Consider the following 106,626-nt stretch of genomic DNA (forward strand, 5'->3'; position numbering starts at 1 on the left):
ATTGAAAATACTGCTCATTACTCCCGCTTTAGACCACCGATTAAAGCGATTGTAAATCGTCTTCCAGTGACCATAACGTTCAGGTAAATCCCGCCAGGGAGCGCCAGAGCAAAGTACCCAAAAAATGCCATTCATGACGTGTCTGTGCGCAAAGCGCAAAGTAAGGACGCCCGCCTTTGGAAGAGCCTCTTTCAGGTGGCAGCATGGGAGAAATCAGGGCCCATGCCTCATCGGGGGAATCGTAACGAGCCAAATTAAAGGACTTTTTGTGGGTAAATCATAGAACAGATTGTACTAAAAATAGTTACGGGGCACACTAGTGTCCTCGTTCGTTCATCCCAATCACAGCGTCAGTTCTGCTTCTGGATATGACGAGGGACAAGGCGTCCCAGCATTCCCAGGCGCATAGCCTACGATCCGCCCAAGTGCGTCCGCCGGCGACAAAACCCATCAAGGACGGTTCACCTTCGTTGCCGGCGAAGGTGTCGGCCACCGGCCGCCGCGACTCGACGTATTGAGAGTATACATAATACAAATGAATGATGTGAAAAGCGGCGGGATCTATTAGAATGGCAGCCCGCTTTGTGATTGCAGGCTGTAACGTTGTGCGTTTAGACAGACAAATTTCCTCCCTGGAAAACTTCATTTACCGGCACTATCGGGTCACCCACGGATTACGTATCGGCTTGGCGTTTGTGCTGACCTTCCTGATTATACGGTTTTTGGATATTCCCGAGCGGACCTGGCCGCTGATTACCCTGGTGGTGGTCATGGGACCCATTTCGTTCTGGGGAAATGTGGTGCAACGCGCCATGCAGCGCATCGCCGGAACGATCTTCGGCGCGGCCTCGGGGCTTATCGCGCTGCGACTGGAACTGTTTTCATTGCCCATTATGCTGGCTTGGTGCGGGGCGGTCATGTTTGTTTGCGGCTACCTGACGCTCGGCAAGCGGCCCTACATGGCGCTGCTTATCGGCATCACCCTGGCGGTGGTGTGCGGCGCCGGCCCCGGCGATATGCAAACCGCCCTGTGGCGCAGCGGCGATGTCATTATCGGCTCGCTGCTGGCCTTGATGTTTGCCAGTATTTATCCCCAGCGGGCCTTTATTCATTGGCGGATGCAGATGAGCGCCAATCTGGACGCGCTGGGGGTCATCTACGCCGCTTATGTTTCGCCGAACGTCATTGAACGTCCGCGGCTGGAAAACCGCCTGAAAAAGCTGTTGAACGATGTCGTGAAGATGGCGGCGTTGGCGACGCCGTCCAGTAGGGAAAGCGCCATTGGTAAGGATGTCTTCGATAAAATCCAGATCATGTGCCGAAATAGCGTTTGCGTTCTGGAATTACAGATTGACGCCTGGTGGGCGTCGCGGGAAAGCCATTTTATCCTGCTCAACGCCCAGACTCTGCGCAGCACCCAGCGGGTGACGATGCACGCCTTGATGGCGCTGGCCGAGGCATTGCGCCAGGGCAATCCGGCGCCCATTGCCGCCCGGCAGGGCGAATTGGACGCCATCGCCGCCGAACTCAGGCAACTGATGGAGCAGGCCAGCCGGCGCGAACAGGTCGAGGCGCCGATATTCGGTTATGTCTGGTTGAGTCTGCAACTGACCGGGCAGCTTGAGCAAATGGCGCAACTGCTTTGCCAGGCGTTGCGCAGGCCCCTGCCGGAGGTGTCCGATTGAGGTCGGGAGACGGCGGGCATAAACAGGTCAAACGCCGTTAAGCCATTGCGCGGGAGGGAGAACGACTACTCTGTAGACTGAACTTAAAACCTGTTATACTCGTCATACTTCAAGTCGCCGCCGCGATGCCATGCAGACTATTCAGAGTATAGATTGCGCCTTATTCAGCCTATGACTCAAACAAGGATATGAAAATGGAACACATCAAACCTTCTTTCCAGGACGTGCTGGAATTTGTGCGGATGTTTCGCCGAAAAAACAAGCTACAGCGGGAAATCGCCGATAATGAGCGGAAAATTCGCGATAACCAGAAGCGGGTGCTGCTGCTGGATAACCTAAGCGACTATATCAAACCGGGTATGAGCATTGACGAGGTGCTCGCCATTATCGCCAGCATGCGCAACGATTATGAAGACCGGGTCGACGATTACATCATCAAGAATGCCGAATTGTCGAAAGAGCGTCGCGAGCTGTCGAAGAAACTCAAAGCTATCGGCGAGGTCAAGGCCATGGTTTCCGCCAATTCCCCTTCCGGTACGCCTTCAGCCTGACTGCGCAAGCCACGGGGCGACCCTGGCCGCGAGAAGGGGCGCCCCCTGACAAAGAGCGCATTTGAAGTATGACGAGTCTAGATGAGGGGCGGAATGTCTCTCACCCTCCCCCGTCGCGGGGGGGGCTGGGTCGCCGCCCCCGCGATGCGTGCGGTATTTTTGGGTTAATGATGTTTGATATTAGAAATAGCTACCAGAAATATCCTCAATTGGCTTATTACCGCCTTAATTCCCGAACAATGAAATTGCGTCGTAAAGCATTGCATATGTCGCCTGTTGTGAATAAGATTACCGGGCAGACCGTAGAATGTTTTTTATTAAGTAAGCGCAAGGTGATTTACATAATATTGTTTTCAATTATAGCGACAATTAATCTTATATTAATACCAAAGAGATAAGTATACCTATACTCTAAATACGTCGAGTTGCATCGCGGCGGACAGAGCGTGACACATTCATTGGAAACGAAGGCGCCCCGCCAGCGGCGGGTCTTCGGCGCGCTGTCGGTAACCAGGCTGGTTGCGTCGGTAACGTCTACCGGGATAGGCCCTAAACTGTAGGTAAGTTATTTCATGATTACCAGAAAAAAACAGCTCGGCGTAATATTACGCTCAACATTATTCTTAATATCGTTAATGATTTTGATTCAATCGTTAGGATCGCCCAAGCTATCGATTTCTTTATTGCAAAAATCATTATCGACGCGCTATCTTCCGAGCGCATCGCCGGTATTTCCAAAACCCAATCTCCTATGCCCCAATTCGCTTTGCGCGCGATATATTGCGCCGGCCCATTGCCCATGCCGGCATTTGCACCGGGTCATCCCCTCCTATGACGGCACCATTGCCGGCAGCGGGCATGATTGCCAGCCGGGGTCGGACGGCAATCATGGCGCATACCGTTTTATTAAGTACGACGTGCTGAAAAAACGGCTCAAACGCATTGTCAGGCGATTTTTGCGCAATAAGCAATCGGGGGCGGCGGTCGCCCGGCGCGGGCACGAGGCGCCGGGCGGATCCTATCAATGATGGACTATCGCCAGACGCTGTATATGGGTTTTGAGCACGGCGGCCGAGTCATCAAAATGCCGCCGCTCCTGGTCGTCAAGATCCAGCTCGATGATCTGGTCCACGCCTTGCTGCGATAATACCGCCGGAACGCCGATAGCCAGGCCGCTATGGCCGTATTCGCCGTCCAGCACGCATGACACGGTCAGCGCCCGATGGCTGCTGGTGAACAGGTTACGGCAAATCTCGGCGATGGTGCCGGCGACGCCATATTCGGTGCAGCCTTTTTGCGAGTATATTTCAAAGCCCAGTTGGCGCGTGCGGTCGCTCATGGCGGCGAAATCCAGTTCTTTGCCGGTCTTCGCCCGGCTGTATTCGTTCAGCGTCATGCCATAAACCGAGGAATGCGACCAGACCGGGAATTGGGTGTCGCCGTGTTCGCCGAGAATAAAGGCATCCACGCTCTGGGCCGCGATGTCCAGATGCTCGGCCAGGATCCTGCGCAACCGGGTGGTGTCCAGCCAGACCCCGGTGCCCAACACTTGATGGCGCGGCAGCCCGGACAGCTTCCATACCTGATAGGTAATGACATCGCAGGGGTTGGTCGCCACCAGAAAAATGCCCTTAAAGCCGTTGCGCATCATTTCCGGCACGATATTGCCGACGATGCGGGCGGTGGCGTTCAATTCATCCAGCCGGGTCTGGCCGGGTTTCAGCGCGCCGCCGGAGACGGTAATCACCGCGATGTCCACATCGGCGCACGCCGTGGCCGGCCGGGCGCTGATGTCGATGCGGCTGGCCATATAGGCCGCCGCATCGGCCAAATCGCTGCGATGGCCTTCCACCAGCGACCGGTTAAGATCCACCAGGATCAATTCTTCGCAAATTTGCTGGTTCAGCAACGCATAGGCGGCCGAAGAACCCACATTGCCTGCGCCTATTATCATGACTTTCCGTGGTTTCATGCTGCTAGCCTCGTATGACGGGTATCATGCTATCCTACAGCCCCCCGGCGCGCTAAACAATTCCCGCCGCCGGCCGGGCGCGGCATTGACGCTCCGCGCCCCATGCATCATTCAACGGCGAAAAAAAACCGAGAGCAAACACTATGAACTATTTCGAATATGGCGCCGTGGAGCTGTCGTGGCTGGCGAAAAGGGACAAGCGCATGGCGCAGGCCATCGAGCGTGTCGGCATGATAGCCCGTCCCTTGGTACCGGACCTGTTCGCTGCGCTGGTGCGCGCTATCGTCGATCAGCAAATTTCCACCAAGGCCGGCATCACCGTACACGGCCGGTTGGCGGCGATGGCCGGCGGCGTGATCACGTCGTCGGCCATTGAGGCTTTAACGGCCGAGCAAATCCAGTCGTGCGGGATGTCCATGAAAAAGGCATTATATATCAAGGGCGCGGCCACGGCGGTTATGAGCGGTGAACTGGACCTGGCGGCCGTCGGCGGCTACAGCGATCAGCAGGTGATTACGGCGCTCTCCCGTCTGCCGGGGATTGGCGTCTGGACGGCGGAGATGCTGATGATTTTTTCCCTGGGCCGTCCCGACGTGGTGAGTTGGGGCGATTTGGCGATTCGTCGGGGCATGATGAACCTTTACCGCCACCGGGAACTGCCCCGCGAACGGTTTGAGCGCTACCGGCGCCGCTATTCGCCTTACGGCACGACCGCCTCGCTGTATCTGTGGGCGTATTCCGCGCCGGAATTTGCTTACCCGCCGGTAAAAGCGCCGCCGACGGTTGCAATAAAATAACGGCCGCCGGCGTTAGGAACCGGGATCAGGCGCTAAGCCAACCCAGCTTGATAACAAACAGAATGGACAAAATAACCAACGCGGCGTTCAAGTCGCGGAAACGGCCGCTCAGGAGTTTCACCACGGTCCAGGTGATAAAACCGAACGCGATGCCGTTGGCGATGGAGTAGGTCAAGGGCATGGTCAGGGCGGTGACGGTCACCGGCGCGGCCACGGTAACGTCCCGCCAGTCGATTTCGGCCAGGCCCGAGGTCATCAGTACGGCGATAAACAGCAGGGCCGGGGCGGTGGCGAAAGCCGGCACGCTGGAGGCCAGCGGGGCGAAGAACAGGCTCAGCAGGAACAGGATGCCCACCACAATGGCGGTCAGGCCGGTACGGCCGCCGGCGCTGACGCCCGCCGCCGATTCAATATAGCTGGTGGTGGTGGATGTGCCGAGCAGCGAACCGAACAAGGCCGCGGCGCTGTCGGCCACCAGGGCCTTGCCCATTTTGGGAATGTTGCCGTCTTCGTCGGCCAGGCCGGCGCGTTTGGTGACGCCTATCAGGGTGCCGGAGTTATCGAACACGTCAACGAACAAGAACGCGAACACCACGCTGACTAAAGAAACGTTCAACGCGCCACGAATGTCCAGGTGCAGGAAAGTCGGGGCGATGGACGGCGGCATGGACAGCACGCCGGCGAAGGGGCTGACGCCCAGGCCGATGGAAATGAAAGTGACCGCCAGAATGCCGATAAGCACCGCGCCGGGCACCCGCCGCGCTTCCAGCGTGACGATGATGACGAAGCCCAGCATGGCCAGCAGCGGGCCGCTTTTGGTGACATCGCCGATGCCCACCAGGGTGGCCGGGTTGCCCACCACGATGCCGGAACTTTCCAGGGCGATCAGCGCTAAAAACAAACCGATTCCGGCGGCGATACCGGAACGCAGCGGCAGCGGGATGCTGCGGATAATCCATTCGCGGATTTTGAAAATCGATAAGGCGAAAAAGATCAGCGCCGAAAGGAATACCGCGCCAAGCGCCACCTGCCAAGTGTAGCCCATATGCAGCACCACCGTGTAGGTGAAGAAGGCATTGAGGCCCATGCCCGGCGCCAGGGCGATGGGGTAGTTGGCGATAAAGCCCATGAGCGCCGAACCGATGGCGGCGGCCAGACAGGTGGCCACGAACACCGATCCTTTATCCATACCGGTGGCGCTCAGTATTGATGGATTGACGAACAGAATGTATGCCATTGCCAAAAACGTGGTTAGCCCTGCCAAAATTTCGATTCGCACGTTGGTGCCATGAACCTTGAGTTGGAAAATTTTTTCTAACATGGAAGTTTTCTCAGTGAAATTGTCTGCACAGCCCTAGCAATAGCTATGCCATCCCTTTGCCGCAACTTCATCGGCGGCCCAGCCTGAAGCAGGCGCATTATATACGCAAACGATTACATTCGTCATATTTCCCATTGCCTGTTTATGGGTTGCCGGCACTGAACCGGTGCCGTCGATGCCCCATTTTGGTGAATGGGCACTCTTTCGGCGCGCTAACAGCTTGCCGCCGCGCGCTTGCCCGCCGGCCCCTTAGGCAGCGTCCGCCACCGCCAGATCCGCCGCCGGCGCGCCGAAAGGGGATGACTTGCCGCCCGCCAGGTCAAGGGCGCGTCCTGCCGGGTAAAAGCATTGTTAAGGATTCTCACGGGTTGAAAAACCCTGGCATAGAATCTGCAATCGGTATCAATAATGGGTATCGATATAACGGACATCACAGTGATGACACCCGCATAACATGGCTTATTCATTACCAAAATCCACCGTCGCCGCCCGTATCGAAGCGTCTTTCAGCGAGCAAACGCCCGCCGGCAAGCGCGTCGCCGGCTGGTTGCTGGCCAATCTTGAACAAATTCCCTTTGAAACCGCCCACAGCATTGCCCGCGGCGCCAATACCAGCGGCATCACCGTCGGCCGCTATCTGCGCCGTCTCGGCTACCAGAATCTCGATGACGTGAAGCGGGACCTGCGCCAGGAGAACGGGACGGCGTATCAGACCTGGGGCGTGACCGACCGCCTTGCCGCCTACCGCCAGCGCAGCGATCAACCGCGATCGCGCAAATTGGGGCAATCGCGGGATTTGGAACTGGCGGCCATCGAGCATGTCTACCATCTGGCCGAAGGCGAGGTGTTTGCCAGGATATGCCGGCGGCTGGCCACCGCCGATGCGGTATTCGTGATTGGCATCCAGTCGACCCGGGGCATGGCCAACGCCTTTTTCAGCCAACTGGAATATTTGCGTCCGCGCGTCTGGTTCGCCGATGGATTGTCCGGCACTTATGTTGAATCGCTGAATTCCGAGTTCCACCAACCTTATTTGGTGGTAACCGATACCCGCGCCTATTCGGTCATGGCGCGGCGATTATGCCAGGCCGCCGACCAGCGGGGATTGCCGCTGGCGCTTATCACCGATATTTATTGCCCCTGGGCCAGGGATTTCCCGGCGGATTTGTTGCAGTTGAAAACCGATACCGGACAATTCTGGGATGCCCTGTCCCCGCTCAGTTGCCTGTTTAACCTGATGTTATCGGCGGTGGTGGAACAACTGGGCCCGTCGGTGGAACGGCGCCTGGCGTACAATCGTCAGTTGCAACGGGAACTGGGGCAATTTGAACCCTGAAGGCGATGCTCGGTCGGGCAAAGTTCTGCTAAGCTTGGTATTAGCGCTAACGAGTCTGGGGACACCCTTGTCATGTTCAATAAACTCGACGTTTGCCAGGCGGTGCTCAATGCGTTGCCTGACGCCACATTCCTGAAAGACCGGCAATATCAGCTGGTATTCCTCAACCGCAAGGCTTGCGAGTTGTTCGATAAACCGGCCGAAGAACTCATTGGTCAAACGGCGTTGGATGGGCTGGAAGATCAGTTGGTGGCGCATATCAAGGAACGGGACAAATACGTCATGGAGACCGGCGAATCCTTGGAATATGAAGAGCGGGTGAGGGTGCCTGGGCCGGACAACAAATATGTCTATATCATGGTGCGCATTTCGCGGCTTATCTTAAGCGACCTGCCGTATTTGCTGATATCACTGCACGATATCACCGTGTTGCGCGAGTCGGAGGCGCAAACCCGTTATCTGGCCTACCACGACATCCTTACCGGCCTGCATAACCGCACGGCCCTCAACGAGCAACTTAGCCACGCGGTGGCGCTGCGCGATGATGGCGGACAAAACGGCGGCATTTTGATGCTCATGGATCTCGACGGGTTCAAAAACATTAACGATACCTACGGCCACCCGGCCGGAGATTTCGTCTTGAGTGAATTTGCCCGGCGGTTGCAGCATGTCGCGCCGCAAAACAGTCTGGCGGCGCGGATGGGCGGCGACGAGTTCGCGCTGTTGTTGGACGGCGAGACGCGCCGGCAGGACGCTGAGCACCTGTGTCAGCGAATGATCAAACTGACCCAGTCGCCGTTCACGCTGACGGGCGCCTCGTCCTTCGTTACGGTATCCGTGGGCGTCACACTGATTACCCCGACGGACATTACCGCCGGCGCGCTGTTGCGCAAAGCGGACGCCGCGCTGTATGACGCGAAGCATCAGGGCAAAAATATCTATTGTTTCTATTCCGAGTCGCTGGATGCCAGCCTAACCCGCAAACGGCGCATGGAAAAGGCCCTGGCGACGGCGCTGAGCCAGCGGACCGGCATCAGTTGCGCTTATCAGCCCCTGGTTCGCGCGGCGGATAATCAGATTATCGGCGTGGAGGCCCTGGCGCGCTGGGAAGATGACGAACTCGGCGCCGTTTCGCCGGTGCAGTTTGTGCCGCTGGCCGAAGAGACGGGCCTTATCATTCCGCTGGGCAAGATGATCTTGCGCATGGCCTGCCGGGAAATACTTAAATACGGGGATCTCTCCCTGTCGGTCAATGTTTCGCCGGTACAGTTGCGCGATGGCGCTTTCGCGCGGATGGTGCTGGAGTTGCTGGCGGAGGAGACGTTTCCGCCGCACAGGCTGGAGCTGGAATTGACCGAGACCGCCATCATGAACTCCGACGCCAATAGCAAAGAGCAATTGGCGGAACTGCGCCAGGCCGGCGTGCGCATCGCCCTGGACGATTTCGGTACCGGCTATTCGAGCCTCAGTCTGCTAAAAGATATTGTGGTGGACAGCGTGAAAATCGATCGCTCCTTTGTGCAGTTTGTGACGCAACTGAAGGATACCGCCGCTATCGTTACCGCCGTCTCCAATTTGGGTGTGAAGCTGAATCTGGAAGTGATCGCCGAGGGCGTGGAAACGGAAGAACAGCAGCAATTCCTGGTGGATGCCGGTTGCACCCAATTGCAGGGATTTTTGTTTTCCAAACCCCTGTCGCAGGAAAAACTGCGGCATATCCTGACCGACTGCTCCATCGCCGGCGGCGCCGCGACGGCGGAAAAACCCTGAGCGGCGCTATTCCCCGGCCGTGGCGTTGCCGGTGTTTTCCGCGGCATCGTCCGTGGCCCGGTTGACCACATCGGCGAAGCGTCGGGTGATGAAAACACCCAGTCCCAGCGCCAGCGCGCAGAATAGCGCGCCGATAAACCCGATGTCGCGCATGCCGATAAATTCGCTTACCTGATTACCCAGTAATGCTCCGGTACCGATGCCAATGTTGAAAATACCGGAAAACAGCGACATGGCGACATCGGTGGCGTCGGATGCCAGGTTCAGCACCTTTACCTGCATACTGAGCGCGATGGCCGTCATGACGCCGCCCCAAATCAGGGTCAGGACAATCATGCCGGTTTTGCTGGCGGACGCCGGCAGCAGCAGCAGCAGGCAAACCAGCAGCACGGTGATGGCGACGAGCAACACCCCCGAGGGATAGCGGGCGCTGAACCGGGAAAACAGCAGGCTGCCGGCAATGCCGGCCGCACCGAAGATCAACAAGATAAGTGTGGTAAAACCGGAACCCATGCCGGCCACGCGCTGCAAAAACGGCTCGATATAGCTGTAGGCGATATAGTGAGCGGTGACCACGGTCACCGCCAGCAAATACATGCTCACCAGCGCCGGTCGCCGGAACAGTTCAGGGACGCTTTTCAGCGAACCGGAATGATGGCTGGGCAGTGGCGGCAACAGTCTAAACAGCAGCAGCATAATCATCAGCGCCAGGATACCGATGATCATAAACGTGGTGCGCCAGCCCAACGCTTCGCCAATAATGCGGCCCAGCGGTAAACCCAGCACCATCGCCAGCGCGGTACCGGTGCTGAGCAAACCCAGCGCCTGGGCTTTCTTGCCGCTCGGCGCCACCCGCATCGCCAACGACGCGGTGATGGACCAGAAAACGGCATGGGCCGCCGCCACCCCCAGCCGGGATATCATCAACACGCCGAAACTCCAGGCGAAGGACGATAACACATGGCTGGCGATAAACACCGTGAAGGTGATCATCAAGAGCGTGCGCCGCTCCACGCGGCTGGTCAGCAAGATGAAGGGCAGCGACATCAGCGCCACACCCCAGGCATAGACCGTTAATAGCAGGCCGGTTTGAGCGGCGGTCTTGGAAAAGCTGGCGGCGATATCGGATAACAGGCCGATGGGAACGAACTCGGTGGTATTAAAAATAAAAGCGGCTAGAGTCAGGCCCACCACTCTGAGCCAGGCGGTGGAACGAAGATTACGCGATGTCTGCATGGTAACGGCCAGGGGATCCCCACAAATCGATTCTAGACTCTCACTACGACAAATTGCCTTTTTATGGGCCGTCTTGCCGCCGCGGCGTTTCATGGGTGTGAACACGGCCGGCGATGGGCTTTTTTATAATAGCGCGTTTTTCCGGGCGGGATGTGAAAGTTTTGTCACGCTAAGGCCGGCGGGGATGAGGCGGGGGGATGGACGGCGAAAGCGGTTGCCCGTTTCGCCGCCCTGAGCATCACGCCTTGATGCCGGCGCCTTGTATGTCGGTTGTCCGGTGACGGCGCAGGTAACCGTAGCACAGCAAGGACAAGCCTCCCAGCGCCACCAGCCCGCCCAGGATCATGAATCCGGACATATAAGAGCCGGTGGAGGCGTAGATGCGGGCCACCATCAGGCCGGCCAGGGTACCGCCGCCGCCGGCGCCCACGCCGTTGACAATGCCCGCCGCCGCGCCGATGGCATGGGGCCGGACATTGCTTTGAATGATCGACCAGATGTTGGGCGTGAAACTGCTGGCGTAATAGCCCATGGCGATGGTAATCAGCGCCAGTTTGAGATAGCCGTTATTCACCTCGGGCAGCAGCAACAGCAAACAACCCGGAATAAGCAGCCCCAGCGCGGCGATCAGTATGCGCTTGCCGGTTCTGTCGCTGATATAGGCCATGGGAACGGCCAGCACGACGGCGGCGAGGTAGGGCAGCGCGGAGCCGAAGGCCTGGCCCATGCCGGTGAAGCCGATGGATTTCACCGCCAGCGGGATCCATAGGGTGATGCCCCAAAACAGCATGCCCTGCGTCAGATAAGTGAAAATGACCAGCCCGAAGGACAGACCGCCGAACGCCTCCAGCGTCAGCCGGGGCCGGTCCGTCTGCGCACTGTCGGCGGGTTTTTCGGGGTAGGGCGCATCGGCGGTATTCATCAGGGTCCGGGCGTAAAGCGGCACCATGATGACCAGACCAATGCCGCCGCACAGATAAAACAGATTGCGCCAGCCCAGCGCGCCGTGAATCGGCGTGAGGATGATGAACCCCAGTCCCAGCGCCAGAAATTGGCCGTAATACTGGATAACGCTATTGGCGCGGGTCAGCTCGCTCGGCGAAAACCACAATTTGACGAAACGGGATTGCTGCGGCCAGTAAATCCCTTCGGCAATCCCCAGGATAAGCCGGCAAATGACCAGCAATACAATGGATTGCGCCATGCCGGTGACAAGGGTTGACAGCGACCAGAGCCCCATCATCATTATGGCGACTTTTTTCGGATCGCTGCGCGAGGTGAAAATACCGCCGAAGATATTGGCGAAAATATAGCCTATGAGAAATGCGGTAAGCACCCAGCCCGACACCGTGGCGAACGAAGCGCCGCCAAACCCCAGGTCATGCGCCACCGAAGGCAGCGAAACCGACAGATTGGTTCGGTCGATGTAGGAGACGAACATGCCGAGCATCAAAGTTCCGCCGATACGTAACCAGCGTGCGTTCATTATAATATCCTCAATTAAGTGGTGCGAATCCGTTTTGCCGATAGACCATTTCGCCGGCGCGCCAGGTGATTTGGGGTATCAGAAGGTTTTCCCCGACCAACGACTCGCCGTGGATATCCTCAAACACCGGCCGGCCGGCCGCCAGACGAAACAACGCCACATCGGCGCAAGCGCCTGGCGCCAGCGTGCCGATGTCAAAGGACAGGTTCAGCAGCCGGGCCGGCGTGGCGGTGACGGCCGCCACAATGTCATATAGCGGCATGCCCAACGCCAGCAACTTCGACATCACCCAAGGCAAATTGAATGCCGGGGCCTTATTAAAGCTGAAACGGGACAAGTCACTGCTGATAACATCCGGATAGAAACCCTCGCCGATGGCCCGGCCGGCGGTTTTCAGGGAAAAATGGCTGCGACCGTGGGCGCAATCGAAAATGACGCCGCGACGGCGGGCCTCAAGGATACCGGCCAATACATGTCCGTCGGCGCCGATAATCGTGCTGCCTTTGCCATGGAAGGCATGGGCATAAATATCACCCGGCCGGAACAGGCGCGCCAGCTCGTCGGCGGGGATCACCGGGTCGGTGGTATGCACCGCCACCGGGCAACCCAGTGCTTCCGCCACGGCCACGGACGCCCGCATGGGTTCGACGCCAAGCTCGCCCACCACCCCCCGCTCCTGCTTAAGTTTCAAGCCCGCCAAATTGTCCGGATATCGGCGAAATAGCATTTTGATTTTTTCAATATCGTATTTTGCCGGATCCTGATTTTCTTCGTCCCACGTTTGGCCCGGTGACGAAACAGCGAGAAAACTTTTAATCCTCACCTGGCTTTGGGAAATAATCTGCCGGTGAAAAAGTTCATAATTCGCCGAACCGGCCGAACCGGCATCCACCACGGTGGTGACGCCAAAAGGTAACGTGGCCAAATCGGCCGGTACGCCATATTCAGTGCCCTGGGAAAATACATGAGCATGGAAATCAATAAGACCGGGAAAAAGATAATAACCCCGAGCGTCAATATTCATCGTCGCCGACGTGACCGGCGTTTTCGGATCAATAATGGCATCGCCCACAATGCGCACATCAGCAATTTCATCAACTTTTCTTGTCGGATCAATCACGTGGGCGCCGGTAATCAAGATATCAGGATTTAGCATGGTTTATTTCGGGATTACTATTCCCGACCTCAATACTCGTCATACTTCGTGCTGCCTCTTTGTTGGCGGCGTTCGCGATGGCCGCGAGGTAACACGCATTATTTTGAGATTAAATACGTAGGAAAATTATTTCACCGAGTGAGTTGTATTCCATTAGACGTTTGCCTAAATGGATGGCGCCGGATTCGCGTTATTTTTAACGCTTTCACAAAGTGGTGTTCAGTTGATCACAATCTCGGAGAGAATTTGATTCTCACAATTAATATGTGGTTATTTTTCTCCGCCGGAATAACCACGCAGCCGGCAGAGTGTGAGTGAGCCCGTCGTCAGAATCCAAAAGCGGGGGATAGCGATGTTTATCCCCCGACGGCGCTATTTCAGTTTCGAGAGGTATTCACGGCGCGCCGGGCCGGTATAGACCTGACGCGGACGATAAATCTGGGCGGGCTGGCTGTGCAGCTCGTTCCAGTGCGCTATCCAGCCGATGGTGCGACCCACCGCCGAAACCACGGTAAACATGCTGGGCGGCAGACCGAAGGCTTTCAGTATGATGGCGGTGTAGAAATCGGCGCTGGGATATAACTTGTTTTCCAGGAAGTAGGCGTCGGTCATGGCGATATGCTCAAGTTCAACGGCCACTTGCAGCAAATCGTCCTTCATGCCCAGCTCGCTGAGCACCTCATGGCAGGTTTTACGCAAAATGGCCGCTCGGGGATCGAAATGGTGGTAGACGGAGTTGCCGAAACCCAGCAGACGGAACGAATCATGGCGGTCTTTGGCCCGGTTGACGAAAGTCGGCACGCGATCAAGGGTGCTGATGTCTTCCAGCATCCGCATGCAGGCTTCATTGGCCCCGCCGTGCATCGGCCCCCATAGCGACGCCAGTCCGGCGGCGATGCAGGCGAACGGATTGGCGCCGGAGGAGCCGGCGGTCCTGACCGCGGTGGTGGAGGGGCATTGGCCGTGATCGGCATGCAGGATCAGGATGCGGTTCATGGCGCGTTCCAGCACGGGATTGACCTGGTAGTCCTCCGCCGGAATGGCGAACAGCATATGCAGGAAATTCCCGGCATAGGACAGGGAATTCTTGGGGTAAACCGCAGGCTGTTCGCTGAAATATTTATAGCACATCGCCGCCAGCGTCGGCATTTTCGACAGTAGCCTGACCGCCGCCAGTTCCCGGTGTTCCGGGTTATTGACGTCCAACTGATCGTGGTAAAAAGCCGCCAGCGCCCCTACCACCGCGCACATCAGCGCCATCGGATGGGAGTCTCGGCGAAACCCGCTGAACATGCGGGTGATTTGCTGGTGGATTAGCGTATGCCGGGTGATGGTTTCGGTAAACGCGCCGTATTCTTCTTTGCTCGGCGCTTCGCCGTGCAACAAGATATAACAGACTTCCAGAAAGGAGCAGGACTGGGCCAACTGTTCCACCGGATATCCCCGATGCAGCAACACGCTGTGCCGGGCGTCGATGTAGGTAATGGCGGATTCGCAGCCGGCGGTATGGGTAAAACCGGGGTCATAGGTAAACAGATCCCCGGCGCCGAAAGGACGAATGTCCAGGGCGGCCGGGCCCGCCGTCCCCTGATTAAGGTCCAGCGTCAGGGCCTGTTGACTGCTTAGGGTAAGGGTCGCTTTTTTCTCGGTCATCAATTTTTCTCCAGCCTGGATTCAAAACAAAAAAAGAATCTGTAGGGGGCCCGCAAGCGCTGTCCCATAATGTTTCAACATTACTCGCCTGCGGGGGATTTAACCAGAGAAAAGCCCGCGGCAATCCGCAACGGATCGCCGGCGCGGGTACATGAAGATCAAGGCAGGATTCGGCTCAATTCCGGGCCATGGCCGCTTAGGGTCATTTCCCGTCCGCGGAGTTCCACGATGGCATAGGGGATCGTGTCTTCGCCGTCCACCATGCCTTTCAAGGTGATGAAATCGGTATCGGCGATACGTTGGTAGGCGCCGCCGTGCTGATGGCCGGCGAAATAGACCCGGGTCCGGTGGCGGCATAACAACGCCGCCACGGTTTCGTCGTTCCAGAGATTATGCCGGCCGGCCGGCGCCAGGGGGTAGTGCCCCAGCGCCACGATTGTTTCACGGCAGTCCTGGGCGTCCTGCAAGCAGGTTTCCAGCCATTGCAGTTGCCGGTTGCTCAGCGCGCCGTTCCAGTCCTGCGCCTGGGGTTTTTGTTCGGCCGCCAATTGCGCCAGCATGCGCTGCGCCTGTTGCCGGTCGTCGCCGTTGGCCGGGTTGCAATACAGGCTGATATCGTTGCCGTCGATGGCGATAATGCGGTAACCGGCGATGCGGAACTGGAAGTAAAACTTGGGCAGTCCCAGCGGGGGATGCTGGTCGGCCAGCCGGCGTGACAGGACCGCGGCGTCATGGTTGCCCATGACGACGACATGGGGATGGCGCAGGGCCTGATAGCCGTGCTGGACCGCGCGAAAACTCTGCCAGTCGCGATCCACCAGATCTCCCAGGGTGACGACGAAATCCAGCGGCCATTCGTTTAGCCCGGCGATGGCCGTGGCCAGTTTTCGCAGGCTATGCCGGTAATAGCGGCCGTGGGACATATCGGCGTCGGCGTATTGCGGGTCGGCTATCAGGCCGAAACGCAGGATGCCGGGCTCGGCCGTTTCGTTGAAGGACGGCACCTGATAAAGCGCGCCGACATCGCCCAACGCGCGCAGTTGCCAGGGGGTAAGTGCTGAAATCATGGGGTTCCCGCCAGAGGCCGCAAAAGAGTGAGGAAGGAGGATATGACGGGGAAATGACGTCTTAATAGCATAATTGTGACGATTTTATGGCGGCCTGGACAGCACCTGGCCCCGTCGTTACGGGCCGTCGGGCTATGGGCGCGGCCCGGCGGCGGGCATGTCGCCGCACGGGCCGGCCAGGGGGCGGGCAAACCCGCCGTGCCGGCGGCGGCTATTGTTCCGGTACGCCGGATTCCAGTTCCTCAATCCAGATCCGGGCATTGCCGTCGGAAGGCGCGCGCCAATCGCCGCGCGGCGACAGGCTGCCGCCGGCAGTCACCTTGGGGCCGTTCGGCGAGGCGGATCGCTTAAATTGGCTCAGGGTGAAGAAGCGGTGTAGGAACACCCGCAGCCAGCGACGGATCTCGGGCAGCGGATAGGCGCGGCGCTTGGCGTCGGGATAACCGGGCGGCCAGTCGCCGGCGGCGGCGTCCGACCAGGCGTGCAACGCCAGGAAGGCGATTTTCGAGGGCCGGAAGCCATAGCGCAGAGTATAAAATAAATTGAAATCCTGTAAGTCATAGGGACCGATGATGGCCTCGGTGCTTTGCATGGCGCCGGCGGCGTCGGCTGGCACCAGTTCCGGAGAGATTTCCGTGGCCAGTATGGCTTCCAGCGTATCCGCCACCGTCTTGTCGAATTGGCCCGACGCGATAACCCAGCGGATCAGGTGCTGAATCAAGGTTTTCGGCACGCCGGCGTTGACATGATAGTGGGACATCTGATCGCCCACGCCGTAAGTACACCAACCCAGCGCCATTTCCGACAGATCGCCGGTGCCGACCACGATGCCGTTGACATGGTTGGCCAGCCGGAACAGGTAATCGGTGCGCAGGCCGGCCTGGACGTTTTCAAAAGTGACGTCATAGACTTTTTCGCCCCGGCCGTAAGGATGGCCGATATCCGCCAGCATCTGGTTGGCGGCGGGACGGATGTCGATTTCCCGATAGGTGGCGCCGATGGATTGAATCAGGCTCAGGGCGTTCTTGCGGGTTTCATCGCCGGTGCCGAATCCCGGCAAGGCGCAGGCGATGATATGTTCCCTGGGCATCTGCATCCGGTCCGCCGCCTTGGTGGCCACGATCAGCGCCTGGGTCGAATCCAGTCCCCCAGACACGCCAATCACCATACGTTTGACGCCCGTGGCGCGCACTCGCTGCGTCAAGGCGGCTACCTGAATATTATAGGCCTCGTAGCAATCCTGGGACAGGCGTTCGCGATCGGCCGGGACGAAGGGGAAGCGTTCTACCTTGCGCGCGAAGCCATAGTCCGCGTCGCGGGGCGCCAGGGTGAAGGACACCCGGCGAAACGCGCCGACCCGCGCCTGATGGGTTCGGCGGTTGTCGTCGAAGGTGCCCATCCGTATCCGTTCTTGGCGCAACAGATCAAGATCGATATCTGCCATGGCCCACTGGCCCTGATCGGTAAACCGCGGGGTTTGTGCCAGCAACTCGCCGTTTTCATAGATGACGCATTGGCCATCCCAGGCCACCTCCGTGGTGGACTCGCCCACGCCCGCCGCGGCGTAAAGATAGGCGGCGAGGCAGCGCAGGGACTGGGAACGGCACAACTGCCGGCGCGTATCGGCGCGGCCGATGGTTATCGGGCTGCCGGAAAGATTGGCCAGGACCGTCGCCCCGGCCAGCGCGGCTTCGGCGCTGGGGGGAATGGGCACCCAGAAATCCTCGCAAATTTCCACATGCAGCACGAAGTCCGGCACATCCTGCGCGGCAAACAGTAAATCCGGTCCAAAGGGCACGTCCTGGCCCGCCAGGCGCAGGGTGCCGGCGCTTTGGTCGCCGGGCGCGCACTGGCGCCTTTCATAAAATTCGCGATAAGTGGGCAGGTAGGATTTGGGCACAATGCCTAAAAGCCTGCCCCGGTGCATGACCAGGGCGGTATTGTAAATCCGGCCGGCATGGCGCAGCGGCGCGCCCACCACCAGCATGGTGCGCAGATCGGCGCTGTCGGCCAGCAACTGGCCGACGGCGCGCTCCACCGCGTCCAGCAGGACATCCTGCAATAACAGATCTTCAATGGAATAGCCGCAAAGGGCCAGCTCGGGGAAAATGGCCAGCGCGACGCCCTGGGCGTCTAGACTTGTCGCCGCGTCGGCGACGGCGCGGGCGTTAACCGAGGGTTCCGCCAGGGCGCAAGGTACGGTGCAGGCCGCAACCCGGGCAAAGCCATGCTGATAGAGGGAGCGAAAGCTCATGGACATAATGCGTCTTCTCACGTTGAGTCATACCCGCTGTCCGCAAGGAGAAATCTATCGGGTACAAACGATTATTGCTGATGGACCAACGAAACTATACTGTGACTGCTCCCCGCCGTAAACGGCGGGGCTTTCCACTTCTTGGCCCGCGACTGCCGATAGGGCGGATTTACCCAGGCCGCCGTGGGCTTCCACGACCTGTCCCGCCGCCATAGGTTCCGTTGCGCCTTTGCCCTGCATGTCGCTCGCCGTGTTGATATCCCGGTCATGTCCGGCATCGCGGTCAGGGCAAGGCCGTTCCCGTTCGCTGGCGGGTGATACAGTAATGTTTCATTATATTGGCCGATTTCAGCGTTTCCGCCACGACGGCGTGGTTTTTGGCAAACATTCACTTGAATGTTTGTGCTGGACGTCGGCACGGGCATGGGCTATCCGTTCATATCACGCCGCCAGCCGAATAAGCGCCCGCAGCGTTTTACAGAGAGGATAGGGTGCCATAGCAGGGTTGTATGGCGATCTGATTGGCCGATGTTTGCCGAAACACCTTTGGCGACAGGCCAAAACTCTTTTTGAATGAACGGGCAAAATATGGACTGTCGCCGAAGCCGACATTACGTGAATGGGGCGAGTGAATGGGGCGGTGTTGCCGACGACAGCGAGACCATGGGGCCCGTCGGCAGGCGGATATGCCTCTTTGACCGGGTCAGGCGTCCTCGCGGGACGGACGCAGCGCCAGCGCGCACAACGCCGATAACAGGGCGATGGCCGCCATATAGACGGTCACCATGGCGTGATCCCCAAAGCGAATCAATAATGCCGTGGCCACCAGGGGCGAAATCCCCCCGCCCAGGATAGGTCCTATCTGCTGTACCATGGACAACCCGCTGTATCGAATATTCGCCGGAAACAACGCCGAGAAAAACGCGCCCTGGGCGCCATAGACCGAACCGTGGCCCAGCGCCAGCCCGGCGGCGATGGCCAGATAGATAAGCGGCGTCGAACCGCTGTCGAGCAGCAGGAAAAACGGATAAGCCAGCACGGCCTGGAACAGCATTCCGGCGCAATAGACAGTGCGTTTGCCGAAGCGATCGCTTAGCGCGCCGAACAACGGCAGGGTAAAACATTCCAGGAAACAGGCCAGTAATACGCCGTTCAGCAACAGCGTATTAGGCAGTTTCAACACATTGACGCCGTAACTGATGGCGAACACCGCATAGATGTTAAACAGGCCGCTTTCCGCCACCTTGGCGCCAATGCCAAACAGCATATTGTGGCGATGATGCCTGATGGCCTCGAATGCCGGCACATTTACCCGGCCGCCGGTTTGCAGCACCCGTTTGAAAGACGGCGTCTCAGCAATATGAAACCGGATAAAAATGCCCACCGCCAGCAACGCCAGGCTCAGCAGGAACGGGATCCGCCATCCCCAGTTCAGAAAGCCGTCCGGGCTCAGGGTATTCTCCAGAACGCCTATCAGGATAATCGGCACTAAAAATCCGGCCGGAACCCCGATATGCACCAGCGAGCTGTAAAAGCCCCTTTTTTCCGCCGGCGCGTGCTCCACCATCATGGTCATGCCGCCGCCGTATTCGCCGCCAATGCCGATACCTTGCAGGATGCGCAGTATGACCAGCATGATCGGCGCCCAAACGCCGATTTGCGCATAAGGCGGGATGAGGCCGATTAAAAATGTGCCGATGCCCATGATCATCAGGGTCAGCAGCAACATGATTTTGCGCCCGAACCGATCGCCGAAATGCCCGAAAATAACCCCGCCCAGCGGCCGGCTGCAATAACCGACGAAATAGGTGGTGAACGCGGCCAGCGATCCCATCAGGGGATCATAGCTGGGGAAAAAAATCTTATTGAAAACCAGCGCGGTGGCGGTGGTGTACAGCGTGAAATCATAATACTCGATCATGGTGCCGATAGCGCTGGCCATCGCCACCTTGCGCATATCCCGCGCCGAGGATAGGTTGACGGCGTTGAGCGTGGTTTGACTCCCCTCGATATTCATTTTACTCTCCGCGGATCCGGGTTGTAGGGTGGGTAAGTGTGATAAAGCCGCCGGCGGACGCGCCTCCTTGCCGTCATGATTTTTATGGGCCTTTCGCCGGCGCGCGCCGTCTTGCCGCCCGATTCGTCAAAGACGGCGGCTGTCGCCGGGCTAGAGCAATTCCGCCAGCAACTTATCGACCTTCTTTTTATTCCGTTCATCAAGGGCGCCTAACGGTTTGCGGGGCAAGCCCACCTCCAGACCCTGCGCGGCCAGAACATATTTACAAATTTCCTGCCAATGGGGTACGCCATCGGTTTTGTCATAAAAGAAATAATCAATAAAAGGCTGCATTTTATATTGTTGCCGATTGGCTTTTTCCACATCTTTCTCCAGGCAACAAATATCGAATAATTGCCGGCAAGGTTTTGGCAAAATGGCGGGAAAGCCGCTTAGCCATCCATCGGCTCGGGCCAATAGACCTTCCATGGCGGCATAATCATGGCCATAGAAAACATCCAAACGATCACCGCAATGAAATTTCAATTCATGGACCCTGTTGGCGTCGCCATGGGCCGCTTTAATGGAATTCACCACGCCCTCGTCCAGTAAAGTGGTGATTTCCGGAACGGTCAGTTCATAACCGGCGAACCAGGGATTGTTGTATATCATAATATCGATATCGATATTTTTACGCAGCTCGCGGAAATGCTCCATCACCGCGCGTTTATGAGGATTGAGATAAAAAGGCAATATCACCATTACCCCGTCAGCGCCGGCATCCTCGGCAAATTTACTCAATTCAACCGTATGCAACGTTGCGTAGCGTCCGGTACCGCAATATACCGGCACCTCGCCGTCAATAAATTTGACGACATGATCGATAATCGCTTTTTGCTCGTTTATTTCCATCGCGATATTTTCGCCGGTGCTACCGCAGATCGATAAGCTGTGCGCGCCTTGATCGATCAGCCAGCGAAGATATTTCTCCATGCCTTTTTTATCATAGGACTGATCGGCTTGCCATAATGTCATTGCCGCCGGCATAACGCCGAAAGCTTTCTTACTGGCTTTCATGTTTACTCTCCTGTGTTGTTTATGCAACTTGAAATATTCAAGGTATATCAGTTGCGCCGCTTTTGGTTTGTCGCGGTCGCCGTCGCGAGACAACGCAACTTATTCGAATGAGAAATGACTATCCTGCCCTGGGAAAACCATCCCATCGAAAGTAGTTCCAGTCAACGTGTTAAAACACGTTGCCGTTCAGGGTAAAACCGGGACGTCTTTCAGACGATGTCTGACTTCGTCCTGAACGGGCATCGTGGCCGCGCCTTCTTTTTCTATCACCAGCGAGGCGAAGGCGGAGGCGTAATTCATTGCATAAAATACATCGCCGCCCTGGGCCATCATGGCGCAGAAAGCCCCGCAGAACGCATCGCCGGCGCCGGTGGTGTCCACCTTGACCGATGGGTAAGCGGGGAAGTGGTAAAACGTGGAATTGCAAAATAATAATGCGCCGGATTCGCCCAGGGTAATAATGACGGTTTTCACTCCCAGACTGTATATTGTCCTGGCGGCCGCCTTGGCGTCGGATAATCCGTTGATATCCATACCCGATAATCGTGAGGCGGCATGGGCATTGGGAATAATAATATCCACCCGTGACAGATAGGGCCGAATTTCCTCGGTGAACGGCGCGGGGTTCAATACCACCGGGACATTCAATAAATTAGCCAGTTTAAGCGCGCCGGCTATGGCATCGATATTATTACCGGTGTGTAATAAAAAAATATCCGCCGCCGATATTTTTTCATGCATGGCGGTTATCTCCGGTTCGGTGAGTTTCTTATTCGCGCCGGGATGGATGGCGATAATACTTTCGCCTTGTTCCTGGGAAACATAGATGGTGGAGCAACCGGTGGCTGCGTCCGGGGTTTGATAAAGCATAAAAGATTCGATGCCCGAGGCGACGAGATGATCATAGGCCATTTTGCCGAACTGATCAGTGCCGACCTTGGCGACGAAATGCACCGCCGCGCCGGCCGCGGCGGCGGCTAAAGCCTGGTTGGCGCCTTTGCCGCCCGGACCAAAGGAGATATCCGACGCCGGCAGTAATTCGCCGCCTTTGATGGGCAAATGATCGACCTTGGTAATGATATCCACGAAGAACGTCCCCAGAATGCAGACCTTTCCGCCACGGCTTTTTTTCGGCCGCACACGATCGACAAGGTCGGCGGCGTTATTGTCTTCCCTGTCGCCGTTGCTGCGCAATATTTTACTGAGATCCTGATTATTGCCGGCCAATTGCGTTAGCAGGGCATGGTGTGTGAAAATGACGCCGCCATGCACCCGCTGGACTAATCCAAATGAAGCGAGGTAAGTTAAATCGCTGCGTATGGTTCTGCCGGAAACGGAAAATAATGCCGCCAGAGAATCAACGCTAACCCAATCATGTGCTTTGATATAATCGAGAATGATTTCCCGTCGTTGCTTCATATACATGACCGTTCTCCGGTAAAAGCCAGCGACTCGCTTTGTTTATACCCTAAATACTTCACGTTGCCTTAATTGCGAAGAGGCAATGTTAAATTTGGTGGTTATCCTCGTTAAATAAAACCTAGTGGATATTGATCGGCAAAAAATTGATCAGGATCATGCTGTCACACACCAAATGGAAGCAAATGGAAAAGCCGGATAGCGTGGCCTAGGGGCGCGGTTTGCGGCGGAAATACCGGTCGCGATGCCACTCGATGTATTCAGAGTATAGGGTTGTCATACATCAAGCTGCCTCTTTGTTGGCTGCGTTCGCTCACCCCAGTCACATAGTTGGCTATGCTCCTGGGGAGGCATGAGAGACATCCTGTCTCTCACCGGAGGCCCGCCGTTGGCGGTTCAAATTCGTTCCCGACGAATTTGTCGCTTACTTGCCGCCGCGATGCAACCCGATGTATTTAAGGTATATATGAGGGGGATGCGGCGGCGCGTCAGGGCAATTCGGCATGGGAAGCGATAATACTGCCCACGATACCGTAGTCCAGTGCTTCCGAGGCGCTAAGCCAGAAATTGCGATCGGTATCCTTGCGTACTTTTTCCAGTGGCTGGCCGGTGGCGTCGCTGATAAGGCGATTAACCCGATCGAGCATCCGCAAAATCTCCTTGGCTTCGATTTCGATATCGGTCGCCTGGCCTTGCACGCCGCCAAGGGGCTGGTGAATCATGAAACGGGTGTTGGGCAGCGCGAAACGGTTTTTGTGCTGCGCCGCCAGGAAGATGGTAATGCCGGCGCTGGCCACCCAGCCGGTACCGATGATCTGTACTTCCGGCTTGATGAATTTGATGATGTCGTGGATGGTGTCCGCCGCCTCCACATGTCCGCCCTGGCTGTTGAGAAAAATCCGGATGGGCTTATCGTTGATTTCCTGGAGGATCAGTAACTGCGCCACCACTTTTTCCGTCAGCGCCTGATTGATTTCGCCCGAGATAATCAATGAACGGGCATCCAGGAGTTTGTTTTGCGCAAAAGCGGAAATCGCCGCCTCTTTGTCTTTTTCTTGCTCTTTTCCGTTGTCGTTGTCGCCCGCCTGGGTTCCCATGGCATACCTCGTTCTGTCAACTGGGTTGATTGTTTGACCATCCTGCCGCAAACCGTCTGTTATCGGTTCAGGATCGTGCCTGTATTCGTTCTGTCTTTAAGCTTACGCCACAGACAACGCGATGGCTACCTGTCGCGCGGCTTGTCCCGTTACGCCAAGCGCGCGCCCCATATCGGCCCCTGCCGTTCAGCGGTTGTTCTCTGGCCGGGTTACCGGCAATGCCGGCTTAGTCACGGGATAGCAGGGGTTTGTTCAGCAAAGACGCCAGAACGTTTATCGGCGCATGTTCCGGCGCGCGCATGGCGGCAACCGGCAGGATAAAGGTCTGCTCCAGCATAAACTGGCCGCCCATGGCCGCGTGGGGGGTCTGGTCGGAAAAACAGATCCAACTGCTGCCCGGCGGTAAGTTCAGCGCCAGTTGCGGGCCGTGTTGTTGATAGTCTTCATCCGCTTTCATGGCGTCGTGCAGTTTCAGCATCACGTGATCGTAACGGCTGCGGCGGGTCTTGGTTATGCCGATAACCTGTTGCAGCCAACTGCTGAACGGCGAATAGCGGCCCAGGCGCGGCAGGTAGCGACGCGCCAGGGAGGGGAAAGGTTCGCCCACCCGCCAGGCGCGATGTTCCCCGTTGGGATTGATGTTGGTGAACACCCTGAGAATACGCGCCCCATGGGTTGGCCGGGAGGGGAAGGCATCCACATGCAGCCGGCTATCGTCTTTACGCCAGGAGGCTTTCGCGCCCCAGGCGGCGATGGGATGTAGCCGCAGCGTCCCCACCGGCTCGCGCACGGCGTGCCGGTAATCCGGCAGGACATGCTCCAGCAATTGCAGGCAATGCCGATAATACCTTTCCAGCAGGGCGCGGATCTCCGCTTGCCGCTCAGGGACCGCCACGCCGGTGAGTCTGCCTGGCGCCGGATGGAAACTGATATTTTTTCGCTTTGGATCCACCAGGCGGGGGTCAAGCAAGGCCTGTTCGCCGGCGGACAATGAAAAGGCCAGATAGGGAAAGAACAGAATTTTACCCGCTTCGAGCGCGGCCGTGGCCGAGGCCGGGGAAGGCCCGACGTTGCGCCAGTGCCTGTTTTCCAGCGTCATGACGGCGTCGCTAAAGAGTAAGCCCTTTTCAGACATATCATTTCCTTGCCGTTTTATCAGAAAGTATTCCGTCTGAGCGCGTCAGAAAGATGCCTAGAAAATAATATTCAATCGAACTTCAATATCAATACAACAGAACTGTTTCGGCGTCTATTAAATAATTTTGTCCTTAATCACCGTGCTGTAATGCAAACATGCGGGTCCGCACGAACGTCGCATAAGATCCGGTCGGGAAGAGGGCTGAAATAGTCAGAGGGCGGTTTTGCATAAAATAATAATGAATTTTTATTGACATACCCTGCCGCAAAAAAATGTTCTTCCCTTTAAGCCGCGCGCCTGACCCTGTCGGCAAAGGCCGCAACCCGTTCACGCCTGGCCCGGTTTCGCCCATGGCTGGCCGGCGGCAGCCTTACCCTGCGGATGACGGCAAGGTACCGCACACCAGGGCGCCTGGCCAGCGCCGGCGCCGGCAAGCGGCCTGGCGCCCGAACGACGCCTCTGGTTGTGGCGAAACCACCGAAGAGAGAAACGACGCGAAGAAAATTGCGATTGATATCACTTTTATCTGGACGTTGGGCGCAATATTTATGTTTTTTCGACCTGCTTTTTTAGCCAACCGGATATATAAAAAAATCAATTCGCCAAGGATAATCTTTGCGTGTTTATTATCGGCGTTAAAAACCGACATGCGGGATATATTTGATGAAATTTATAATTTATCTCTTCAATTAAAAAACCGACATTTCAATCAGGAGTATGACTACCATGCAAGGTGTGGCATTGACTTGGTATGGCGCTTTATTGGGATTATTTATCGCCATATTTTTAATATTGAAAAAAATAAATCCGGTCTACGCCCTGTTCTTCGGCGCTATTGCCGGCGCCGTCATTGGTGGGGCCAACCTGGAGCAAACCGTCACTCTATTGATTTCTGGCACGCAAAGCATAATGGGTACGGTCATCAGGGTTCTGGCGGCGGGTATTCTGGCGGGAGTTATGATGGAATCCGGCGCGGCCGGCACTATCGCTCGGGAAATTGTTCGTCGTATGGGCGAGGGGAAGGCGATATTCGCGCTGGCGCTGGCCACCCTGGTCATTACCGCGGTGGGTGTATTTATTCCGGTGGCCGTGCTGATTGTGGCGCCTATCGCTTTATCGGTGGGCAATCGCATGGGCATATCCAAAACGGCATTATTATTGGCGCTTTCCGGCGGCGGTAAAGCGGGCAATATTATCTCCCCCAATCCCAATACCATTGCGGCCGCCAACGGTTTTCACCTGGGCTTAAGCGATGTCATGCTGGCCGGTTTGCTTCCCGCCGTGGGTGGGCTTTGTATTACCGTTATTCTGGCTTCACTGATAAAGCACAAAGGACCGCAGGTCCCGGATAATGAGGCCGAACTGGATAATGGCGATAGTAATGCCGGCCCGTCGCTGGGCATGGCGGTTGTCGCGCCGGCAGTCGCCATTGTTCTATTGATGATAAATCCGCTCGGTTCGATATTGCATATTGCCTTTTTAAGCCGCGTTAAGCTGGATGCCTTGTATGTGTTACCCATAGCGGGCGTTATCGGCATGCTGGCGATGGGGCAAAGAAAACAGATCGTAAAATACACCACATCGGGTATCGAAAAAATGACGGCGACGGTGCTTATCCTGATTGGCGCGGGTGCCATAGCCGGATTAATCGGCGCATCGAATCTGTCGCAGCAGGTCATCGCCCTGATTAATTCCGCCGGCATTTCGGGAACATTTCTGGCGCCCATCTCCGGTATCCTGATGGCGGCCGCCACCGCATCCACCTCAACTGGCGTCATACTGGCGACCGGCACTTTCGGCGCCACGATTATCCATATCGGCATTCCGGCGCTGTCATCGGCGGTCATGGTGCATACCGGCGCCACGGTGATAGATTCGCTGCCGCAGGGAAATTACTTCCATGTCACGGCCAATAGCATGGCGATGTCCATCAAACAGCGTATGGGACTGATTCCTTATGAAGCGATGGTCGGCGGGACCATGACTGTTATCGCCGTCGTGTTTTACGGTTTTATTATTTAGATTGATTAAGGGAATTTCATGCACACATTAACATTTGTCCTGGCGCCGGATTCCTTCAAAGAGAGCATGACGGCCAAAGAAGTCTGCGTTGCGATGGAGCGGGGGCTCAAGGCGGTTTTCCCCGACGCCCGGTACGTTCATGTCCCCATGGCGGATGGCGGTGAAGGAACGGTGCAATCGCTGGTGGACGCCACCGGGGGACAATTGTTTCGGCAAAAGGTCGTCGGGCCGTTGGGAGACGCGGTGGATGCCTGCTACGGCATCCTGGGCGATGGCAAAACGGCGGTAATCGAGATGGCGTCGGCCAGCGGGATACAGCATGTTGTCCGGGAAAAGCGCGATCCCCTTGCGGCCACCACCTATGGTACGGGCGAGTTGATCAATGCCTGTCTGAAGCGGGGAATACGGCGGATCATCCTGGGCATCGGCGGCAGCGCCACCAATGACGGCGGAGCGGGCATGGCCGAGGCGCTGGGGGTGCGGTTCTACGATAAAGACGGCGGACGGCTGCCCTTGGGCGGCGGCGCCCTGGGCCGCTTGCAACGTATCGATGCGACGGGGCTGGCGCCGGACATCGCCGAAACGGAAATTATCGTCGCCTGCGATGTGACCAACCCGTTGTGCGGCGCACAGGGCGCCTCGCATGTTTTCGGTCCGCAAAAAGGGGCCACGCCGGAAATGGTCGTCGAGTTGGACGCCAATCTGGCCCATTATGCCGGGGTTATTCAGCGGCAGTTCGGACGGGATGTCGCCCGCCTGGCCGGCGCCGGCGCCGCGGGAGGGCTTGGCGCCGGACTGCTGGCGTTTACCCGCTGTGAACTGAAGAAGGGCATTGATATCGTGGTGGAATACAGTCGCTTGCCGGAAAAACTTGCCCACGCCGATTACTGTTTTACCGGTGAGGGCGGCATTGATTTTCAGACCAAATTCGGCAAAACGCCTTACGGTGTAGCCAGAACGGCAAAAGCGCAACAGGTGCCGGTGATTGCGCTGGCGGGACGCATCGGCCGGGGCAGCGAGGAATTGCATGCCGAAGGCATAGACGCCATTTTCGGTATTATTCCCGACAACGGCGAGCTGGCCGCGCTATTACGCGCCGGCCCGGCGAATGTGACCAGAGTCTGCGAAAACATCGGCAGGCTTATCGGTATATGCCAACAACCCTCGCCGGAGGGAGGAGGGCATGTCTGACGCGGACAGTGTGAATTAGCGTCCGATGACCGGTTTTTCCCGTGGCGGAATTTTTATAACATCGTCAACCGAAATTGCGTATGAGTGGTTTTATTCCGCCTCGGGATATCGGATCGATGAGAGAACAGCAATGAATGCGTTTTTAGAACCAAAACTAGCCCGCCAAATTGTTATTAAAACAATGCAGATAATTAATGTAAATGTTAATGTCATGGATGCAACAGGCAAAATTATCGCCAGCGGCGATCCCGAGCGAATAGGCGAGTTGCATGAGGGCGCGCTGCTGGTGCTTTCCCAAGGGCGTATCGTCGAGGTCGATAATAGCATGGCGGAACATCTCTATGGCGTTCGGCCGGGTACTAATCTGCCCTTGAAAATAGACGGTAAACTGGTTGGCGTTATTGGTCTTACCGGTAATCCCGTTCAGTTGCGGCAATATGGCGAATTGGTCTGTATGGCGGCGGAAATGATGGTCGAGCAGGCCAAACTACTGTATTTCCTGGCGCAGGATAATCGTTTGCGTGAAGAATTGGTGCACAGTCTTATCCGCGCGGATGAAATTTCTCCCATGCTAAAGGAATGGGCAGAGCGGATGGGAATCGACCTGGCTCAGCCCCGCGTCGCCGTGGCTATTGAGATAGACAGTGGCCAGCTTGATGTTGAAAATCCCATTGAGGAATTACAGGAATTGCAAAGTCTATTGGCGCGGCCGGAAGAGAAGAATCTGATAGCCATTATTTCCCTGACAGAACTGGCAGTATTAAGACCGGCTTTCAACAAGTACGGACGTTGGGATGAACAGGAACATCTTCGGCAGTTTCAGACTTTATTGACCTCAATGAAAAATCAGGGACATTTACGAATCCGTTTCGCGCTGGGAAATTATTTTCCCGGCCGGAATAGTATTGCCCGCTCCTGGCAGACCGCGCATTCCACCATGGTGATTGGCAAGCGGCGCTTGCCGCAAGCGCGCTGTTATAATTACCGAGATTTAAAGTTGCCGGTATTATTACAGCGTTTGCAAGGCGGCTGGCAGGAAACGGAATTACTTATGCCGATAACGAAACTGAAGCTGATGGATAAGAATGGACAATTGCAGCGGACACTCGAAGTCTGGTTTCAACATAATAATATGACCAGCGTCGCCGCCAATGCGTTGTTTATTCATCGCCATACCCTGGATTATCGCCTTAGCCGTATTGAGGAAATCACCGGACTCAAGCTGTCGAACCTGGACGATCGGCTGGCATTGTATATTGCCGTGCAACTTGATGGGGAAAGCCGGCCGAAAACCTGGAATGCGCTTTGACAACCGCCACCCGCAGGTTAACCCGCCTGTCTCACCGCCGCGGCCGGCAGCGGGAGATGGGCGGCAATGTTGGGTCCCAGGACTTTAGCCTTCCGTCCCGGCCTTATCGATGTGTCCCAGCGCGCGCTCCGGAAAGCATCGATCGCGCACCCGCCTTTTCAACTCCGCCGCCTCGGGGAATCCGCCCTGCGCTTTACGATCCCAGATCACGTCCCCGTCCGCCGTGATCAGATAGATTCCGCCGGTACCGGGTATCAGTGTGACGCCGGCCAAATCGTCGCTGAAGGTATTAAGCAGTTCCTGCGCCATCCATGCGGCGCGTAAGAGCCAATTGCACTGGCAGCAGTAGGTGATGGTGATGATGGGACGTGGTGTCAAGGTCGGTTCCTTTTAGGGGTCGGTTTGGATATCGAAAATTATTGTACTATAAGAATTTCCCCGGCATGTCAACGCCGGTGTTTACGGTTTTTGCCTGCACACTACAGTTAAAAATACAGGGGAAGACCGCGGTACTCTAAACGGCCATCCGGTCGTATTGTCCAATAACCGTAGTCTCCCGGAGATGCAGCGGGCCATTCACAATTTCCGGATGGCGTTGAACCTGCCGCTGGCCAAAGGCGCGCTTTCCCTGGAAGCCCTGTATGCCATCATCGATGCCCTCGATAACGCCGCACGGCGCATCGAACGCCGTTAGCCAGCACGGCGGCCGGCTGCCCTGAGTCGGCTTTACGTCGCCTTGCCGCCCTGGGGGCCGACCTGCTTTCCCGTTCCGCCGGCGTCTTTTCCGCATTTTTCCCCTTCACGACATGTCCGGTTGCCGCGTTGTCGGCGACGCTTTCTCACGACGAGGAGATATTCAACGCAGGCGGAACATGCCCTGCAAACGGTTTTTTTACGGAATAATGGAGAAATTGATAAATATGTATTGCGAGTGATAGTTATTATCATTAGCATTGCTATTCATAAATCAATAAAGCTAATACTTTCAATAACTTTACTATTTGTGTGGTTTTTGATAATAGGGCGCTGGAGAGCGATGTGAGCTGACGACAAACACAGAGAGCAGGGATAAAAATGTTCACATCTTTCCCATCCAGAAGGTTATTCACCAAAACCGTTATTCTGGGCACACTTGTCTCCTCAGTGGTGGGCGCCGGTTACGCCGCTGCTGATGATTTGACAGACGACGCAGCGCAAGCTACCGCCGCCGGCGTTTCGGCCGGGGAAAAACCGCCTGTTAAGGCGGCGAAGAAAAAAACGGCCGGTGAAACCATTACGGTGACCGCGCAGGCGCCGAAAAAGGCTGGAACGCAAATTACCGTTACTGCCGCCGACATGCAGAAAAAAGGCGCCACGGATTTTGGTTCGGTCATGCGCTATGAGCCGCTTATCAGCGCAACGGGCTCCAGCGCCGGTTCATCGGTGGGCAAAAGCGGTTTCGATCGCAGCGGCTATACCGGCTACAACATCCGTGGATTGGAAAGCAATCGGGTGAGTATCGACGTGGATGGCATTGAACAGCCGGACGCCACCGGCCGTCCTTATGTCAGCCGGGCCGGCCTGGACACGTTTGGTATCGGTCGGGATTATATCGACCCGTATATGTATGGCAAAGTCGATATTCAGGCCGGCGCCACCGCCACCGATCACGCCAATACCGCCATCGGCGGCGCCGTGTCGTTTATCCCCAAATCCGCTGATGATGACCTCTATCCCGGTAAAAAAACCTACTTTGGCTATCAGAGCGATTATGATTCCGCCAACCGTGGCTGGCACAACGGTATCACCGCCGCCGCCGGCGATGAAACGCTGCGCGGGCTGGTGGCCATTAGCCGCCGGGACGGCCAGGAAACCCGCAATAACAGCGGCACTCACGACGCCTACCCGGAGAACTGGCATTCCAATGCCATTATGACCTCGGGTATCTGGCAGCCTAACGATGTGCATAAGCTCACCGGCACGCTGGATTACTATGAAAAGGTCTACCACACCCATTATGATTCCTGGAACTCCTCGGGCAGCGCCATCCTCGGCACCGCTCGGCAGCAGAGCAATACCCGCCGCTGGGGCCTGAGCCTGCAAGACGAATGGACGCCCTATAACGATTACATCGATACCTTGACCACCAAGATTTACTATCAAAAGACCCAGGCGCACGACAGTACCTATATGCCGGACAGCACCACCGGCGATATGGAAACCGTATTTTCCGATTACGATGTCAAGACGTACGGTTTTGAAACCCGGCTGACCAAAACCCTCGGCCGCCATGCTCTGAGCGCCGGCCTGAACGCCAGGCAGAGCGATACCGAACGGCCATTCCGCCAGGATCCGACGCCGAGCACCTATTCCGTAATCATGCAGCCGGAATCGGATAGCCGTAGTTATGTCCTGGGCGGATTCGTGCAGGACACCATCGGTTTTGATATGGGCGGCCATGCGTTTTCCGTGGTGCCGGGTGTACGCGTCGCCTCGCAGCATGCCGAGGCGCGCAATTTCTCCAGTTTGGCCAGCGGTAGCACGGTACTCACCGCGGATGAGGTACAATCGCTGTACGGTAAGGATTTCTCCGATACCCAGGTGTTGCCGTCGTTAAGCTTCCTGTATAACCTCACCCCCGATCTGATGACCTATCTGCAATATAAGCGCGGCGCGCAATTCCCCAATGCCAGCCAGTTGTACGGTTCCTGGAACCTTGGCTCCAGCTATGCCGGCACGTCACAGTACGCCCTGATCGGCAATTCGGATTTGAAAACGGAAACCAGCAACAACGTCGAATGGGGCATGAAGGGCAAAGTGACGGATGGCGTCACTTTCCATACGTCCCTGTTCTACAACACTTACGACAACTTTATCGCCTACACCCGCTATACCCGCGCGTCCAACCCGGAACAATTCACCAATGTGCCAAGCAATATCTATATTGCCTATAAAGCGGAAAACCGTGATAAGGCCTATATTTACGGCGGTGATATCAGCACCAAAATAACCTTCGGCACCTGGTATCCATCGGTGAATGGTCTGAGCGCCACCTTCGCCCTGGGCTACGCCCAAGGGGCGGCGAAGTCCGACTACCTGGGGGACAAATATATCGACCTGGACAGCGTACCGCCGATGAAAGCGGTGGTGGGCGTGGCCTGGGATGATCCATCACAGCGTTATGGCGCGGCGTTGACCGCCACTTTCGTCAAGGGTAAGCGGGCCGACGCCACCAGCCGTGAAAGCTATACCAATACCGGTAGCGCCATAACCGATTCCGCCACCCAATATATGCGGGTGCCGGGCTATGGCCTGCTGGACATGACCGCCTATTGGCGGGTGGCGCCCCATGTGAAGTTGAGCGGCGGCATCTACAATATCACCGATCGCAAATACTGGGATTACCTGAGCAGTCGGCAGATCACCGAATCCACCAATCAGGATGCCTATAACAAGGCGCTGGCGGTCATGCCCGGCCGGACTTTCCAACTTGGCGTGAACGTCGATTTTTGACTTTCGGGTATGTCGGCGCCGGCTCCCGGCGCGGGCATATCGCTTTTTTTTCACACGCCCGGACTTTACGGGCGTGTCTCCCCAGGGACAGTTTTACGATTTTTTTGCATTACCGCGGCCAGTATCTTGATTTTCATCAATAACGTTTCCCCGACTAAGACTAAAGTGATCAGATGATTTAATGCAAATGGATATCATTATCATTTATGGTGTTACTTATGTCTTCGTCCGGGAGGGGGTATGTCCCTTGAGGTATCTTCATTTTACGCCAGCGGGCAAGGATTGCCGTTCGCCGGCCGTTGGGCCACCATGCCGGTTCGGCAAGCCCGCCCGCTGGACGTCGGGGAGGTGGACGCGCAATGGCGGGCGCGCCTGACGCGGCCGATAACCGGCAACACGCGACTGGCTTATGTCCATATCCCGTTTTGCGCTACCCAGTGCCAATTCTGCGGGTTTTATATTAATCGCGAGCATGATGCGGCGGTCGCCCGTTATGCCGACATGCTCATGGAGGAACTGGCGCTGGAAAGCGCGAGCGTCCTGCACCAGTCCACCCCGCTGAAGGCCATTTTTATCGGCGGCGGAACGCCCACCGTGCTGACGGCCGGGCAACTGCATCGCTTGATAAGCGGGCTGAAACAGGCTTTGCCTCTGACGGAGGATTGCGAAATCACCGTGGAAGGGCGGATTCTCAATTTTGACGACGAGCGTATTGATGCCTGCCTGGAAGCCGGCGCCAATCGGTTTTCCATCGGTATCCAGACCTTTGATACCCGTCTTCGTCGGCGGTTGGGGCGGCGGGCCGACCGTGATCAGGCCGTGGCGTTTATCCGTGGCCTGGCCGAGCGTGACCGCGCCGCGGTCATTTGCGATCTGATGTTCGGCCTGCCGGGACAGACGCTTGGGATCTGGCGCGAGGATTTGCGCATTATTGCCGACCTTCCCCTGGACGGCGTGGATCTGTATGCCCTGAATCTTTTACCCGGTACGCCCCTGGAAAAAGCCGCCTCCCGCGGACGGACGGACATTCCCTCGGTGGCGCAGGCGCGGGAGCGCTATCTGCAAGGCGCAACCTGGTTGGCTGAGCACGACTGGCGGCAACTGAGCAACAGCCACTGGGCGCGCACCTCCCGCGAGCGCAATCTGTATAACCTGAATATCAAGCGGGGGGCCGATTACCTGGCGTTCGGCAGCGGCGCGGGGGGAAATCTGGCGGGACAAAGCTTCATGGTACACCGCAGTCTGGAGAAGTATTACCCGATGTTGGCGCAGGGGCGCAAGCCGCTGATGATGATGACGGACGTCAACGAACATTACCGCTGGCAAATGCAATTGCAAGGGTTTATCGAGACCGGCCACGGCGATTTGGCCGAACTGGTTGCCGACCCTTCGCCCCTTTACCCCCTGCTATCGCAATGGCGGGGCCGCGGCTTGCTCAGCCACGAGGAAGGTTATTTCCAACTCACCGACGAAGGCCGTTTCTGGGCCAGCAATCTACTGCATGCGCTGCGGACTCTGGTGGGCCAATTGCGGCAATCTCGGCCAGGTTCTCTCTAAGGGGATGGATTGCCGGCCGGTGTTCCGCTGCTAAGCATCATAATTTTATGTTTAGTTATTAGATTTTTAATAATTTACCAGATTAGATCAGTCCAATAGCCTTGAAGACCCGTGGGCGGGGATCGAAGCCCGTTCAGGCCCTTTAAGGAAGCAGACATGACAGTTGAAAAAACAGACATCGATACCCTGGTCATCGGCGCCGGGCAGGCCGGTATCGCCATGAGCGAGCATCTCACCCGTTTGGGTATTCCCCACCTGGTGCTGGAAAAGGAACGCATAGCCGAAGCCTGGCGCTCGCGGCGCTGGGATTCCCTGGTCGCCAACGGACCGGCCTGGCATGACCGTTTCCCCGGCATGGCATTTCCCAATACCGATCCGGACGGTTTCGCGCCCAAGGATGAGATAGCCGCCTATTTCGAGGCCTATGCGCGGCAATTCGAGGCGCCGGTACGCACCGGCGTTGAAGTCACGCGCGTATGCCGATGCGAGGGCCGCCCCGGCTTTATCGCGCAAACTTCCGCCGGCGTTATTGAAGCGCGTCATGTCGTGGCGGCCACCGGGCCATTTCAACGTCCGGTCATACCGGCCATCGCGCCGACGGATCCTGACCTCTACCAGATCCATTCCGCCGATTACCGCAACCCGCAGCACTTGCCGGAAGGCGGCGTGCTGGTGGTGGGCGCGGGCTCGTCAGGGGTACAGATCGCCGACGAGCTTAATCGGGCGGGCCGCCGGGTGTATCTTTCGGTGGGGCCGCACGACCGACCGCCGCGGACATACCGCCAGCGGGACTTCTGCTGGTGGCTGGGCGTGCTTGGATTGTGGGATGCCGGCGCCAGCCAGCCGGGCAAAGAGCATGTGACCATCGCCGTCAGCGGCGCCCGGGGCGGACATACGGTGGATTTTCGGCGGCTTGCCGGGCAGGGGGTGATATTGGCGGGGCGGACGCAGGCCTTTGTGGATGGCGAGGCGTTGTTTGCTGCCGATCTGGCGGAAAATATCCGTAAAGGAGATGAAAATTACCTTTCCCTGCTGGACGCGGCGGACGCCTATGTGGCCCGCAATGGGCTGGACCTGCCGCCGGAGCCGGAAGCCCGGATATTCTTACCTGACCCGGACTGTGTCACCCGGCCTTGTCCGCGTCTTGATCTGGCCAGCCAGGGCATCACCTCCCTCATCTGGGCGACGGGTTATGCGACGGACCACAGCTGGCTTGAGGTCGACGCCTTTGACCAAAACGGCCAGCCCCGTCACCAGCGCGGCGTGTCCAGCGAACAGGGGGTGTATTTCCTCGGCCTGCCCTGGCTTTCGCGCCGCGGCTCCACCTTTATCTGGGGCGTGTGGCACGATGCGAAGTATATCGCTGATCATATCGCCACTCAGCGCCGCTATCAGCAATACCGGCAATCCGGCTCGCACGGCCACCTGTCGTGAGCCGGGTTTTCCTTTATCCCAAGACGTTAACATGCAACCCACAGGAACACAGTATGCCGATCCCGACTCGAATCCGAATGCGCGATACGCAAGGCGCCTATCCCGACCAGCAACGGGATAACCACGGGCGCGATACCCTGGGGGCGGTATCAGCGCAGCCGCAATGGTTGATGGCAATGGATAGGACAGCGGGGATTCCCGGGGAGGCGACATGACGTTTTCCCTCGCCGGTTTTTGTCCGCAAAGCGGCCAGTTCGGTATCGCGCTGAGTTCTTCCAGTATGGCGGTGGCCGCCCGATGTCCGTGGCTAATGAGCGGCGTGGGCGCCGTTTCCAGCCAGAACGTGACGCTGCCTTCGCTGGGGCCGGCCATTCTGGCCCGTCTGGCGGCCGGTATGGATGCCGCGCAGGCGCTGGATGCGGCCATGGCCGACGATCCTTATGCCGAGTGGCGGCAGGTGACGGTAATCGGCCGCAACGGCGATGGCGCGGCATTCCAGGGCGCGCACACCCTGGGCATCCATGCCGTGGCCCGGCGCAAGGGGTGTATCGCCGCGGGGAATATGCTGGCCGACGCCGGCGTGCCGGCGGCCATGGCGGAAACGTTCGCCGGACTGGCGTCGCAAAGCCTGGGCGATCGGTTGATTGCGGCGTTGCAGGCCGGCTTGGCGGCGGGAGGCGAAGCCGGGCCGGTTTTTTCCGCCGGGGTTAAAATCATCGGCGCCCAAAGCTGGCCCGTCACCGATTTGCGCGTCGATTGGCGCGAACAGGACGCGATTGGCGAACTGGCGCGGCTTTGGCAGCGCTGGCAACCCGAAAGCGACGCCTATTTGCAACGGGCGCTCAATCCTTCGGCGGCGCCGCGTTACGGCGTACCCGGCGAGGAATAAATCCGGCCAAGGGGGCATTCCCGCCCCTTGGCCGGAAATACGGCGCATCAACGCCGCCGGCTTTTTGCGGCCGCTTCGGGCGGGGGACCGCGGTGGTTTTTGCTAAGCGGCGGATAAGGCGCCGGCCCGCTCTTCTCCCGGTCCGGCGACGGTCAATTCCTGATCCCGGCAATAATCCATAAACAGACGGGTCGGACGGGTGGTTTCCGCGTGGCGTAAATAAGCCATGACCAGGCAGGAATTGCTCATCTCATCGCGGATGCCCACTTGTTTGACCCGCATGCCGTCATAGGTTAAATCATGAACGGGGCGGGTCACCAGCAGGGAAAAGCCCAGTCCTTGTCCCACCATGCCGCGCACCATCTCAATGGACGGCGAACTGTAGGCGACGTCCGGCGTCAAGCCTTTCTCTTTAAAGATATCGATAAAATAATTCCGGCTGGGCACCACATCCAGCAGGATCATCGGCTCTTGACTCAGCTCCGCCAGGCTGACGGTGTCGCGTTGCGCCAGGGGATGGTTCGCCTGGAGCAGGGCATAGGGTTTTTGCGGCGCGTTCAGCGGCTCGGTTCGAATGCTGGAGTCGAGGTCGTGCCGGTAGAGAATCACCATATCGAACCGACCACGATGTAATCCGTGGGTCAATTCATGCTGTTCGCCGTCGTGAATCTGCAAGGTGATGTTCGGGTAGCGTTTCTTGAAGCCGGCGATAAGCCTTGGCAGATAAAGCGGCGCCACGGTTTCAAAGCAACCCAGCGAAATGGTGCCCGAAACCATGCCATTATCGGCGCGGGTATTTTGTTCGAACTGATAGGACATGCGCAGGAGTTCGGAGGCTTTTTCAAAGAAACGCCGGCCGCTGGTGGTCAGGGATACGCCCTGGGCATGATGGCGGATGAACAGTTGAGTATCGAAACTTTCCTCCAGGCTTTTGATGGCGGTGGAGATGGAGGGCTGGGCGATATGCAGATGGCGGGAAGCCTCGGCGATGCTGTTATATTCCACCACCGCCACGAAGTATTTCAGTTGTCTTAAGCACCCGGGCGCAGACCGCCATTGATGGCGGCGCGCCGGCGTCCATCGCCTGGGGACAGGGACTTTATAATATCGATGGCTTCACTATTCCCTATGGGAGCCCGAAAGCCGAAGCGGCGCGCAAATTCATTCGGTTCTGCCTGGACCCGCAACGCCAGTCGCGCTATGTCAATGATTTGGCTTGCGGCCCCACCAATATCAAGGCTTATGATTTTATAGATAAGAAAAAAGCCGCCCTGCTGCCCACCGCGCCGGATCATATCAAGGGCCTGGTGCCGATGAACGCCGTTTATTGGGGCGATAACCAGGAAGCGCTGACCGAACGTTTCGAAAAATGGATCCTGAGCTAACCCCCCTCGCGCGGCGCCCGTTGCCGCGCATTGCCTGGAAGGGAGGATTATTCTTGGCAGATATCGCAACATCCGCGGCCAAATCGCTAACCCCGCGGCCCCGGCGCTGGCATTCCTGGTACCTGACCGTGCCGGGACTGCTGTTTTTAGCCGTGTTTCTCGCCTGGCCCACCTTTAAGCTGATGCTGCAAAGCTTTCAAGGGGATGACGGCCATTTTTCCCTGGCCGTCTGGCGCCAGATGTTCGGCGCCGGCATTTATGTCAAGGTGACGCTGAATACCTTTATTATCGCGTTCGAGACCACGCTCGCCTGTCTGCTGGTCGGCTATCCGGTGGCCTACTGGTTATCCCAGCGCGGCGAAAACGCCCGCCGCCGGTTGATGTGGCTGGTCTTGCTGCCGTTTTGGACCAGTACGCTGTTGAAGAATTTCGCCTGGATGGTGATATTGTCACGCCGCGGCATTCTGTCGGAGATCCTGATGTCCATGGGCGCCGCGGAGCCCTTGAATGTGCTCTATACCCGCGGCCTGGTGGTTTTCGCCATGGCGCACAGTATGTTGCCGTTGGCGGTCATGACCATGCTGCCGACCATGACCGCCATCGACCCGGGTTTGCTGCGCGCCGGGCATACCCTGGGCGCCACGCGCGTGCAAAGTTTCTGGCGGATCTTTTTCCCGCTGTCAATGCCTGGGCTGGTGGCGGCCTGTTTGTTGGTTTTCATCGGCTCGCTAGGGTTTTTCATCACGCCGGCGCTGCTCGGCAGTCCGCAGGATTCGATGATCGGCCAGTTATTGATAACCCAGGTGCAACAACTGCTCAACTGGCGGCTGGCGGGCGCCATCGCCATGTTGTTGCTGGCGGCGACCCTGGCGGTCTGTTTTTGTTATGACAAACTGTTCGGCTTGTCGGCCATCGCCGGCGGGGAAGGGCATGCCAGCGGCAAAACCCTTCGCCGGATCGGTTACGGCGTGCTGGCGGTAACGGCGCGGCTGGCGGATGAACTGGCTAATGGTCTGGCGTGGGTGCTGCGGGGCCGTCGTTTCGGCTGGCTGCTGCCGGTGTTCAGCATTATCGTGTTGCTTTTGCTGCTCTTGCCGGTGGTCTCTTTTTTGCCCATGGCCTTCAGCAGCTCGAGTTTTCTGCAATTTCCGCCGCCGGGTTTCTCGCTGCGCTGGATGCAAACCTACCTTGATTCGCCCATATGGACCGGCGCCACCGTGCGGTCGTTTGGCATCGCGTTGGTCGCCGGTTCGCTGGCCATGCTTATCGCCGGCGTCGCCGCCTTCGGACTGGCGCGCCACAAGGGGAAGTCCGGGGCGGTTATCGTGATGGTTTTCCTGCTGCCGATGATTATCCCCAATATCGTCACCGCGGTGGCGCTGTTTTATCTGTTCGCCGGCATGGGGCTGGTTGGGTCGGATCTGGGTATCATTCTCGGTCATACCGTGGTGGCCATGCCGGTGGCGTTTATCATTATCCTCACGACATTCAAGCATTACGACTGGCGGCTTGATCAGGCGGCGGGCACCCTGGGGGCCAATCGCTGGCGGGTCGTGCGCGAGGTGACGCTGCCGCTGATTAAAAACAGTCTGGTGGCCGCTTTTATCTTCGGCTTTCTGAATTCGTTCGAGGAACTGACGGTGGCGATGTTCGTCGGCGGCGGCGTTAAACAAACCCTGCCCAAGCAAATGTGGGATGATGTGCTGCTGTCGGTGACGCCGACCCTGGCCGCGGCGTCGGTGATTATCCTGTCCGTCGTCACTTTGCTGTTTATCATTGCTGAACGTGCGCGGCGTAACGCGCACGCCTTGTAAAGGAACTGTCATGACGTCAACCATTAAATTGCAGGCCGAGCGCATCGGGAAAAGTTACGGCCGCACAACCGTGCTGCAATCCCTCGACTTGACGGTGAGGCAGGGCGAACTGCTGACGTTGCTCGGTCCCTCCGGCTCGGGTAAAACCACGTTGCTGCAAATCATCAGCGGCCTCACCGACCCCACATCCGACCGTTTGCTGATAGACGGCAAAGATGAGACCCACACCGCGGTGCATCAACGGGATATCGGCGTCGTCTTTCAAAATTATGCGCTGTTTCCCCACCTGACGGTCGAGGAGAATATCGCCTTTCCCTTGCGCATGCGTCGGTTGCCGGGGGCGGACATCCATCGCAAAGTGCGAAACGCGCTGGATATGGTGGAACTGGGCCATCTGGCCGAGCGTTTTCCGCGCGCGCTTTCCGGCGGGCAACAGCAACGTATCGCGCTGGCGCGCTGCCTGGTCTACCAGCCGGGCATCATCCTGATGGACGAACCCCTGGGCGCGCTGGATCGCCAACTGCGGGAAACCATGCAAATGGAGATCCGGCGGATTCACCGCGAGTCGGGCGCCACGATCATTTTCGTGACCCACGATCAGGAAGAGGCCCTGGCACTCTCGGATCGCATTTGCCTGATGAATGAAGGCCGCATCGCGCAGATTGCCACGCCCCAGGAGATCTATGATCGCCCCAACTCGGCTTTCGTTGCGCAATTCATCGGCCTGTCCAATATCCTGCGAGGCGAAGTCCGCGGCAATCGACTACTGACGCCGTTGGGGGAATTCGAACTGGCGGATGGGGGGCGCGCCGGCGGCGAGGCCTCGCTGGTGATCCGACCGGAGCATGTCCGGCTACAGGCGGCCGGACTCGCTCCCCTGGAGGGGGAGATCTGCGAGCGGGTCTATGCCGGGTCGGAAACGCGTATCGTGGTGCAATTGTCCGGGGGCAAACGGTTCATCGTGCGCAGCAGCGGTATGGCATCGGGGGAGATAGGCGATCGTGTTTCGCTGAGCTGGGACGTGGCGCACGGCAGAACGGTGGCCGCCTGACGGCGACGGGACGGCAGGTCCGTCCCGTCATGATGATGCTAATCCCCCCTTCGCAGCGCCTGGAAAAAATCGGCTTTTACCTGGGCGGCGTCCACGCCCAGGCAGAGCGTGTGCGCCCGGCAGCCCTGATAGGGATCAACGCGGGAGGCCAGCGAGGTGACGCGGCGCAGCGTCTGGCCAAGGGCGATGCCCTCCGTGACCGCCCGTACCGGCGACTTAACGGTGCGAAAAGCGTCCGGTCGGATAAGCCAACTGATCGTCAACGTATCATGCAGCGCCATTCCCTCGAATCCTTCCCGCTCAAGGCTGTAGGCCATATAGCCCGCGGAGATCGCCTCCAGTAGCGGCTGATTGAGCGCGCGGAGTTCCTCGCCGGTAATAAGCACGTTGTGGGTCACATCCAACGGCAGCACCGTCACGGGCAAATCGGCGGTAAACACCTGATCGGCCGCGTGGGGATCTTTCCAGATATTAAACTCGCTGTGCGGCGTTACGTTGCCGGCATGGCCGTCGGTGGCGAAAGCGCCGCCCATGATCACCACTTCGCGAAACAGCGCGATGATTTCCGGCGCCAGATTGATGGCCGTGGCGAGATTGGTCAGTGGCCCGATGCAAACCAGCGTGACCGCGCCCGGGCGGGCCTTGACCGTCTCGATAATGAAATCGACAGCGCCCGGCGCCTGTTCGTCGAAGGGATTGTCCAGCACGCCGCCCAGGCCGTCCCCGCCGTGAACCCGCGCCTCGCCGGCGCTGTACGGCAACGCCAGCGGCCGCGAGCAGCCGCGAAAAATCGGCGCCGACAGCCCGATTTCCCGGGAAAAGAGTTTGGCGTTCTTTACCGCCTGGTTGACCGCCACATTGCCAAACACCGTGGTGATGCCGAGGATCCGCTGGGTGCGCGCGGCATAGGCCAGCGCGAAAGCATCATCCACGCCGATATCGGTATCAAAGATAATCTCTCTCATGCTCTCTCTCGTTAATGGCAGATATCCCTTGCGATAGTATCCCGATACGCGGGTAAAAACGAACCTTCCGAGACCTGAAAAAAACGAGGCAATGCCCCGTAAAAAACGCGCCGCAGGGCGGTCGGCGCAGAAAACGCCAGGCGTACGGCGGCAATGGTGCTAAGCTGTTAAACGCCAACGCCCGCGTTTTGCCGTGGCCGGGCGGGAAGGCGGTCCGGTTGCCATCGTAAATATACCAGGCGTTATTCATGACGATATCCGAGCATCGCTCAACATATTATGCAAGTCGCTTCCAGCCCGCCACCCTGGCCTGGTTCGCCTCGGCGTTCGCCGCGGCCACCCCGGTGCAGGAAGCCGCCTGGGCCGCCATCGGCGCCGGCGATTGCGCGCTGGTCATCGCGCCCACCGGTTCGGGCAAGACCCTGGCGGCTTTTTTGCATGCCATCGATCGGTTGTTCCAGGAGCGGGAACGCGAACCCGAACGCGGACGGCAAACCGCGACCCGCGTACTGTATATCTCGCCCATCAAGGCGCTGGGCGCCGATGTGCGGCGCAACCTGCGCATACCGCTGGACGGCGTGAACGCCGCAAGGCGGCAACGGGGCGATCCGGAGGTGGCGCTGACGGTGGGCATGCGTACCGGCGACACCCCCGCCGCCGAGCGTGCCGCTCTGGCGCGGCGTCCGCCGGATATCCTTATCACCACGCCGGAATCGCTCTATCTGATGCTGACTTCCAAGGCGCGCGACACCTTGCGCGGCGTGACCACGGTTATCATTGATGAAATCCATGCGGTGGCCGGCGGCAAACGCGGTTCCCATCTGGCGTTGAGCCTCGAGCGGCTCGATGCGCTGCTGGCCGCGCCGGCACAGCGCATCGGCTTGTCGGCGACAGTGCGGCCGGTGGAGACTGTGGCCGGTTTTCTGGGGGGCGCGTTGCCGGTCACGGTGGTCAATCCGCCGGCCAGCCGCAGGGTGGAGATGCGTATCCTGGTGCCGGTGGCGGATATGACCGACATTCCCGCGCCAGGCGGCACGGCCGCGCAAGGGGACGGTACCGGGCGCGCGGCGGGGTCCATTTGGCCGCATGTGGAAGCCGGCATCCTCAAGCAGATCCTGTCGTGCCGCTCCACCCTGGTTTTCACCAATTCCCGCGGTCTGGCGGAAAAACTGACGGCGCGCCTTAATGAACGCTATGCCGAGCACCTCGCCGCCGCGCCGCGGCCGCAGGCGCCCGCCGAGCAGTATCTTTCATCCTCGGGCGGAACCGGCAAGCGCGCCGCCGGGTCGCCGCCGGACATTGCCCGGTCCCACCACGGCTCGGTGTCGAAGGAGCAGCGGGCGGAAATTGAAACCGCGCTGAAAACCGGCGAGCTGCGCTGCGTGGTCGCGACCTCGAGCCTGGAACTGGGTATTGATATGGGACTGGTGGACAAGGTTATCCAGGTCGGCGCGCCGCCCTCGGTATCCGGCGCGCTACAGCGGGTGGGACGCGCCGGACATCAGGTGGGCGGCGTCTCGTCGGGAACACTCTTTCCCCGTACCCGGCGCGACCTCATCGACGCCGCCGTAACGGTGGAGCGTATGTTGGCCGGGCGTTTGGAAGCGGTGTCGCCGCCGCGCAATCCGCTCGACGTGCTGGCGCAACACACGGTGGCCGCCGTCGCCATGGACCCGCTGAACGTTGAGGAATGGTACCGGCGGGTGCGGCGCGCCGATCCGTTTCGCGCCTTGCCGCGCAGCGCCTTCGACGCCACCCTGGATATGCTGGCCGGACGCTATCCTTCGGCGGCGTTCGGCGAATTCCGTCCGCGCATCCTCTGGGATCGCGCCAGCGGCCTGCTGAGCCCTCGGCCGGGGGCGCAGCGACTGGCGGTGGTCAGCGGCGGCACGATACCCGATCGCGGCATGTTCAGCGTGGTGCTCGCCCAAGGCGAAGAGCAAAGCGGGGCGCGCCGGGTCGGCGAGCTCGACGAGGAAATGGTGTATGAGTCGCGGGTCAATGACGTGATCACGCTGGGCGCCACTTCCTGGCGAATCCAGCAAATCACCCACGATCAGGTGGTGGTGACGCCGGCGCCGGGGCGTTCCGCCCGCCTGCCGTTCTGGCACGGAGATAATCCGGGCCGGCCGGCCGAGCTGGGTGAAGCCATTGGCGCGTTTTTGCGCGAGGTGGATGCGGCGACGACGGACGGGCATGGCCGGCCGACGGCCACCGGACCGTTGGCGGCCCGGCTTAAAGCCGACGGATTGAATGATTACGCCGTCGAGAACCTGCTCGCCGTGGTGGTCGAGCAACGCGAGGCGACCGGCGCGCTGCCCACCGACCGGGAACTGATCCTCGAACGTTGCCGCGATGAAAGCGGCGACTGGCGGGCAATGCTGCATTCGCCTTACGGACAGCGGGTTCACGCCCCCTGGGCGCTGGCCGTCGCCGCGCGTATCCATAAACGCTGGCGCATCGATCCTGCCGTGGTCGCCGGCGACGACGGCATCACAATCCGAATACCGGACAGCGTCGGTCGCCTGCCCGGCGCTGAGCTCTTTATGTTCGATCCGTCAACGCTTGCGCACACCGTGAATGACGCGGTGGGGCAATCGGCGTTGTTCGCCGCCCGTTTCCGCGAATGCGCGGCCCGCGCCTTGCTGTTGCCGCGCCGTCGTCCCGGCAAGCGTTCGCCGCTGTGGCAACAGCGTCTGCGCGCCGGCCAATTGCTGGACATCGCCCGGGAATACGAGGACTTCCCGCTGCTGGCCGAGACCGTCAGAGAATGCTTGCAGGATGTCTATGATCTGGCCGCGCTGCAATCCCTGATGCGGCGGTTACAAAATGGCGCGGTGCGCGTGCGGGAAATCACGACCGAAACCCCCTCGCCGTTTGCGGCCAATCTGCTGTTTGGGTATGTGGCGGAGTTCATGTACCAGGGGGATGCCCCCTTGGCCGAGCGCCGGGCATCGGTGTTGGCGCTGGATAGCGGTCTGCTCGGCGAATTGCTCGGGCAGGTGGATTTGGGCGAGTTGCTCGATCCCCGGGTGGCGGAAAGCGTCGACGGGGAATTGCAGCATATCGCCTTGAACCGCCGAATGACCGGCGCGGAAGGCGTGGTCGATCTCTTGCGCGCGTTGGGGCCGTTGTCCACGCCGGAAATCGCCTTGCGCCTGAATGGCGATTCCGGCGCGCTGGCGGGCCACTTGGCGCAACTGGCGGATGCCCGCCGCATTATTCCGGTGCGCATCGCGGATGAATCCCGCTGGGCCGGCATCGAAGACGCCGCCCGCTTGCGCGATGGGTTGGGGACGCCGTTGCCGCCGGGTCTTCCGGATGTTTTCCTGTCGGCCGTCGAACATCCTTTGCGCGAGCTGCTCGGCCGCTACGCCCGAACCCATGGGCCGTTCACCGCGGCGCAGGCGGCGGCGCGCTTCGGTTTGGGCATAGCCATCGTCAATGAACAGCTTGAACGCCTGCGCGAGCAAGGCAGTCTGCTGCCATGCAACCTGACGGCCGGGGGGAATCGGGATAGCGGCGCCGACACGGCCGTCAGTGGTGAACGCCAGTGGGTCGACGACGCGGTATTCCGGCGGTTGCGGACCCGAACGCTGCATGCGGCGCGCGAGGCGACGCGCCCTGTGGCGCGCGACGCCTTTGTGCGGCTGATATTGGAGCGCCAGGGGGTATTGGCCGACGCCGCCGCGCCGGCCGCCAGCCAGGATCCCCCCGAAACGCAAGGCGCTTTCGACGGCGCCGAGGGCGTCGCGCAGGTCATTGAACTGCTGGCCGGGGTCGTGTTGCCGGCATCGCTTTGGGAAAGCCAGATCCTGCCCGCCCGGGTGCCTGACTATCAGCCGGCCATGCTGGATGAGTTGTTGGCCCGGGACCAGGTCATCTGGCTGGGGCATGGCCCCCTTGGCGACAACGACGGACTGGTTTCCCTGCACCTGCGCGAGTCCGCCGGCGAAACGCGGCCAACGACGGATGACCCCGGCGGCGGATTGGCCGACGCCACGCTGGGGCAAACCATCCTCGCCGTATTGGCCGACGGCGGCGCCTATGTTGTCCGGCAACTGGCGCCGCGGGTTCGGCAACGGGTAATGGATATGGCGGGCGCAGACCGGGCCGCGGAGGCATCGCCGGATGCGGTGGCCGAAGCCTTGTGGGCGCTGGCCTGGCAAGGGCGCGTTACCAGTGATACCTGGTCGCCGTTGCGGGCATTCACCGGCACCCGAACGCCGGCGAGGCGGCCATGGCCGGACGCTGGTCCCTGCCGGGGGAGATACCCGCCAGTCCCACGGTAAGGCTGTTGACCCTGGCCGAACGCCTTCTGGACCGATATGGCGTAATAAGCCGAAGCGTCGCGACGGCGGAACGGGTACCGGGAGGCTTTTCCCCCTTGCTATCGGTGCTACGGCGGGTGGAAGACGCCGGGCGGGTGTTGCGCGGGCGGTTTGTCGCCGGGTTGGGCGCCGCGCAATTCGCCGATAAAGACAGCATCGAGCGTTTGCGCGAACTGGCGCAGACCACGTTCGGCCGCCCCCTGACGGCGGCGTTGTCGGCCGGCGATCCGGCCAATCCCTTCGGTTGGCTGCTGTCTTGGCCGCACCATCCTTCGGGCATCCGTCCGGCGCGGCGCGGCGGCGCCATCGTGGTTATCCGCAATGGCGACCTGGCGCTCTACCTGGGACAGGGCGGGCGCCAAATGTTGATCTATCCTGGCGCGGAAAGCGCGCTTGACGGCGGTCTGGACGCGGTATTGCGCGCGCTGGCGGCGGCGCTCAAACGCGAAAGGCGGCGGGTGTTCACCCTGGAGAGCATCGATGGCCGGCCGGCGGACGCCAGCCCCATGGCTTCCGCGTTGTCCATCGCCGGCTTTTCCCGCGTTCCGCGCGGGTATGCCTGGTACGGCTGAACCGCCGCGCGGCGCGAAAAGCGCCCATTGCGGCGATCCCTGCGGCGGGGGCGGTGCATAACTTTTTGTTGTCGCCCATTAATTCTATTTATTTATCATCCCGGCCAAAATCCTTATGCTGAATTGATATACATCACATTTCAGCAACAAGAGGAGTTACCATGGCCGCTTCCGCGCGTCTTTTTGTCCGTCATACGGCGCTGGCCGCCGCGCTGTTTAGCGCGGGATGCGCGCTGACGTTCCCGTCCTACGCCGCCGAGATTTTGCGTCTGGCCCATGCCTCCAGCAGCGACAGCCTGATCAACCAGGCCGTACAGCGTTTCGCCAGCGAGGTCAAACAGCAATCGCACGACGCGCTGGAAGTGCAAATCTTCCCGGACGGTCAATTGGGCGATGAAGGGGCTATCGCCGACGCGGTGGGCTCCGGCGCGATCACCATGGGACTCGGCGGGGTGGTGGACGCCATTGATCCGCGGCTTAACGCGGTTTCGCTGCCGTTTTTGTTCAAAGATACCGATACCGTGCATCGATTCCTCGACAGCCAGGCCGGCAAAAAATTTCTCGGCATGGGCGAAGCGCGCGGTTATGTGATGCTTTCCGCGCTGGATTCCGGTTTTCGCCAGTTCGCGACCAAGAAAGCCATCGAAAAGCCGGCCGACCTGGCCGGGCTGAAGATCCGCACGCCGCCTAATCCGGTTATCCTCGCCACCATCAAACAACTTGGCGGCCTGCCGCAATCCATCCCGTTCGGCGAGGTCTATACGTCGCTGCAATCCGGCGTGGTGGACGGCGTGGAACCGGAGTTACGGGACTTTAGCGATCAGCATTGGTATGAGGTGGTCAAGCACGTATCAATGGCCAACTATATCTGGTCGGCGAATTTCTGGTATATGAACAAGGCCGCCTATGACGCCCTGAGCCCGGCCAACAAAGCCGTGCTGGACAAGGCGGTCGCGGACACCACCGGTTGGTACCGCGCCCAGCTCGATCGGGTCTATAGCCAGGTTACCGCTGAGCTTAAAAAGAAAAAGGTCAAGTTCAACGGGGTGGACCGTGCGGCCTTTCTGGCCAAGGTGGGGCCGGTTTACGATAAATTCAGCCAGGAATGGGGCGCCGGCTTCGTTACCGAGCTTCGTCATAATGCGGGCAATGAGTAAGCCACTGTGACGCCGCCTCATTTTGCGCCGGCCGGCGGGCCACGCTGGTTGAATACCGCTTTGAACTGGCTGGGGGGACTGTTATTTCTGGTCACCTTTTTTTCCACGCTGCTGGGCATGATGGCGCGTTACTTCGGTTGGAATGATCTGGAATGGACCTTCGAAACAGCGGATATTTCATTCATCTGGGTCACTTTTATCGGCGCGGTGCTGGCCGAGATGCGCGGCGAGAACGTGCGTTTCACCAGCGTGGTGACTCTCTTGCCCGACAAAGGGCGGCGCGTCTTGCGCCTGTTCACCCCGCTGGTGTTGCTGGGTATCTGTCTCTGGCTGCTGGTCAGCGGCCTTACGGTATTACACGCCTCCGCCTGGGTGCCGACGCCGGTGCTGCGGATGCCCACGGGGGTTATCACCTTCGCCCTGATAAGTTTTTCCGTGCTGACAGGCTATATCGCGTTGTGGCGGATCTGGCGTTTCTTCTTCCCGACGGATGACGTCCTATGACTGTATTGATTCTGGTCGTGGTTTTTCTGTTGCTGCTCTTACTGGGCATTCCCATTGCCTGGGCCATCGCGGGGGGCAGTATCGCGGCGCTGGTCTTGGGGGATTATCCCATGCCGCTTGCCTGGCTGGCGCAGCAGACCCTGCGCGGGGCCGATACCTCGTCGCTGATTGCCATACCGCTATTTTTACTCGCCGGCGAATTGATGAACCGGGGCGGCCTGACCCGCCGCATCATGCAGGTTGCCGAGCATGTGTTCGGCCATTTCCGCGGCGGGTTGGGGCTGGTCAATGTGGCCACCGCCTTCGTCTATGGCGGCCTGACCGGATCGGCCACCGCCGATACCAGCACCGTGGCCAAGGTCATGATCCCGGCGATGGAAAGCAAAGGCTATCCGCGGGACTTTTCCGCCGCGGTAACGGCCGCATCGGGCACGCTGGGTATCGTGGTCCCGCCCAGCGTCATCCTGCTGCTTTATGGCGTATTAACCAATACCTCCATCGGCGGGTTGTTCGTCGCCGGGGTTATCCCGGGGGTCATGCTGGCGCTGGTATTTATGGCCACGGCCTATTTCATTGGCATTCGCGAGCGTTTTCCCCGCCTGGAGGGCCGTTTCGCGCTGCGCGTGTTCTGGCGTGATCTGTTGCGCGCCTTGCCCGCGATCTGTATGCCATTGTTTGTGCTGGGGGCTATCGTGGCGGGGTTCGTCACGGCCACCGAGGCGGCGGGCCTGTCCGTGGTGTATGCGCTGCTGGTGGGCGGTCTGTTCTACCGCGAGCTGAACTGGCGCGATCTTGTTCCCGCCATCATTGAATCCGTGGCGATAACCGGGTCGGTAATGATCATTATGGCGGTCGCCGTGCCGTTTGGCTGGCTGCTGACCGTGACCCAGGTGCCGCATATGGCGGCCGCCTGGATAGCCGGCCTGCATGCGGGACCCCTGGCCACCATGCTGCTGATTATCCTGGTGCTGAAGGTGGTGGGCTTCTGGCTGGACCTGGGGCCGGCCATGATTATTCTGACCCCGATACTGGTGCCGATCGCTAAACAGGCCGGCTTCGAGCCGTTCCAGATTGGGCTGATTTTTACCCTGACCCTGGGGTGGGGATTGTTCACGCCACCCATCGGCACCAACATTTTCGTGGTGTGCAATGTCGCGAAAATCGATATTGGTCCGGTTTCGCGCCGGCTGATCCCGTTTTGGTTCGCCACGGCGTTCGCCATCGGCTTATTGATTTTCTTTCCGGCGATGACCGGTTGGTTGCCCGCATTGCTGGGGTATTAAATAGCTATCTACTCGGAATCGTGTCATGAAACATCTAGTTGGTGGAATATCCAGCGCCGGCCGCGCTTTGCCCGACATGGGGGAACAACGGCCGATAATCGTCCGTGCGCAGGGCGCCTGGCTGTGGAATGAGAACGGCGAACGTTACCTGGATACGGCGCTGGGGTTCGGCGCCGCCCTGTTGGGGCATAATCACCCGGCGGTGGTGGATGCGATGAAATGCGCCATCGACGATATGATGATGCCCGCCTTCCCCCATGCGCTGGAAGAGGAGGCGGCCGGCGCGCTCAGCGCCTTCACCGGCGATTTAAACAAGGTTGTGTTCGTCAACTCGGGCAGTGAAGCGGTTCACCTGGCCATCCGCGCCGCCCGGGCGGCCACCGGCCGTCGCAGGATAGTGAAATTCGCCGCGGGCTACGACGGCTGGTTCGAGAATGTGGCGTTTGGCCATGCCGGTTCCACGGAGGCGGCGATGGCCGGGCAACGGCCGGAAAAAGACGATACGCTGCTGTTGCGCTACAACGATGCGCGGGATGTGGATGCGCTGTTTGCGCGCTACCCGGACATCGCCGCGGTTATCATCGAACCCATGATGGCCAACGCCGGCTGTATCGAGCCAGAAGCCGGCTATCTGGCGTATCTGGCGGCCCAGGCGCACCGAAATGGTGCGAAAGTCGTTCTCGATGAGGTCCTGATGGGTTTTCGTTTGCACTGCGGCTTATACGGCCATGCATTGGGGCTCGACGCCGATTACGCGACGGTCGGCAAGGCTATCGGCAATGGCGCGGTGGTGGCCGCGCTGGTGGGTAAACAGGATGCCATGGCGGTATTTGAGGACGGCCGCGCCGTGCGCGCGGGAACCTACAGCGGCAATCCTCCGGTCTGCGCCGCGGTTATCGCCACCTTGAACGCGCTAAAACAGGCGGATTACCCGGCCTTGCTGCAACGGGGCGACGCGTTGCGCAACCAGGTGGCCGCCGCCGCGCGCCAGGCAGGCAAACCCTTTAGCAGCACGGGGTTTGGTACGGTTTTCACTTTCTGGCCCCGGGATCGCGCGCCGCGCGATTATGGCGAGGCGGCGGCGGCCGTTGATCGTCAATGGACGCTGGATTTGCACCGCGGCCTGCGCGCACGCCATATCTTCATGATGCCGCCGGCGTTCGGCCGGTTTTACCTGTCTTTCAGCCATGATTCGGCCACGGTGGAACAACTGGCGCAAAGTTGCGCGGCGGTCATCATCGGGCAAGGGTAACGGGGACGGTTTGCTCCGCGCGTGGACGCAGCGCCAGCTCGCGAATGAACTGCGCCAACCGGCGCGTGCCCACATGGGCGTCCTCCGGCACGCGCAGCGCCAGGTCAAGGAGGGGCAGGGCGGGCAGGTTTTCGTTTTGTCCCAATACCCGCCAGTCATGGGGGATCACTGAAGCGGGCAACGCGGTCAGCGCCTGGCTGACCCGCACCGCCGTTTGAACGCCGGACAAATGGGAGGAGGAACACACCACATGCCAACGGCGCTGTGCGCGTTCCAGCGCGGCCAATACCTGTGGGCGGGAACGGCAACCCTCGGCGAACAACACCAGCGGCAACACGCTTTGCTCTTCCGGTCGGCAATCCGGGGCCGTGCACCATAACTGGGTTTCCTGGCATAGGAATTCACCGCTTTCATCCTCAGGCCGGCGGGTGACAATGGCCATCTCCAGTTGTCCATCCTCAAGCATTTTTTCAAGCTTGCAGGAGAAGTCGCTGACAATCTCCACGTGGAGTTGCGGGTTGCGTTGGGAAAAATTTTCAATCAACGCCGCGCCGATGGTGCCCAGATAGTCATCGGGCATACCGATGCGGATACGGGATTGACTATGCAGACAACCCAGTTCCTCCAGTATCTCTTCTTCCAGGGCCAGCATACGGCGGGCATAACCCATCAGTTTCTCCCCGGATTCGGCCAGAACGATACCTTGCCGGGAACGATCCAATAGCCGCTGTCCCAGGTGTTTTTCCAGGCGACGCAGCGTCAGGCTGACGGCGGCCTGGGTTTTCCCCAGCCTATCGGCGGCCAGCGTGAAGCTTCCGCATTGGTAAACGGCGACAAAGGCGGCGAGGGTATCGGTATCAATATGGCGCACGGCGCTCTCCTGCGTAACGACTTGCTTGACTTGGCTTGATGCAATTATCACGCCACTGGCGATCAGGCGCCGTTGGGTTTTTAAATTTTTTTTACATCTTTTGAAAAAAACCAGTCATTGGCAACGACTGACATTTTCGTCATAGCGCCTAGACTTAAGGCCTGTTCCATTAGGGTTATTTCACTTTTTTGTCTCGGGCGTTTTCCCAGGGGAAGTCGCTTGTTTATTCATTACTATTGGTGAGTTTTCTATGCGTTATGCTTCATTGCGCGCCAAATGGGCGTTTTTTTTGCTTGTGAGTGGGGGGCCGGGTCTTTTCTCAGCCTATACCCATGCGGACACGGATATTTTCACGGTGCCCGATGATCCCTCCACCGCTAAAACCCCCTTCACCGGGAAGGTCGAAGGCAGTTACAGCCACCAATCCGGCAATACCCGCACATCGACTACCGGCGCCGACAGCACCATGACCTGGTTTCGCGGCAGCAACGCCTACAGTCTGTGGGGCGAGGCCTATAATTATTCGTCGGACGATACCCGCTCGTCGGAAAAGTATCAGGCCGGCGTGCGCGCCAGGCACAATCTGAATGCGAATAATTTCCTGTTCAGCCAGGGCAGTTGGCTGAGCGATCGTTTTAACGGCTACCGTTCGCGGGATACGCTGGTGGTGGGTTACGGCCGGCAAGTGTTTAACGGGCCGGTGCAAAATCTGCGCATTGAGGCCGGCCCCGGGGTGCGCCACGATGAATATGTGGGCGGCGGCGTGAATACCGATGCCCTGGCCTACGGCGCGTTGACCTACACGTATCAGTTGACCTCCAATGCCCATTTTCTCCAGGGATTGTCAATACTTGGCACACGCGACACGACGGTGAATTCGGAAACCGGCATCAGCGTGGATTTGAACAAGCATTTTGCTTTAAAGGTCACCTATGATGTCACGCACAACTCGAAACCCCCCGCCAGCGCGCCGAAAAAAACCGATACCAAAACGGCGGTCTCCATCGTGTACACGATGTGATTGACTCGCCGTACCTGGCGTTGCCGCTTCGCCGGTCCGTCCTTGATACCCTCACTGACTCCGCGCCTTGGGTTTTGCGCGGTTCGTGGCCGGACGGGCCGCGCCGGTAATGCCGGCCGTAAAGAAAGTGATTTTATTTCATTTTTCTTATGGAAATTGAAATTTATCTTAACTAATGGCGTTAATAGATATTTTTTGTTTTAAAAAACAACAGTAAAACACAATTTAAGCCAAGGGGTTTTTGTGTAGCATAAAGGTGACGGCATTGCCGGTAACCGCCCATTGACCACACTTACGGAGCCCCGCCATGAACCTGGAAAAATTTCCCCGCTACCCCCTGACCTTCGGCCCGTCGCCTATCACGCCGCTTAAACGCCTGAGCGACCATCTGGGGGGCAAGGTGGCCCTTTACGCCAAACGCGAAGACTGCAATAGCGGGCTGGCGTTCGGCGGCAACAAAATCCGTAAACTGGAATATCTGGTGCCGGAAGCGATACGCCAGGGGTGCGACACGCTGGTCTCCATCGGCGGCGTGCAATCCAACCAGACCCGCCAGGTGGCGGCGGTGGCGGCGCATTTGGGCATGAAGTGCATCCTGGTGCAGGAAAATTGGGTGAATTACCGCGACGCGGTGTATGACCGGGTGGGGAACATCGAATTATCACGCATTATGGGCGCCGATGTCCGCCTGGATCCGGCTGGTTTTGATATCGGCATCCGCGAAAGCTGGCAACAGGCAATGGACCAGGCGGCGCAAAACGGCGGAAAACCCTTTCCGATCCCCGCCGGTTGCTCCGAACATCCCTATGGCGGATTGGGTTTCGTCGGTTTTGCCGAGGAAGTGCGCCAGCAGGAGATAGCGCTGGGCTTCACCTTTGACTACATCGTGGTCTGTTCGGTGACCGGCAGCACCCAGGCCGGGATGGTGGTGGGGTTCGCCGCCGACGGTCGCGCCCGCAACGTTATTGGCATCGACGCCTCCGCCAAGCCGGAGCGGACCCGGGCGCAAATCCTGCGCATCGCGCGCCATACCGCCGGGCTGGTGGAACTGGGGCGCGAGATCGTTGACGATGACGTGGTGCTGGACACGCGTTATGGCGGCCCGGAATACGGTTTGCCCAATGAGGGCACCCTGGAGGCCATACGGTTATGCGCCCGGCTTGAGGGCGTGATGACCGACCCGGTCTACGAAGGCAAGTCGATGCAGGGCTTGATCGACAAAGTGCGCCGGGGCGAGTTCCCCGCCGGCGCCAAGGTCTTGTACGCGCATTTGGGCGGCGCGCCGGCCTTGAGCGCCTATAGCGACCTGTTCCGCAATGGCTGAATGATGGCGGCTGACGGTTAGCGACCCCCGCGCCTGGCGCCATCGGCCCTTTAAAAAACCAGGCGCGTGGTCGACAGCACTTCGCGCAATCCCATAAAAGAACGGATCTGGCGAACGCCGGGCAGAAAAAGCAGTTGTTCCGCATGCAACCGGTTAAAACTTTGATTATCTTTGGTGCGGATCATCATCATGTAATCGAATTCGCCGGTCACCACATGGCACTCCATGCAACCGCTGATGTTTTGTACCGCCGCCTCGAAATCCTTGAACGATTCCGGCGTAGAGCGATCCAGCACCACGCCTATCAGCACCACCAGGCCGGCATTGAGCGCCTGGGGATTGAGCAGCGCCACGAAACCCCTGATCATTCCGGCGCGCTTAAGCCGCTCGACCCGGCGCAAACAGGCTGGCGGGCTGAGTTTGACCTTTTCCGCCAGCGCCACGTTGGACAGGGAAGAATCCGCCTGTAATAAGCGCAGTATGGCCAGGTCGAAACGATCCAACGGCGCTGTCGCCTGTTCCGGAACGCTTGAAGGCGCGGACTTCATCGGTATCCCTCCAATCAATACGCACGCGATTACGCGAAAAACGCCTGGTTGCACCGCGGCGGCAAGGGCGTCCCCAGGAGCCTGGCTGACTCTGTGACTGGAGGGCGGGCGCCGCCGCCAAAGAGGCAACATGAAGGATGACGCGTGACTCATCATTCTCTTTGAGAGAATATCAGACTGCGGGCGCGATAGTCGGCTTGTTTTTGCAGGATGTTGAATCACGCGTTCAGTGTTGACTGCCGTCCCCCGGTTTGCCGGGGGCGGTGTCTGTCCGGGAACGCCGGTTGTTCGTTGCCGAACGTGGGTGGCTTGAAGGGCCGGCGGCCATGGCCCCCGCTAAAGCGTGGCGGCCAATGCGGCGATGCTTTGCGCGTCGAAACCGTGATAATGCCGCATAAACGCGCGGTCCGCGGCGGCGGCATACGCCCCGTCGGGGATACCCAGACGTTTGAGCCTGATTGCCAGCGCGTTCTCCGCCAGCACTTCCGCCACCAGACTACCCAGGCCGCCGTTGATATTATGCTCTTCCACGGTGATCACCGCCCGGCAGCCATCCAGCGCCTGAGCCAGCGCTTGCGTATCGCACGGTCGGATTGACGGCACGCTGATGACTTTGGCCGGCCGGTTTTCCGCCTTAAGCAGCTCGGCGGCTTCCACGACTTCATGAACCGTCGAACCCATGGCGACCAGCGCGATATCGGCGCCCTCGCGCAGGATGTTCACCGCGCCCGGCGTAAACCGATAAGAGGCGTCATAAAGCTCTGGCAACGGTTTGCCGTCCAAGCGAATATAAACGGGGCCTTGATGGGACAAGGCGTAATCAATGATTTGCCGGCATTCCCGCGGTGAAGAGGGGGCGAATATACGGATATTGCCAAAACCGCGCATAATGGCAATGTCGTCGATGGCATGGTGGGTGCTGGCCAATGGCCCATAGCTCGCCCCGGCGTTAAGGCCGAACAGCTTGACATTGGTGTTGTTATAGCACACATCGATTTTGATCTGCTCATTGGCGCGGGAAATCAGGAACGGCGCGGCATTGCAGGTTGCCGCCACTTTCCCGCCGAGGGACAATCCGGCGGCCATACCCACCAGGCTTTGCTCGGCGATCCCCACGTTCACCAGGCGGCCGGGGAATTTTTCCATAAAAGGCGCGATTTTCGCCGTGGAAGTCGAGTCCGCGACCACCGGGACCAAATCGATACCGCGTTCCACGGCGTCAATGAATGCCTGAACCATGACATTGGCCAGATGCTCTGTATTACTCATCTTTCAGTTCCTCCAGCGCCAGATCGATTTCGTCCTTTTTGGGAACCCGGTGATGCCACTCCGGCCGCCCTTGAATAAAAGAGATACCGGCGCCTTTTAGGGTATGCGCGATCACCACATTGGGTTTGCCATCCTGTTTCAGGCCCTCAAGGCACGCCACTATCGATGCGATGTCATTGCCGGCGCACTCGGTAACCGCCATACCGAAAGCGTTCCATTTATCGGCCAGGGGATCGGTGTTCATGATGTCCCGCGTGTAACCGGCCAATTGAAGATTGTTCTTGTCGTTGATAATAACGAGATTGTCGAGTTTATAATGGGCCGCCGCCAGGGCCGCTTCCCAGTTACTGCCCTCGGCAAGCTCGCCATCGCCGGTAATCAGAAAAACACGGCGCTTGCTGCGATTTTTCTTTGCCGCCAGGGCGATGCCCACGGCGACCGGCAGACCATGACCCAGCGCGCCGGTATTGAGTTCCACCCCCGGCGTTTTTTGCCGCACGGGATGGCCGGGAAGATGGGAATTGCCGTGTTGATAGGTTTTTAGCCAGTCCAGCGGAATAAAACCGGCCTCCGCCAGCACGCAGTAATAGCAGCCCACGGCATGCCCTTTCGATTGGATATAGATATCCCGTTCCGTATCGTCAAGACGGTCCGGCGCCACATCGAGAATCCGAAAATACAGGGTGGTCAGGATATCCGCCTGTGAGAGATCGGCGCCGGTATGCCCGCCCGCCGGACTGTCCGCGTTAAGCCTGATAATATGGCGGCGCACCGCGCGGGCTTTTTGCTCCAGCGTCTTGACATCAAAGTTGTAGGGGTTCATTCACTACCTCTGAATTTTATTTCATTTGAGAATATATATTTAATCGGATACAAAAAAATCCGGGCTACGTCTCATAACAGGTCGCGGGCCTCATGCATGCTAATCCTACTCATAACCTCTCCTCAGATGACGTCAGTTGGCAAACCGACGGGACTTGACTCTCGGTTATCCATGAATATATATTCAATGATGATTCTTTATTTAATTATGATCGTTTATGACAGTGTTTGTCTAGAGCGGATCAGGTAAAATAATAAAAAATTTGTGTCGCATCACACTCGGGCACCAGGTCCGGTCGCGTATGATGGGTAGATAAAATCGCTACATATCATTGATTTTGAGGATTGTTATGGCTAAGCAGGATGAACAACGCCTTTTGGTTAAGATTGCCAGTCTGTACTATCTGGAAGGGACCAAACAGTCGGATATCGCACAATTACTCTCGCTGTCGCAGTCGTTCGTCTCCCGCGCCATCAACCGTTGCCAGAAAGAAGGCATCGTGAAAATCAGCGTGATTCAGCCTTCCAATATTTTTCTGAACCTGGAAAAGGGTATCGAGGAACACTACGGCATCCGGCAGGCTATCATCGTCGACACGGATGAGGATGCCAGCGATTCGGCAATTAAAAGGGCCATCGGCTCCGCGGCCGCCCATTATCTTGAAACCCGACTGCGGCCGACGGATCTTATCGGCGTATCCTCCTGGAGTTCGACGATTCGCGCCATGGTTGATGAAGTGCATGGGCAAAACATGAAGGCGAGGGGCGTTATCCAATTGCTTGGCGGTGTGGGGCCAAACGGCAACGTACAGGCGACGATCCTCACGCAGACGCTGGCACAGCAACTCAATGGCAAGGCATGGCTGTTGCCCTCGCAAATTATCGAGGGGTCTATGGCGGAAAAGGCGCGGCTTATCGCCAGCGCCGACGTTTCCGAGGTGCTGGCGCTGTTCGATCATGTCGATATCGCCATCGTCGGTATCGGGATCCTGGAACCGTCCCAATTGTTGAAAACCTCGGGCAACTATTATCGGGAAGACATGCTGAAAGTGCTGGCGTCAAAAGGCGCGGTGGGGGATATCTGCCTGCATTATTTCGATCAAAACGGCGATGCCGTGCTGGATGCCGATGAAGATCCGGTTATCGGCATGGAGCTCGCCAAGGTGAAAAAATGTCCCAATGTCGTGGCGCTGGCCGGCGGCGTCGAGAAGGTCGCCGCCATCAAGGGCGCGTTACATGGCGGCTACATTGATGTGTTGATTACCGATTTTTATACTGCCCGGCAGTTGATCAAACAGTGAATTTCGCTGGTTATTTGTCCATCCCCCCCTCGCGACATATCCGGTTTGCGAAGGGGAAAAACGTTTATTTTCAAATAAATAAATAAAAAAATCGCTCCTGTTTTTCACGTTTTTCCCCTGCTTGGCGCATGTTAAAAAATATTAAGTGTGATTCGTAGCACATTTGTTGATTTTACCTCTAGCCCAATAGGGATTAACTGGCTAAGGTATTTAAATAAATAGTCTATAGTGAATTTATATTCATACCGCGCATAGACTGTGCGGCGCCGCCCTAAACACGGCATTGACAAACAGGCCCGACAGGATGCATGCCGCCTTGCGGCCGACAACAATACAACGCGGGTCTGAAACGTAGGTCTGATGAGTATGGCGCCCCGGCAGTTGCCGATCAGTATGGGAATCTGGAGAAAGAGTATGTTGGCTGCAAAAGACATCATCATCGCCCTCGATGAAGGTACGACCAACGCTAAAGCCGTCGCGCTGGACTCTCAAGGCAACGTTATCGCCAAGTTTTCACAGCCGCTGTCCATTCAAACGCCCCGCGAGGGATGGGTCGAACAATCCGGCGACCTGCTTTTTGAGGCGTCCAGAACAGTTATCGCCCAAGCGGTTGCCCATGTCGGCGCGCAAAATATCACCGCGATCGCCATCAGTAATCAGCGTGAAACGGCCATCGGTTGGTTTCGCGGCAGCGGCGAACCTCTCCACCCGGCGCTCACCTGGCAGTGTTCGCGCACGGCCGATTTCTGCGCGCGGTTGCGGCGGGACAATCTTGAGGCCAGGATCAAATCGGTGACGGGACTGCCTGTCGCGCCGCTTTTCTCAGGCTCGAAAATGCGCTGGTTACTGGATGCCACGCCGGATGGCTTGGCGCTGGCGGAGCGGGGCGAGATTTGCCTGGGCACGATTGACAGCTGGATCCTCTGGAAATTGACCGGGGGGAAGGCCTTCTTCTGTGATTACGCCAATGCGGCGCGCACCCAATTACTGAATATCCACAGCGGCTGCTGGGACGCGGAAATGCTGGCCATTTTTGGTATTCCCCTTGCCGCGTTGCCCGAGATCAGACCGTCCAGCGGGTTATTCGGCTATACCCAAGGATTGCACGGAATCCCGGACGGCATCCCGATCATGGCCATGGTGGGTGATTCCCATGCCGCATTGTTCGGTCATGCGCTGGGCGAGCTGGGATGCGTTAAAGCCACCTATGGCACGGGGTCATCGGTTATGGCGCCCGTTAAGTCGGTTCAATGCGATATCCAGGCACTGGCCACCACCATCGCCTGGCACGATGGTCAACAGCGGGTGTACGGGTTGGAGGGCAATATTCCCCATACCGGCGATGCGGTGGCCTGGATGGCCGATTGCACGGGTTTAAACGATTGGAGCGAGGAAAAACGCATCCATGCCTTAAATACCCTGCCCGCCAGCGTCGACTCCACGCTGGGTGTTTACTTCGTGCCCGCGCTGACGGGGTTGGGCGCGCCCTGGTGGAACGAACACGCGCGGGGCCTGGTGTGCGGATTGAGCCGGGGGGTGACGCGCGCCCATTTGATTCGCGCCGCCATGGAATCCATCGCCTATCAGATAGCCGATGTCGTTGTGGCGATGCGTCAGCATCGCGATTTCAACCTCTCGGCGTTAATGGTCGATGGCGGCCCGACCCGAAATGACTGGCTGATGCAGTTTCAGGCCGACCTGCTGGGCTGTCCCGTGATGCGCAGCGATGTTCCCGAGCTTTCGGCCATTGGCGCCGCGCTTCTGGCCCGTAAAGCCATGGAGGCGATGTCATTAACGGAAATGGAAGCATTTATACCCGTTCATACGGCGTTTCATCCCGATATGGCGCGCCACGGCGAATTGCAAGAACATTGGCATGGATGGCGGCAGGCTATCGAACGCACGCTCTGGAAAACCCAACCTATTTTAACGGAGGTGTAATTCGAACAAATTCATTATTGCAGAATACTTTTGTTTGTGAAAATCACTAGCCATCATTGCTTATAGAAAGTCGATACCCCACATAATTCGGTTGCATCGCGGCGGCCAAAACAAATAGAGAGAACATCATTATGAAATTACGCTTAACCCTGTCAGCTATTGCCGCGCTCGCCATGTTTTCCCTGAGCGCGCACGCGGCCCAAAGAGGCACCATAATGATTTTGGTCAACTCATTGGATAACCCTTACTATTCGTCCGAAGCCAAAGGCGCTCAAGAAAAAGCCCAATCCTTGGGATATAAAACCCGGGTGCTTTCCCACGGCGAGGACGTAAAAAAACAAAATGAATTGATTGATACCGCCATCGGCGAAAAAGTGCAAGGCATCATCCTTGACAACGCAGACTCAACGGCCAGTGTCGCCGCCGTTAAAAAAGCGGAAGACGCGGGTATTCCCGTTGTCTTGATCAACCGGGAGATCCCTGTCGATAATATTGCCCTCGAACAGATTACACACAATAATTTCCAGGCCGGCTCCGATGTCGCCAATGTTTTCGTCGAAAAAATGGGTGAAAAGGGAAAATACGCGGAACTGACATGTAACCTGGCTGATAATAACTGCGTCACCCGCTCCAAATCCTTCCATCAGGTTATCGACCAATATCCGGATATGCAAAGTATCGCCAGACAGGATGCCAAAGGCACGTTAATTGACGGTAAACGCATCATGGACAGCATCCTGCAGGCGCATCCGGATGTTAAAGGCGTGATTTGCGGCAATGGTCCGGTCGCGCTGGGGGCAATCGCCGCGTTGAAAGCCGCGGGCCGCAACGATGTGATCGTCGTCGGCATAGACGGCAGCAATGACGAACGCGACGCGGTTGAAGCCGGCACGCTGAAAGCCACGGTGATGCTCCAGGCCCAGGCCATTGCGGCCAAGGGGGTGACCGACTTGGATAATTACATTCAAAAAGGCATCAAACCTGCGAAACAACGCGTCATGTTCCGCGGCATCCTCATTACGCCGGCTAACGCCAGTAAAGTGCAGGATTTCAACTACAAGTCCTGAATATATCGGGTCACGCCCCGGGCCGGGGCGTGCAGGAGAGCATGATGTCGAGGAAAATATTACTGGTGCTGGCGGTGTTGGGACTCGGCGGATGCCGTATCGTTTCCCAGCAGGAATTGGCGGATTTGAAATCCCCGCCGAATCCGCTGATGAAAAATGTCCCTAAAACCTGGCAAGACAAAATGGTGCTGCAGTTCGTCCACCAGGCCCGTCCGGTCGCGGAATTGCTGGCGGACTTAAAGAATGCCAAGGATTTCGACAGTGCCTGCAAATCGCTGGGGTACCGGGTATCCGATGAAAATCCCTGCGTCTTTTTCGTCAAAGTGCAGGGGCAAATCAAGAACATCGATACCACCTCCCGTAACGGCAAAATGACGGTTCTGGATCAGAGCGGCGAGACAGTGACCGTGCAAGTCGGCCCCATCCTGCGCGGCACATTGTTGCGGGACGGCTACAAGGGCATCAATTACCAGGATTTCAATGATCAGGTTAAATTCGGTGATTACGGTCGCGCCATAAATGATCAAGCGGTAAAAACCATCAACGCCGCACGGCTGAAAGTGGGGGAAACCCGCCAAATTTACGGGGTATTTTCATCATGGGATACGCCGACCCAAATCACTGAAATTACGCCGGCGCAGTTCAGCCAGGGGGAAGGGGAGAGCAAATGATGCCGCCGGATTCGCTTACTTTACCGCAAACCGATACGGAAGTGGTTATTGAAACACGCGATTTGTCACGGGCCTACCCCGGCATAATGGCGCTCGATAACGTGAATTATCGCGTTTATCGCAATAAGGTCAATGTCCTTATCGGCGAAAACGGCGCGGGCAAATCCACCATGATGAAAATGCTGGCCGGGGTAGAGCAACCCACGTCCGGCCAGATACTGCTCGAAGGTAAAACCGTGACGCTCGGCTCCACGCATCAGGCGGAAAAACACGGTATCAGTATTATTTTCCAAGAGTTGAATTTGTTTCCTAACATGAGTGTCATTGATAATATTTTTATCGCAAACGAATTTTTCCAGCGCGGCAGAATCAATGAAGAATATCAATATCAACTGGCCAAGGCCTTGCTTGACCGGCTGGAATTAAATATCGATCCTAAGACGCTTGTGGGTGAACTCGGCATTGGCCATCAACAACTTATCGAAATCGCCCGGGCGTTATCCAAAGACACGCGCGTGCTTATTATGGATGAACCCACTTCGGCGCTGAGTCAATCAGAAGTCAAAGTGTTATTTAACGTCATCGCGCAATTAAAACGGCGGGGGGTCACGATTATCTATATTTCGCATCGTCTTGAAGAACTGCTGGAAATAGGTGATCACATTACTATTTTTCGCGATGGCCGGTTTATATCGGAACGTAAAGTTTCCGATGCCAGCGTGCCCTGGATTATTGAAAACATGGTGGGGGACAAAAAGAAACATTTCGATTATCAGCCCGCCCAGCAGGGGAAAACTGTCCTGACGGTAAGAGGGCTGACCGCGTTGCACCAAAGCGGCGGCTATAAACTCAATAATATTTCTTTTAGCCTCAATAAAGGCGAGGTGGTGGGGATTTATGGTCTGCTGGGCGCGGGACGGACCGAACTGTTCAAAGGCCTGATAGGCTTGCTGCCTTGCCAGAAGGGGTATATCACGCTGAACGGCGAAAAAATAGATAAGGCGAAATTTCAGACGCGACTGAAAAAGGGGCTGGCGCTGGTGCCGGAAGATAGGCAAGCGGAAGGCATGATCCAGATGATGTCGATACAGTCCAATATGACATTGTCCGATGTCAGCCTCAAAGGATTCAGGCGCGCCTGTGGCTGGCTCAATCCCAAAAAAGAGCGTATCGGCGTCAATGACATGATCACGCAACTGGCCATCAAAGTCTCCGATCCCCAATTGCCGGTCACCTCCCTAAGCGGCGGGAATCAACAGAAAGTCGTGTTGGGCAAGGCGCTGATGACCGATCCGCAGGTGGTGCTGCTGGACGAACCGACGCGCGGTATCGATGTCGGCGCCAAAACCGACGTGTACCATCTTATCGGCCGTATGGCGCAGCAAGGCCTTGCCGTTATTTTTTCCTCTTCGGAACTGGATGAGGTCATCTCCCTGGCCGATCGGATCCTGGTCATGGCCGACGGACGGATTACCGCCGATTTGCCCCGGGACGCGGTAACCCGCGAAAAACTGATCGCCGCCTCAACCCCACAAGATTAATCAGGCTGGAAACCATCATGAATCAGAAATATATGTTCTATATGTACCTGCTGAAGGCCAGGACATTTATCGCCTTGCTGATTGTTATCGCATTCTTCAGCGTGATGGTGCCGAACTTCCTGACAATGTCCAACCTCCTGATTATGACCCAACATGTCGCGATTACCGGACTACTGGCCATCGGCATGACCTTAGTGATTCTCACGGGCGGCATCGATTTGTCCGTCGGCGCAATCGCCGGCATTTGCGGGATGGTCGCCGGGGCATTTCTGACCAACGGCGTGCCGCTGTGGAACGGCGACATCCTGTTTTTCAACGTGCTGGAAGTGATCGTCCTTGTTTCTATTTTCGGCATTCTCGTCGGTTTCGTTAATGGCGTCATCATCACCCGTTTCGGCGTCGCGCCGTTTATCTGTACCCTCGGCATGATGTACGTCGCCCGCGGTTCGGCGCTGCTTTTCAACGACGGCAGCACCTATCCCAACCTCAACGGCATGGACGCCCTTGGCAATACCGGCTTCGCCATATTGGGTTCAGGCACGGTATTGGGGGTTTACATCCCCATATGGCTGATGCTGGCTTTTTTGTTGCTAGGCTTCTGGTTGACGATGAAAACGCCCCTCGGCCGTTATATCTATGCCATTGGCGGCAATGAATCCGCCGCGCGCCTGGCGGGCGTGCCCATCATCAAAACCAAAATATTCGTTTATGCCTTCTCCGGTCTTTGCTCCGCGTTGGTGGGCCTGGTGGTGGCCTCGCAACTGCAAACCGCCCATCCGATGACCGGCAACATGTTCGAAATGGACGCGATCGGGGCGACGGTACTGGGGGGCACCGCGCTGGCGGGCGGACGGGGACGTGTTTCCGGATCCATCATCGGCGCGTTCGTCATCGTTTTTCTGGCCGACGGGATGGTGATGATGGGCGTCAGCGACTTCTGGCAGATGGTGATAAAAGGCGTGGTCATTGTGACGGCGGTGATAGTCGATCAGTTCCAGCAACGCTTGCAAAGCAAAGTGATATTGCTGCGCCGCCACGAAGGCAAGCTTACCGCGGCATCCTCTTCATCGCAGGCGACAACCAGTTAAGACATTTATCATTGATGAACCGGCGTCCGGGTGTAGACCAAACGGACGCCAAAGGAGAATAACATGCAACGAGATTTCCGTAATAAGACGGTTATCATTACCGGGGCTTGTCGAGGCATTGGCGCCGGCATCGCCAATCGCTTCGCCCAGGAGGGCGCCAATCTGGTGATGGTATCCAATGCCGAACGCGTTCATGAAACTGCTGATACGCTGCGCCGAAGCCATAACGCCGATATTCTGTCGCTTCAGGTGGACGTGACGGACGAGGGACAGGTGCAAAACCTGTATCAACAGGCGGCGGAACGCTTCGGACATATCGACGTATCCATCCAGAACGCCGGCATCATCACCATTGATTATTTCGATCAGATGCCGAAACGCGATTTCGAAAACGTGTTGGCCGTTAATACCACCGGTGTCTGGTTATGCTGCCGGGAAGCCGCCCGGTATATGGTTAAACAAAAGCGGGGATGCCTGATCAACACATCTTCCGGCCAAGGGCGGCAGGGATTTATCTACACGCCGCACTATGCGGCCAGCAAAATGGGCGTCATCGGCATCACGCAAAGCCTGGCCCATGAATTGGCGGCCTGGAATATCACCGTGAATGCATTTTGCCCCGGCATCATTGAAAGCGAAATGTGGGATTACAATGACAGGGTCTGGGGCGAAAAACTCAGCACTGAAGAAAAACAGTATGGCAAAGGCGAGTTGATGGCGGAGTGGGTGAAAGGCATCCCCCTGCAACGCGCCGGCAAACCGGAAGATGTCGCCGGGTTGGTGGCCTTTCTGGCATCCGAGGACGCCCGATATATTACCGGGCAGACCATCAATGTCGACGGCGGCCTGATTATGTCCTGAGTGCCGGACCCGCCGCGATGATATGCGGTTCAGGATTAACGCCATTATCCGCGTTTTCTTTATTTGCAAGGACTATTCAGATGATTGCCAAACAGTTTTCTCAGGATCTCTTCAGTTTGCGGGATCGTGTCGCGTTTGTCACCGGCGCCGGTAGCGGTATCGGCCAGATGATCGCCTATGCCCTGGCCAGTGCGGGGGCCAAGGTGGTGTGTTTCGATATGCGTGAGGACGGCGGTTTGGGCGAAACCGTCAATAATATTCATTCCATCGCCGGCGAGGCCTGTTTGTTTACCGGCGATGTGCGCGAACTCAGCGATCTTCGCGCGGCGGTGGCGCTTGCGCAAAGTCACTATGGCCGATTGGATATCGCCGTCAACGCGGCGGGCATCGCCAACGCCAATCCGGCATTGGATATGGAGACGGCGCAGTGGCAGCGCGTTATCGATATCAACCTCACCGGTGTCTGGCACTCATGCAAAGCCGAAGCGGAATTAATGATAAAAACCGGGGGCGGCTCCATCATCAATATTGCCTCCATGTCGGGCGTGATTGTCAATCGGGGGTTGGAGCAAGCGCACTATAACAGCGCCAAGGCGGGCGTTATTCATTTGACCAAAAGTCTGGCGATGGAGTGGACGGATAAGCATATCCGCGTGAACGCCATCAGCCCGGGATATACCGCCACCCCGATGAATACGCGCCCGGAAATGGTTCATCAGACCCAGGCGTTTGAAAGTCAAACGCCCATGCAGCGTATGGCCAGGGTTGAGGAAATGGCGGGCCCCGCCCTGTTCCTGGCCAGCGATGCCGCGTCTTTTTGCACGGGCGTCGATTTGCTGGTGGACGGCGGATTCGTCTGCTGGTAAAGCGCTCCCCGCCACGTTGCCATCCCCATTGCCGGTCCGGACTCGGCCGGCAATGCGCCAAAGCGTCCCGCCATGCCGCCGGAATTCTTCAGGCCATATCACAATTTCCGCGTCGTAAACTTAAATATCGCCCATCTATTTCTGACAATGGCAATGTTCTTTTTTGAAGAGGGAACATCATGCTTACCGAACACACCATTGCCGCCATCCCCGGCTGGGGTACGTTTCCGAGCGCTTTGCAACAGTCGTTGTGTCGCCAGTCTCGCCTGCGCGGCGAGAAGGCGGGCAATATTGTTTTTCATCAGGGCGCCGAGGTCGAAGTGATCGCCTGGACCCTGAGAGGGCATTTGTTTACCAGCGTGCAACATGCCAGCGGCGAACGGACGCTGCTGACGCATGTGCCGGTGGGACGAATGATTCTCTTCAACTTTATCGGGAAAGGCTCGCTACTGGACCGCGATTTTATCGCGATGACCGATATCGACATTTTGATATTGCCCCGCGCCAGCGCCATCCAATTACTGGCCCAGTATGATGAATTCAAAATGCAGGTCATCGACTCGCTGACTGAACGGCTTAACGATCTCGATCGGGTGCTTTATACCCATAAAGTCGCCTCGCGTGAAGCCTGTATCGCCGCTTTTCTGGTGGATTGCGAGGAAGGCCAACGGGACATCCACCGTGATAGGCTCATTCCCTTCACCATGCAATTTATGGCGGAGTGCCTGCGCCTGTCGCGCCCGTTTATCGCCAAGACCTTGAAGCGCTTCGCCGATAAACATCTGGTGGCGCTTAATTACGGCAATATCGAGGTATTGGATATGGATGGCCTGCGGGAGGTGGCCATGGGTCAGATTGTATGATTTGTGAGCCTCAGCGCATGGCAAATGTGAATGTTTGCCAATTCCTTGCGCCGTTACCTGACAGGATAGCATCAGGCAGCGATACAAAGGAGGTGATGGCCATGCATAGCGAAGAAGATTTCCGTCAGGCGTCTGTTCCCTTTCTCTCCCAGGACGCCGCGTCCATCGCACAGGCGCACACGGTGACCAGAATGATGTTTTTTGTCAATCTGGTCGCGACCGGTTCGATCTCCGCCGCCGCCGAGCTCATGCGCCATCGCTGTCTCTGCGCCGATTGGCTGACCGGGGGCAATGACTGGGCATATGACATTGATAACCGGCGCCGAGGGTTTAAAATCCCCAAATCCATGGAGGTCGACGGCGGCGCTTTATTACTCAGCGCGGCACTTTCCGGCGCAGGTATTGCCTATTTACCGGCACATGTTGTGCAGCGGTATATTTCCCAAGGTAAATTAATTCATCTTTTTGAAAATATAAACACATCCGAGTGGGCATTGGATATGTATTATCCGCCGCAAAATCAGATTAGCGAATATGTTTCTTCGTTCAAACGCTTTCTTATTGAACAACACGAGGGAAAATTTTCCGGGCAGTGTCTGAGTGTCCATTGATTGACATTTCAAGCGGCAGCGGGTCGGTGGGTTTTCATATTTGCAAATCGGGTTATTTTTTTTGAGCTTCCAGGGTGGCGCCGGTAGGGTTAACATCAAATCAGGCTCTGAATTATCCGAGTGGTATCACGGTTAATATACGCGTCGTGCTTCAAATTCGTTCCCGATGAATTTGCCGCTCACTGGCCGCCGCGATGCAACTCGGAGTATTTAGTAGATAAATAAATGCCTTGGATTAATTAAAATGTCTCTGAGAATAGTCAGTTATGGGTTAATTTTTAGAATAATCAATTGATGATGGTTTTATGTATGAGTCCTTTCTGCCTGCCTAAGACTTTTTGGCGGGCCGGGCATGGCTTCGATTCATTGGGTAAACTCTATATCCTGTTTTTCCTGTTCGATAGATTCGGCATCCCCGGCGCCTATGCCGCGGTCGGCGCCGCGTTATTCACCCTGGGACTTATCTCGATCGTCTGGATTCGCAATACCCCGGAGGAATTGGGGCTTTATCCGGACAACGAACCCATTTCCCATGAGCAACAGGCGGCGAATCTGGCGATGCAATCCGATTACCAGAGCCCGTTTACCTATCGCGTCCTGGTCAAAGATCGGGACATGTGGCTCATTTCCATCGGGTTCGGTTTATTATGGCTTGTGGATATCGGCGTGGTGAGTCAACTGATCCCGCGCTTGATATCCATTGGTTACCCAAAGGAAACCGCGGTATGGATGTTCACGTCCGCCGCGCTGATTTGCGCGATATTCAGTTATTTCTGGGGATGGATTGACGTCAGAATCGGCACCCGTAAAACCAGTATCGCTTACGCATTTTTCTTTGCCATCACCCATGCCTGCTTATTGGTGCGGGGCAGCGAGGTTTTCACCTATTTCACCTTATTGATGGTGGGCGCCAGTATCGCTGGAATAAAAGAACTTTGCACATCCATGGTGGGAACGGTCTACGGACGTTATGACTTCGCCGCCGCCAATCGTTTGGTATCAACCATTGCCTGTTTATTCCGGGTAAGCTGCTTTGCCGTTATCGCCATTAGCTTGAAACTTACCGGCGATTATGATGGCGCTTACCTTTCGTTCATTGTCATGGATATTATCGCCGCGCTGCTGATATTCCTGATTAACGATAAATGCAAAGGCAAAACGCGGGTTGGCGTCACCGCGGCGCAATAACGAAGTGAAATAACCCAATCGGGGAACCTGTATCGATGGCGGTCATCCATAACCGAATATGCCGACTTATTACTTTCAGGAAAGAATCATGCTGGAAAAAGAGAGAATTACGCCGCAACACGCCGCCGCCATGGTGAAAGACGGTATGACCGTCATGATTGGCGGATTTATGGCGGTGGGGACGCCGGAAATGATCATTAACGCGCTGGTGGCAAGCGGCGTGCGCAATCTGACCATTATCGCCAACGACAGCGGTTTTACCGATCGGGGCATCGGCAAGCTGGTGGTGAATAAACAGGTAAAAAAAATTATCGCCTCGCACATCGGCCTTAACCCGGAAACCGGCAAACAGATATCGCGCGGCGAACTGGAAGCCGAACTGGTGCCCCAAGGCACGCTGGTGGAGCGTATTCGGGCCGGCGGCGCCGGGCTGGGCGGTGTCTTGACCCGCACCGGGCTGGGCACCGTGGTGGCGGACGGCAAGCAGCAGGTGGTGATCGCCGGGCGGCCCTGGCTGCTGGAGCCGCCATTGCAAGCGGATATCGCCCTGATCCGCTGCTCGGAGGCCGATCTGGCCGGCAACGCCGTTTTCAATAAGACCGCCAAGAATTTCAATCCCATCATGGCCACCGCGGCGCGCGTGGTGATAGCCGAATGCGAGTCCATCGTGCCCATGGATTGCGGCGCGGCCGACCGCTACCACACCCCGGGAATCTTTATCGACTATCTGGTGCAGGGGGAATAACGCCATGGACAAAAATACCATCAGAGATCGAATAGCGCGCCGTGTCGCCCGCGAACTGGATAAGGGCTGTCTGGTGAATCTGGGCATCGGATTGCCGACGCGGGTCGCCGATTATGTGGCCGACGGGCTGGGGGTGGTTTTCCAATCCGAAAACGGGCTGGTGGGGTTGGGGCCGGCGCCGGATGACGCGCATATCGACGCCGATTTGACCAATGCCAGCGGCCAGCCGGTGACCGCCGTGCCCGGCGCGGCTTTTTTCGACAGCGCCTTGTCTTTCGCCATTATCCGCGGCGGCCATGTGGATGTCACCGTGCTCGGCGCGCTGGAAGTGGATGAACAGGGCAATCTGGCCAACTGGATTATTCCCGGCAAAAAGGTGCCGGGAATGGGCGGCGCCATGGATCTGGTCAGCGGCGCGCGGCGCGTCATTATCGCGATGGAGCATTGCGATAAAAACGGCCAGCCGAAAATTCTGCCCCGTTGCCGCCTGCCGCTGACCGCTGTGGGCCAGGTCAATCTCATCGTGACGGAAAAGGCCGTTATCGAAGTGAATAACGGTTTGATCCTGCGCGAGATCGCAGCCGACACCACCCTTGCCGAGGTGGTGTCGAGCACCGCGGCGCAGCTGCGGATAGCGGATGCATTAACGTTATTTTCCTAAAAGGACGAACGCAATGAACGTGATTCAGGTCAGTGAAGCCAAACCGTACAATCCGCCGCTCCATCATGCCATGGTGGCGCTGAAGCTTTGTGACGAAGCGCTGTGCGGCGCCAAGCAGTTCTGGTGCGGTTTATCCCATTTTCTGCCGGGTGGCGGCGCCGAATGGGCCTACGAGGATTCCCCGACGGAAAAACTGTACGTGGTGCTGGAGGGGGAAATCACCCTTCGCACCCGCAGCGAAAGCCGCGTGGTGGGCCAGGGCGAGGCGGTATTCCTCGCGCCATTCGAGGGCCGTTCCGTCGAAAATCACACCAATTATCCGGCCAGTATGCTGGTCATCGCCAGTTATGCCTGACCCTCGGTCATAAGGAAAAACCATGGACAATATGTGGGATAAAAAAGTCAAGTCGATGTTCAATCTTGAAAACAAGATCGCCGTGATTACCGGCGGAGCCGGGGCGCTGGGGGAAGGCGTCGCCCGCGGCCTGGCGAATTTCGGGGTCAAGATCGTGGTGACCGGCCGCACGCCGGCGACACTGGAAAAAACCGTTCAGCAAGTCCGCGAGGCCGGCGGCGAGGCATTGGCCATGGCCGCCGATATGACGGACGAGGCGGCGGTAAAAGCCTTGGCCGATCAGGTCGTCGCCGCTTATGGACGACTCGATTTTCTGATCAACATCGCCGGCATTGCCGTGCGGCATCCGGCGGAGGCGTTCGATATCGGTGATTTTCGCAAAGTGATGGACATCAATGTCACCGGGACGTTTATCCCGTGCAAGGTGTTCGGCGAGCTATTTATCCGGCAGGGGTTCGGCAAAATCGTCAACACCTCGTCGGTCCGGGCGTTTGCCGGACACCCGGGGGGGTATGCCGCTTACGGCACATCCAAAGGCGCCATCAATTTACTCACCAAACAACTGGCGACCGAATGGGCGAAATATTCCATCAACGTCAATGCCGTGGCGCCGACCATTTTCTGGACCCCGCTGACGCAGGAAGTACTGGAAAACGAAAAGCTGAAAAAAATCTTTCTTGACCGCATTCCCATGGGACGGGCGGCCGTCGTGGAGGATATGGTCGGTACGGTGGTTTACCTGTGCTCGCCGGCCGCGGATTTTATTACCGGCCAGGTCATCTATATCGATGGCGGCTGTACGGCGGGTTAAGGGGGACGTATGACGCAACCGGTTACGCACATCACGATCCTCGGCGGCGGTTTGATGGGGAGCGGTATCGCCCAGATTTTCGCCGCCCGCGGGGTCGAGGTCAGGATATACGATATTGATGCCGGAGCCTATCACGCGCCACAGACCATTCGGGCCAATCTGACGCGGATGCGGACCGGCGAAACCGACATTCAGGGGGTTCTTGGCCGCATTGCCTTTTGCGATACGCTGCAAGACAGTGTTGCCGAGGCGCAAATCGTCTTTGAATGCGTGCCGGAGCAGTCGGTCCTTAAGCAACACCTGTTTCGGCAACTGGATGCGTGCTGCCCGCCGGACACCATTTTGGCCTCGAATACGTCGGTTATCAGCATCAGTGAAATCGCCCGTGACGTCCGGCGCAAACAGCGGGTGCTGGGCACCCATTTCTGGAATCCGGCCTTTCTTATCCCGCTGGTGGAAGTTATCCGCACCCCGTGGACGGACGATGGGATATTCGAACGGACCTTGTCGATACTGCAATGGGCGGGGAAACGTCCGGTCAGGGTCAATAAGGATGTGCCGGGGTTTTTGGTCAATCGTTTACAGCATGCCCTGTGGCGCGAGGCGATTTATTTGGTGGAGCAGGGCATCGCCGACGCGCAAACCGTCGATGAAGGCATACGCTTTGGCTTCGGACTTCGGCTGCCGACGTTGGGACCGTTGGAAAACGCCGACATGGTGGGGACCGATTTGACGCTGTCCATCCATGAATACCTTTTTCCGCATCTCAATAATGCCACCACGCCTTCTCCCTTGCTCAGGAAATTGGTTGAGGAGGGCAAGCTGGGATTTAAATCCGGCCAAGGGTTCCAGATATGGGACGAGACATCCATCAATACCAGCCGAGAAAGACTGCTGAATTATTTACAACGCGTAACGCGGCAATCCGAGGAGTCATAATATGGGAAAGAAAATATTTATCGATTTAACGCATCCTTTCAGCGCGGATACCCCTCGTTGGCCTTATTTTGATAAGCCGCTGATTGACAGCGCGCACACCATGGCGAAAGGCGGGGTATTGACCCAGAAAATTTCCTGTACCATGCATACCGGAACACATTGCGATGCGCCCCGTCATGTCATGGAAATGGAATTCGACGGCAAACGCGCGCGTTATACGCACGAAATGCCGGTGGACGCCTACACCGGAGAAGCCATTTGCCTGGATATTCGCGTTGAACGCTGGGAATTGATTTTACCGTCCCATCTTGAGGATGCCTGCCAGCGGGCGGGAATAAAACCGGCGGAACTGGCCGGTATGGTGGTATGCCTGAATACCGGGATGCACCGTAAATTCGATGACTCGAAAGAATATTACCATTATTCCTGCGGCACGGGTGTTGAAGCGGGAAAATGGTTTGTTAAACACCGGGTAAAATGCGTGGCTATGGATATGCAAGCGCTCGATCATCCCTTGCATACGGCAATGGGCAATAATGGCACAACCCGTATGAATTTACTTGGTGCATCGGGCCGCCCCATTACCGAAGAGTATATTGAACAATTCGGCGAGGAAGCTTATGCCGAATTCGATAAAGAACGCTATATCGCATTACACGGCCAAGAGGCGTATCAAGCTAAATTCGGCGACCTTGAAGCTATTGGCTGTTGGGGAACATGGGAACCTTGCCATAAACAAATGTTGGGCCATGGCATCGTCGGCGTGGAAAATCTTGGCGGCGATTTAGACAAGGTCTCCGGCAAGCGATTCCGCTTTTTCTGTTTTCCGCTGCGTTGGTATTTGGGCGACGGATCCATGGCGCGCTGTGTCGCGGAAATTGATGAAGATATTATCAACGATATTCCGGATCGAACTTATCAGTACGGCGGTTGTATTTAAGGTGTGGCCCGGCCTATAAAATAGCGACGTGAAGCGTGGGAATATAATGCAGTTAACGATGGTTAGCCGGTAGAGAAAAACCGATTACCGCCTTCGGTGCCATAAATAAAGAATATTCGCTGCCGGAATAAATTTTTTATCCGTAGTTAATATTCCGACATGGCGGGGTCATTATCGAAAACACGCATGAAATTATTCCTCCACGCCTGTTAGGCAATCGCGGCGCGGTGATTGCCCTGTGCAATAACCAACCCGACCCAAACAAAGAGTCAACGTGAAATATGACGGGTTCGCATCAGTCGTATCGTCAGTAGAGGAGTCACAACATGGGTATAAAGGATATCGTCATTGTCAGCGCCGCGCGCACGCCTATCGGTTGTTTTGGCGGCGCGCTCAAGGATCTTTCCGCCATACAGCTGGGGGAATATGCGGTGTCGGCGGCGATGAGCCGCGCCGCCATCACGCCGGACAGCGTCGATGAAGTCATCATGGGGAATGTGCTGGGCGCCGGACTGGGGCAGAACGTCGCCCGGCAGGTGGCGATGTCCGCCGGGATCCCGTTCGATAAAAGCGCGTTCAATGTCAGCAAGGTTTGCGGCTCCGGGCTGAAGGCGGTCATTCTGGCCGCCCAGGCCATTGCGCTGGGCGATGCGGAGATTATCGTGGCGGGCGGGACGGAAAGCATGAGCAATGCCATGTACCTGGCCGCGATGGCCCGCTGGGGACAGCGTATGGGCGATAGCCTGCTGGTGGACAGTATGCTCAGCGATGGTCTCACCGATGCCTTTTCCGGCGAACACATGGGCATGACCGCGGAAAATCTGGCGCAAAAATACCAGCTCTCAAGGGAGGCGCTGGACGCCTATTCGGCCTTAAGCCAACAACGGACCGAATGGGCGCAGAAGAACGGCCGATTCACTGATGAAATCGTCCCCATCAAGGTTACCGTCAGGAAAGAAGAACGTCTGGTTACCGCTGATGAATTTCCACGGCATGGCACGACGGTGGAATCGCTTTCCCACTTAAAACCGGCCTTTCGGTCCGATGGGGTCGTGACGGCGGGCAATTCCTCCGGCATCAATGATGGCGCCGCGGCGTTGGTATTGATGAGCCGGGAGAAAGCGCAGGCATTGCAATTGCGTCCGCTGGCGACGATCCGGGCCTGGGGCAACGGCGGCGTCGATCTGAACTACATGGGTTATGGCCCCGTGCCGGCCACCCGCCGGGCGTTGGCCAAGGCCGGCCTGTGCGTCAACGACCTGGACATCATCGAGGCCAATGAAGCGTTTGCCTCACAATCGCTCAGTGTGATCAAAGGACTGGGACTGGATCCGGACAAGACCAACGTCAACGGCGGCGCCATTGCCCTCGGTCATCCCATCGGCGCGTCGGGGGCGCGGATTCTGGTTTCGCTGGCGCATGAAATGCAGCGTCGCCACGCGCGTTACGGTCTCGCCACATTATGTATCGGCGGCGGGATGGGGCTGGCGATGATTATCGAAAAAGAGTTGTACGAGAGGAATTGATCATGTCCGAAAATAAAGTCATTCTCACCGTCGCCTGCACCGGCGCCTGGCCGCAAAAAAGCGATACCCCCTGGATTCCCCTGACGCCGCGGGAGCAGGCGGACGACATCGTGCGCTGCTGGGAAGCCGGCGCCTCCATCGCCCATATCCATGTTCGCGACGACAATCATCAGGCATCGATGAACGTTGACCCGTTCGCGGAGACGGTGCGCCGGGTACGCGATCGTTGCGATATCGTCATCAACCTGACCACCTCCGGCGGCTTGGGCCTGGACGACGAAATCCGGATGAAACCGTTCCAACAGCTGCGTCCGGAAATGGCGTCATTCGACGCGGGGACCATGAACTGGGCCCACTCGACGGTGTTTGAAAACAGTCCGCGTTTTCTGGAAAAGCTGGCGACGAGCATGCGCGCCTGCCAGGTAAAACCGGAATTTGAGATTTTCGATGCCGGGATGATCTACAACGTTCTGTACTACATGAAAAAGGGACTGATACAAGGTCCGCCGCATTTTCAATATGTACTGGGCGCGCCCGGCGGCATGACGGCGAAGGTGCGCAACCTCATGTTTCTGCTGGAGACCTGCAAACACCACCTGGGCGATAATTTCACCTGGTCCGCGCTGGGCATCGGCCGCGGCCATTTGCCCATCATGTTTGCCGCACTGGCGCTGGACGGCCATGTCCGGGTGGGGATGGAGGATAACATTTTTTACCGCAAGGGTGAGCTGGCGCAATCCAATACCTGGTTCGTGAATCGCGTCAAACGGGCGGCGGCGGAGATGGACAAGGCCGTGGCCACGCCGGAGGAAACACGCGCCATGCTCGGGCTGACCAGGCAGTCGCCGGTGAGCGCCTGAAACGGTAAAAACACACTGCGGCTTGACCACAACACCGTGGCTAACCGGTTCAGTCCGCGTATCACCGGCATTGAGGCCAGGGAGAGGGCGGCGGCGTGTCGGTCCAAATCCCGACGCGCGGGGGGGAGAATGCTTTTTTTATTCTGTAACAGCAATGGGCCTGACGCCTCTGTCCCTATGCGCGGGAGTAGGATGGCCGGCAAAAGTTGCGCTCAATCAAGATTTGGCGTTTTCATAGAGAACGGCTATCGAAACCGTAGGCAGATCCCGATATCCTTTTCAATGTGAGGGGCATATGCTGAGCGAACCATAAAAAGAGCAAATGGAGCGAGACATGAGCACCCCGACTGAAACCCCAACGCCTTCTTCCGCCGACCAGTGTCCCTTTCATGGCGGTGCCCCCCGGGTCACTTCCGGCGGCGGCACCAGCAACCGCGACTGGTGGCCCGATCAACTCCGCGTGGATCTGCTAAATCAACATTCCAACCGTTCCAACCCCCTTGATGAAGACTTCAATTACCGCGAGCAATTCAAAAAACTCGACTACAGCGCCCTCAAGGCGGATCTAAGGCAATTGCTGACCGATTCGCAGGAATGGTGGCCGGCCGACTGGGGCAGTTACGCCGGCCTGTTTATCCGCATGGCCTGGCATAGCGCCGGCACCTACCGCATGATAGACGGCCGTGGCGGCGCCGGGCGAGGACAGCAGCGATTCGCTCCGCTCAACTCCTGGCCGGATAACGTCAGTCTGGACAAGTCCCGCCGTCTGCTGTGGCCCATTAAACAGAAATACGGTCAGCGGATATCCTGGGCCGATTTAATTGTGCTGGCCGGTAATGTGGCGCTGGAAAACGCCGGTTTTCGTACCTTCGGTTTCGGTGCCGGCCGCGAAGACGTCTGGGAGCCGGATCTGGATGTCAACTGGGGCGACGAAAAAACCTGGCTGGCGCATCGCCATCCGGAAAGCCTGGCCTCAAATCCCCTGTCCGCCACGGAAATGGGGCTTATCTACGTCAATCCCGAAGGCCCTAACGCCAGCGGCGATCCGGCCTCGGCCGCCTCGGCCATCCGTGCCACGTTCGGCAACATGGCCATGAACGACGAGGAAACCGTCGCGCTTATCGCCGGCGGGCATACCTTGGGCAAAACCCATGGCGCCGGCCCGGCCGATCATGTCGGCCCCGCCCCGGAAGCCGCGCCTCTGGAATCGCAGGGCCTGGGCTGGTCCAACAGTCTCGGCAGCGGCGCGGGCGCCGACGCGATCACTTCCGGGCTGGAAGTGATCTGGAGCCAGACGCCCCTGCAATGGAGCCATTACTTCTTCGAAAACCTCTTCAAATTTGAATGGGAACAGACCCGCAGTCCGGCCGGCGCCATCCAGTTCGTGGCCAAGGATGCGCCGGAGTCGGTGCCGGACCCGTTCGATCCGGACAAGAAACGCCGACCCACCATGCTGGTCACTGACTTGACACTGCGCTTCGATCCGGAATTCGAGAAGATTTCCCGCCGTTTCCTCAACGATCCGCAAGCCTTTAACGAAGCTTTCGCGCGGGCCTGGTTCAAACTCACCCATCGCGATATGGGGCCGAAGGCGCGTTATCTCGGCCCGGAAGTGCCTAAAGAAGATCTTATCTGGCAAGACCCGTTGCCGGCCGCGGAACACCACCCCACGGCCGCCGATATCGCCGAGCTGAAAGTCATGATAGCGGAATCCGGCTTGTCGGTGGGCGAGCTGGTTTCCGCGGCTTGGGCCTCGGCCTCGACCTTCCGCGGCGGAGACAAACGCGGCGGCGCCAACGGCGCCCGGCTGGCCCTGGCGCCGCAAAACGCCTGGCCGGTCAACCCTATCGCCATGGATGCGCTGCCCAGGTTACAGGCGATACAGCAGGCATCCGGTAAGGTCTCGCTGGCGGATGTCATCGTGCTGGCCGGCGTGGTCGGCATCGAGCAGGCCGCCGCCGCCGCCGGCGTGGCGGTCAGCGTGCCGTTCACGCCGGGCCGGGTTGATGCACGCCAGGATCAGACCGATAGCGAACTTTTCGCCATGCTTGAACCCATCGCCGATGGTTTCCGAAACTATCGCCGCGTACCGGGCGGTTCCTCCACCGAGACGCTGCTTGTGGACAAGGCGCAGCAACTGACGTTAACCCCGCCGGAACTGACGGTGCTGGTGGGCGGCTTGCGCGTGCTGGGCGCCAATTTCGACGGCAGTCGGCACGGCGTGTTCACTGAACGGGTCGGGGCGCTCAGCAATGATTTCTTCGTCAATCTGCTTGATATGCGCACCGCGTGGCATGCCGTCGATGACACGGCCGAACTGTTCGAAGGGCGCGATCGGCGTAGCGGCGAGGTAAAATACACCGCGACCCGCGCCGATCTGGTGTTCGGTTCCCACTCGGTGCTGCGCGCCTTGGCGGAAGTCTATGCCAGTAGCGACGCCAGGCAGAAGTTCGTTAAGGATTTCGTCGCGGCCTGGACCAAAGTCATGAATCTGGATCGCTTCGATCTGGCCTAAGTCGTTGCGCCCCGGCAAAGAGCCGGGGCGTCACGGACGCGGGCCGCCTTTGGGACGGCACACGCCGGCGAACCATTGACAGAACGCCTGGGTGGAGCGGTTGCTTTCCTGATCGGACAGCAGGTAATAGCCTTCGTTATCCAGGGTTGAGATGTCGGATAAAATCACCAGATCGCCATTCGACAGTTCCCGGCGGAACACCTCCACCGGGCACAGCGCCACGCCATGTCCGGCGATAACGGCGGTCGCCAGTAAATTGAAATCCTGATAAACCGGACCATGACTGAGATTTTCCGGTCGGTAGCAAGACATCAGCGTGTTGCTCGCCGCGCGATCTGAGGATGATGTTGGCGAAGCCGATATCATCGTAACGGCATCAAGGAGATGATGCCGGTCGCTGATAGGCCATCGCAATACAACTTGAATTATTGGCAGTACAGGTATTAATGGATGCCACTTGAAATTATCCCAGCGTGGTTAATAAAATAGTAAGGTGACTTTCATCACAAAATATCTATAACAGGTGCAAATAATAATACGCACCTGTGAAAATATCCGCCGGAAAATGTTGACGTCAATACAACCTCGCAAATTGCCTCATTGAAAAAACCTCTATTTTACAATTCATTATAAACTTTTACTCCCATAAGAAATTATGGCCCGCTGTTTGCACTTTCCTTGCCGAGAAATTGATATTTTGCAGGAAGGAGAACGCAGTGAAAAATAAAAAAATAATGTTGTCGAATGCCACTGAATACTTTCATGACGGCATGACAATAATGGTGGGCGGATTCATGGGGGTGGGGTCGCCGCCCCGCTTGTTACAGGCCGTTATGGATTCCGGCATTAAAAATATTACCTTAATCTGTAACGATACCGCCTTTATCGAATCAGGTGTCGGACCGCTGATTTCCCATGGTCGGGTAAAAAAAGTCATCGCGTCGCATATTGGCACTAATCCGGAAACCGGGCGCCGTATGATTTCCGGTGAATTAGACGTTGAATTGATCCCCCAGGGGACGCTGGCCGAACGGATTCGCTGCGGTGGGGCGGGTATCGGCGGTTTTCTGACGCAGACCGGCGTGGGCACCGTGGTTCAGGACGGCAAACAAATCATTAGCCGGGACGGCGTCGACTATGTGCTGGAATTCCCCTTGCGGGCCGATTTGGCGCTAATCAAAGCCGATATGGCCGATCCTCTTGGTAATCTCACCTACAAATTATCAGCACGCAACTTTAATCCTTTGCTTGCCTTCGCCGCCGATACGGTTATTGCCGAACCCAACGAACTGGTGGAAATAGGCGACATCTCCCCTGAGTGCGTTATTACGCCCGCCGCGCTGGTGGATTTCATTGTTTACCCCCTGGAGGCTTAACACTATGAATGCGAAAGAGCTCATCGCTCGCCGCGTGGCCCTGGAATTACACGACGGCGATATCGTAAATCTCGGTATCGGTTTGCCGACACTTGTGGCCAATTATTTGCCGCAAGGGGTAGAGATAACACTGCAGTCGGAAAACGGCTTTCTGGGACTCGGGCCGGTCAATGAACCTTGTCCCGACCTGGTGAACGCCGGCGGCCAGCCGTGCGGCATTCTGCCGGGCGCCGCCATGTTCGACAGCGCGACGTCCTTTGCCCTGATCCGCGGCGGCCATGTCGATACCAGCGTCCTTGGCGGGTTGCAGGTGGATCAACAGGGCAGTCTCGCCAACTGGATGGTGCCGGGGAAAATGGTGCCGGGAATGGGCGGCGCGATGGATTTGGTCAGCGGCGCGCGAAAAGTCATTATCGCCATGGAGCATTGCGCCAAAGACGGCGCCGCGAAAATAGTCCCCCGCTGCACTCTGCCGCTCACCGCCAGGCATGTGGTGGACATGATCGTCACCGAATTGTGCGTGCTGGTTTTTGCCCATGGGCAATTGACGCTAACGGAATTGGCGCCCGGCGTTTCCCTTGCCACTGTTCTGGAAAAGACCACGGCGGCCATTATCGTCCCGGATGACGTCAAGGTCATGCCGATCGCCCTGTCAGGGGGCGCATGATGAACGGCATAGGAAAAATCTCCGGAGCAATGACCACGGTGGTCAACCGTTATCTACCCGATCCGCTGATCTTCGCCATGCTGTTGACGTTGATTATGTTCTGCATCGGTTTTCTGTTCACGCCCCATACGCCGCTGGAGATCGGCATTATGTGGGGGGATGGCTTCTGGAATCTGCTTGCCTTCGGGATGCAGATGGCGCTGATTATCGTCACCGGCCACGCGCTGGCCAGCACGCCTTTGGTGCGCAACCTGCTCAGGGATACCGCCGCCCTGGCGAAAACGCCGGTACAAGGGGTGATGCTGGTGGCGTTTTTCGGCCTGATTGCCTGCGCGATCAATTGGGGCTTCGGCCTTATCGTCGGCGCCATGTTTGCCAAAGAGGTCGCCCGGCGTGTTAAAGGGTCCGATTACCCGTTACTGATCGCCTGCGCCTATATGGGCTTTTTGTCCTGGGGCGGCGGATTATCGGGCTCCATGCCCTTACTGGCCGCCACGCCCGGCAATCCCATGGAGCATTTGACCGGGGGGATTATTCCTATCGGCCAAACCATGTTCGCGGGCTTTAACCTCTTTGCCATGGTGGCGCTATTGGTCGTTATCCCCCTGGTGGCCAGGATGATGATGCCAAAACCCGACCAGATCCATACCATTAATCCGGAATTACTGCAAGAAGACCCGGATTACCAACGGAAACTGCCCCCCAATGCGTCCTTTGCGGAAAAATTGGAGGAAAGCCGAAGCCTGGCCGTGATTATCTGCGTGTTGGCCATTGTGTATCTGGCAATGTATTTCCGGAAAAACGGATTTAATATCACGATTAACAATGTGAACATGATTTTCCTGATAGCCGGGTTATTGCTTCATAAGACCCCCATGGCTTATATGCGCGCCTTTTCCGCGGGAACCCGCAGTTGCGCCGGCGTGCTGATTCAATTTCCATTTTATGCCGGCATTCAATTGATGATGGAGCACTCCGGCTTTGGCGGGATGATTACCCACTTCTTTGTGGATATCTCAACGAAAGCCACTTTTCCGGTCATGGCGTTTATTAGCTCGGCCATTGTGAATTTCGCCGTACCCTCGGGCGGCGGCCACTGGGTTATTCAGGGACCGTTCGTTATTCCCGCCGCGCAACAATTAGGCGCCGATTTAGGAAAAGCCACCATGGCCATTGCCTATGGCGAACAGTGCGGGAATATGGCCCAACCCTTTTGGGCGCTGCCGGCGCTGGCCATCGCGGGATTAAGTGTTCGGGATATTATGGGATATTGCATTACCGCGCTTATCTTTTCCGCGATTATTTTTATTGTTGCACTGAGCTTTTTCTAATTATTAAAGGAAAATAGTATGAATAACGCTGTTATTGTCAGTGCGACCCGCACTGCCGTCGGCAGTTTTGCCGGCGCGTTGATATCGACCCCGGTAATAGAGCTCGGCGCTATTGTTATGGCCGAGGCGCTTAAAAGAGCGGGCCTGGAAGCGGATATTATCGATGATGTTATTATGGGGAATGTTTTGCAGGCGGGGCTCGGCCAGAATACCGCCCGGCAAGCGGCCCTAAAGGCGGGCATTCCCCATAGCGTCAGCGCGCTGACCGTTAATAAAGTCTGCGGTTCCGGTTTGGCCAGTGTGGCGCTTGCCGCCCAGGCCATTCGCGCCGGCGACGCCAGAGCGATTATTGCCGGTGGAATGGAAAATATGAGCATGGCGCCCTATCTATTAAGCAACAAAGCGCGGACAGGGTATCGTTTGGGCGACGATATCGTGCAGGACTGCATTTTGCGGGACGGCTTAATGTGCGCCGTTAATGGCTATCATATGGGGATCACGGCTGAGAATGTGGCCCGCGAATATGGCATCAGCCGCGAAGACCAGGACCAATTGGCGCTGGCATCCCAGCAGAAAGCGGCGGCGGCCATCGCCTCGGGCGCGTTTGTCAATGAAATCACGCCGGTGGTGATAAGAAACAAGAAAACCGGCGATCGTGTTTTCGATGTTGACGAGCATCCCCGCGGCGATGCCGCGTTGGATAAATTGGCTAAATTACGTCCGGCCTTTAAACCTGACGGCACGGTCACGGCGGGCAATGCATCCGGCATCAACGATGGCGCCGCCGCGCTGGTGGTGATGGAGGAAACGTTTGCCCGGCGCCAGGGGCTGGCGCCCCTGGCGCGTATTCGCGGCTACGCCAGCGCGGGCGTCGACCCGGCGTTAATGGGGATGGGGCCGGTGCCGGCGACGCAAAAAGTGCTTGCGCAAACGCGGCTGACCCTGGGCGATATCGATCTGGTGGAAGCCAATGAGGCTTTCGCCGCGCAGTTTCTCGCGGTAGGGCGCACGCTTGGCTTTGAGGAAGAAAAGGTCAATGTCAATGGCGGTGCGATAGCGCTGGGGCATCCCATCGGCGCCAGCGGCGCCCGTATTCTGGTGACGTTACTGCACGCCTTGCAGGCCAGAGATAAAACCCTGGGGCTGGCGACGCTGTGTATCGGCGGCGGACAAGGCGTGGCGGTTGTTATTGAACGGATTTAGTGGTTGCTGATTTACGGATAGGTCCGGCCGGGAAATGCCGCGCCGGACAATAATGGCAATCCCGGCAGTAAAATTCGGCCGGCGTAATATACGCGATGAAACATTTCGTCAACCCATTTCACATTATCACCGGGCGCCAATAAAAAGGCGAGTTACGGCACACATTATTTTGCAATAGGGTTTTATACTTGTCATGCAGCAAACTGCCTGTTTTTTGCAGTGTTTGTTTACCCCAGTCACCTTGGTGAAAATGGTTGGTTTAGTGAAGCGCATATTGTCATGGCGGTGATGTGACTGAAGTCCCGAAATTAAAAACTCGGCAATGCCCTGGTAAATATTTCGCAAATCATTTCGAATTTATAAACCCCCCATGGCGCCAGGATGGCCAAAATGTTAAAAAGGTTGCGTGGATGAGTGAATTTTGTTGGTGGCATAAGCGGAAAGCGTGGCGAAATCTCAAAGTGGTGAAACTTGTTCACGACCAATTTTTAGGCACTTTGCGAAAGAAACTTATTTGCCTGGCCATCTTTATGGTATTTCTTCCAACGTTAATAATGGCCTTTTCAGTAGAAAAGCAAGGGCGTCGCAGCATGTTGGAGGAGAAGACCAGCAAGCTTTTCAGCGTCACCTATTTGCTGGATCAGGCATTGGGCGACGGCCTTGACCGGTATGCCGCGTTGCCGCGGCGAGAACGCATCCAGGCGTTGAACCGGGAGTTGGCTCCCGTCACGGAGAGAATTACCGCCGCCTTTCCCAATGTCGCCGCAGGGTATTATGATAAGGAACTGGACGCTATTATCACTTATGCGCCGCAAAAATATTATGCCAATAAAGTTGGCATGCGTATCGAAAACGATCATCCCGGCAGGATTGTCATGGCGCGCGGTAAACCCCTGATCCGCTCCGGACGTCAGGTAAGAGGGGATATCATGAATGCCATGGTCCCTATTTATCGCCATCAAAAAGTCGTGGGTTATATCTGGGCAAATGAACTTATCCATCACATTGATAAACAAGAATTGGCAATGGATTTGTCTATTTTTGGCGTTATCGGCAGTGGATTACTGTTAAGCGTCTTTCTGATAATTATTCTTTCACGGAAAATCACACAAGAAGTGGATATCATTAAAACCGGATTATATAACCTGCCCATTGATTTAAGAACCACCATCCCGCCCATGCATGGGGAAATGGGAGAAATATCAGACAGCATCAATACCATATCCCATGCCTTGCTTGAGGCGAAAACCCTCAATGAATTGATTATTGAAAGTGCCGCCGATGCGATCATTAGTGTCGATAATCAATGCCGTATCCGGATTTTCAACCCGGCCGCACAAGCCATTACCGGCTATGCCCTTGAAGACGTTCTGGGGAAACCCTATCCTGAAATTTTTAATAAAACCCATTTCAAAAGCCCCATTCTTGATACACTCAACTATGGTGTCACACACGTGGGTATTGAAGTCGATTATCCCGCCAAGCATAAAATGCTGTATATCAAAGCCAGCAGCAGCCAACTGTATAATTCTGATGGCCGGGTTATTGGCGCATTGGTTATTTTTACCGATTTGACGGCGCAAAAACAGATGCAGGACCAGATTGGCCGGGCGGAAAGATTGGCCGCGCTGGGGGAATTGGTGGCGGGGATTGCCCACGAAGTGCGAAATCCCCTGACGGCCATCAGTGGTTTTATACAGTATCTAAATGAAGGTGAAACTGAACCGCAACGGAATGCCTATTTCAAAATCGTCCGTAAGGAAATCGGGTCGCTGAATAAGCTTATTCAGCAACTGTTGGAGTTCTCCCGTCCCCACCCTCAGCACTATCAATGGGTGTCTATCAATATCTTGATCAAGGAAAGCCTGCTCTTGGTCAAATCACACGGGTTAGACAAGAAAGTGGATTTCAATTTGTCATTGGATGAGGGCCTGCCAAAAATTGAAGTGGATCCTCCCATGATTAAGCAAGTGATACTGAATCTGATCATTAACGCCATGCAATCCATCGCCAAAACCGGCAAGGTCGATATTCATACCGGGCTGAGCCCGGAGGGCTGGGTACGCATCAGCATTGAGGATACCGGCATGGGAATCATGCCCGACACGCTGGAGAAGGTCTTTACCCCGTTTTTCACCACCAAACCCACAGGGACCGGATTAGGCTTGTCCATCGCCCAGCGCATCACCTCCGCCCATGACGGCACCATTACCCTGCACAGCCAACCCGGCCAGGGAACGACCGTCGTCATTGCGTTACCTATCAGCAGCAATAACAGGAATCCATCATGAGCCAGCAGAACCGTATACTGATTGTTGATGACGAAGAGAATGTCCGCCTGATGCTGACAGCGGTATTTTCCCAAAACGGCGATACGATTTTGTGCGCCGACAATGGCGAACAGGCGATCGCGCTCTTTGTCGAGGAACAGCCGGATTTGGTGCTGATGGACATTCGCATGCCGAACATGAACGGTATCGAGGCGCTAAAACGTATGCATGCCATCCGCCAGGATATCCCGGTGATTCTCATGACCGCCTATGCCGCCGTGGAAACCGCCGTCGAGGCGTTACGTCTGGGCGCGTTCGATTATATCATCAAGCCCTTCGAGCTTGACGAGCTGAAACTGTTGATGGCGCGGGCTTTGCAATTACGCGATATGAAGTGCGAAATCAATTTGTTGCACAGGGAACTGTCAGACAGCTATAGCCATGGCCGCATCCTGACCAACAATCCCAGGATGATGGAGTTGTGCCGGTCCATCGCCAAGGTGGCGCAAAGCCACGCCAGTGTATTGATTACCGGTGAAAGCGGAACGGGCAAGGAGCTTATCGCCAAAGCCATCCATTACAATAGTCCACGGGCCAAAGGGCAATTCATCAAGGTCAATTGCGGCGCGTTACCGGAATCATTATTGGAAAGTGAACTGTTCGGTCATGAAAAGGGCGCGTTTACCGGGGCGCAGATGCAACGGCAGGGTTTATTCGAACGGGCGCATCAAGGTACGCTATTGCTCGATGAAGTCGGCGAAATGTCGCCGCAGTTGCAGGTAAAACTGTTACGCGTTTTGCAGGAGCGCGAGTTTGAACGGGTCGGCGGCAGTCAGACCATTAAAACGGATATCCGCATCGTCGCCGCCACCAACTGCGATCTGAAAAGTATGGTGGACCGTGGCGTGTTCCGCAGCGATCTCTACTATCGCCTGAACGTCATGCATCTGATGTCTTATCCGCTACGGGAACGTCCGGAGGATATTTTACTGTTGGCCAGGCATTTTTTGCAGAAATTCAGCGCGGAAAACCGCAAAGATATTCTCGGATTTGACATCAGCGCCATCAGTATCCTTGAGGATTATGACTGGCCGGGCAATGTGCGCGAACTGGAAAACGCCATTGAGCATGCCGTTATCATGAGTACCGGGTATGTCATCTTTTCCGATGACCTCCCGGAACAACTGGCGAGAAACAAAAATCCGCCCGCGGTGGGCGACAGCGCCATTATGCCGGCGGAACAAAACGTGAACTTGAAAGAGAGCCTTAAAAGTTACGAAAAATCGATTATTCTGCAAGCGCTGAGCGATAACCAGGATAATAGGGCGCAAACGGCGAAATCCCTGGGGATCAGCCGCCGCACATTGCTTTACAAGCTACAGGAGTATTGTATTGAATAACGGCGGATTCCACGGGGGTAGAGGCGCTTAGGCATTCAGTATGCCGACGTACTTGCTTATGGTTTCAATGGCCAGGCTTTCGGCGGTATCGATGATGCTGAACCGGCGGGAAGGTTCCACAAGCAACGGGCTGATATCCGTGCAGGCAACCAATACCGCCTCCGCCGCACTGCGTTCCAGTTCATTTTGCAGGTCGCGCCACAAGGCGAGAACCTGTTGATCTCGATACCCGGACGCTTTTATTCCCGCGATCAGGCTGGCGGTCATTTCATCGATGGCCGGCGAATGGACGACATCCTTGCCTGCTTCATGAAGCCGGTGGGCATAGATCCCGGATGAAAGGGTGGGTCGCGTGGCTAACAGCGCCACCCGCCGGGCCGTGTCCGGCAGTCTGTCTACGGCGCAGTCGGCGATATGCAGGATGTCCACGCCCTCGGCGGCGGCCCGCATATCATCGAAATAGGCATGGGCCAGATTACAGGGTACGGCGATGAACGCCGCGCCGACGTTGACTAAATCGGTTATGCCGGAACGCAGGCATTTTATCATGAGCGCGCGATCAATCTCCCTCCCCGGGTAAAACGGCGTGGGCAGCGAGATAATATGCATTCGGGGGAAATCCATATCATCCCGGGCGCCGTACTGCCGCTGGCACTGGGTGACCAGCATGTCGATGAACGGCGCCGTGGAGCGTGGCCCCATGCCGGCCAATACGCCTATCGTCGGCGCGGGGGGCGTTTCTTTACTTGTCATATTTCCGGTTCCATTCTTCACGGGTCAATTCCCAAAGCTCGGAATCAAGCGTGCCACAGACATAGTCTTTTTTTTCGGTTTTGATAAGACGCATGCCGCTCTTGGTGGAGATCCGTCTCGATGCCGCGTTTGCGCTGGCCTTGGGCACCCTCAGCACGGGTCGTTGCAAGGTGTTGAACCAGAAATCCGTCACCGCGCGACAGGCTTCGAACATAAAACCCCGGCCTTGAAATGCCGGCGACAGCCAAAACCCGCGATGATTATCGGTTTCGTCGGAGAGGTTGATCACGCCGATGATTTGCGCCGGAGAGGATTTCTGCCGTAATGTCCAATACCAGGCTTTCCCGGCAAGCATCGCCGGAAGGGCGACCTTTTCGATAAACTGCCGGGCGCCGTCGCCGGGGTAAGGCCAAGGCACAGCGGCGGTCAAATAGCGAACGATGTCCCATTGAGGGAAAATCAGCTGTATCTGCACGGCGTCTTGCGCCACCAGCGGGGGTAAAATCAATCGGTCGGTGGTGATAATCGGGATACCCATCGGCTATCTCCTTATTATCGATGGCGAGACATTATCATACTCTTGTGGCGCCCCAGATTAACACCCCGGCGTCATTTAACCGCGCCTTCGGTCACGCCGCTGATAAACTTGCGCTGAAACACCAGAAAAACCGCGATAAGCGGCAGTATGACTATCATGGCGCCGGCCATGAGCACGGGGATATCAATGGTGTTTTTATTCTGGAAAAACATCATACCGATGGGCAGTGTGCGCAGCTCATCTTTATTCACCAGAATCAAGGGGACCAGAAATTCGTTCCAGGTCCAGATATACAGCAGCAGGGCAAGGGTGGAGAGCGTCGGCCAAATGGAGGGAACCAGGATGCCCCAGAGCATTTTCGCCCGCGAGGCGCCATCCATCACGGAAGCCTCGACCAGTTCTTTGGGAACCTGGGCAAAGGCGGTGGCAATCATCAGCGTAGTAAACGGCATCGACATGGCGATTTGCGGCAGTATCAGCGCCAGGTAGGTATTGGTCAGCCCCATCCAGCGAAGCTCGTGGTAGAGCGGGATGATAAACGCTTCGCTTGGCAGTACCATTCCCAGCCCCAACAACGCGGCGAACAGTTTCTTGCCGGGAATTTTTAGCAGACCGAAGCCGAATCCCGCCAGGATGCCCAGTAAAATGCTGCCGATGACCACCGGAATCACGACCAATATCGAGTTGAGGAAGTAAACGTTAAAATGCCCCTGATGCCAGGCGGCGATGTAGTTGGCGAAATCGATTTTCGCCGGCAGCGTGAAGACGCCCTGAAAAAGCGCGGCCTGCGATTTAAAGGAGGTCATTAACGCCAGTAAGAACGGCAGTAGGGTCGTCAGGGCGAAAAGCCAGATAATCGCCCGCGGCAATAACGTTGTCCCTCGCATCAGTAGCGCTCCCGAATGGCCAGATGAATCAGGCCGTTAATCAGCAATACGACCATCATGCCGAATACCGCCACCGCGGAGGCATAGCCGAAATAGTGCAAATCAAATCCCTGTTTGTACATAAAGAGATTGGTGACCATGGTACTGGTGCCCGGTCCGCCTTGGGTCATGACATACACCAAATCGAAGGTTTTCAGGCTGGCGATAACGGTCAGCAGCAAGGCGATGCGGATTTCCGGGCGCAGCGATGGCAGGGTAATGCGCAGGAATTTTTGCCGCCGCGAGGAACCGTCCAGCTCGGCGGCTTCCAGCAATGAGGGGTCCATGCGTTGCAGCCCCGACATGAACAACACCAGGCAAAAACCGAAGAAATACCAGGTCGCCACAAAGCCCACGGCGGGGAGCGCCCAGGAAAAATCCCCCAGCCATGAGCGCGCGAAACCGGACAGCCCTATTGCCCGTAAAAACTGATCAATGGGCCCAAACGCCGGATTATAAAGCCAGCGCCACACCACGCCGAGCACCGCCATTGGCATGATGTAAGGCAGAAAGAAAAGAATGCGCAACAAACTGCGCTCGGTCTGATTGCGGGTCTCATAAAGAAAACTGCACAATGCCAGGCCAACGGCGATGGGGAACAGTGTGTAAAACAGCATTAAAAGCACATTGTTGCCCAGGGCCACCCAGAACACCGAATCGCTGAACATCCGAATGAAATTCGCCATGCCGGCGAATATCGGCATAGAGACGCCGTCCCAATGGGTAAAACTGATACCCAGCGACGCCAGTAGCGGAAAAAGCAAAAATAACGCATAGATGGCCAGCGCCGGGAGAATATAGAGCACATTGCGCCAATCGCCTTGATTCAACATGAAGACCGTCCGCGAAAACGCCCACCGTATCGCTACGGCGGGGCAGGATTAGTGTTTCACTGTTTTCAGGTAACTTTGATAGTCAGCGTCGAGCTTGGCCGCCAGTTGATCCGGCGTCAGGCGGTCCGCCAGCAGCAGTTGCACGCTCTGGTTCAGTTCAGCCAGCATGGTCGGCGTGGCCCAGTCCGCATAGTGGCCCAGCGCGTCATAGCGATTCAGCGTGCCCCAGACTTGATAAGCTTCGCCCAGAAGGGGGTTGTCGGCGGGGATTTTGGCGTCCTTGCTGGCGTTGGCCGGCAGAAAACCCGCTTGCAGCCAGCGATTCGCCATATCATCGGATACCACATAGTCGATAAATTTCGCCGCCGCATCCTGTTGTTCTTTGGTTTTCGCCGTATGGGTAATGGAAAAAGCCAGGTCGGTGCCGCCTTCGCTCAACGGATGGGCCACACCCTCGCCGGCCGGCATGGCGGTGAAGTGAATATCCTTATTACCCTTAAACTGTCCCAGGTACCATGTGCCGCTAATCAGAAAAGCGGCCTGGCCGTTCTGGAACAGCGCGGCGGCGTCGTCCCTGCCTATCCCTTGAAAACCATTAAACAGATAACCCTTTTTGTTCCACTCCTGCATCAGGGCGGCGGCCTTGATGAGTTTAGGGTCTTTGAAACTGCCGCCGACATCGTAAATCAGGTTATCCAGCTTTTGCCGCTGACTGCTATCGATTTGCGCCTGCCATACGCTGCTTAGGATCTGTTGTCCCATGTTGCCATCCAATAAGCCGAGCATCAGCGGGGAAATGCCCTGTTTTTTCAGTTTCGCCATGGCGCTTTCGAATTGCGCGAGCGTCTTGGGCACGGCGATCCCGGCTTTATCCAGCAGCGCTTTGTTATAATACAGACCGACCATTTCCCCCAGGCTTGCCACGCCATAAAGCTTGCCGGTGCCGAAATCCTGTTTATCCGACCACCGGTTGCGCTTAAGGATGGAAGAGGAAAAACGCGTCGTCCAGCCATATTGCCGGGCATAGCCGTCCAGCGGGCGGAGCAGATTGTCTTTCACCAGCGATCCCATATCGCCGCCGCCCTGGTTGACTTGGGCGATTTGCGGACCGTCGCCTCCGGTCAACGCCAGTTTGAGCGGAATGCGGGTGTCATCAAAAGAATGAACCGAACGCTGGAGGGTAATGCCGGGATTTTGTGCGCTGAACGCTTTAATTCCCGCGTCCATCGCCTCGGTCTGGCCCGGATAGTTATAAATGTCCCATTCTGACAATGTCACGGCGCCGGCCGAAGCGGCGCTGGCGCCGGCAATGAGGCCGGCCGCCAGCAAAGGGGCAAGACGTCGGACAGCGGCATGAGTGTGAAAAGTACTGCGGCGAGCATGAAATCGTGCGTAAAACCCTTCGGTAAATCGTGCATTGAACCGTGCGTTGAACCGTACGTTGAACATAGTGCCTTGCCTCTCCAAATGGGAAATCGCATCCCTTCCTCATGGCAACCGGGCATCCCGCCGATTGCCCAGGTGATTACCTAAGCAATATCATTACTTACTTTATGTAATAAAGAAAGTCAAACGCGATAAACGTAATTTGTCCAGACTGGGATTGCGCTCAAAAAGCGCGCTATCCTTTTTTGCGTTGCGGCGCGCCGTTTGCTTAACTGGATGAATTATTGGCATAAGTCGCTTTGCCTGTCCCAGGAATGTCTCGATGGATAGTTCGTTAACATGATGAAATAACATAGGAAAAACTAATATCTCCTTATTCGGTCGTTGTCGCGGGATGGCCGGCGTCCGCCAGGGCGTGCGGCTGTCGGGGTCACCCTCAAAAGGCGGGTCCCTGGGTAATAATAACTTGATCTGAAACCTGGGATTTTACGCTTAAAGATAATTATTCTTTCTTGAAAACTAAGTTGGCTTTATTTAACGTGGAGACTGTACCCATCCTGCACACGAAGAGACGGTTATGATGCTTACTGAAGCGGTGATCCGCCCGGCGCGGCCGGAAGACGAGCCCGCGCTATATGGTATATGCCTGCAAACGGCCAACGCAGGCGCCGATGCGACGGCCTTGTATTCCGACCCCGATTATCCCGGCCAGCGCTTTGTTATCCCCTATGTCCGGTTCGCGCCGCGTTTCGCTTTCGTGCTGGAGAGCGGCGGCCAGGTCATGGGATATGTGGTGGCGGCCCCGGATAGCGAGGTTTTTGAGCGGGCGCTGGCGCGACAATGGTGGCCGGCGCTGCGCGAACAGTACCGCGATCGCGTGGCCGAGGCGCCCCTGGATGATAAGGTGCTCGCCGCGATACGTCATCCGACGGCGCCTTCGCCGGCGCTGACCCGCCGCTGGCCCGCCCACCTGCATATCAATCTGTTGCCGCCGGCCCAGAAAGGCGGATGGGGGCGCAAGCTTATCGAAACGGAGCTTGACGCGCTGCGGCAGGCCGGTATTGCCGGCGTTCACCTTGGCGTTAGTTTGCAAAACGAACAGGTTTGCGGTTTTTATCAGCGGCTTGGCTTTGAACATGTGTTACGCGGCAACGCCATTTATATGGCGCAACGACTTTGACGGGGTAAGTCATGACTAGCCTTCAACTACGCAATGTTAAGAAATCCTACGAGCATGTGCCGGTGATCCAGGGCGTGGACCTGGAGATTAACAGCGGCGAATTCATCGTCTTTGTCGGCCCCTCGGGCTGTGGTAAATCCACGTTGCTGCGGATGATTGCCGGGTTGGAAGAGATAAGCGGCGGTCAATTGTTTATCGGCGGGGAGGACGTGACCCGTAAACCGGCCACCGAGCGCGGCATCGCCATGGTGTTTCAATCCTACGCGCTGTATCCCAATATGACGGTGCGCGCCAATCTGGCCTATCCGCTGGAAGTGGCGAAACGGCCGAAGGCGGATATCGCCGCCGCGGTGAAGGCGACGGCGGAAAAGCTGCATTTGACCGAATTCCTGGATCGTTTGCCGCGCGCGCTTTCCGGCGGCCAGCGTCAGCGAGTGGCCATCGGCCGCGCAATCATTCGCCATCCGCGTATTTTTTTGTTTGATGAGCCGCTTTCCAATCTTGATGCCGAACTGCGGCTACAAATGCGTATCGAAATCGCGCGTTTGCATACCTCGCTCGGCAATACCATGATTTATGTCACCCACGATCAACTGGAAGCGATGACACTGGCCGATCGCATCGTGGTGCTGCGCCACGGGCGCGTTGAGCAGGTCGGCACGCCGCTCGCCCTTTATCGCGATCCGGATAACCAGTTTGTGGCGGGATTTATCGGTTCGCCGAAGATCAATTTTCTGCGGGCGGAAGTGAGCGCAACCCGGCCGGGGGAGGTGCGGCTTCGGCTACCGGAGCTGGGTCTGGAGGGATTGACGCTGCCGATGGCCGTGGCGTGCCGGGAAGGGCAGCCTCTCCAGTTGGGTATTCGCCCTGAGCATTTCTTCTCTGTCGAATCGCGGCCGTCGGCGCTGTTTTTCAGCGCGCGGCTGTCGTTCACCGAAAAACTCGGCCATACCAACTATCTCTATCTGGACATCGGTCGGGAGTCGTTACTGGTGGTTGAATCCCGCGGGGAGCAACATGCCGGGTTGGGCGATGCGTTGCGCTTTGCCATCGTGCCGGAACATTGCCTGCTGTTCGATGAAGAGGGCGGGCGACTGAGATAACGGCGCCGGCGCCGGCTTGATACCCCCCGTGTTCAACAAGGGACCGGCCTAAAAGGCCGGTCAATGCGTGTTCCCAAGGGTGAACGCCGACTCATAAGGGGAAGGATGAGTCATAGGGTTAAGGTAGGTCCATCACCGCCCTAAATGGGCGTCAAAAGCCTGCCAGCTCTGAGCGAGATCGATAACCGAGCGGGTCTTGCGCGCTTCATCGATTTTGATGGCGGTCAGGCCGGCTTCCAGCGCGTCAATGACGGACACTTTCAACGGCGTCTGCCGCGCAATATGTTTGACCACCTCCGCCGCCATCAGCGCATCCGCGCCATAATGCCCGTCATAGGCATTGCCCGCATAGGTGGTATCCACTTCCCGCGCGCCGGTACGCGCGTTGTGCACGCGGAAATAATTACGCACGAAATCCCCCTCCGCCATGCCGTCGGTGCCCATCACGCAGAAACGGCGGAACTCATCCGGGACATTGAGGTTGGTGTGAAAAGCCAGGGTGGCGCCGTGGGCGTATTCGATAAGCGCGGTCTGGTAATCGACGATATCCGCGTCGCTGTCGAATACCGCCTCGGTACTGGACCAGCCGCTGGGCTTGATATGATAAACCTCGGATTGGGCGGTTACGGCGCCATGGGGCGCGTGCTGCGGGGTAAACGATTTACGGCCGCCGAAACTGGCGACGCGCGCCGGCCGTTCGCCGATTAATCCCTGGTAAAGGTCGATATCGTGGCAGCATTTCTCCAGAATATAGGGTCCGGCATATTTTTCGTAACGGCGCCAATCCCGTTGAAAAAAAGCGCCGTGATAGGGCTTGATATGCTCGGTGGCTTCAATGGAGGCGATTTCCCCCAACTGTCCTGCGTCGCGGGCCGCCAACAGGTCGCGGTATAATGGGGAGTAGCGCAGCACCAAGCCCACCAGGATGCGATCCTCCCCGTACTGCCGCACCAAATCCGCCATCGCCAGGGTCTGTCGCTCATCCGTGACGACCGGTTTTTCCGTAAACACCTTATAGCCGGCGTTCAGCCCAAGCCTGACGTGTTCAAGATGCATAAAATTAGGCGATCCCACCAGCAGCAGATCGGCGTCCCCGGCGTCCAGCAGCGCCTCGATGCTGGCGTAGGCCCGCCCCGGCGCGATGCCGAACGTGTGCAAGTTGGGTAAACCGGCCGGCGAGGGATCGAAGTAGCCGGTTATGGAGAAATCGGGATCGGCATCGCGGAACTCTTTCACCACATTGGACAGGCGGAAACCCAGTCCGATGATTCCAACTTTCATGTTTATGCCCCTGAAGAAAATGCATGAACGGTCGCTGACGGGCGACGACATTGCGCCCATAGGCAAGACGGCGATAATCTATGCATCAACTTATTACGACAAAAAAACTAATGTCAATAATATTATCATATGCATTTTTATGAATTTAATATAATTTATTGAAAATAATCTATTAATATCAAATTCGAATATGTGTAATTTCTTTTCTATTGCGATTTAAGTGTTTTTACCCTATCTTTCGCTCATCTGCCATTGCCTGCTGACGCAGGTCTTCGCCGGAGGAAAAGGGTGCATCAAGTTTATCTGCTGGGCATCGATGGCGGCGGCACCCATTGCCGCGCTCGCCTGACCGACCCGCAAGGGCATATACTGGCGCGGGCGCAAGGGGGCTCCGCCAATGTATTCAGCGATTTCGGCGGGGCGACCGCGGTTGTCGAAACGCTGGTGGGCGAGGTTTTCAGGCAGGCCGGGCTGCCTCAAACGGCGTTCCGCCAGACCACCTGCGTGGCCGGTCTGGCGGGCGCCAATGTGCCCTCGGTCGCCCGGGCGCTGGCCCAGTGGCGTTCACCCGCCGAAGGTTTTCATTGTTGCTCGGATGTGGAGATCGCCTGCATGGGAGCCCATCAGGGGGCGCCGGGGGCCGTTCTGGTTCTGGGCACCGGCAGCCAGGGGGCGGCGTGGGATGGCGAGCGCTTCAATCTGGTGGGCGGATGGGGATTTGTTCTAAGCGATCACGGCTCCGGCGCGGATTTGGGGCGGCGCGCGCTGCGACAGGCGCTACTGGCCCATGAGGCGGTGATTGCCGCCACGGGGCTGACACGGCAATTAATGGATGAATTCAATAACAGCGCCGAGACCTTGCTGCTTTGGGCGCGCCGGGCGACCCCCGCTGACTGGGGGCGGTTTGCGCCCGCCATTTTCGCCGCGGCGGGCGAGGGGGACCGTGTCGCCGCATCGCTTATCGCCCGTTCCGTCAGCGACATTGAATTGCTGATCGCGAAACTGGAATCGGTGTGCCGCGGGCGAATAGTGTTAATGGGCGGGTTGGCGGCGCCGATTCTCCCCTGGCTGCCGGACGCGACGCGCGATAAAATCGTGCCGGCGCAAAGCGATGCCCTAAACGGGGCCTTGCTGATGGCGCGTTATTATGCCGGCGTGGGGAGGCCTGGCCGGTCATTATGTTGAATCATGCAGCTACTCCATATCGGAAGAGGACTATGACGGCGCCGAATGTCACCGTACGGATATTAAGGCTTATCGCCGAGCACTCGCCCATCAGTCAATCCGATCTTAAGCTGCGCAGCGGTCTGAGTATGTCCACGGTGTCCCAGGCCGCCAACCGACTGCTGGCCAATGGGGTCATCCATGAGCTTGGGCTTCGCCGCGTGTCCATGGGCCGGCCGAAGATATTGCTCGGTCTCAACGCCGGTTATACCCACGTCATCGGCGTTCAGCTTAACGCTGAACGCAATGTGATCGTGATGACCGATTTAACGGGTAACTTGCTGGATGAGCAGCAAATTCCCTCCGGTTCGATCACGCCGAAACAGCTTGGCGATGCCTTGGCGAAATTCCTGCGCACCGTCGATGACAAGCCCATCGGCGCGATAGGTCTCGCTTTGTCCGGACTGGTGGATCCCGACAGCGGGACTTGCGTGCGCTCACGGGTGATGGATTGGGACGATGTGCCCATTGCCCGTCTTCTGGAAGCGCGTTTTTCCCTGCCCGTGTTTATTGAAAACGATGCCAATGCGCTGGCGATGGCGGCGCTGGTTTTCGGCCAGTTGGGCAACGCCAGTTCCGCCATTATCGCCACCTACGGCAAAGGGATCGGCGCGGGTATTTTGCTGGATCGGCGGCTTTATCGCGGCCGGCACGGCCAGGCGGGGGAAATCGGCAACGCGCCTTTGGGCGACGGCTCGCATCGGCTCCTGGAGGAGGTGGCGTCTTCCCAGGCCATTCTTGATCAAGTGGCCGCGTTGGGGGGAAAATCCCCGTCCACGTTGCAAGAGCTTGATAAGCGGCCCGGCGAAGACGTCTTCGCGATCCTCGCCACGGCCGCCGAACATCTGGGCATGTCGCTGGCCGGCTTGTCAGTGGCTTTTGACCCGGATGTGGTCTTTTTGGCCATGGAGCCGAATATGGCCTCGCGCATTTTGCTGGATCGGATCACGCAAAGTTTTCAGGCCTATCGCCTGAAACTGACGCCGCAACAAACCCCGTTGCGCTTTCTCACCGACTCTAATCGGATGTGGGCGCTCGGCGCCTGCGGGTTCGCCGTCAACCGGCTATTGGATATCCTCGCCGCCGAGGCGGACGACGGGGCGGCGGAGTAACGCGGCGCCGCCGGCGCCGCCGCCGGGATAAACCTCCGTCCGTCCGGGTTATGTCAGGGTCGGCGGCAGGGCGCGGAACGCGGCGACGATCTCCGGTATTTGCGTTTCGGCCACCAGACGATGCGTTACCAGTCGCAGCACGCCGGGCCGGGCGGCGCGACAGAGCACGCCTCGGCGCGACAGGCCGTCCACCCAGCGTGCGGTATTGTCCGGCGCGGCAGGGCAGACCGCCACTTGCAGGATATTGGTTTGCGGCGGTGTTTCCTCCACCAGGCCGGCGTCCAGATCCCTAAGTCCTTGCCATATCAGGCGCGCCGTCCGATGATCGTCCGCCAGCCGTTCGATGCCTTGCCTCAGCGCCACCAACCCGGCCGCCGCCATGATGCCCGCCTGGCGCAAGCCGCCGCCCAGCATGCGCCGGAAGGTTCTTGCCCGCTGGATAAAGGCCGTATCGCCTGTCAGCAGCGACCCCATGGGCGCGCTTAGCCCCTTGGACAAGCAGAAGGTCATGCTGTCGGCATAACCGGCGATGTCCGTCAGGCCGACGCCCAGCGCCACCGCCGCGTTGCAGGCGCGCGCGCCGTCCATATGCACCGGTACGCCGGCGGCCTGGCTTAATGCGCGGACCTCGGACAGATAGTCCAAGGAAAGCGCCCAGCCGCCGGAATGATTATGGCTGGTTTCCACGCACACCAGGCCGGTGGCGCCGCCATAGCGGGAGTAGCCGCCGCGCAGACGCGCCGCCAGTCGCGTCAAATCCATTTCACCCCGCCGGGACGGCAAGGCGACGCAAAACAGACCGGCCAGGCAAGACAGGCCGCCCGCCTCGGACAATGCCATGTGGGATTGCTCGTCGACGATCGCCTCCAGGCCTCCCCGTTGATTATGGGCCAGGGCGGCGATGACATTGCCCATGGTGCCGCTGGTGACAAACAGCGCCGCGGGTTTGCCGGTCAGCTCGGCGCCGCGCGTCTCAAGCTCGGCGACGGTGGCATCGCCCTCCAGCGTGTCGTCGCCCAGCGTGGCGTCGCGCATTGCCCGCCACATGTCGTCTGTCGGGGTCGTGACGGTATCGCTGCGCAAATCAATCATCCGAGTTCGCTCCTTGCCGGCAGCGGGGCGGCGTCCTGCGCCTCTTCGCGGGGGACGTCGGCCAGTTTCATGACCAGCTTGACCGCCACGGTATTGCTGATGACATTAATGGCGGTGCGCCCCATGTCCAGAAACGCGTCGACGCCGGCTATCACCGCCAGGGCTTCCACCGGCACGCCGATGGTGCTCAGTACCATCGCCACGGCCACCAATCCTCCCGAAGGGACGTTGGCGCTGCCTTTGCTGGCCAGGGTCGTTACCAGAATAATGGATAACAGGGTCGGCCAATCCAGGGGGACGCGATAGGCGTCGGCCAGAAAACCCACCGCCAGGCCAAAGTACAAAATCGACCCATCGCGATTGAAGGCATAGCCGAGGGGCAGCACCAGGGAGGCTAAACTTTTCGGTACGCCATGGGCGATGAGTTTTTCCATGTGCAACGGCAGGGTCGCCTCTGACGAGCGAGTGGCGAACGCCAGCAGAAAGGGTTCGCTGACCTCGCGAAATACCTTGACCGGCCGCTCGCCGATGGCGCGCAGGATCACCGCGAAAAACACCAGCAGCAGCGCCAGTCCCAGATACATCACACCCACCAGCTTGGCGAGCGCCAGCAGGGTACCGACGCCCTTGGTGGCGAACAGCCAGGCGATAATGGCGAAGATGGCGATGGGCGAGAGGGAAATGACCCAATCGGTGATTTTGAATACCGCGCCCATCAATGCGTCCAGAACATTCACCAGCGGGCGCGCGCGTTCGCCGATAGCGGACAACGCCAAACCGAGCAATACCGCGAACACCAGTACCGGCAACAGGTTATTCCCGGACATGGCCACCACCAGATTGGCGGGGATCATATCCAGGAAGAATTTGGTCCAATCCACCGAGACGGCGATATGCGCCGGCAAACTGCCGTGTTGCGAAAGGTCGGCGCCGGCGCCGGGGTGGAACATGGCGTTTAGCCAAAGGCCGATGGCCACGGAAAAGATTGTGGCGATGAAAAAGTAAATCATGCTGATAAGCGAGACCCTGCCCAGCCGGCTGACGCTATTGCCCATCTGGTAGATACCCAGCGTAATGGCGGTAAACACCAGCGGCACCACGATCATTTTTATCGCTTGAATGAAAGCGGTGCCTATGGGCTGCAAGCCGGTGGCGATGTGCGGCGCCAAAAAGCCCGTCAGCGCGCCGATGATCAAGCCCAGCAACATCTGGATCGGCAAGGGTATACGGCGCCGGCGGACCGATGCACAGGAAGGGGAACTCGCGTTACGGGTTGTCATGGGGTCAACTCCCGGGTAAACAGGTCAAGGTTGGATAAGCATCATCAAACGGGTGCTCATGGCATGTTGCAGATGGTCCTGCATCTTTTGCCGGGCGACATCGGCCTGGCGGTCGGTAATGGCGGCGATAATATCCAGATGCTCGCCAACGGCGACCCGGGTCCGGCTCGGGTCGTAATCCTTCAGTCCCTGCAAGGCCAGCCCGCTTTGCAGACGCAAATTCTCATACAGATGCGCCAGCCGCAGGTTACCGGTCATCCGGAACATTTCGTCATGGAATCGCCAACCCAGCTGTTGCGCCGCGGCAACATCCATGTGCGGGGCCTCCGCCAGCTGGCGCAGATCGTCGGCGATGGCATACAGTCCGGCGGGGTCGCCCCGTTGAGCGGCCAAACCGGCGGCGGCGCTCTCCAGCGCCAACCGTAATTCATGGATTTCCTGCAAATCGCCCAAGGTCAATTGCCGCACAAATGTGCCGCGCATGGGGGAGACTTCCAGCAGACCTTCTTGGGCGAGCATCCGGATGGCTTCCCGCACGGGCATTCGGCCGACGCCGAACAATTGGGATATGCCCCGTTCCGATACCGCCTCGCCGGGGCGCAACTCGCGATCCACGATCATCTGGCGTAGGCGCAGATAACTTTCATTTTCCATACTGGGTAGCCAATTGGTTGTCCACTGGTATACCAGTTAAAGCAAGTTGAGGGCCAATTCATGACCAAAGACGATAAGGATTTTTAATTCACTGATTTTTATCGGCTAAAAGCGATTCAACATGAAACCCTTTACCGCGCCGGATCGCCATGGGGGGAGGGATGATCCGTTTTGATGCGCGCGACGGCCGCAAACGCACTTTCATGGTGCGGCCGCCCTTCTCCATGAAGCCATACAAAGCCGCCGCAATGGCGCTGGCAGGTAACGAAGAATTACCTTACTCCCCGCCGCTGATAGGGGCGGGCGCATGGCCTGTCATCAACGCCATCATCCGGCCCTCGTCCATCTCCTTGCGCGCCAGATTCGCCGCGATATGGCCCTGATATATCACCAGACAGCGATCCGTTAGCGCCCGGAGTTCCAATAGATCGGAAGAATACACCAACACGGCGCCGCCCTCGTTGACAAACCGTCGGATGGCTTGATAAATCACTTCCTTCGTCCCCACGTCGACGCCACGGGTCGGGTCAAACAGCAGTAAGATTTTCGCCCCTGACAACAGTGCGCGGGCAATCAACGCTTTTTGCTGATTACCGCCGGATAAATTGCCTATTTTGAAATTCAGATAACGCGGACTGAGTTCAACATAAGGCGAAACCGCATGAATGGCGTTTTTCTCTGCATTGGCGCGCAATATCCCCAGTCGGCTAAAGCGCGAAATAATCGATTGTGTCATGTTGGCGGCGGTTGTTAATGCGGGGAAAATACCTTCGCTTTTGCGATCCTCCGGCACAAAAGCGATACCCCTTTTATGCAACGCCTCACGCGGGCTGCGTAAAACGACCTCTTTATCCCCAAGTAAAATCTGTCCTCCACTGGTGCCCGCTATCCCGGCCAGCGCGCGAAATAACTCTCTTTGTCCCTGGCCCTCAAGCCCGGCCAAACCAAGGATTTCGCCATCGCGCAGTTCAAACGACACATCGCGAAACCCCGGTCCGCAGATATCGTTGGCGAGCATACACGGACGCTGAGCCGGCCGCTTTGCCGCAGAGACACGGGTGGTTTGCGATGCGCGGCGACCGACCATCAATTCGAAAATGTCTTCATTACCGACTTCATCCAGATCCATCGTGGCGATGCTGTTGCCGCTACGCAGGACCGTGGCATGCGTGGCGATCTCGCGAATCTCCGCCAGGCGATGGGAAATATATAATACCGCCGTACCTTGAACGGTCAGACGGTGGATAAGTCGGAACAACCATTCCACATCCGTCAGCGCGCCAGTCGGTTCGTCAAGTATAAGCAGTTTGGGGCGCAGATGCATTGCCCGCACGATTTCCACTCGTTGCCGTCCCGCCAGTGACAAACTTGCCACGTCCGCGTCTGCGGGGATGTCATGGATATCATGTCGGGCCAGGATCGCCAGGGTTTCGCGGCGCATGCTATTTTTCGCCGGCAATCCCACGGCATTTTTCAAGGCGTGCGGTAGATAAAAATTTTGCGCTACGCTCAAATTGGGAATCAGGCTCAATTCCTGGAATGCCGTACTGACGCCAAGGGTACGGGCGTGGAGCAGAGAGCGCGGTGCATACTCGCGGCCTTCCATAATAATCTTTCCCGCGTTAGGGGATACCACGCCGGAAAGAACTTTGACCAGGGTCGATTTCCCCGCGCCGTTTTCGCCTAAAATGGCGTGCACACGTCCTGGTTGCAGAGTCATCGTGACGCTTTCGAGTGCCACCGTGGCACCGTAGGATTTGGCTACCGCGCAAAGGCGGATCCCGTTCGACTGGGAGTTTTGCATAGACAGCTCCTCCGCCCGATGGCGATAAGCCATCGGACTATTCAACGATATCAGGGGGTAACGGTCGGGGTCACCTTGGTGAGCTTGTATTCATCCGGCGGGGCCTGACAATGATCGCAATTGATGCCTGGTTCATCGGGCGCTCTCACAATTTGCGCGGGTAACGGCTGTATCGTGGTTCCTGGCGTGGGAATGCCTTTGAGCGCCGAATTAAGCGACACTTCCGGCAAATATACCGGATTATAGATTTCCGTTGAAAAACCTTCCGGTACGCTGTCGGCTGGAAAAACATTGCAATTGGCGGTGATCTTGCCGTCCTGACACATTTTCACCTGGTCCGCTTTCACCCAGGGAAGGGGATACTCGATATTGGTGGGCGGCAGCTTACGTTTGCCGGTCAATACTTCCATCATCAGCTTGAATGCGTAGCCCGCGGTGGCTGGCGGTGAACCGGCCGAGACGCCGTTTAGTCCGCGGGCGCGATAATCCTTGTTTAGAAAGCCTAAACGGAAGCCATTCATGTTTTCGCCCATGATGGGCAGCATTCGGCCCTTCCGGTCTGCCACAGCGTTCAGCACGCCTGCTTCGCCAAGCTCGGACCAGATGCCGTCGACATCCGGATGCGCGGCCAGCGCTTTGGCGGTCTCACGCTGGCTGATGCGGTCGTCCCAATAGCCATAATATTCCGAGACAATATGAATATTCGGATATTGTTTAAAGATGTGCATCGCGCCGTCGTAATGCCGCTTATCCACCGAGGTTCCCGGCACGCCGCGGTTCATGAATATTTTACCCTTGCCACCTAATTCATTCACCAATTCTTGAGCCATATTTTCACCCGCGCCTGCGGTGATATAACTTATATTGTATGCGCATTTTTCTGTAACAGTAGAATCGAACATAAAAAATTTAACCCCCTGGCTACAACCGCGACGGATAACCCGATTGAGCGCAGTGGGTGAAATGGGAAAACTGATTATACCGTCCGCTTTAGCGGCGATCATGCTCTCATAGGCGGAAATCTGCGCCTGTGGATCGGTGCCGGAGATGACTTCCGTTAAATCTACCATTTTATCATAAGGTGGTGTTTTTGCGAGTGACTTGATGATATTTGCAGTTTCACTCATCCAGTTATTCCCGCTATAGCTTAAGCTGAGAAAAATTTTATATTTTTTGTGTGGCTCATCGGCATAAACATGAGAAAATACGCCGGACAGAATTATAGCGGCGACAGCCGAGGTCGCACATTTTTTTAAACGTGTTTGCAAAGACATATTGACTCCAGATAAAAATACTTGTGTTGAGGGCTAAATTGTTTTTCTGCTGAAATAATCCATTTTTTTCGACAAAATAAAAATGGAGTTGATAGAACCGGTTTGAAATATCAGCGCTACCATGATAATGGCTCCAGAGACAATCAATCTCCATCCTTGATCCAATCCGGTGGCCGCGATAATGGAATCCACCGTGGTTAAAAACAGTGACCCCGCCAATGTGCCGACAAACGTCCCCCTTCCGCCCAAAATGGACGAGCCGCCGACCACTACAGCAGCGATAGAGGGCAATAAATACGGATCGCCCATGCGCAAAGTCGCGCCATCGGAATAACCGGTGAGCAGGGCACCGCCGAGCGCGGCGCATAGCCCGCTGATGGCATAAGCGAGCACCGTCACCATGCCGACCGGCAGTCCGCTGAGACTTGCGGCGCGGCTATTGCCGCCGAGCGCATAGAGATGCCTGCCGAAAACAGTGTGTCCCTGAATGAGCAGCGCCAACAGACTAAAGGCTGCGAAAAACAGCAAAATGCATGGAATGCCAAGCCAATTGCCTTTAACCAATGTGGTGAGCTGGTGCGGCGATGCGCCGAGCGTGCTGCCGCCAGTGGCGCCAAGCGCCAGCGATGCCACGATAATTCCGGCGCCCATAGTCATGATAAAAGGTGGAATGCGCAGCAACGCGACGCCGAGGCCATTAACGGCGCCAATGGCGCCAGCGGAGAGCAAAATAAGCGGCAACATATACGCGGCGTCCTGTCCGTCGCCGCCGATAACGCCGGCGGACATGACTCCGCCGTACATAAACAGCGAGGCTACTGATAAGTCCATCCCTCCGGATAGGATAACCAGCCCCTGACCGAAAGACACCACCAGGAGAAAAGAGGCGAGGGTGATTATCATCATCACCTGGGACCAGGAACCCAGCGCCGGGCTTAACAAGCGCGAGGCTATAATTAACGCGGCGGTGAGCGCCATGAGCAGCGCCGGCGCAATCAGCTCGGTATTGAAGCGGCTTGCTCTGCGTGTATCGTGACGCAAGCCCTCCTCAACGGTTAATGCGGTTTTGTTCATGAGGGCGCTCCTCTACGGCCGGGACGGCGGTTGATCAAACGGCTGGCGGCAATCGACACAATGAGCAGAACGCCCTGGAAAAAGCCGATATAAAACGAAGAGACACCCAAGGCGAACAGCATCTTCTGCATAAGCAGTAATACCGCCGCGCCCACCATCGAGCCGAGGGCGCCGCCGCTTCCGCCGGCCAGACTGGTGCCGCCGAGCGCCACTGCGGCAAAAGATAGCAACAGGAAGGGTTGACCGGCATTCGGGTCGCCGGTGGCGGTTTGCGCACTGAGCATAAAACCGGCGGCGCCATAAAAACAGCCAGCCAGGATAAAGGCCTTACAGCGGGTCCATTTTACCGGGATACCGGAAAGCCCCGCCGCCGTCTCATCCGCGCCGATGGCATAAATCGCCGTGCCGGTGTCGGTATGTTTGACAAACCACCACACCAGCGCGAAGCCCCCTAAAAAGAGAGCGGATACTGGCAAGGTATGCCATAGGGTATCAGTCAGCGTGTCACTGACGAATCCCGCCACGCTGCCGCCCGGTACCGGCAACAACAATAACGCGATACCCTGCCCGATAATCATGGTACCGAGAGTGGCGGCGATGCTTTGTATGCCCCGATAGGCGACCAGATAACCGTTGAGCAGGCCGAGCAGGGAAGGCACAGGAGCAAGCTATAGCCCGCGCCGATCGGGCCTTCGAAGGGGAAAACCGCCACGAGGACATTGGCGATGGAGATCACCCCCGCCAGGGACAGATCAAAACCTTTCGATAAAACCACCAGCGTCTGTCCGGCCGCCGCCAGCGCCAGCGGCGCGGCATTATTCGACAGGTTGGCGATGGCGTAGGCGCTAAATGCTTCCGGTTCTGACCAGCCGTAAAGCAGGTACATCACCACGTAAACCAATACTATCAAAACGACACCATTGGGTGCGGGAACACCTCTTTTTGCGGGCTGAGGGGCGCCCGGGGTCTTGGGATCAAGACCCTGCGACAACGAACTCATAACCGAGCTTCCTATAAGTTGTGGTGGAATCCGATGGTATCGGACGTCAGCGCTGATCGCCTATCACGGTTCGTCAAAGCGGATATCCACATGGTCGTATCCCTTTAAGCGATAAATCATGGCGGAAATAAGCCAACTACCGAGAAACAACGCGATAATGATGTACCCCAGCGTATTGAAATTACCCGTTAAGGCTTGGATATCGCGCCAGAAGGAACTGGTGAATGCCATCTTTTCCGACAGCAGGCTGAGAATTTCGACGCCGCCGATAAAAAACGCCACGACAACCGACATAAAGGTAATGGTCAGATTGTAATAGAGTTTACGGATAGGACGAACGTAGGCCCAGCGATACACCCTGACCATAAGCAGACCGTCCAGGGTATCCACCAGCATCATGCCTGCGGTGAAAAGCGCGGGCATCACCATGATGTTAAAGAAGGATATACCCCCAACCGCCTGCGATGAGGAAAGCCCGAACAGGGCGATTTCAGTGGCGGTATCGAAACCGATGCCAAACAGAAAACCGATGGGAAACAGATGCCAGGCATGGGATACCAACCGGAACAACGGGCGAAAGAAGCGAGCCAATATACCGCGGCGGTTAAGCAGGATATCCAGATCTTCCGATGCGACGCTACCACCGTTTCTAACCTGGCGGAAGGTTCGCCACACGGAGATCAGAATCAGTAGATTAGCGACGGCCAGCACCAGCATAAATCCGGCCGATGCCAGCGTGCTGATAAGGTTACCGATCGCTTTGGCGTCCCCCAGCGCGTTATCCAGTGCGCTGGCCGTCCATGCGACGAACAAACAACTGATGATCACAACCGATGCGTGACCGAGCGAAAAGAAAGCGCCCGCGCTGTCGGCGGAACGTCCGTCCTGCAACAGTTTGCGTGTGGCGTTATCAATGGCGGCGATGTGATCGGCATCCACCGCGTGGCGTAAGCCGAACATATAAGCGAGCAGGGCGGTGCCCAACAGCGCCGGCTGGTGCCGAAAAGCAAAGTAGGCCCAGCACCAGGCCAGGAGGTTGATGATGATAATGCCCCCGCATAGCCCTTTCAGGCGTGGCGGAAACGACGTCAGGCGGAATGGGGCGCTCTTCATTGATAATCACCTGCTTAAATGTTGTGGACATGGTGTTAAGCTTGCGCAAGTTTCGCCATCCATGGCGGTCGGGTTGTCTCCTATCCGCGTCCGGGATCGATGGTAATCGGCGTTGGCGCCTCTGCCCGTCCATGCCCATGGACATGGCGATGGGCGTCGGGAAAAGGTCTTTCCGCATCCTTGATCGCCCGGCAGGGATCGATGATGTGCGCGACTCTTTGCAATAAGACGGGTTGCCCATGTGGAGTGTTGATGAGTAGGCCCCCTGCGAAACCAGACAGTAGAAGTCTCTTAACTTAAGAGATAGGCTTGGATACATGTCTAACAC

92 protein-coding genes and 1 pseudogene are annotated in these 106,626 nt (G+C 57.4%); 56 read left to right on the plus strand and 37 right to left on the minus strand.

The features are described from left to right. Positions 1-253: pseudogene (locus FCN80_RS14835) on the minus strand (transposase); the annotation flags it as partial. Positions 254-605: 352 nt separating this feature from the next. On the opposite strand from FCN80_RS14835, the gene FCN80_RS14840 reads away from it, so the two are divergent. The 3 genes from FCN80_RS14840 to FCN80_RS14850 all read left to right on the plus strand — a co-directional run bounded on the left by FCN80_RS14840 (position 606) and on the right by FCN80_RS14850 (position 3,264). Beyond that, entirely contained in the window at positions 606-1,685 is a 1,080-nt protein-coding gene (locus FCN80_RS14840; RefSeq protein ID WP_136990952.1) for an FUSC family protein, read from the plus strand. Positions 1,686-1,879: 194 nt separating this feature from the next. Beyond that, positions 1,880-2,236 carry a DUF496 family protein gene (locus tag FCN80_RS14845; protein ID WP_136990953.1) on the plus strand — a complete coding sequence of 119 codons (357 nt, stop codon included), beginning with the start codon at positions 1,880-1,882 and terminating at the stop codon, positions 2,234-2,236. 809 nt (positions 2,237-3,045) lie between these two features. Next, entirely contained in the window at positions 3,046-3,264 is a 219-nt protein-coding gene (locus FCN80_RS14850; RefSeq protein ID WP_136990954.1) for a hypothetical protein, read from the plus strand. Here the strand turns inward: FCN80_RS14850 and FCN80_RS14855 are convergent. Beyond that, positions 3,258-4,208, minus strand: coding sequence for an L-lactate dehydrogenase (locus FCN80_RS14855; protein ID WP_136990955.1), 951 nt, complete (start codon positions 4,206-4,208; stop codon positions 3,258-3,260). The genes FCN80_RS14850 and FCN80_RS14855 overlap by 7 nt on opposite strands. Before the next feature lie 143 nt (positions 4,209-4,351). Here FCN80_RS14855 and FCN80_RS14860 point away from each other — a divergent pair, with 143 nt between their 5' ends. Further along, the gene (locus FCN80_RS14860; RefSeq protein ID WP_136990956.1) at positions 4,352-5,005 is read left to right on the plus strand and encodes a DNA-3-methyladenine glycosylase family protein; all 654 of its coding nucleotides are present in this window, start codon (positions 4,352-4,354) and stop codon (positions 5,003-5,005) included. 25 nt (positions 5,006-5,030) lie between these two features. Here FCN80_RS14860 and FCN80_RS14865 read toward each other — a convergent pair whose 3' ends face one another. Beyond that, complete coding sequence (locus tag FCN80_RS14865; RefSeq protein WP_136990957.1) at positions 5,031-6,326, minus strand: NCS2 family permease; 1,296 nt, start codon at positions 6,324-6,326, stop codon at positions 5,031-5,033. A gap of 454 nt (positions 6,327-6,780) precedes the next feature. On the opposite strand from FCN80_RS14865, the gene FCN80_RS14870 reads away from it, so the two are divergent. Both FCN80_RS14870 and FCN80_RS14875 read left to right on the plus strand, forming a co-directional pair. Beyond that, complete coding sequence (locus tag FCN80_RS14870) at positions 6,781-7,662, plus strand: MurR/RpiR family transcriptional regulator (protein ID WP_136990958.1); 882 nt, start codon at positions 6,781-6,783, stop codon at positions 7,660-7,662. 72 nt (positions 7,663-7,734) lie between these two features. Further along, positions 7,735-9,432: a sensor domain-containing protein gene (locus tag FCN80_RS14875; protein WP_136990959.1), complete on the plus strand. Its 1,698-nt coding sequence runs from the start codon at positions 7,735-7,737 to the stop codon at positions 9,430-9,432. Positions 9,433-9,438: 6 nt separating this feature from the next. Here the strand turns inward: FCN80_RS14875 and FCN80_RS14880 are convergent, their stop codons facing one another. From FCN80_RS14880 to FCN80_RS14930, 11 genes are all read right to left on the minus strand, one after another. Beyond that, a complete protein-coding gene (locus FCN80_RS14880) occupies positions 9,439-10,668 on the minus strand; it encodes a sugar transporter (RefSeq protein ID WP_136990960.1) in 1,230 nt (409 codons plus the stop codon). 238 nt (positions 10,669-10,906) lie between these two features. After that, positions 10,907-12,154 carry an MFS transporter gene (locus tag FCN80_RS14885; protein WP_136990961.1) on the minus strand — a complete coding sequence of 416 codons (1,248 nt, stop codon included), beginning with the start codon at positions 12,152-12,154 and terminating at the stop codon, positions 10,907-10,909. 10 nt (positions 12,155-12,164) lie between these two features. Then, the gene (locus FCN80_RS14890) at positions 12,165-13,310 is read right to left on the minus strand and encodes a metallo-dependent hydrolase (protein WP_136990962.1); all 1,146 of its coding nucleotides are present in this window, start codon (positions 13,308-13,310) and stop codon (positions 12,165-12,167) included. A gap of 372 nt (positions 13,311-13,682) precedes the next feature. Beyond that, a complete protein-coding gene (locus tag FCN80_RS14895) occupies positions 13,683-14,963 on the minus strand; it encodes a citrate synthase (RefSeq protein ID WP_136990963.1) in 1,281 nt (426 codons plus the stop codon). Positions 14,964-15,121: 158 nt separating this feature from the next. Next, positions 15,122-16,030 carry a metallophosphoesterase gene (locus FCN80_RS14900; RefSeq protein WP_136990964.1) on the minus strand — a complete coding sequence of 303 codons (909 nt, stop codon included), beginning with the start codon at positions 16,028-16,030 and terminating at the stop codon, positions 15,122-15,124. A gap of 211 nt (positions 16,031-16,241) precedes the next feature. Then, a complete protein-coding gene (locus FCN80_RS14905) occupies positions 16,242-18,284 on the minus strand; it encodes an NAD(+) synthase (RefSeq protein WP_136991030.1) in 2,043 nt (680 codons plus the stop codon). Between the two features lie 703 nt (positions 18,285-18,987). Continuing rightward, the gene (locus tag FCN80_RS14910; protein ID WP_136990965.1) at positions 18,988-20,301 is read right to left on the minus strand and encodes an MFS transporter; all 1,314 of its coding nucleotides are present in this window, start codon (positions 20,299-20,301) and stop codon (positions 18,988-18,990) included. 150 nt (positions 20,302-20,451) lie between these two features. After that, positions 20,452-21,357, minus strand: a complete 906-nt coding sequence (locus FCN80_RS14915) for a dihydrodipicolinate synthase family protein (RefSeq protein ID WP_136990966.1) — start codon at positions 21,355-21,357, stop codon at positions 20,452-20,454. Between the two features lie 186 nt (positions 21,358-21,543). Beyond that, on the minus strand, positions 21,544-22,782 hold the full coding sequence (locus FCN80_RS14920; protein WP_136990967.1) for a PfkB family carbohydrate kinase: 1,239 nt from the start codon (positions 22,780-22,782) through the stop codon (positions 21,544-21,546). A 482-nt stretch (positions 22,783-23,264) separates the two neighbouring features. After that, entirely contained in the window at positions 23,265-23,873 is a 609-nt protein-coding gene (locus FCN80_RS14925) for an ATP-dependent Clp protease proteolytic subunit (RefSeq protein WP_136990968.1), read from the minus strand. A 226-nt stretch (positions 23,874-24,099) separates the two neighbouring features. Then, positions 24,100-25,008 carry a Kdo hydroxylase KdoO gene (locus FCN80_RS14930; protein ID WP_170975403.1) on the minus strand — a complete coding sequence of 303 codons (909 nt, stop codon included), beginning with the start codon at positions 25,006-25,008 and terminating at the stop codon, positions 24,100-24,102. Between the two features lie 720 nt (positions 25,009-25,728). On the opposite strand from FCN80_RS14930, the gene FCN80_RS14935 reads away from it, so the two are divergent. The 3 genes from FCN80_RS14935 to FCN80_RS14945 all read left to right on the plus strand — a co-directional run bounded on the left by FCN80_RS14935 (position 25,729) and on the right by FCN80_RS14945 (position 29,533). Further along, positions 25,729-27,033 (plus strand): GntP family permease, encoded by a 1,305-nt coding sequence (locus tag FCN80_RS14935; protein WP_230492689.1) that lies wholly within the window; start codon positions 25,729-25,731, stop codon positions 27,031-27,033. Positions 27,034-27,051: 18 nt separating this feature from the next. Continuing rightward, entirely contained in the window at positions 27,052-28,224 is a 1,173-nt protein-coding gene (locus tag FCN80_RS14940) for a glycerate kinase family protein (RefSeq protein WP_136990969.1), read from the plus strand. 130 nt (positions 28,225-28,354) lie between these two features. Further along, a complete protein-coding gene (locus tag FCN80_RS14945; RefSeq protein WP_136990970.1) occupies positions 28,355-29,533 on the plus strand; it encodes a sugar diacid recognition domain-containing protein in 1,179 nt (392 codons plus the stop codon). Between the two features lie 84 nt (positions 29,534-29,617). Here FCN80_RS14945 and FCN80_RS14950 read toward each other — a convergent pair whose 3' ends face one another. Further along, a complete protein-coding gene (locus FCN80_RS14950; protein WP_136990971.1) occupies positions 29,618-29,911 on the minus strand; it encodes an Rdx family protein in 294 nt (97 codons plus the stop codon). A gap of 157 nt (positions 29,912-30,068) precedes the next feature. Between FCN80_RS14950 and FCN80_RS26460 the strand changes: the two genes are divergently transcribed. From FCN80_RS26460 to FCN80_RS14970, 6 genes are all read left to right on the plus strand, one after another. Further along, positions 30,069-30,227, plus strand: a complete 159-nt coding sequence (locus tag FCN80_RS26460) for a hypothetical protein (protein WP_170975404.1) — start codon at positions 30,069-30,071, stop codon at positions 30,225-30,227. A 380-nt stretch (positions 30,228-30,607) separates the two neighbouring features. Then, positions 30,608-33,025 carry a TonB-dependent receptor domain-containing protein gene (locus FCN80_RS14955; RefSeq protein WP_136990972.1) on the plus strand — a complete coding sequence of 806 codons (2,418 nt, stop codon included), beginning with the start codon at positions 30,608-30,610 and terminating at the stop codon, positions 33,023-33,025. Positions 33,026-33,265: 240 nt separating this feature from the next. Then, entirely contained in the window at positions 33,266-34,582 is a 1,317-nt protein-coding gene (hutW, locus tag FCN80_RS14960) for a heme anaerobic degradation radical SAM methyltransferase ChuW/HutW (protein WP_136990973.1), read from the plus strand. Positions 34,583-34,738: 156 nt separating this feature from the next. Continuing rightward, complete coding sequence (locus FCN80_RS14965; protein WP_136990974.1) at positions 34,739-36,016, plus strand: flavin-containing monooxygenase; 1,278 nt, start codon at positions 34,739-34,741, stop codon at positions 36,014-36,016. Between the two features lie 53 nt (positions 36,017-36,069). Further along, on the plus strand, positions 36,070-36,231 hold the full coding sequence (locus FCN80_RS26465; protein ID WP_170975405.1) for a hypothetical protein: 162 nt from the start codon (positions 36,070-36,072) through the stop codon (positions 36,229-36,231). After that, complete coding sequence (locus tag FCN80_RS14970; RefSeq protein WP_136990975.1) at positions 36,228-36,905, plus strand: DUF1028 domain-containing protein; 678 nt, start codon at positions 36,228-36,230, stop codon at positions 36,903-36,905. Before FCN80_RS26465 ends, FCN80_RS14970 begins: the two co-directional genes overlap by 4 nt. 102 nt (positions 36,906-37,007) lie before the next feature. Here FCN80_RS14970 and FCN80_RS14975 read toward each other — a convergent pair whose 3' ends face one another. Further along, positions 37,008-37,919 carry a LysR family transcriptional regulator gene (locus tag FCN80_RS14975; protein ID WP_230492690.1) on the minus strand — a complete coding sequence of 304 codons (912 nt, stop codon included), beginning with the start codon at positions 37,917-37,919 and terminating at the stop codon, positions 37,008-37,010. Between the two features lie 41 nt (positions 37,920-37,960). Here FCN80_RS14975 and FCN80_RS27460 point away from each other — a divergent pair, with 41 nt between their 5' ends. Genes FCN80_RS27460 through FCN80_RS14990 form a run of 3 tightly spaced genes read left to right on the plus strand, consistent with a single transcriptional unit; the run spans position 37,961 to position 41,155 of the window. Further along, positions 37,961-38,290, plus strand: coding sequence for an extracellular solute-binding protein (locus tag FCN80_RS27460; RefSeq protein WP_373880340.1), 330 nt, complete (start codon positions 37,961-37,963; stop codon positions 38,288-38,290). Between the two features lie 53 nt (positions 38,291-38,343). Continuing rightward, on the plus strand, positions 38,344-40,104 hold the full coding sequence (locus tag FCN80_RS14985) for an ABC transporter permease subunit (protein WP_230492692.1): 1,761 nt from the start codon (positions 38,344-38,346) through the stop codon (positions 40,102-40,104). A 10-nt stretch (positions 40,105-40,114) separates the two neighbouring features. Further along, complete coding sequence (locus FCN80_RS14990) at positions 40,115-41,155, plus strand: ABC transporter ATP-binding protein (protein ID WP_136990978.1); 1,041 nt, start codon at positions 40,115-40,117, stop codon at positions 41,153-41,155. Positions 41,156-41,193: 38 nt separating this feature from the next. Here FCN80_RS14990 and FCN80_RS14995 read toward each other — a convergent pair whose 3' ends face one another. Next, positions 41,194-42,120, minus strand: a complete 927-nt coding sequence (locus FCN80_RS14995; RefSeq protein ID WP_136990979.1) for a nucleoside hydrolase — start codon at positions 42,118-42,120, stop codon at positions 41,194-41,196. Between the two features lie 248 nt (positions 42,121-42,368). Here FCN80_RS14995 and FCN80_RS15000 point away from each other — a divergent pair, with 248 nt between their 5' ends. From FCN80_RS15000 to FCN80_RS15020, 6 genes are all read left to right on the plus strand, one after another. Next, positions 42,369-46,412 carry an ATP-dependent helicase gene (locus tag FCN80_RS15000; protein WP_230492693.1) on the plus strand — a complete coding sequence of 1,348 codons (4,044 nt, stop codon included), beginning with the start codon at positions 42,369-42,371 and terminating at the stop codon, positions 46,410-46,412. Beyond that, entirely contained in the window at positions 46,361-47,023 is a 663-nt protein-coding gene (locus FCN80_RS26855; RefSeq protein WP_230492694.1) for an Lhr family helicase, read from the plus strand. The genes FCN80_RS15000 and FCN80_RS26855 overlap by 52 nt, the downstream gene beginning before the upstream one ends. 161 nt (positions 47,024-47,184) lie before the next feature. Next, entirely contained in the window at positions 47,185-48,180 is a 996-nt protein-coding gene (locus tag FCN80_RS15005; RefSeq protein WP_136990980.1) for a TRAP transporter substrate-binding protein, read from the plus strand. A gap of 6 nt (positions 48,181-48,186) precedes the next feature. Then, on the plus strand, positions 48,187-48,684 hold the full coding sequence (locus tag FCN80_RS15010; RefSeq protein WP_136990981.1) for a TRAP transporter small permease: 498 nt from the start codon (positions 48,187-48,189) through the stop codon (positions 48,682-48,684). Continuing rightward, on the plus strand, positions 48,681-49,967 hold the full coding sequence (locus FCN80_RS15015) for a TRAP transporter large permease (RefSeq protein WP_136990982.1): 1,287 nt from the start codon (positions 48,681-48,683) through the stop codon (positions 49,965-49,967). Before FCN80_RS15010 ends, FCN80_RS15015 begins: the two co-directional genes overlap by 4 nt. A gap of 25 nt (positions 49,968-49,992) precedes the next feature. Then, complete coding sequence (locus FCN80_RS15020) at positions 49,993-51,219, plus strand: aminotransferase class III-fold pyridoxal phosphate-dependent enzyme (RefSeq protein WP_136990983.1); 1,227 nt, start codon at positions 49,993-49,995, stop codon at positions 51,217-51,219. Here FCN80_RS15020 and FCN80_RS15025 read toward each other — a convergent pair. Next, positions 51,203-52,090 (minus strand): LysR family transcriptional regulator, encoded by an 888-nt coding sequence (locus tag FCN80_RS15025; protein ID WP_136990984.1) that lies wholly within the window; start codon positions 52,088-52,090, stop codon positions 51,203-51,205. The genes FCN80_RS15020 and FCN80_RS15025 overlap by 17 nt on opposite strands. A 250-nt stretch (positions 52,091-52,340) precedes the next feature. Between FCN80_RS15025 and FCN80_RS15030 the strand changes: the two genes are divergently transcribed. Next, positions 52,341-53,111: a DUF481 domain-containing protein gene (locus FCN80_RS15030; protein WP_136990985.1), complete on the plus strand. Its 771-nt coding sequence runs from the start codon at positions 52,341-52,343 to the stop codon at positions 53,109-53,111. Positions 53,112-53,418: 307 nt separating this feature from the next. After that, the gene (locus FCN80_RS15035) at positions 53,419-54,435 is read left to right on the plus strand and encodes a 1-aminocyclopropane-1-carboxylate deaminase (RefSeq protein ID WP_136990986.1); all 1,017 of its coding nucleotides are present in this window, start codon (positions 53,419-53,421) and stop codon (positions 54,433-54,435) included. A 50-nt stretch (positions 54,436-54,485) separates the two neighbouring features. Here the strand turns inward: FCN80_RS15035 and FCN80_RS15040 are convergent, their stop codons facing one another. From FCN80_RS15040 to FCN80_RS15050, 3 genes are all read right to left on the minus strand, one after another. After that, on the minus strand, positions 54,486-54,983 hold the full coding sequence (locus tag FCN80_RS15040) for an Lrp/AsnC family transcriptional regulator (RefSeq protein ID WP_136990987.1): 498 nt from the start codon (positions 54,981-54,983) through the stop codon (positions 54,486-54,488). A 336-nt stretch (positions 54,984-55,319) separates the two neighbouring features. Continuing rightward, positions 55,320-56,252: a transketolase family protein gene (locus tag FCN80_RS15045; RefSeq protein ID WP_136990988.1), complete on the minus strand. Its 933-nt coding sequence runs from the start codon at positions 56,250-56,252 to the stop codon at positions 55,320-55,322. Beyond that, complete coding sequence (locus FCN80_RS15050; protein WP_136990989.1) at positions 56,245-57,075, minus strand: transketolase; 831 nt, start codon at positions 57,073-57,075, stop codon at positions 56,245-56,247. The genes FCN80_RS15045 and FCN80_RS15050 overlap by 8 nt, the downstream gene beginning before the upstream one ends. A gap of 349 nt (positions 57,076-57,424) precedes the next feature. Here FCN80_RS15050 and FCN80_RS15055 point away from each other — a divergent pair, with 349 nt between their 5' ends. The 20 genes from FCN80_RS15055 to katG all read left to right on the plus strand — a co-directional run bounded on the left by FCN80_RS15055 (position 57,425) and on the right by katG (position 78,424). Further along, positions 57,425-58,375 (plus strand): sugar-binding transcriptional regulator, encoded by a 951-nt coding sequence (locus FCN80_RS15055; RefSeq protein ID WP_136990990.1) that lies wholly within the window; start codon positions 57,425-57,427, stop codon positions 58,373-58,375. 414 nt (positions 58,376-58,789) lie between these two features. After that, positions 58,790-60,316 carry an FGGY family carbohydrate kinase gene (locus FCN80_RS15060; RefSeq protein WP_136990991.1) on the plus strand — a complete coding sequence of 509 codons (1,527 nt, stop codon included), beginning with the start codon at positions 58,790-58,792 and terminating at the stop codon, positions 60,314-60,316. A 131-nt stretch (positions 60,317-60,447) separates the two neighbouring features. Continuing rightward, the gene (locus tag FCN80_RS15065; protein WP_136990992.1) at positions 60,448-61,383 is read left to right on the plus strand and encodes a D-ribose ABC transporter substrate-binding protein; all 936 of its coding nucleotides are present in this window, start codon (positions 60,448-60,450) and stop codon (positions 61,381-61,383) included. A gap of 41 nt (positions 61,384-61,424) precedes the next feature. Beyond that, positions 61,425-62,054, plus strand: coding sequence for a DUF2291 family protein (locus FCN80_RS15070; RefSeq protein ID WP_230492695.1), 630 nt, complete (start codon positions 61,425-61,427; stop codon positions 62,052-62,054). Next, the gene (locus FCN80_RS15075; RefSeq protein WP_136990994.1) at positions 62,051-63,595 is read left to right on the plus strand and encodes a sugar ABC transporter ATP-binding protein; all 1,545 of its coding nucleotides are present in this window, start codon (positions 62,051-62,053) and stop codon (positions 63,593-63,595) included. Before FCN80_RS15070 ends, FCN80_RS15075 begins: the two co-directional genes overlap by 4 nt. Positions 63,596-63,612: 17 nt before the next feature. Further along, positions 63,613-64,683: an ABC transporter permease gene (locus FCN80_RS15080; RefSeq protein ID WP_136990995.1), complete on the plus strand. Its 1,071-nt coding sequence runs from the start codon at positions 63,613-63,615 to the stop codon at positions 64,681-64,683. Positions 64,684-64,746: 63 nt separating this feature from the next. Then, the gene (locus FCN80_RS15085; RefSeq protein WP_136990996.1) at positions 64,747-65,544 is read left to right on the plus strand and encodes an SDR family oxidoreductase; all 798 of its coding nucleotides are present in this window, start codon (positions 64,747-64,749) and stop codon (positions 65,542-65,544) included. Between the two features lie 80 nt (positions 65,545-65,624). Further along, on the plus strand, positions 65,625-66,410 hold the full coding sequence (locus FCN80_RS15090) for an SDR family oxidoreductase (protein WP_136990997.1): 786 nt from the start codon (positions 65,625-65,627) through the stop codon (positions 66,408-66,410). 179 nt (positions 66,411-66,589) lie between these two features. Next, entirely contained in the window at positions 66,590-67,273 is a 684-nt protein-coding gene (locus FCN80_RS15095; protein WP_136990998.1) for a Crp/Fnr family transcriptional regulator, read from the plus strand. A 101-nt stretch (positions 67,274-67,374) separates the two neighbouring features. After that, positions 67,375-67,884, plus strand: coding sequence for a LysR substrate-binding domain-containing protein (locus tag FCN80_RS15100; RefSeq protein ID WP_170975406.1), 510 nt, complete (start codon positions 67,375-67,377; stop codon positions 67,882-67,884). 309 nt (positions 67,885-68,193) lie between these two features. Beyond that, positions 68,194-69,072 carry an MFS transporter gene (locus tag FCN80_RS15105; protein WP_136991000.1) on the plus strand — a complete coding sequence of 293 codons (879 nt, stop codon included), beginning with the start codon at positions 68,194-68,196 and terminating at the stop codon, positions 69,070-69,072. An 88-nt stretch (positions 69,073-69,160) separates the two neighbouring features. Then, positions 69,161-69,817 (plus strand): CoA transferase subunit A, encoded by a 657-nt coding sequence (locus tag FCN80_RS15110; RefSeq protein ID WP_170975407.1) that lies wholly within the window; start codon positions 69,161-69,163, stop codon positions 69,815-69,817. 4 nt (positions 69,818-69,821) lie between these two features. Next, a complete protein-coding gene (locus FCN80_RS15115) occupies positions 69,822-70,478 on the plus strand; it encodes a 3-oxoacid CoA-transferase subunit B (protein ID WP_136991001.1) in 657 nt (218 codons plus the stop codon). Between the two features lie 13 nt (positions 70,479-70,491). After that, the gene (locus FCN80_RS15120) at positions 70,492-70,833 is read left to right on the plus strand and encodes a cupin domain-containing protein (protein ID WP_136991002.1); all 342 of its coding nucleotides are present in this window, start codon (positions 70,492-70,494) and stop codon (positions 70,831-70,833) included. A gap of 22 nt (positions 70,834-70,855) precedes the next feature. Beyond that, the gene (locus tag FCN80_RS15125; protein WP_136991003.1) at positions 70,856-71,644 is read left to right on the plus strand and encodes an SDR family NAD(P)-dependent oxidoreductase; all 789 of its coding nucleotides are present in this window, start codon (positions 70,856-70,858) and stop codon (positions 71,642-71,644) included. Positions 71,645-71,653: 9 nt separating this feature from the next. Beyond that, the gene (locus FCN80_RS15130; RefSeq protein WP_136991004.1) at positions 71,654-72,583 is read left to right on the plus strand and encodes a 3-hydroxyacyl-CoA dehydrogenase family protein; all 930 of its coding nucleotides are present in this window, start codon (positions 71,654-71,656) and stop codon (positions 72,581-72,583) included. 1 nt (position 72,584) lies between these two features. Beyond that, positions 72,585-73,523 carry a cyclase family protein gene (locus FCN80_RS15135; protein ID WP_136991005.1) on the plus strand — a complete coding sequence of 313 codons (939 nt, stop codon included), beginning with the start codon at positions 72,585-72,587 and terminating at the stop codon, positions 73,521-73,523. Between the two features lie 326 nt (positions 73,524-73,849). After that, a complete protein-coding gene (locus tag FCN80_RS15140; RefSeq protein ID WP_306767884.1) occupies positions 73,850-75,049 on the plus strand; it encodes an acetyl-CoA C-acetyltransferase in 1,200 nt (399 codons plus the stop codon). Positions 75,050-75,051: 2 nt separating this feature from the next. Continuing rightward, positions 75,052-75,909, plus strand: a complete 858-nt coding sequence (locus FCN80_RS15145) for a beta-keto acid cleavage family enzyme (RefSeq protein ID WP_170975408.1) — start codon at positions 75,052-75,054, stop codon at positions 75,907-75,909. 334 nt (positions 75,910-76,243) lie between these two features. Beyond that, positions 76,244-78,424, plus strand: coding sequence for a catalase/peroxidase HPI (gene katG, locus FCN80_RS15150; RefSeq protein WP_136991007.1), 2,181 nt, complete (start codon positions 76,244-76,246; stop codon positions 78,422-78,424). Between the two features lie 30 nt (positions 78,425-78,454). On the opposite strand, the gene FCN80_RS15155 is transcribed toward katG, so the two are convergent. Next, a complete protein-coding gene (locus tag FCN80_RS15155) occupies positions 78,455-78,736 on the minus strand; it encodes a type 2 periplasmic-binding domain-containing protein (RefSeq protein WP_373880339.1) in 282 nt (93 codons plus the stop codon). A gap of 404 nt (positions 78,737-79,140) precedes the next feature. Between FCN80_RS15155 and atoD the strand changes: the two genes are divergently transcribed. The 6 genes from atoD to atoC all read left to right on the plus strand — a co-directional run bounded on the left by atoD (position 79,141) and on the right by atoC (position 86,671). After that, positions 79,141-79,800 carry an acetate CoA-transferase subunit alpha gene (atoD, locus tag FCN80_RS15160; protein WP_136991008.1) on the plus strand — a complete coding sequence of 220 codons (660 nt, stop codon included), beginning with the start codon at positions 79,141-79,143 and terminating at the stop codon, positions 79,798-79,800. A gap of 4 nt (positions 79,801-79,804) precedes the next feature. Next, positions 79,805-80,467, plus strand: a complete 663-nt coding sequence (locus tag FCN80_RS15165) for a 3-oxoacid CoA-transferase subunit B (RefSeq protein ID WP_136991009.1) — start codon at positions 79,805-79,807, stop codon at positions 80,465-80,467. Beyond that, positions 80,464-81,798, plus strand: a complete 1,335-nt coding sequence (locus FCN80_RS15170) for a TIGR00366 family protein (RefSeq protein WP_230492696.1) — start codon at positions 80,464-80,466, stop codon at positions 81,796-81,798. Before FCN80_RS15165 ends, FCN80_RS15170 begins: the two co-directional genes overlap by 4 nt. 18 nt (positions 81,799-81,816) lie before the next feature. Beyond that, a complete protein-coding gene (locus FCN80_RS15175; protein ID WP_136991010.1) occupies positions 81,817-83,001 on the plus strand; it encodes an acetyl-CoA C-acetyltransferase in 1,185 nt (394 codons plus the stop codon). Between the two features lie 410 nt (positions 83,002-83,411). After that, the gene (gene atoS, locus FCN80_RS15180) at positions 83,412-85,292 is read left to right on the plus strand and encodes a two-component system sensor histidine kinase AtoS (RefSeq protein ID WP_136991011.1); all 1,881 of its coding nucleotides are present in this window, start codon (positions 83,412-83,414) and stop codon (positions 85,290-85,292) included. Next, a complete protein-coding gene (gene atoC, locus FCN80_RS15185) occupies positions 85,289-86,671 on the plus strand; it encodes an acetoacetate metabolism transcriptional regulator AtoC (RefSeq protein WP_136991012.1) in 1,383 nt (460 codons plus the stop codon). Before atoS ends, atoC begins: the two co-directional genes overlap by 4 nt. Positions 86,672-86,698: 27 nt before the next feature. Here the strand turns inward: atoC and FCN80_RS15190 are convergent, their stop codons facing one another. The 5 genes from FCN80_RS15190 to FCN80_RS15210 form a co-directional block, all read right to left on the minus strand. Next, positions 86,699-87,424, minus strand: coding sequence for an aspartate/glutamate racemase family protein (locus FCN80_RS15190; protein WP_136991013.1), 726 nt, complete (start codon positions 87,422-87,424; stop codon positions 86,699-86,701). Beyond that, positions 87,414-87,962: a GNAT family N-acetyltransferase gene (locus tag FCN80_RS15195; RefSeq protein ID WP_136991014.1), complete on the minus strand. Its 549-nt coding sequence runs from the start codon at positions 87,960-87,962 to the stop codon at positions 87,414-87,416. Before FCN80_RS15195 ends, FCN80_RS15190 begins: the two co-directional genes overlap by 11 nt. A gap of 71 nt (positions 87,963-88,033) precedes the next feature. Further along, positions 88,034-88,849: a carbohydrate ABC transporter permease gene (locus tag FCN80_RS15200; RefSeq protein ID WP_136991015.1), complete on the minus strand. Its 816-nt coding sequence runs from the start codon at positions 88,847-88,849 to the stop codon at positions 88,034-88,036. Continuing rightward, the gene (locus tag FCN80_RS15205; RefSeq protein WP_136991016.1) at positions 88,849-89,721 is read right to left on the minus strand and encodes a carbohydrate ABC transporter permease; all 873 of its coding nucleotides are present in this window, start codon (positions 89,719-89,721) and stop codon (positions 88,849-88,851) included. The genes FCN80_RS15200 and FCN80_RS15205 overlap by 1 nt, the downstream gene beginning before the upstream one ends. A 48-nt stretch (positions 89,722-89,769) precedes the next feature. Further along, positions 89,770-91,170: an extracellular solute-binding protein gene (locus FCN80_RS15210; protein WP_136991017.1), complete on the minus strand. Its 1,401-nt coding sequence runs from the start codon at positions 91,168-91,170 to the stop codon at positions 89,770-89,772. A gap of 514 nt (positions 91,171-91,684) precedes the next feature. Here FCN80_RS15210 and FCN80_RS15215 point away from each other — a divergent pair. Both FCN80_RS15215 and FCN80_RS15220 read left to right on the plus strand, forming a co-directional pair. Next, a complete protein-coding gene (locus FCN80_RS15215) occupies positions 91,685-92,287 on the plus strand; it encodes a GNAT family N-acetyltransferase (protein ID WP_230492698.1) in 603 nt (200 codons plus the stop codon). Positions 92,288-92,298: 11 nt separating this feature from the next. Then, positions 92,299-93,390 (plus strand): ABC transporter ATP-binding protein, encoded by a 1,092-nt coding sequence (locus FCN80_RS15220; RefSeq protein ID WP_136991018.1) that lies wholly within the window; start codon positions 92,299-92,301, stop codon positions 93,388-93,390. 132 nt (positions 93,391-93,522) lie between these two features. Here FCN80_RS15220 and FCN80_RS15225 read toward each other — a convergent pair whose 3' ends face one another. Then, positions 93,523-94,671 (minus strand): Gfo/Idh/MocA family protein, encoded by a 1,149-nt coding sequence (locus FCN80_RS15225; protein WP_136991019.1) that lies wholly within the window; start codon positions 94,669-94,671, stop codon positions 93,523-93,525. Positions 94,672-94,959: 288 nt separating this feature from the next. Here FCN80_RS15225 and FCN80_RS15230 point away from each other — a divergent pair, with 288 nt between their 5' ends. Both FCN80_RS15230 and FCN80_RS15235 read left to right on the plus strand, forming a co-directional pair. Beyond that, positions 94,960-95,856, plus strand: a complete 897-nt coding sequence (locus FCN80_RS15230) for a glucosamine kinase nucleotide-binding domain-containing protein (protein WP_136991020.1) — start codon at positions 94,960-94,962, stop codon at positions 95,854-95,856. 32 nt (positions 95,857-95,888) lie between these two features. Beyond that, positions 95,889-97,007 (plus strand): ROK family transcriptional regulator, encoded by a 1,119-nt coding sequence (locus FCN80_RS15235; RefSeq protein WP_136991021.1) that lies wholly within the window; start codon positions 95,889-95,891, stop codon positions 97,005-97,007. Positions 97,008-97,055: 48 nt separating this feature from the next. On the opposite strand, the gene FCN80_RS15240 is transcribed toward FCN80_RS15235, so the two are convergent. The 9 genes from FCN80_RS15240 to FCN80_RS15280 all read right to left on the minus strand — a co-directional run bounded on the left by FCN80_RS15240 (position 97,056) and on the right by FCN80_RS15280 (position 106,298). After that, complete coding sequence (locus FCN80_RS15240) at positions 97,056-98,099, minus strand: threonine aldolase family protein (protein WP_136991022.1); 1,044 nt, start codon at positions 98,097-98,099, stop codon at positions 97,056-97,058. Beyond that, a complete protein-coding gene (locus FCN80_RS15245) occupies positions 98,096-99,379 on the minus strand; it encodes a dicarboxylate/amino acid:cation symporter (protein ID WP_230492699.1) in 1,284 nt (427 codons plus the stop codon). The genes FCN80_RS15240 and FCN80_RS15245 overlap by 4 nt, the downstream gene beginning before the upstream one ends. A 24-nt stretch (positions 99,380-99,403) precedes the next feature. Next, entirely contained in the window at positions 99,404-100,033 is a 630-nt protein-coding gene (locus FCN80_RS15250; protein WP_136991023.1) for a GntR family transcriptional regulator, read from the minus strand. Positions 100,034-100,310: 277 nt separating this feature from the next. After that, positions 100,311-101,837 (minus strand): sugar ABC transporter ATP-binding protein, encoded by a 1,527-nt coding sequence (locus FCN80_RS15255; protein WP_136991024.1) that lies wholly within the window; start codon positions 101,835-101,837, stop codon positions 100,311-100,313. Positions 101,838-101,887: 50 nt separating this feature from the next. Then, complete coding sequence (locus FCN80_RS15260) at positions 101,888-103,111, minus strand: sugar ABC transporter substrate-binding protein (RefSeq protein ID WP_136991025.1); 1,224 nt, start codon at positions 103,109-103,111, stop codon at positions 101,888-101,890. A 33-nt stretch (positions 103,112-103,144) separates the two neighbouring features. Continuing rightward, positions 103,145-104,185: an ABC transporter permease gene (locus FCN80_RS15265; protein ID WP_136991026.1), complete on the minus strand. Its 1,041-nt coding sequence runs from the start codon at positions 104,183-104,185 to the stop codon at positions 103,145-103,147. Beyond that, positions 104,182-104,844: an ABC transporter permease gene (locus tag FCN80_RS15270; protein WP_136991027.1), complete on the minus strand. Its 663-nt coding sequence runs from the start codon at positions 104,842-104,844 to the stop codon at positions 104,182-104,184. Before FCN80_RS15270 ends, FCN80_RS15265 begins: the two co-directional genes overlap by 4 nt. After that, the gene (locus FCN80_RS15275; RefSeq protein ID WP_136991028.1) at positions 104,760-105,185 is read right to left on the minus strand and encodes an ABC transporter permease; all 426 of its coding nucleotides are present in this window, start codon (positions 105,183-105,185) and stop codon (positions 104,760-104,762) included. The genes FCN80_RS15270 and FCN80_RS15275 overlap by 85 nt, the downstream gene beginning before the upstream one ends. A 63-nt stretch (positions 105,186-105,248) precedes the next feature. Next, a complete protein-coding gene (locus FCN80_RS15280) occupies positions 105,249-106,298 on the minus strand; it encodes a HoxN/HupN/NixA family nickel/cobalt transporter (protein WP_136991029.1) in 1,050 nt (349 codons plus the stop codon). Positions 106,299-106,626 lie beyond the last annotated feature (328 nt).

This window comes from Martelella alba (assembly GCF_005217455.1).
Classification (GTDB): domain Bacteria; phylum Pseudomonadota; class Gammaproteobacteria; order Enterobacterales; family Enterobacteriaceae; genus Acerihabitans.

Bases quoted from the DNA above. Each gene is read 5' to 3' on its own strand.
- FCN80_RS14845 (WP_136990953.1), top strand. From the start codon at position 1,880: ATGGAACACATCAAACCTTCTTTCCAGGACGTGCTGGAATTTGTGCGG.
- FCN80_RS14855 (WP_136990955.1), bottom strand. From the start codon at position 4,208: ATGAAACCACGGAAAGTCATGATAATAGGCGCAGGCAATGTGGGTTCT.
- FCN80_RS14860 (WP_136990956.1), top strand. From the start codon at position 4,352: ATGAACTATTTCGAATATGGCGCCGTGGAGCTGTCGTGGCTGGCGAAA.
- FCN80_RS14865 (WP_136990957.1), bottom strand. From the start codon at position 6,326: ATGTTAGAAAAAATTTTCCAACTCAAGGTTCATGGCACCAACGTGCGA.
- FCN80_RS14870 (WP_136990958.1), top strand. From the start codon at position 6,781: ATGGCTTATTCATTACCAAAATCCACCGTCGCCGCCCGTATCGAAGCG.
- FCN80_RS14875 (WP_136990959.1), top strand. From the start codon at position 7,735: ATGTTCAATAAACTCGACGTTTGCCAGGCGGTGCTCAATGCGTTGCCT.
- FCN80_RS14880 (WP_136990960.1), bottom strand. From the start codon at position 10,668: ATGCAGACATCGCGTAATCTTCGTTCCACCGCCTGGCTCAGAGTGGTG.
- FCN80_RS14885 (WP_136990961.1), bottom strand. From the start codon at position 12,154: ATGAACGCACGCTGGTTACGTATCGGCGGAACTTTGATGCTCGGCATG.
- FCN80_RS14890 (WP_136990962.1), bottom strand. From the start codon at position 13,310: ATGCTAAATCCTGATATCTTGATTACCGGCGCCCACGTGATTGATCCG.
- FCN80_RS14895 (WP_136990963.1), bottom strand. From the start codon at position 14,963: ATGACCGAGAAAAAAGCGACCCTTACCCTAAGCAGTCAACAGGCCCTG.
- FCN80_RS14900 (WP_136990964.1), bottom strand. From the start codon at position 16,030: ATGATTTCAGCACTTACCCCCTGGCAACTGCGCGCGTTGGGCGATGTC.
- FCN80_RS14905 (WP_136991030.1), bottom strand. From the start codon at position 18,284: ATGAGCTTTCGCTCCCTCTATCAGCATGGCTTTGCCCGGGTTGCGGCC.
- FCN80_RS14910 (WP_136990965.1), bottom strand. From the start codon at position 20,301: ATGAATATCGAGGGGAGTCAAACCACGCTCAACGCCGTCAACCTATCC.
- FCN80_RS14915 (WP_136990966.1), bottom strand. From the start codon at position 21,357: ATGAAAGCCAGTAAGAAAGCTTTCGGCGTTATGCCGGCGGCAATGACA.
- FCN80_RS14920 (WP_136990967.1), bottom strand. From the start codon at position 22,782: ATGTATATGAAGCAACGACGGGAAATCATTCTCGATTATATCAAAGCA.
- FCN80_RS14925 (WP_136990968.1), bottom strand. From the start codon at position 23,873: ATGGGAACCCAGGCGGGCGACAACGACAACGGAAAAGAGCAAGAAAAA.
- FCN80_RS14930 (WP_170975403.1), bottom strand. From the start codon at position 25,008: ATGTCTGAAAAGGGCTTACTCTTTAGCGACGCCGTCATGACGCTGGAA.
- FCN80_RS14935 (WP_230492689.1), top strand. From the start codon at position 25,729: ATGACTACCATGCAAGGTGTGGCATTGACTTGGTATGGCGCTTTATTG.
- FCN80_RS14940 (WP_136990969.1), top strand. From the start codon at position 27,052: ATGCACACATTAACATTTGTCCTGGCGCCGGATTCCTTCAAAGAGAGC.
- FCN80_RS14945 (WP_136990970.1), top strand. From the start codon at position 28,355: ATGAATGCGTTTTTAGAACCAAAACTAGCCCGCCAAATTGTTATTAAA.
- FCN80_RS14955 (WP_136990972.1), top strand. From the start codon at position 30,608: ATGTTCACATCTTTCCCATCCAGAAGGTTATTCACCAAAACCGTTATT.
- hutW (WP_136990973.1), top strand. From the start codon at position 33,266: ATGTCCCTTGAGGTATCTTCATTTTACGCCAGCGGGCAAGGATTGCCG.
- FCN80_RS14965 (WP_136990974.1), top strand. From the start codon at position 34,739: ATGACAGTTGAAAAAACAGACATCGATACCCTGGTCATCGGCGCCGGG.
- FCN80_RS26465 (WP_170975405.1), top strand. From the start codon at position 36,070: ATGCCGATCCCGACTCGAATCCGAATGCGCGATACGCAAGGCGCCTAT.
- FCN80_RS14970 (WP_136990975.1), top strand. From the start codon at position 36,228: ATGACGTTTTCCCTCGCCGGTTTTTGTCCGCAAAGCGGCCAGTTCGGT.
- FCN80_RS14990 (WP_136990978.1), top strand. From the start codon at position 40,115: ATGACGTCAACCATTAAATTGCAGGCCGAGCGCATCGGGAAAAGTTAC.
- FCN80_RS14995 (WP_136990979.1), bottom strand. From the start codon at position 42,120: ATGAGAGAGATTATCTTTGATACCGATATCGGCGTGGATGATGCTTTC.
- FCN80_RS15000 (WP_230492693.1), top strand. From the start codon at position 42,369: ATGACGATATCCGAGCATCGCTCAACATATTATGCAAGTCGCTTCCAG.
- FCN80_RS26855 (WP_230492694.1), top strand. From the start codon at position 46,361: ATGGCCGGACGCTGGTCCCTGCCGGGGGAGATACCCGCCAGTCCCACG.
- FCN80_RS15005 (WP_136990980.1), top strand. From the start codon at position 47,185: ATGGCCGCTTCCGCGCGTCTTTTTGTCCGTCATACGGCGCTGGCCGCC.
- FCN80_RS15015 (WP_136990982.1), top strand. From the start codon at position 48,681: ATGACTGTATTGATTCTGGTCGTGGTTTTTCTGTTGCTGCTCTTACTG.
- FCN80_RS15020 (WP_136990983.1), top strand. From the start codon at position 49,993: ATGAAACATCTAGTTGGTGGAATATCCAGCGCCGGCCGCGCTTTGCCC.
- FCN80_RS15030 (WP_136990985.1), top strand. From the start codon at position 52,341: ATGCGTTATGCTTCATTGCGCGCCAAATGGGCGTTTTTTTTGCTTGTG.
- FCN80_RS15035 (WP_136990986.1), top strand. From the start codon at position 53,419: ATGAACCTGGAAAAATTTCCCCGCTACCCCCTGACCTTCGGCCCGTCG.
- FCN80_RS15040 (WP_136990987.1), bottom strand. From the start codon at position 54,983: ATGAAGTCCGCGCCTTCAAGCGTTCCGGAACAGGCGACAGCGCCGTTG.
- FCN80_RS15045 (WP_136990988.1), bottom strand. From the start codon at position 56,252: ATGAGTAATACAGAGCATCTGGCCAATGTCATGGTTCAGGCATTCATT.
- FCN80_RS15050 (WP_136990989.1), bottom strand. From the start codon at position 57,075: ATGAACCCCTACAACTTTGATGTCAAGACGCTGGAGCAAAAAGCCCGC.
- FCN80_RS15055 (WP_136990990.1), top strand. From the start codon at position 57,425: ATGGCTAAGCAGGATGAACAACGCCTTTTGGTTAAGATTGCCAGTCTG.
- FCN80_RS15060 (WP_136990991.1), top strand. From the start codon at position 58,790: ATGTTGGCTGCAAAAGACATCATCATCGCCCTCGATGAAGGTACGACC.
- FCN80_RS15065 (WP_136990992.1), top strand. From the start codon at position 60,448: ATGAAATTACGCTTAACCCTGTCAGCTATTGCCGCGCTCGCCATGTTT.
- FCN80_RS15070 (WP_230492695.1), top strand. From the start codon at position 61,425: ATGATGTCGAGGAAAATATTACTGGTGCTGGCGGTGTTGGGACTCGGC.
- FCN80_RS15075 (WP_136990994.1), top strand. From the start codon at position 62,051: ATGATGCCGCCGGATTCGCTTACTTTACCGCAAACCGATACGGAAGTG.
- FCN80_RS15080 (WP_136990995.1), top strand. From the start codon at position 63,613: ATGAATCAGAAATATATGTTCTATATGTACCTGCTGAAGGCCAGGACA.
- FCN80_RS15085 (WP_136990996.1), top strand. From the start codon at position 64,747: ATGCAACGAGATTTCCGTAATAAGACGGTTATCATTACCGGGGCTTGT.
- FCN80_RS15090 (WP_136990997.1), top strand. From the start codon at position 65,625: ATGATTGCCAAACAGTTTTCTCAGGATCTCTTCAGTTTGCGGGATCGT.
- FCN80_RS15095 (WP_136990998.1), top strand. From the start codon at position 66,590: ATGCTTACCGAACACACCATTGCCGCCATCCCCGGCTGGGGTACGTTT.
- FCN80_RS15100 (WP_170975406.1), top strand. From the start codon at position 67,375: ATGCATAGCGAAGAAGATTTCCGTCAGGCGTCTGTTCCCTTTCTCTCC.
- FCN80_RS15105 (WP_136991000.1), top strand. From the start codon at position 68,194: ATGAGTCCTTTCTGCCTGCCTAAGACTTTTTGGCGGGCCGGGCATGGC.
- FCN80_RS15110 (WP_170975407.1), top strand. From the start codon at position 69,161: ATGCTGGAAAAAGAGAGAATTACGCCGCAACACGCCGCCGCCATGGTG.
- FCN80_RS15115 (WP_136991001.1), top strand. From the start codon at position 69,822: ATGGACAAAAATACCATCAGAGATCGAATAGCGCGCCGTGTCGCCCGC.
- FCN80_RS15120 (WP_136991002.1), top strand. From the start codon at position 70,492: ATGAACGTGATTCAGGTCAGTGAAGCCAAACCGTACAATCCGCCGCTC.
- FCN80_RS15125 (WP_136991003.1), top strand. From the start codon at position 70,856: ATGGACAATATGTGGGATAAAAAAGTCAAGTCGATGTTCAATCTTGAA.
- FCN80_RS15130 (WP_136991004.1), top strand. From the start codon at position 71,654: ATGACGCAACCGGTTACGCACATCACGATCCTCGGCGGCGGTTTGATG.
- FCN80_RS15135 (WP_136991005.1), top strand. From the start codon at position 72,585: ATGGGAAAGAAAATATTTATCGATTTAACGCATCCTTTCAGCGCGGAT.
- FCN80_RS15140 (WP_306767884.1), top strand. From the start codon at position 73,850: ATGGGTATAAAGGATATCGTCATTGTCAGCGCCGCGCGCACGCCTATC.
- FCN80_RS15145 (WP_170975408.1), top strand. From the start codon at position 75,052: ATGTCCGAAAATAAAGTCATTCTCACCGTCGCCTGCACCGGCGCCTGG.
- katG (WP_136991007.1), top strand. From the start codon at position 76,244: ATGAGCACCCCGACTGAAACCCCAACGCCTTCTTCCGCCGACCAGTGT.
- FCN80_RS15155 (WP_373880339.1), bottom strand. From the start codon at position 78,736: ATGTCTTGCTACCGACCGGAAAATCTCAGTCATGGTCCGGTTTATCAG.
- FCN80_RS15165 (WP_136991009.1), top strand. From the start codon at position 79,805: ATGAATGCGAAAGAGCTCATCGCTCGCCGCGTGGCCCTGGAATTACAC.
- FCN80_RS15170 (WP_230492696.1), top strand. From the start codon at position 80,464: ATGATGAACGGCATAGGAAAAATCTCCGGAGCAATGACCACGGTGGTC.
- FCN80_RS15175 (WP_136991010.1), top strand. From the start codon at position 81,817: ATGAATAACGCTGTTATTGTCAGTGCGACCCGCACTGCCGTCGGCAGT.
- atoS (WP_136991011.1), top strand. From the start codon at position 83,412: ATGAGTGAATTTTGTTGGTGGCATAAGCGGAAAGCGTGGCGAAATCTC.
- atoC (WP_136991012.1), top strand. From the start codon at position 85,289: ATGAGCCAGCAGAACCGTATACTGATTGTTGATGACGAAGAGAATGTC.
- FCN80_RS15190 (WP_136991013.1), bottom strand. From the start codon at position 87,424: ATGACAAGTAAAGAAACGCCCCCCGCGCCGACGATAGGCGTATTGGCC.
- FCN80_RS15195 (WP_136991014.1), bottom strand. From the start codon at position 87,962: ATGGGTATCCCGATTATCACCACCGACCGATTGATTTTACCCCCGCTG.
- FCN80_RS15200 (WP_136991015.1), bottom strand. From the start codon at position 88,849: ATGCGAGGGACAACGTTATTGCCGCGGGCGATTATCTGGCTTTTCGCC.
- FCN80_RS15205 (WP_136991016.1), bottom strand. From the start codon at position 89,721: ATGTTGAATCAAGGCGATTGGCGCAATGTGCTCTATATTCTCCCGGCG.
- FCN80_RS15210 (WP_136991017.1), bottom strand. From the start codon at position 91,170: ATGTTCAACGTACGGTTCAACGCACGGTTCAATGCACGATTTACCGAA.
- FCN80_RS15215 (WP_230492698.1), top strand. From the start codon at position 91,685: ATGATGCTTACTGAAGCGGTGATCCGCCCGGCGCGGCCGGAAGACGAG.
- FCN80_RS15220 (WP_136991018.1), top strand. From the start codon at position 92,299: ATGACTAGCCTTCAACTACGCAATGTTAAGAAATCCTACGAGCATGTG.
- FCN80_RS15225 (WP_136991019.1), bottom strand. From the start codon at position 94,671: ATGAAAGTTGGAATCATCGGACTGGGTTTCCGCCTGTCCAATGTGGTG.
- FCN80_RS15235 (WP_136991021.1), top strand. From the start codon at position 95,889: ATGACGGCGCCGAATGTCACCGTACGGATATTAAGGCTTATCGCCGAG.
- FCN80_RS15240 (WP_136991022.1), bottom strand. From the start codon at position 98,099: ATGATTGATTTGCGCAGCGATACCGTCACGACCCCGACAGACGACATG.
- FCN80_RS15245 (WP_230492699.1), bottom strand. From the start codon at position 99,379: ATGACAACCCGTAACGCGAGTTCCCCTTCCTGTGCATCGGTCCGCCGG.
- FCN80_RS15250 (WP_136991023.1), bottom strand. From the start codon at position 100,033: ATGGAAAATGAAAGTTATCTGCGCCTACGCCAGATGATCGTGGATCGC.
- FCN80_RS15255 (WP_136991024.1), bottom strand. From the start codon at position 101,837: ATGCAAAACTCCCAGTCGAACGGGATCCGCCTTTGCGCGGTAGCCAAA.
- FCN80_RS15260 (WP_136991025.1), bottom strand. From the start codon at position 103,111: ATGTCTTTGCAAACACGTTTAAAAAAATGTGCGACCTCGGCTGTCGCC.
- FCN80_RS15265 (WP_136991026.1), bottom strand. From the start codon at position 104,185: ATGAACAAAACCGCATTAACCGTTGAGGAGGGCTTGCGTCACGATACA.
- FCN80_RS15275 (WP_136991028.1), bottom strand. From the start codon at position 105,185: ATGAGTTCGTTGTCGCAGGGTCTTGATCCCAAGACCCCGGGCGCCCCT.
- FCN80_RS15280 (WP_136991029.1), bottom strand. From the start codon at position 106,298: ATGAAGAGCGCCCCATTCCGCCTGACGTCGTTTCCGCCACGCCTGAAA.